The 112782-nt window shown below is 61.6% G+C and carries 109 protein-coding genes and 1 tRNA gene (2 of these 110 only partly in view); 46 read left to right on the top strand and 64 right to left on the bottom strand.

Features of this window, described 5'->3' with window-relative positions; translation table 11 throughout:
• A protein-coding gene (ubiB, locus tag BM171_RS02475) for a 2-polyprenylphenol 6-hydroxylase (protein WP_093009188.1) crosses the window boundary here: on the top strand, positions 1–659 show its final stretch. It extends 877 nt beyond the left edge of the window; the window shows 659 of its 1536 coding nt (coding positions 878–1536); its start codon lies off the left edge, out of view; its stop codon occupies positions 657–659.
• A 20-nt stretch (positions 660–679) separates the two neighbouring features.
• Here the strand turns inward: ubiB and BM171_RS02470 are convergent, their stop codons facing one another.
• From BM171_RS02470 to bchF, 19 genes are all read right to left on the bottom strand, one after another.
• Positions 680–1342, bottom strand: coding sequence for a flagellar hook capping FlgD N-terminal domain-containing protein (locus BM171_RS02470; protein WP_093009187.1), 663 nt, complete (start codon positions 1340–1342; stop codon positions 680–682).
• Positions 1343–1349: 7 nt separating this feature from the next.
• Positions 1350–3170: a flagellar hook-length control protein FliK gene (locus tag BM171_RS02465; RefSeq protein ID WP_093009186.1), complete on the bottom strand. Its 1821-nt coding sequence runs from the start codon at positions 3168–3170 to the stop codon at positions 1350–1352.
• A gap of 242 nt (positions 3171–3412) precedes the next feature.
• On the bottom strand, positions 3413–4825 hold the full coding sequence (locus BM171_RS02460) for a flagellar hook protein FlgE (RefSeq protein WP_093009185.1): 1413 nt from the start codon (positions 4823–4825) through the stop codon (positions 3413–3415).
• 94 nt (positions 4826–4919) lie between these two features.
• Positions 4920–5753 carry a flagellar motor protein MotB gene (locus BM171_RS02455; protein WP_093009184.1) on the bottom strand — a complete coding sequence of 278 codons (834 nt, stop codon included), beginning with the start codon at positions 5751–5753 and terminating at the stop codon, positions 4920–4922.
• A 111-nt stretch (positions 5754–5864) separates the two neighbouring features.
• On the bottom strand, positions 5865–6266 hold the full coding sequence (locus BM171_RS02450) for a c-type cytochrome (protein WP_093009183.1): 402 nt from the start codon (positions 6264–6266) through the stop codon (positions 5865–5867).
• Positions 6267–6339: 73 nt separating this feature from the next.
• Positions 6340–7554: a 5-aminolevulinate synthase gene (gene hemA, locus BM171_RS02445; RefSeq protein ID WP_093009182.1), complete on the bottom strand. Its 1215-nt coding sequence runs from the start codon at positions 7552–7554 to the stop codon at positions 6340–6342.
• Positions 7544–8347 carry a putative photosynthetic complex assembly protein PuhE gene (puhE, locus tag BM171_RS02440; RefSeq protein ID WP_093009181.1) on the bottom strand — a complete coding sequence of 268 codons (804 nt, stop codon included), beginning with the start codon at positions 8345–8347 and terminating at the stop codon, positions 7544–7546. The genes hemA and puhE overlap by 11 nt, the downstream gene beginning before the upstream one ends.
• A gap of 79 nt (positions 8348–8426) precedes the next feature.
• Positions 8427–9551 carry a magnesium-protoporphyrin IX monomethyl ester (oxidative) cyclase gene (gene acsF / locus BM171_RS02435; protein ID WP_093009180.1) on the bottom strand — a complete coding sequence of 375 codons (1125 nt, stop codon included), beginning with the start codon at positions 9549–9551 and terminating at the stop codon, positions 8427–8429.
• A complete protein-coding gene (locus BM171_RS02430) occupies positions 9548–9844 on the bottom strand; it encodes a hypothetical protein (protein ID WP_093009179.1) in 297 nt (98 codons plus the stop codon). The genes acsF and BM171_RS02430 overlap by 4 nt, the downstream gene beginning before the upstream one ends.
• A 22-nt stretch (positions 9845–9866) precedes the next feature.
• Positions 9867–10331 carry a photosynthetic complex assembly protein PuhC gene (gene puhC / locus BM171_RS02425; protein ID WP_093009178.1) on the bottom strand — a complete coding sequence of 155 codons (465 nt, stop codon included), beginning with the start codon at positions 10329–10331 and terminating at the stop codon, positions 9867–9869.
• A 9-nt stretch (positions 10332–10340) separates the two neighbouring features.
• Positions 10341–10979 (bottom strand): photosynthetic complex putative assembly protein PuhB, encoded by a 639-nt coding sequence (puhB, locus tag BM171_RS02420; protein WP_093009177.1) that lies wholly within the window; start codon positions 10977–10979, stop codon positions 10341–10343.
• Between the two features lie 34 nt (positions 10980–11013).
• Positions 11014–11787, bottom strand: a complete 774-nt coding sequence (puhA, locus tag BM171_RS02415; protein WP_172975047.1) for a photosynthetic reaction center subunit H — start codon at positions 11785–11787, stop codon at positions 11014–11016.
• A 24-nt stretch (positions 11788–11811) separates the two neighbouring features.
• Complete coding sequence (locus tag BM171_RS02410; protein WP_093009176.1) at positions 11812–13236, bottom strand: PucC family protein; 1425 nt, start codon at positions 13234–13236, stop codon at positions 11812–11814.
• On the bottom strand, positions 13233–13889 hold the full coding sequence (gene bchM / locus BM171_RS02405; RefSeq protein ID WP_093009175.1) for a magnesium protoporphyrin IX methyltransferase: 657 nt from the start codon (positions 13887–13889) through the stop codon (positions 13233–13235). The genes BM171_RS02410 and bchM overlap by 4 nt, the downstream gene beginning before the upstream one ends.
• Positions 13889–14707 carry a ferredoxin:protochlorophyllide reductase (ATP-dependent) iron-sulfur ATP-binding protein gene (gene bchL, locus BM171_RS02400; protein WP_245760167.1) on the bottom strand — a complete coding sequence of 273 codons (819 nt, stop codon included), beginning with the start codon at positions 14705–14707 and terminating at the stop codon, positions 13889–13891. The genes bchM and bchL overlap by 1 nt, the downstream gene beginning before the upstream one ends.
• A 247-nt stretch (positions 14708–14954) precedes the next feature.
• A complete protein-coding gene (locus BM171_RS02395) occupies positions 14955–18515 on the bottom strand; it encodes a magnesium chelatase subunit H (RefSeq protein WP_093009173.1) in 3561 nt (1186 codons plus the stop codon).
• Positions 18505–20022 (bottom strand): ferredoxin:protochlorophyllide reductase (ATP-dependent) subunit B, encoded by a 1518-nt coding sequence (gene bchB, locus BM171_RS02390; RefSeq protein WP_093009172.1) that lies wholly within the window; start codon positions 20020–20022, stop codon positions 18505–18507. The genes BM171_RS02395 and bchB overlap by 11 nt, the downstream gene beginning before the upstream one ends.
• On the bottom strand, positions 20019–21308 hold the full coding sequence (locus tag BM171_RS02385; RefSeq protein WP_093009171.1) for a ferredoxin:protochlorophyllide reductase (ATP-dependent) subunit N: 1290 nt from the start codon (positions 21306–21308) through the stop codon (positions 20019–20021). Before BM171_RS02385 ends, bchB begins: the two co-directional genes overlap by 4 nt.
• Positions 21305–21799: a 2-vinyl bacteriochlorophyllide hydratase gene (gene bchF, locus BM171_RS02380; RefSeq protein ID WP_093009291.1), complete on the bottom strand. Its 495-nt coding sequence runs from the start codon at positions 21797–21799 to the stop codon at positions 21305–21307. Before bchF ends, BM171_RS02385 begins: the two co-directional genes overlap by 4 nt.
• Positions 21800–22074: 275 nt before the next feature.
• Between bchF and BM171_RS02375 the strand changes: the two genes are divergently transcribed.
• From BM171_RS02375 to idi, 6 genes are all read left to right on the top strand, one after another.
• A complete protein-coding gene (locus BM171_RS02375) occupies positions 22075–22878 on the top strand; it encodes a cobalamin B12-binding domain-containing protein (protein WP_093009170.1) in 804 nt (267 codons plus the stop codon).
• A complete protein-coding gene (gene ppsR, locus BM171_RS02370; RefSeq protein WP_425438930.1) occupies positions 22851–24275 on the top strand; it encodes a transcriptional regulator PpsR in 1425 nt (474 codons plus the stop codon). The genes BM171_RS02375 and ppsR overlap by 28 nt, the downstream gene beginning before the upstream one ends.
• An 81-nt stretch (positions 24276–24356) precedes the next feature.
• Positions 24357–25265: a chlorophyll synthase ChlG gene (gene chlG / locus BM171_RS02365; protein ID WP_093009168.1), complete on the top strand. Its 909-nt coding sequence runs from the start codon at positions 24357–24359 to the stop codon at positions 25263–25265.
• Positions 25262–26542, top strand: a complete 1281-nt coding sequence (locus BM171_RS02360) for a BCD family MFS transporter (RefSeq protein ID WP_093009167.1) — start codon at positions 25262–25264, stop codon at positions 26540–26542. Before chlG ends, BM171_RS02360 begins: the two co-directional genes overlap by 4 nt.
• Positions 26543–26545: 3 nt before the next feature.
• The gene (locus BM171_RS02355; protein ID WP_093009166.1) at positions 26546–27727 is read left to right on the top strand and encodes a geranylgeranyl diphosphate reductase; all 1182 of its coding nucleotides are present in this window, start codon (positions 26546–26548) and stop codon (positions 27725–27727) included.
• Positions 27724–28245 carry an isopentenyl-diphosphate Delta-isomerase gene (idi, locus tag BM171_RS02350; protein WP_093009165.1) on the top strand — a complete coding sequence of 174 codons (522 nt, stop codon included), beginning with the start codon at positions 27724–27726 and terminating at the stop codon, positions 28243–28245. Before BM171_RS02355 ends, idi begins: the two co-directional genes overlap by 4 nt.
• A 4-nt stretch (positions 28246–28249) precedes the next feature.
• On the opposite strand, the gene dxs is transcribed toward idi, so the two are convergent.
• From dxs to BM171_RS02285, 13 genes are all read right to left on the bottom strand, one after another.
• Positions 28250–30169: a 1-deoxy-D-xylulose-5-phosphate synthase gene (gene dxs, locus BM171_RS02345; RefSeq protein ID WP_093009164.1), complete on the bottom strand. Its 1920-nt coding sequence runs from the start codon at positions 30167–30169 to the stop codon at positions 28250–28252.
• A 192-nt stretch (positions 30170–30361) separates the two neighbouring features.
• Positions 30362–31477: a photosynthetic reaction center cytochrome PufC gene (gene pufC, locus BM171_RS02340; RefSeq protein WP_093009163.1), complete on the bottom strand. Its 1116-nt coding sequence runs from the start codon at positions 31475–31477 to the stop codon at positions 30362–30364.
• Position 31478: 1 nt separating this feature from the next.
• Positions 31479–32468, bottom strand: coding sequence for a photosynthetic reaction center subunit M (gene pufM, locus BM171_RS02335; protein WP_172975065.1), 990 nt, complete (start codon positions 32466–32468; stop codon positions 31479–31481).
• Between the two features lie 19 nt (positions 32469–32487).
• Positions 32488–33318 (bottom strand): photosynthetic reaction center subunit L, encoded by an 831-nt coding sequence (gene pufL / locus BM171_RS02330; RefSeq protein WP_093009161.1) that lies wholly within the window; start codon positions 33316–33318, stop codon positions 32488–32490.
• A 167-nt stretch (positions 33319–33485) separates the two neighbouring features.
• Positions 33486–33647 carry a light-harvesting antenna LH1, alpha subunit gene (gene pufA / locus BM171_RS02325; protein ID WP_093009160.1) on the bottom strand — a complete coding sequence of 54 codons (162 nt, stop codon included), beginning with the start codon at positions 33645–33647 and terminating at the stop codon, positions 33486–33488.
• A gap of 13 nt (positions 33648–33660) precedes the next feature.
• Complete coding sequence (pufB, locus tag BM171_RS02320) at positions 33661–33810, bottom strand: light-harvesting antenna LH1, beta subunit (protein ID WP_072778079.1); 150 nt, start codon at positions 33808–33810, stop codon at positions 33661–33663.
• A gap of 122 nt (positions 33811–33932) precedes the next feature.
• Positions 33933–34148: a cytochrome PufQ gene (pufQ, locus tag BM171_RS02315; protein ID WP_093009159.1), complete on the bottom strand. Its 216-nt coding sequence runs from the start codon at positions 34146–34148 to the stop codon at positions 33933–33935.
• Positions 34145–35608: a chlorophyllide a reductase subunit Z gene (bchZ, locus tag BM171_RS02310; RefSeq protein ID WP_093009158.1), complete on the bottom strand. Its 1464-nt coding sequence runs from the start codon at positions 35606–35608 to the stop codon at positions 34145–34147. Before bchZ ends, pufQ begins: the two co-directional genes overlap by 4 nt.
• Positions 35609–35642: 34 nt before the next feature.
• Positions 35643–37109: a chlorophyllide a reductase subunit Y gene (bchY, locus tag BM171_RS02305; RefSeq protein WP_093009157.1), complete on the bottom strand. Its 1467-nt coding sequence runs from the start codon at positions 37107–37109 to the stop codon at positions 35643–35645.
• Positions 37110–37210: 101 nt separating this feature from the next.
• Positions 37211–38212, bottom strand: coding sequence for a chlorophyllide a reductase iron protein subunit X (locus tag BM171_RS02300; protein WP_093009156.1), 1002 nt, complete (start codon positions 38210–38212; stop codon positions 37211–37213).
• Entirely contained in the window at positions 38209–39150 is a 942-nt protein-coding gene (gene bchC, locus BM171_RS02295; protein WP_093009155.1) for a chlorophyll synthesis pathway protein BchC, read from the bottom strand. Before bchC ends, BM171_RS02300 begins: the two co-directional genes overlap by 4 nt.
• Before the next feature lie 138 nt (positions 39151–39288).
• Positions 39289–40401 carry a methyltransferase gene (locus BM171_RS02290; RefSeq protein WP_093009154.1) on the bottom strand — a complete coding sequence of 371 codons (1113 nt, stop codon included), beginning with the start codon at positions 40399–40401 and terminating at the stop codon, positions 39289–39291.
• 4 nt (positions 40402–40405) lie between these two features.
• Positions 40406–41275, bottom strand: coding sequence for a polyprenyl synthetase family protein (locus BM171_RS02285; protein ID WP_093009153.1), 870 nt, complete (start codon positions 41273–41275; stop codon positions 40406–40408).
• A 100-nt stretch (positions 41276–41375) separates the two neighbouring features.
• Between BM171_RS02285 and crtD the strand changes: the two genes are divergently transcribed.
• Both crtD and crtC read left to right on the top strand, forming a co-directional pair.
• Positions 41376–42959, top strand: coding sequence for a 1-hydroxycarotenoid 3,4-desaturase CrtD (gene crtD / locus BM171_RS02280; protein ID WP_093009152.1), 1584 nt, complete (start codon positions 41376–41378; stop codon positions 42957–42959).
• Positions 42914–43801, top strand: coding sequence for a carotenoid 1,2-hydratase (gene crtC / locus BM171_RS02275; protein ID WP_093009290.1), 888 nt, complete (start codon positions 42914–42916; stop codon positions 43799–43801). Before crtD ends, crtC begins: the two co-directional genes overlap by 46 nt.
• On the opposite strand, the gene tspO is transcribed toward crtC, so the two are convergent.
• Genes tspO through BM171_RS02260 form a run of 3 tightly spaced genes read right to left on the bottom strand, consistent with a single transcriptional unit; the run spans position 43793 to position 46862 of the window.
• Complete coding sequence (gene tspO / locus BM171_RS02270; protein ID WP_093009151.1) at positions 43793–44275, bottom strand: tryptophan-rich sensory protein TspO; 483 nt, start codon at positions 44273–44275, stop codon at positions 43793–43795. The two genes, crtC and tspO, sit on opposite strands and share 9 nt — an antisense overlap.
• A gap of 5 nt (positions 44276–44280) precedes the next feature.
• Complete coding sequence (gene crtB / locus BM171_RS02265) at positions 44281–45318, bottom strand: 15-cis-phytoene synthase (protein WP_093009150.1); 1038 nt, start codon at positions 45316–45318, stop codon at positions 44281–44283.
• Positions 45315–46862: a phytoene desaturase gene (locus tag BM171_RS02260; RefSeq protein ID WP_093009149.1), complete on the bottom strand. Its 1548-nt coding sequence runs from the start codon at positions 46860–46862 to the stop codon at positions 45315–45317. Before BM171_RS02260 ends, crtB begins: the two co-directional genes overlap by 4 nt.
• 111 nt (positions 46863–46973) lie before the next feature.
• Here BM171_RS02260 and crtA point away from each other — a divergent pair, with 111 nt between their 5' ends.
• The 5 genes from crtA to BM171_RS02235 are packed head-to-tail and all read left to right on the top strand — an operon-like array spanning position 46974 to position 52491.
• Positions 46974–47708, top strand: coding sequence for a spheroidene monooxygenase (gene crtA / locus BM171_RS02255; protein ID WP_245760159.1), 735 nt, complete (start codon positions 46974–46976; stop codon positions 47706–47708).
• Positions 47705–48709 carry a magnesium chelatase ATPase subunit I gene (bchI, locus tag BM171_RS02250; protein WP_093009148.1) on the top strand — a complete coding sequence of 335 codons (1005 nt, stop codon included), beginning with the start codon at positions 47705–47707 and terminating at the stop codon, positions 48707–48709. Before crtA ends, bchI begins: the two co-directional genes overlap by 4 nt.
• Complete coding sequence (locus tag BM171_RS02245) at positions 48706–50379, top strand: magnesium chelatase subunit D (protein WP_093009147.1); 1674 nt, start codon at positions 48706–48708, stop codon at positions 50377–50379. Before bchI ends, BM171_RS02245 begins: the two co-directional genes overlap by 4 nt.
• Complete coding sequence (bchO, locus tag BM171_RS02240) at positions 50363–51223, top strand: alpha/beta fold hydrolase BchO (protein WP_093009146.1); 861 nt, start codon at positions 50363–50365, stop codon at positions 51221–51223. Before BM171_RS02245 ends, bchO begins: the two co-directional genes overlap by 17 nt.
• A 32-nt stretch (positions 51224–51255) precedes the next feature.
• Complete coding sequence (locus tag BM171_RS02235) at positions 51256–52491, top strand: MFS transporter (protein WP_093009145.1); 1236 nt, start codon at positions 51256–51258, stop codon at positions 52489–52491.
• On the opposite strand, the gene BM171_RS02230 is transcribed toward BM171_RS02235, so the two are convergent.
• The 3 genes from BM171_RS02230 to BM171_RS02220 are packed head-to-tail and all read right to left on the bottom strand — an operon-like array spanning position 52474 to position 54769.
• A complete protein-coding gene (locus BM171_RS02230) occupies positions 52474–53067 on the bottom strand; it encodes a Smr/MutS family protein (protein ID WP_093009144.1) in 594 nt (197 codons plus the stop codon). The two genes, BM171_RS02235 and BM171_RS02230, sit on opposite strands and share 18 nt — an antisense overlap.
• Positions 53064–54113, bottom strand: coding sequence for a murein transglycosylase A (gene mltA, locus BM171_RS02225; RefSeq protein WP_093009143.1), 1050 nt, complete (start codon positions 54111–54113; stop codon positions 53064–53066). The genes BM171_RS02230 and mltA overlap by 4 nt, the downstream gene beginning before the upstream one ends.
• Entirely contained in the window at positions 54110–54769 is a 660-nt protein-coding gene (locus tag BM171_RS02220) for a Tim44/TimA family putative adaptor protein (RefSeq protein WP_093009142.1), read from the bottom strand. The genes mltA and BM171_RS02220 overlap by 4 nt, the downstream gene beginning before the upstream one ends.
• Positions 54770–54877: 108 nt before the next feature.
• On the opposite strand from BM171_RS02220, the gene BM171_RS02215 reads away from it, so the two are divergent.
• Positions 54878–55387, top strand: coding sequence for an FxsA family protein (locus BM171_RS02215; protein ID WP_093009141.1), 510 nt, complete (start codon positions 54878–54880; stop codon positions 55385–55387).
• 66 nt (positions 55388–55453) lie between these two features.
• Complete coding sequence (gene secB, locus BM171_RS02210) at positions 55454–55972, top strand: protein-export chaperone SecB (protein ID WP_093009140.1); 519 nt, start codon at positions 55454–55456, stop codon at positions 55970–55972.
• Between the two features lie 3 nt (positions 55973–55975).
• Here the strand turns inward: secB and dnaQ are convergent, their stop codons facing one another.
• Genes dnaQ through BM171_RS02190 form a run of 4 tightly spaced genes read right to left on the bottom strand, consistent with a single transcriptional unit; the run spans position 55976 to position 58678 of the window.
• On the bottom strand, positions 55976–56665 hold the full coding sequence (dnaQ, locus tag BM171_RS02205) for a DNA polymerase III subunit epsilon (protein ID WP_093009139.1): 690 nt from the start codon (positions 56663–56665) through the stop codon (positions 55976–55978).
• Between the two features lie 2 nt (positions 56666–56667).
• Entirely contained in the window at positions 56668–57252 is a 585-nt protein-coding gene (gene coaE, locus BM171_RS02200; protein ID WP_093009138.1) for a dephospho-CoA kinase, read from the bottom strand.
• Positions 57249–58082: a shikimate dehydrogenase gene (locus BM171_RS02195; protein ID WP_093009137.1), complete on the bottom strand. Its 834-nt coding sequence runs from the start codon at positions 58080–58082 to the stop codon at positions 57249–57251. The genes coaE and BM171_RS02195 overlap by 4 nt, the downstream gene beginning before the upstream one ends.
• Positions 58079–58678, bottom strand: coding sequence for a Maf family protein (locus tag BM171_RS02190; RefSeq protein ID WP_093009136.1), 600 nt, complete (start codon positions 58676–58678; stop codon positions 58079–58081). Before BM171_RS02190 ends, BM171_RS02195 begins: the two co-directional genes overlap by 4 nt.
• Before the next feature lie 535 nt (positions 58679–59213).
• Here BM171_RS02190 and rho point away from each other — a divergent pair.
• The 6 genes from rho to BM171_RS02160 are packed head-to-tail and all read left to right on the top strand — an operon-like array spanning position 59214 to position 65999.
• A complete protein-coding gene (gene rho, locus BM171_RS02185) occupies positions 59214–60485 on the top strand; it encodes a transcription termination factor Rho (protein ID WP_093009288.1) in 1272 nt (423 codons plus the stop codon).
• Positions 60486–60505: 20 nt separating this feature from the next.
• Complete coding sequence (gene mnmE / locus BM171_RS02180; protein WP_093009287.1) at positions 60506–61789, top strand: tRNA uridine-5-carboxymethylaminomethyl(34) synthesis GTPase MnmE; 1284 nt, start codon at positions 60506–60508, stop codon at positions 61787–61789.
• 11 nt (positions 61790–61800) lie between these two features.
• Positions 61801–63669: a tRNA uridine-5-carboxymethylaminomethyl(34) synthesis enzyme MnmG gene (gene mnmG, locus BM171_RS02175; protein WP_093009286.1), complete on the top strand. Its 1869-nt coding sequence runs from the start codon at positions 61801–61803 to the stop codon at positions 63667–63669.
• Entirely contained in the window at positions 63666–64277 is a 612-nt protein-coding gene (gene rsmG, locus BM171_RS02170) for a 16S rRNA (guanine(527)-N(7))-methyltransferase RsmG (RefSeq protein WP_093009135.1), read from the top strand. The genes mnmG and rsmG overlap by 4 nt, the downstream gene beginning before the upstream one ends.
• Positions 64270–65079, top strand: coding sequence for a ParA family protein (locus BM171_RS02165; RefSeq protein ID WP_093009285.1), 810 nt, complete (start codon positions 64270–64272; stop codon positions 65077–65079). The genes rsmG and BM171_RS02165 overlap by 8 nt, the downstream gene beginning before the upstream one ends.
• Positions 65080–65090: 11 nt before the next feature.
• Entirely contained in the window at positions 65091–65999 is a 909-nt protein-coding gene (locus BM171_RS02160; RefSeq protein WP_093009134.1) for a ParB/RepB/Spo0J family partition protein, read from the top strand.
• Here the strand turns inward: BM171_RS02160 and hemW are convergent.
• Genes hemW through rph form a run of 3 tightly spaced genes read right to left on the bottom strand, consistent with a single transcriptional unit; the run spans position 65983 to position 68472 of the window.
• Entirely contained in the window at positions 65983–67188 is a 1206-nt protein-coding gene (gene hemW, locus BM171_RS02155; RefSeq protein WP_093009133.1) for a radical SAM family heme chaperone HemW, read from the bottom strand. The genes BM171_RS02160 and hemW overlap by 17 nt on opposite strands.
• Complete coding sequence (rdgB, locus tag BM171_RS02150) at positions 67151–67762, bottom strand: RdgB/HAM1 family non-canonical purine NTP pyrophosphatase (protein WP_093009132.1); 612 nt, start codon at positions 67760–67762, stop codon at positions 67151–67153. Before rdgB ends, hemW begins: the two co-directional genes overlap by 38 nt.
• On the bottom strand, positions 67759–68472 hold the full coding sequence (rph, locus tag BM171_RS02145) for a ribonuclease PH (RefSeq protein ID WP_093009131.1): 714 nt from the start codon (positions 68470–68472) through the stop codon (positions 67759–67761). Before rph ends, rdgB begins: the two co-directional genes overlap by 4 nt.
• A 110-nt stretch (positions 68473–68582) precedes the next feature.
• Here rph and hrcA point away from each other — a divergent pair, with 110 nt between their 5' ends.
• Together hrcA and BM171_RS02135 are read left to right on the top strand one after the other, a co-directional pair.
• Entirely contained in the window at positions 68583–69647 is a 1065-nt protein-coding gene (gene hrcA / locus BM171_RS02140) for a heat-inducible transcriptional repressor HrcA (protein ID WP_093009130.1), read from the top strand.
• Between the two features lie 8 nt (positions 69648–69655).
• A complete protein-coding gene (locus tag BM171_RS02135) occupies positions 69656–70225 on the top strand; it encodes a nucleotide exchange factor GrpE (RefSeq protein ID WP_093009129.1) in 570 nt (189 codons plus the stop codon).
• On the opposite strand, the gene mutS is transcribed toward BM171_RS02135, so the two are convergent.
• The gene (gene mutS, locus BM171_RS02130; protein ID WP_245760158.1) at positions 70226–72877 is read right to left on the bottom strand and encodes a DNA mismatch repair protein MutS; all 2652 of its coding nucleotides are present in this window, start codon (positions 72875–72877) and stop codon (positions 70226–70228) included. It lies immediately after the preceding gene.
• 149 nt (positions 72878–73026) lie between these two features.
• On the opposite strand from mutS, the gene BM171_RS02125 reads away from it, so the two are divergent.
• Positions 73027–75282, top strand: coding sequence for an NADP-dependent malic enzyme (locus BM171_RS02125; RefSeq protein WP_093009127.1), 2256 nt, complete (start codon positions 73027–73029; stop codon positions 75280–75282).
• Between the two features lie 27 nt (positions 75283–75309).
• Positions 75310–76191 (top strand): ribokinase, encoded by an 882-nt coding sequence (locus tag BM171_RS02120; protein WP_093009126.1) that lies wholly within the window; start codon positions 75310–75312, stop codon positions 76189–76191.
• On the opposite strand, the gene msrA is transcribed toward BM171_RS02120, so the two are convergent.
• A complete protein-coding gene (gene msrA, locus BM171_RS02115; protein WP_093009125.1) occupies positions 76188–76823 on the bottom strand; it encodes a peptide-methionine (S)-S-oxide reductase MsrA in 636 nt (211 codons plus the stop codon). The genes BM171_RS02120 and msrA overlap by 4 nt on opposite strands.
• A gap of 175 nt (positions 76824–76998) precedes the next feature.
• Here msrA and BM171_RS02110 point away from each other — a divergent pair, with 175 nt between their 5' ends.
• Positions 76999–78003 (top strand): NAD-dependent epimerase/dehydratase family protein, encoded by a 1005-nt coding sequence (locus BM171_RS02110; RefSeq protein WP_093009124.1) that lies wholly within the window; start codon positions 76999–77001, stop codon positions 78001–78003.
• 12 nt (positions 78004–78015) lie between these two features.
• Here the strand turns inward: BM171_RS02110 and BM171_RS02105 are convergent.
• From BM171_RS02105 to BM171_RS02090, 4 genes are all read right to left on the bottom strand, one after another.
• Positions 78016–78091: transfer RNA gene (locus BM171_RS02105), tRNA-Thr, on the bottom strand.
• A gap of 50 nt (positions 78092–78141) precedes the next feature.
• Positions 78142–79689: a heme biosynthesis protein HemY gene (locus tag BM171_RS02100; protein WP_093009123.1), complete on the bottom strand. Its 1548-nt coding sequence runs from the start codon at positions 79687–79689 to the stop codon at positions 78142–78144.
• A gap of 10 nt (positions 79690–79699) precedes the next feature.
• Positions 79700–81112 (bottom strand): COG4223 family protein, encoded by a 1413-nt coding sequence (locus BM171_RS02095; protein ID WP_093009122.1) that lies wholly within the window; start codon positions 81110–81112, stop codon positions 79700–79702.
• A gap of 56 nt (positions 81113–81168) precedes the next feature.
• Positions 81169–81903: a uroporphyrinogen-III synthase gene (locus tag BM171_RS02090; RefSeq protein ID WP_175497471.1), complete on the bottom strand. Its 735-nt coding sequence runs from the start codon at positions 81901–81903 to the stop codon at positions 81169–81171.
• 73 nt (positions 81904–81976) lie between these two features.
• Here BM171_RS02090 and tsaD point away from each other — a divergent pair, with 73 nt between their 5' ends.
• From tsaD to BM171_RS02075, 3 genes are read left to right on the top strand one after another with little or no spacing between them, the layout of a single operon-like run.
• Positions 81977–83059 (top strand): tRNA (adenosine(37)-N6)-threonylcarbamoyltransferase complex transferase subunit TsaD, encoded by a 1083-nt coding sequence (tsaD, locus tag BM171_RS02085; RefSeq protein ID WP_093009121.1) that lies wholly within the window; start codon positions 81977–81979, stop codon positions 83057–83059.
• 18 nt (positions 83060–83077) lie between these two features.
• Positions 83078–83347 (top strand): YciI family protein, encoded by a 270-nt coding sequence (locus BM171_RS02080; protein WP_093009120.1) that lies wholly within the window; start codon positions 83078–83080, stop codon positions 83345–83347.
• Positions 83347–83766 carry an EVE domain-containing protein gene (locus tag BM171_RS02075; protein ID WP_093009119.1) on the top strand — a complete coding sequence of 140 codons (420 nt, stop codon included), beginning with the start codon at positions 83347–83349 and terminating at the stop codon, positions 83764–83766. The genes BM171_RS02080 and BM171_RS02075 overlap by 1 nt, the downstream gene beginning before the upstream one ends.
• A gap of 210 nt (positions 83767–83976) precedes the next feature.
• Here the strand turns inward: BM171_RS02075 and BM171_RS02070 are convergent, their stop codons facing one another.
• The 3 genes from BM171_RS02070 to ahcY form a co-directional block, all read right to left on the bottom strand.
• On the bottom strand, positions 83977–84318 hold the full coding sequence (locus tag BM171_RS02070; protein ID WP_093009118.1) for a DUF2853 family protein: 342 nt from the start codon (positions 84316–84318) through the stop codon (positions 83977–83979).
• 138 nt (positions 84319–84456) lie between these two features.
• Positions 84457–85242 carry a PRC-barrel domain-containing protein gene (locus BM171_RS02065; protein WP_093009117.1) on the bottom strand — a complete coding sequence of 262 codons (786 nt, stop codon included), beginning with the start codon at positions 85240–85242 and terminating at the stop codon, positions 84457–84459.
• Between the two features lie 143 nt (positions 85243–85385).
• Positions 85386–86774, bottom strand: coding sequence for an adenosylhomocysteinase (ahcY, locus tag BM171_RS02060; protein WP_093009116.1), 1389 nt, complete (start codon positions 86772–86774; stop codon positions 85386–85388).
• Between the two features lie 136 nt (positions 86775–86910).
• Between ahcY and BM171_RS02055 the strand changes: the two genes are divergently transcribed.
• Complete coding sequence (locus BM171_RS02055) at positions 86911–87504, top strand: HD domain-containing protein (protein ID WP_093009115.1); 594 nt, start codon at positions 86911–86913, stop codon at positions 87502–87504.
• Here BM171_RS02055 and BM171_RS02050 read toward each other — a convergent pair.
• On the bottom strand, positions 87499–88719 hold the full coding sequence (locus BM171_RS02050; protein WP_093009114.1) for an MFS transporter: 1221 nt from the start codon (positions 88717–88719) through the stop codon (positions 87499–87501). The genes BM171_RS02055 and BM171_RS02050 overlap by 6 nt on opposite strands.
• A gap of 132 nt (positions 88720–88851) precedes the next feature.
• On the opposite strand from BM171_RS02050, the gene BM171_RS02045 reads away from it, so the two are divergent.
• The 3 genes from BM171_RS02045 to BM171_RS02035 all read left to right on the top strand — a co-directional run bounded on the left by BM171_RS02045 (position 88852) and on the right by BM171_RS02035 (position 92367).
• On the top strand, positions 88852–89328 hold the full coding sequence (locus tag BM171_RS02045; RefSeq protein WP_093009283.1) for an Lrp/AsnC family transcriptional regulator: 477 nt from the start codon (positions 88852–88854) through the stop codon (positions 89326–89328).
• 140 nt (positions 89329–89468) lie between these two features.
• Positions 89469–90956: an NAD-dependent succinate-semialdehyde dehydrogenase gene (locus BM171_RS02040; RefSeq protein ID WP_093009113.1), complete on the top strand. Its 1488-nt coding sequence runs from the start codon at positions 89469–89471 to the stop codon at positions 90954–90956.
• A 40-nt stretch (positions 90957–90996) separates the two neighbouring features.
• A complete protein-coding gene (locus tag BM171_RS02035) occupies positions 90997–92367 on the top strand; it encodes an aspartate aminotransferase family protein (RefSeq protein ID WP_093009112.1) in 1371 nt (456 codons plus the stop codon).
• Positions 92368–92400: 33 nt separating this feature from the next.
• Here BM171_RS02035 and glpD read toward each other — a convergent pair whose 3' ends face one another.
• From glpD to fliF, 5 genes are all read right to left on the bottom strand, one after another.
• Positions 92401–94005, bottom strand: a complete 1605-nt coding sequence (gene glpD / locus BM171_RS02030) for a glycerol-3-phosphate dehydrogenase (RefSeq protein ID WP_093009111.1) — start codon at positions 94003–94005, stop codon at positions 92401–92403.
• 148 nt (positions 94006–94153) lie between these two features.
• Complete coding sequence (gene fliP, locus BM171_RS02025) at positions 94154–94852, bottom strand: flagellar type III secretion system pore protein FliP (protein WP_245760165.1); 699 nt, start codon at positions 94850–94852, stop codon at positions 94154–94156.
• Between the two features lie 89 nt (positions 94853–94941).
• On the bottom strand, positions 94942–95253 hold the full coding sequence (locus BM171_RS02020; protein ID WP_245760157.1) for a FliM/FliN family flagellar motor switch protein: 312 nt from the start codon (positions 95251–95253) through the stop codon (positions 94942–94944).
• Entirely contained in the window at positions 95246–95857 is a 612-nt protein-coding gene (locus tag BM171_RS02015; protein ID WP_139218657.1) for an ABC transporter ATP-binding protein, read from the bottom strand. The genes BM171_RS02020 and BM171_RS02015 overlap by 8 nt, the downstream gene beginning before the upstream one ends.
• A complete protein-coding gene (gene fliF, locus BM171_RS02010) occupies positions 95854–97530 on the bottom strand; it encodes a flagellar basal-body MS-ring/collar protein FliF (RefSeq protein ID WP_245760156.1) in 1677 nt (558 codons plus the stop codon). The genes BM171_RS02015 and fliF overlap by 4 nt, the downstream gene beginning before the upstream one ends.
• A 58-nt stretch (positions 97531–97588) precedes the next feature.
• Here fliF and BM171_RS02005 point away from each other — a divergent pair, with 58 nt between their 5' ends.
• From BM171_RS02005 to BM171_RS01995, 3 genes are read left to right on the top strand one after another with little or no spacing between them, the layout of a single operon-like run.
• On the top strand, positions 97589–98119 hold the full coding sequence (locus tag BM171_RS02005) for a flagellar basal body-associated FliL family protein (RefSeq protein WP_093009107.1): 531 nt from the start codon (positions 97589–97591) through the stop codon (positions 98117–98119).
• A gap of 9 nt (positions 98120–98128) precedes the next feature.
• Complete coding sequence (locus BM171_RS02000; RefSeq protein ID WP_093009106.1) at positions 98129–98497, top strand: hypothetical protein; 369 nt, start codon at positions 98129–98131, stop codon at positions 98495–98497.
• Positions 98494–99108 (top strand): MotE family protein, encoded by a 615-nt coding sequence (locus BM171_RS01995; protein WP_093009105.1) that lies wholly within the window; start codon positions 98494–98496, stop codon positions 99106–99108. The genes BM171_RS02000 and BM171_RS01995 overlap by 4 nt, the downstream gene beginning before the upstream one ends.
• Positions 99109–99348: 240 nt before the next feature.
• On the opposite strand, the gene BM171_RS01990 is transcribed toward BM171_RS01995, so the two are convergent.
• Positions 99349–99762: a DUF1810 domain-containing protein gene (locus BM171_RS01990; protein WP_093009104.1), complete on the bottom strand. Its 414-nt coding sequence runs from the start codon at positions 99760–99762 to the stop codon at positions 99349–99351.
• A 4-nt stretch (positions 99763–99766) separates the two neighbouring features.
• Positions 99767–100993 (bottom strand): argininosuccinate synthase, encoded by a 1227-nt coding sequence (locus BM171_RS01985; RefSeq protein WP_093009103.1) that lies wholly within the window; start codon positions 100991–100993, stop codon positions 99767–99769.
• Positions 100994–101125: 132 nt separating this feature from the next.
• On the opposite strand from BM171_RS01985, the gene BM171_RS01980 reads away from it, so the two are divergent.
• The 3 genes from BM171_RS01980 to BM171_RS01970 are packed head-to-tail and all read left to right on the top strand — an operon-like array spanning position 101126 to position 103935.
• On the top strand, positions 101126–101860 hold the full coding sequence (locus BM171_RS01980; protein ID WP_093009102.1) for a hypothetical protein: 735 nt from the start codon (positions 101126–101128) through the stop codon (positions 101858–101860).
• A 39-nt stretch (positions 101861–101899) separates the two neighbouring features.
• Positions 101900–103126 (top strand): threonine ammonia-lyase IlvA, encoded by a 1227-nt coding sequence (gene ilvA / locus BM171_RS01975; RefSeq protein ID WP_093009101.1) that lies wholly within the window; start codon positions 101900–101902, stop codon positions 103124–103126.
• Positions 103126–103935, top strand: a complete 810-nt coding sequence (locus BM171_RS01970; RefSeq protein ID WP_093009100.1) for an SDR family NAD(P)-dependent oxidoreductase — start codon at positions 103126–103128, stop codon at positions 103933–103935. Before ilvA ends, BM171_RS01970 begins: the two co-directional genes overlap by 1 nt.
• On the opposite strand, the gene BM171_RS01965 is transcribed toward BM171_RS01970, so the two are convergent.
• Positions 103910–104227 carry an Hpt domain-containing protein gene (locus tag BM171_RS01965; protein WP_093009099.1) on the bottom strand — a complete coding sequence of 106 codons (318 nt, stop codon included), beginning with the start codon at positions 104225–104227 and terminating at the stop codon, positions 103910–103912. The two genes, BM171_RS01970 and BM171_RS01965, sit on opposite strands and share 26 nt — an antisense overlap.
• Positions 104228–104361: 134 nt before the next feature.
• Here BM171_RS01965 and BM171_RS01960 point away from each other — a divergent pair, with 134 nt between their 5' ends.
• Positions 104362–105633, top strand: coding sequence for a PP2C family protein-serine/threonine phosphatase (locus BM171_RS01960; RefSeq protein WP_245760155.1), 1272 nt, complete (start codon positions 104362–104364; stop codon positions 105631–105633).
• Between the two features lie 8 nt (positions 105634–105641).
• Here the strand turns inward: BM171_RS01960 and BM171_RS01955 are convergent, their stop codons facing one another.
• Positions 105642–106079 (bottom strand): NUDIX hydrolase, encoded by a 438-nt coding sequence (locus tag BM171_RS01955; RefSeq protein WP_093009098.1) that lies wholly within the window; start codon positions 106077–106079, stop codon positions 105642–105644.
• A gap of 100 nt (positions 106080–106179) precedes the next feature.
• Between BM171_RS01955 and hslO the strand changes: the two genes are divergently transcribed.
• The 5 genes from hslO to BM171_RS01930 form a co-directional block, all read left to right on the top strand.
• Complete coding sequence (gene hslO, locus BM171_RS01950; protein ID WP_093009097.1) at positions 106180–107166, top strand: Hsp33 family molecular chaperone HslO; 987 nt, start codon at positions 106180–106182, stop codon at positions 107164–107166.
• Positions 107167–107170: 4 nt separating this feature from the next.
• On the top strand, positions 107171–107755 hold the full coding sequence (locus BM171_RS01945) for a CoA pyrophosphatase (protein ID WP_245760154.1): 585 nt from the start codon (positions 107171–107173) through the stop codon (positions 107753–107755).
• Complete coding sequence (locus BM171_RS01940; protein ID WP_093009095.1) at positions 107752–108921, top strand: CCA tRNA nucleotidyltransferase; 1170 nt, start codon at positions 107752–107754, stop codon at positions 108919–108921. Before BM171_RS01945 ends, BM171_RS01940 begins: the two co-directional genes overlap by 4 nt.
• A 166-nt stretch (positions 108922–109087) precedes the next feature.
• The gene (locus BM171_RS01935) at positions 109088–110947 is read left to right on the top strand and encodes an ABC transporter ATP-binding protein (RefSeq protein WP_093009094.1); all 1860 of its coding nucleotides are present in this window, start codon (positions 109088–109090) and stop codon (positions 110945–110947) included.
• Positions 110944–112782: the 5' portion of an ABC transporter ATP-binding protein gene (locus tag BM171_RS01930; protein WP_093009093.1), read on the top strand. 24 nt of this gene lie beyond the right edge of the window; 1839 of the gene's 1863 nt are visible here — the first part of the coding sequence; it begins with the start codon at positions 110944–110946; the stop codon falls past the right edge of the window. Before BM171_RS01935 ends, BM171_RS01930 begins: the two co-directional genes overlap by 4 nt.

The raw sequence follows: 112782 nt of genomic DNA, 5'->3' as shown, positions 1-112782 counted from the left end.
AGGGAAATCTCAAGGTCGCGGCAGACGGGACGATCATAGCCTACGATTTCGGTATCATGGGCCATATCGACGCGTATACGCGCCGCGTCTATGCCGAGATTCTCTACGGGTTCATTCGTCGCGACTACAAACGCGTGGCCGAGGTTCATTTCGAGGCGGGCTACGTCCCGGCTGACCGCGATGTCGACGAGTTCGCGCGGGCTTTGCGCGCTGTCGGGGAGCCGATTTTCGGCATGGATGCCACGCGCATCTCGATGGCACGCCTTCTCGCTTACCTCTTCGAGGTGACGGAGCGGTTCGGCATGGAAACCCGCACCGAGCTCATTCTTCTTCAGAGGACGATGGTCGTTGTCGAAGGCGTGGCGCGATCCCTCAACCCGAAGATGAACATCTGGCACGCGGCCCAGCCCGTGGTCGAGGAATACATCAAGAACTCCATCGGGCCGCGCGCCGTTCTTTCCGATCTTCAAGAGACTGCAAAGGTTCTTGCCCGTTTTGGACCACGTCTGCCCGATCTTGTGGAAAGCCTGCTGATCCAGCAATCCCGTAGTCAACCTGCCCCGCATTCCAGTGGCAAGCTGGCGAAGCTTGGCTGGGCAGTGGCGGGTTGTGCCGGCGGTCTGGCGGCGTCTCTTCTCGCCATCGTATTGATCGCCTGAGATCACAAAGCTCGGCCGCATCACTCGGTTATCCGCATCTCCTCGACGGATGCCGCAGCTACCTCGGAACCGCCAGCCAGTTCCAAAGTCACGTCCCCAGCCTTGCCGTGCACGCTCGTGACGCTGGCATATGCCTGTGCTGCGCCGGTATCGAGCAATTGCCCGCCACTGAAACTCTCGACCTCGAATGTGTAGTACCCGCTTGGGATGTTGGCGGAATTCGCGCTTGTCGGCCACTCGATGGAGTGCATCGGGATCGAAAGGGCAACGATGTCGACGATCTCGCTCTGCTCATTGCGTACGGTGAGCTGAGCGGAGGTCGCATTCGGCGCGGGTCTCGGCTGTACCAAGATCGGATCGCCTTCATAGAAAACCGGTCCGGAAACGAGAACTTCGCTTCCAATCCAGTCCCCCATATCGAGACCCGCAGCGCCGCCCGATTGTGCCGTCAATACTCGCAGAAGATCGTTTGTCATGACCTGCTGTTCCACCGTAGCGAAACTTGCGAGCTGCGCTGCATAGTCGGAGGAATCGATTGGATTAAGCGGATCCTGGTTTTCCGCCTGCGTGACAAGCATCTTCAGAAAGGTTTGAAAGTCCGACGACAAAACACCTGAGTCACCGGACGCGGGAAGCGTCGTTGCTACCCCTGCAGACGCTGCTGATATCTCGCTGACATACATGAAACCGTTAGATCCTTATATCGATACCGTTCTCTGCACTACCTAGTTCCTGGTCGGGCTGCTCTTCCAGCCTTACTCCCCGGCTGCGATGTCTTTGGTCCGTCTTTTGCGGGCTTGGCGCGTTCTGAGATCTGTCGCCCATCGCTTCACCAAAACGGAACTCCGACACACCGATGCCAGACTGCATCAAATACCTTTCCAAAGTCTCAATATTCCGAGACAAAAGAGAGAGCGTCTCCGGTCGGTCTGCGCTAACGGATACGATCTGTCCAAGGGGACCATCAAGAAGATGCAACCTCACTGATCCAAGCTCTTCCGGATTCAATGATATTTCTAGATCTTGACCTGTTCTAGATACCGAAACAATCTCGAAGCTTTGGCTGGGATTTAGCTTAGCTATCGCTTCCAAATTTTCTTTTTGAAACGTTGGCACGATATTGTAATTTGCTGCACCAAATAGGGCCTCGGATTTTTGTGAGGCCGCAGTCTCCTCTAAGCAATCCATACTTCGATCAATTATCGAAAGCTTTAACACATTCTCGTCTTCCACTTCTAAGCTAGCTGTTTGCTTTAAGACTACACCGCTTACTTCTCGAGATACTTCGCGTTCATGTTTGTGAGATTTGACGTTCCCAAATTGATTATTGGCACTTTTTTGGAAATAGATTTTATTTATTCTTTCTGTAGCTTGCTTTCTGCTGTTTCCAGCCTCCCATTTGGATTGGTCACCAGATAAAGACTCGTGTGTATATACAAACTTCATTTCATATGAATTTGTCTGCGCTGAGGGAGAACCTTCAGTCAATGGCTTGATATTCTTTCTACCCATTAATTCAGTAAGATGCTTAGCGAGAAGCAATTTTATATGTTCATCTATGTATTTCGTCGTTTCGCCAGCCCTAACTTGAGGACCATCTATTCTCCCAAGGCCTTGCTCTATTGACTTCTCCGCTGGCTCAGGAATTAAAATTATCTTCTCCAAATCGTTGAGCTTTCCAGCCTGATTTTTCAAGGAATATCTATACTCATCACTGACTAAACTTTTTGTTCGATCCAAAATCTGATCTCGCGTAATTCTTTGTAGATCTCTTTCAGATAGAACTTCACCTCGGGTATGGTCGGAACCCGTCATCAGAAAACTTGGTTGTTGAGCATTGATTTCAGAAACCTCTAGAACCCCTGCTCCAACCTCTACTATGCATTCTAAGTGAGTGTGATATTCTTTGTTTAATGTGTCAGGCGATTCATCAACAAAATCCAGAGGAGAAAGATTCCCAGGATATGTTTCCTTAATTAAAATATGTCTGAAAGGACGTCCTGAGCTTTGTATGCTTTTATTATTTAGGTTTCCATCAAAAGTAGGATCATCATCAAGCTCAACCATTGCGTTTCTATGAGCTTCCGGGCAATACTTATTGTGCAAATTTACCTGACTTGGGTCGCTGTCAGCCACTACAACACAATTAAAATATCTCACCTGCGCCTCATCTAGAAAGATATAATTTCCAAGTGGATTATCATTAGACAGTTCTGCAATATCCGAAAAAACTATAAATTCACGACCTAGGGCTTCATGACAAACTGAACCTACCGAATTTTCAACAGATGATATATGGCTGGATATTGCCTCCTCTGATAGCTTACAAATTTTCAAATCTTTATCTATATGATACTTGTGCTCGTTAAAAACATTTTTATTTAAATCACCGAGCACTAAATCGAAAGAATAGCCCACTTTACAATTGGAAAAATTCTTGGAAAAAGCTTGACCTTCAACCTTATCAGGGATTTGGAGAACCGTTGTTACTTTGTGTGAGAAAAGGTCCATAGCTTCAAGATCTCTTTAAAAAACTACACGAACGCCTTTAAGCCTCAGAAGCAAACAGACCGTTAAACTGTGCAAAGCGCCGCCGCCTTCACTCTATTGTTCAGAATGCGTCAAATCACGGTCTCACTTAAATGATTCCTTAAGAGTCGCCTTGTATCCCTGGAGCACGCCAAAAAGCGCCACATTTTCGAATGTGAAAAGTCAGAATGGCTAAAATTTGAAACCAGATACGATGAAAATCGTCAATGAGGATAAATACTCATGTCTAGCATTCTGACGAATAACGGCGCCATGGTGGCGCTGCAGACGCTAAAGTCTATCAACCGCGATCTCGCCGATACGCAAAGCCAAATCTCAACCGGGAAATCGGTTGCTAATTCCCGCGATAATGCGACCGTCTGGATGACCTTCGCGTTGGACGAATATGCCCGCTGCGTCTGGATCAGCTGGGTCAGCTCCGCGGCGACATCGGTCGTGGATTCCTCCCGGGCGAAGGCGACTATGTCACCGGTCGGCCCGTCCGCCGCATCCCAAAGGAAAAAACTGCCGCTTTCGAAGGACGGTGCGTAGACCTGATTGTCGAGCGGCGTGAGACCGTTGGGGTTCGGTACATCGACGAGCGGCACCTGATAGATCGTTCGCGTGATACCGGTGTCGAAATAGGCATGGACCATGCCGTTTTCATCGATCTCGACCGAGGTCATGTTTCCGACAGGGGAGCCGTCCTTCGAGATATTGAGGGGCGCGAAACTATCGGAGAGTTGGGTGATGCCGTTGCTTGCGCCGATTTCACCGACGGTGATCTCTATCGGGCCACCGACGACATTGACCGTCATCGATCCGGTCGCGGGATCGTACGCACCGCCCGAGATCGTCGTCACGGAGGCCAATGTCCCGCCGCTCGACCGCGAGTCGTCGAAGGTCATCTCGTATTCACCGATGATCGTGCCGGGATTGGCGCTGTCCTCGATCACCATGTTCCAGGTATTGGACGCGCCCGATGCCGGAATGGTCGGCGTGAAGGTCACCTCGATGTTCTCTGACACGCCGAGATTGTCGTAATATTCCACGGACAGCGTCAGCGCATCGCCAGAGGCGGTTGCCAAGGTTTCTGTCGCCGGCAAGTTCAGGCCGAGCGTGATCCGCGTTGTCGGCTCTCCGGAGAACTGGTTGACGTTGATCTGCACCGGCTCGAGCCCGTCCGATGTATCGCGCGGGTACGTGCCGATCGTCCCGTCCGGGTTCGCAGGCCAGCCCAGAAGCATCAAGCCCGTGCTGGTAACGAGATAACCGTTCTCGTCGGTCGTGAACGAGCCCGTCGTCGTCAACAGCATCTGCGGGTCGCCATTGCCCGCCTGGACATCACTGCTTTCCGCGACAGGCAGGAAGCCCCGGCCGCGTACGGCAAGGTCCGTTGCGTTCGACGTGGTGACAAGCGAGCCGTTTTGATCGATCTCATAGGAGGTCGAGGTCCGCACGCCGCCGGCTGTGTAGCCGCCGCCCGCACTCGACATAACGATGGAATGGAAGTCGGTCTTGGCCTGCTTGTAACCGAAGGTCTCGGAATTCGCGATGTTGTCGGAGATCGTGCCAAGCTGACTGGCATTGGCGGCAAGTCCGGCGACACCGGCGTTGAGTGAAGAGGAAATCGTCATCGGCGCGCCCTTTTGCTGCTCGGATGACTGCTTCCTATCGCACGGCGGCTTAATGCCTCCCTAATTCCTAAAATGCTCAGTTTCCTGCGCGCGCCTATCGCAGGAAGATGATCTCAAGCCGGTTGTTGCGGGCATGGGTCGGTGCGGTCACGTCAGCCTTGCTATCCGCATGGGCAACGACCCGCTGCACACGGCGCGTGGATAGCCCCGATGAGATCAATATTTCTCGTGCGACCCGCACGCGACCTTCGGTTTCGTCCCACACGGGATCCTTCGCTACAACGATCGGCACGCGGCGAACATGCGCGGCGATGGCGAGGTCATTGTCGGCTAGACCGGCAAGCTCGCCCATCAGTGTCAGCAGGGTTTCGACGGTGGCAGTGGGCTCGGCCAATCCGGTGAAGAGGGGCGCGTCGGGCAGGTCCGAAAGGGTAAGCACGAGGCCTTCGTCGGTTACGCGGGTCGCCAGATGCGCCATCAGGGCATTGCCATTCGCGCTCTCGACCACGCGTTCGAGAAAGACCCGTTCTATATCGGCGAGCGTCGCGTCCATCTCGGCGTCTTGGCCTGCATCCTGCGAGACATCGTCACGGCTTATCCGGGATTCGGGCATGAAGCTGGTCGCGCCCGTTCCGTTCTGCGGCAGCGCATCCTGCGCGAAAACGGACTCGCCCTGCATGGTGCCCGAGCCACCGCCCGAAACGCGGCTGATCGAGATCGTGGGCGCGAAGTAATCCGCGAGCCCCTTGCGCTGTTTTTCAGTCGTGGCGTTCAGAAGCCACATCAGCATGAAAAATGCCATCATCGCCGTGACGAAATCGGCGTAGGCGACCTTCCAGGCACCGCCATGGTGGCCACCGCCGGCGACCACCTTCTTGCGTTTGATAATGACCGGCGCAGCATTGCTGCCCGAGGCACCTTTCGGCATCTCACCACACTCCTACTCACCCGAGATGAGGATGCCGCGCCAAGTCTTGACGATGCGTTATCGGCAGCCTTGCGAGTGGTTCGGATTTGGCTCGATTTTGGCGCAGTCGCGTCAGCGTTCCAGCGATTGCAGATAGCGATATATCGCCGGCGCGCCGCTCTCGATCCGGAAGGCCATGCGGGCCCTGGCGGAAGGATCGCCCAGCCATTCCTGCAGAAAGAGGTTTGGATTTCGCATATAGGCGGTGAAATTCGGCTCCGACCAGACCAGACCTCGCCCGCGCGCCTCTTGCATGGAGCTTGAGTAATTGAACCCCGGCTTGCCCGCGACGGTGCGCCCCACGACACCGTAGAGATCCGGACCGGCACGCCCGCCCTGAACAAGCACGGTGCCGTCCGGCGCGGTGACGCTGTGACACGCTGCACAAGGCTCAAACAGGCGTGCCCCATCCTGTGACTTGACGGGCGTGGCGAGGCACACAACCGCTCCGATGATGAAATGTCTGAACGTCATGAAATGGCACCGAGATCGTCTCGGATCACCATAAACCGTCAGACATGCCAAGGCATCTACAAGAAAGACACAGTTACGCGACTGCGTGGGCGATCGCGCAGCGCTTCCAAAGAGTCGAGAGCGCCTGTACGAGCCGTTCGATATCCTCGTCGGAATGCAGCGGGCCCGGCGTGAAGCGCAGCCGCTCCGTGCCTTTCGGGACGGTCGGATAATTGATCGGCTGAACATAGATCCCGAAGTCCTGCATCAGGATATCGGCGAGCTGCCGGCACTTCACCGGATCCTTGATCATCACCGGGATGATGTGGCTCGGATTCGGCAGATGCGGAATGCCCAAGGCGTCGAGACGGCGGCGGAGTTTGGCGACCTGCTGGCGCTGGCGCGCGCGTTCGATTCCGCTTTCCTTCAGATGCGCGATGGAGGTGCGCGCCGCCGCGGCCACGGCTGGCGGCAGGGCGGTCGTGAAGATGAACCCGGACGCAAAGGAGCGGATGAAATCGCAAAGCGCCACCGAGCCGGTGATATAGCCACCGACCACACCGTAGGCCTTTCCGAGCGTCCCTTCGATCAGCGTGATGCGGTGCGCGAGACCGAGTTCCTCAGAAACGCCACCGCCGCGCTGGCCGTACATGCCGACCGCATGGACCTCGTCGAGATAGGTCATCGCGCCGTGCTTTTCGGCGACCTCGATGATCTCTTCCATCGGGCAGATATCGCCGTCCATCGAATAGACCGACTCGAAGGCGACGATCTTGGTCGCGTTCGAGGGAAGCGCGGCAAGCTTGCGGTCGAGATCTTCGGGATCGTTGTGCTTCCAGATCACCTTGTCGGCCTTCGAATGGCGAATTCCCTCGATCATCGAGGCGTGGTTCTTCTCGTCTGACAGGATCACCGCGTCAGGAAGCTTCGAGCCCAGCGTCGAAAGCGCCGCCCAGTTCGAAACGTAGCCCGAGGTGAAGAGCAGCGCCGCGTCCTTTCCGTGCAAATCCGCGAGCTCTGCTTCGAGAAGGCGATGCTGGTGGGTATTGCCGGAGATGTTGCGCGTCCCGCCCGCGCCGCAGCCATGCGCGGCGATAGCGTCCTGCATGGCCGTCATCACCTTCGGATGCTGGCCCATGCCTAGATAGTCGTTGGAGCACCAGACCGTCACCTCGTCGGGCGCGTCTTCATCGAAGCTCCGCGCTTTGGGGAAGGCCCCGCACTTCCGTTCGAGCTCTGCGAAGATGCGGTAGTTTCCATCGGCGCGCAGGCTGTCGAGCTCGGCATCGAAAAGGGCGTCAAAGTCCATGGGCGTCCTCCCTCGGTTCGGTCGCGGTTTTGGGCGCGGGCAGAGCCCAGCGCCAGAGCTTCTCGTCGGGCAGCGGCAGCACCATGAACCAGTGTTCAAGGAGGGCCAGCGCGGTCAGCGCGGCGACAAGCGAGAATCCGGCCGCCTCAGCAGGCGATCCGGCAGAAAAGAGACGTTCCAGCCAGCAAGCCACCGCAAAGGACAGCCCCGTCACAGAGATCGGGAACAATGCGTTCATCGGCGCGATGCGGAAATGGCTCGGAAGATGAGCAAGCTGTGCGGGCAGGAATTCGACGTTGATTTTCGGCACGCCGAGAAAGAGATTCAGCTTGGCGGAGAGCCGCGCGAAGAAAAGAACGGCGAACGTCCAGAAGGCGACCGAATTCGCAGCGCTCTGCGCGTGCAGGCCAAGCACGATCAGCGCAGCGACAAGCGCCATTTCGTGATAGGCGATCGTGCCCCAGGCGCGCAGGAAACGCTCCCATCCCGGCCGGCCTTTCGGGCAGACATGCAGGTTCGGCCCCGTCACGATACCGGTCAGGAAGGCGAGCTCGATCCATCCCCAAAGGGCGATGGCGCCGAGAAAGCCGAAATAGACACCGGCGAGATCGTCGACGGCGCTGGCCCGGTGGACGGCAAAGACCGCCAGCGCGAGGAGCGGCGCGGTACCTAGCGTCAGCGCCAGCCGGGCGACCGGGCTCTGTGCCTTACGGACGGCGAGAAGGATCGCCCCGGTGGAGAACCACCAGACGAAGAGCGCGAACAGCGCGGCGATCCAGCTTTCCGAGGTCAACAGATCCGCTCCATGCCATCAAACGGGTCTTGCCCGGGGCGCAGGGCGCCCTCGGGATCGAGATATGTGGCGGCGTCGATCAATACGCCGGCTCCAGCCGTGTGCTCTCGGGCACCCGATGCTTCACCGCCGGGATCGTATAGAGACTGACGAAGCAGAAGGCCGCCTTTGCTGAGTTGGCCCATTCCTTCAGCTTGCCACCGGCGCCGCCCTGCTTCTTGCCTTCGGCAATCGCGACATTCGCGCGGTGTAGGCGTTCGAGCGTCGGCTGCCAGCGCGGATGCTCGATATCGAGCGTGATCGGGAAGATCTGTTCGGTAAGCTTCGACGTCTTGGTGAAGACTTCATGCGCGTACCAGTCCGGGTCGACGCCAAGAGCGTCATGGAAGGCCGGACGCTGATGATCGCGGACATACATCGTCGCATAGACCGCCGTCAGGAAGAACTTGATCCAGAGCACGTTCTTGCCCTGCGTCAGCTTCGGGTCGGTCTTCATCAGAAGCGCGAAGGCTTCGCCATGCCGGAACTCGTCGCCACACCATTCCTCGAACCATTTGAAGATCGGGTGGAAGCGATGCTCGGGATGTTTCTCGAGATGGCGGAAGATGGTGATGTACCGCGCGTAGCCGATCTTTTCGGAGAGGTAGGTCGCGTAGTAGATGAATTTCGGCTGAAAGAAGGTGTACTTCTTCTTCTGGGTCAGAAAACCGAGATTCACCGCGACACCTGCCTCGCGCAGCGCGTCATTGATAAAGCCCGCATGCCGCGCCTCGTCGCGCGCCATGAGCTGGAACAGCTGAACGATATCGCCGTTCTTGCCGCGCCGCTTCATCTCCTTGTAGAGAACGCAGCCCGAGAACTCGGCGGTGCAGGAGGAGATCAGGAAGTCGATGAATTCCTTCTTGAGCTCAGGCTCCATGCCGTCCCAGTCGACATGGTCCCAGTCCTCGTTCTTCTTGAAGTGACCCTTGTTGGGATCTGCTTCCATCTCCGCGATGAGCGCGTCCCAATCCCGGCGCACCGGGGTGACGTCGATCGCATCGAGCTGATCGAAATCGGTGGTGTAAAAGCGCGGCGTCAGAAGCGTGTTCTGCATCGCGACATCGGTAGCCGCCTTGCTGTCCATGCGGGACTGTTCCTGCTGAACAGCGAGGCTCTCATCGACATTGGTGATGTCGGCGGTATGCGGTGTCTGAACGTTCATAGCCGCACCTCCTCGGAGAAGGAGAATTCGCAGAGCTCCATCACCTCGATATCGCCCGTAAGACGCGTCCAGAGCTGTTCGAGCTTCGAAGCTCGGACAATGATCGCTTCGCGGTCTTCGCTGACGATTTCACCGAAAGGAGCCATGATCTCGGGCCCCTGAACGGTCACTTCGTCACCGGGATGGATGACGGCTCCGTTGTTGAACCGCACATGTGCGTGCAGGCTTTCGAATTTGTGGCTGATCTCGACGGTGCATGGCGCCCGTTCGATATCGCGTGTCAGAAGTCCCATGTTTCGGCTCCCTTTGTCCGAGTTAGTCACGCAGCAACGTGGCGAAGGCTGCTGCGTTATCTGCGCCGAACCCCATCAGGTCGGCGCGCCAATCGGTCGACGGATCGAAGATCGCCAACCGGCCGTTCTCGTAGGCGACGAGCCGAACAGGCCCATCCGTTGCGACGCGGGCATTGATGCGCTCGCGTTCGAGGACCCTATAGACGCCGGCGATGAAGCCGCCCTCGTCAGGCCCGTATTCAGCGACGAGTGCTCCCTCGGCGTCACGCACCTGCGCGGCACCGGACAGCTCGCCCTTGAGATAGAGAATACGTTCCTCGGCGACCGGGCTTTCCGGCGGCGTCGCCTCGAGGGGGCGACCCGTCCAGACCCAAAACGCCGTCAGCGCGAGTACGACCGCAACGAGGGCCGACATCGCGCGGACGAGGGCGACAGGCACGAGGTCCGGCTCTTCGTGGCGGTAACGCGGTGCGGTTCGACTGGACATGGTCTCCTCCTATTCCGCGGCGACGGCTGCGGCAGCCGGGTCGGGCTGGCGCGCAAGGCGCGGCTCGGTGATCCGGGTCTGGGCGGCCTCGCCGATCAGACGCGCGACCGTCTCGGCATCTGGAATGCAGCGCAAGGCGGGACGGGTCGGGTTCATTTTCCAGGGCCGGACATGCGGCCAGCAGACAAGGTAGGAAAGGCGCGTTTCACCTAGCGTGGTGAACGAGATCGTACCCGTCCCGTCCTTGCGCCGCGCAAGATCGGCAGACCCGATCTGCGTGTACGGCAAGTTCAGCGTCACTGTCAGTGCCGCGCCGATCCGCATCGCAACCCGGCGGTTGGTGACGGTGTAGACCGTGGCCCGCGCCTGGACGAGCGCGATCAGCCACAGCAGCGTCAGGGTGATGCCACCAAGGATCAGAAACGGCATCGCCGATCCAAAGGCCTCGCCGAACGGCACCAGATCACTCACTGCGATGAACCGCCAGAGCGCAAGCACGAGGAAGTAGCCAGCCACCCAAGGCAGGCTCAACGCCTCCTTGGCGAGCGCCCAGGTGTTCGGGCGACCCTGCCAGAGAATGTGCTCCCCTTGCGGGGGACGCTCCGGCAGACCGTTGACCGGCTCTGTTGCGAAATCATCGTGTGACATCTGGTGCCTCCCTTTCCCTGTCCCGAAGCGCCGCTCAGAGCTGCGGATCGAGCCGCGCCTTTGACGCGTAGAGGACACCGCCGCCGTAATAGGCAGAGATCTTGTCCTCTTCGAGCTTTGTCACGACATCGGGCTTCGCCGTCTTCGGCACCCCTGCGAAATGCTCGCCGAAGAGCGTCTTCACATCGACGGTGTTCCGCCAGATCCGGCAGAGCGTCATCGGGACGAGCCGTGTTCCGGCGCCGCCCTCAAGCTCGATCTCGAGATAACGGACGAGCTGCTCCGGCTCATCGACCCACATGTCCGAGACCATGCCGACGATCTTCTTGTCACCGGCGCGTACCGGAAGACCGCGAGGATCGTTGCCGGCAGCCACGGTGAAGTGCGCGTCTCCCTTCATCGGAACGATCTTGGGATTGCCGTGACCGTCAAGTTCCGGCTCGTCACGACGGTTTGCCCAAGCTGCGGGGCCGACCCCCTGTTCAAGCGGATTGCCGGTCGGATCGTAAGGGAACCCCCCGGAAGCGAACTCACGTGTGAGATTGCCGTGGAAATCGTCGCGATCAGCAGGCTGACCCGAGGGGACAGTCAACGTGCCGCGTCCATGCGGCAGGACGAAGGTCTTGTCCGCCGGATTGGGCCAGACAGAACCGGCATCGGCCTGGCTGCCGTCTTCATCGACAAGCGGATAGCCTTCGCGCTGGTTCTCACGCTGAATCCAGATCACGAGACCGACGAAGAAGATGAAGAAGAGCCACAGCGAGAGACTCGCCAGGTCGAGGTTACCGAATGGATAGTCGTTGATCATGGCTTGGATCCTCCATCATGATGCTCAGGTCGGGAAATCGGCGAGACCGAACTTCGCCGGGCCGACATTCGGCCGCCGCATCCGCGTCACGAGCGGACCGAGAACCGCCAGCGTCACGAAGAGAAGACCGATTTCGAGGTGGTAGACGACGGAATATCCCGTCGCGGTGGATGCGAGGGCCGGGCCGAGATCGCCCGCCATCGCGTGAATGTTGACCCAGTCCCGCAGGCCGCCGCCGACCGCCGTCGACAGGCCCGCCGCCGTCGCCTGCGCCGCGCCCCACGCGCCAAGCGCGAGCCCGCGTCCCGCAACCCCTTCGGCCGGCATGGTCATCGCCGCCATGAGCGTGGACACGGCGAAGTAGCCGCCGCCAAGGCCGATAAGGCCGGCCCCTGCAAAGAAAAGTGCGGAGGAATTCATAGGCGCGGCGAAGATCACGACCGAGAACGCCATCACGCCGATCAGGACACCCACGGCGGACATGCGATAGGGATTGCCGTTCCGCGCCAGGATACGGCCAGCCAAAGCAAAGCCGACGAGCGCACCCGCCGCCCACATAGCTGTGAGAAGCGTCGTGGTGGACACCGACAGCCCCAGGATCTCGCCGCCGTAGGGCTCGAGCAACACGTCCTGCATGTTGAAGCCCATCGTGCCGACAAAAACCACGGCCAAGAGCCGCCCGGCGACACCCCCTTTGGCAAAATCCGCCCACGCGTCGCGGAAGCTCGGACGCGGTTCGGCGCGCTCTGCCGCAGACATCGGGCGCACTTTCTCCTGCTTCCAGAGCGCGACGAGGTTGAGCGCAAGGCCCACCACCGCCGCGCCTTGCACGACGCGAATGAGCTTGAGCGGCGTGAAGTCCCGCAAGAGCCAGCCGATCACGATGGCCGAGATCCCCATGCCAACGAGGAACATCACGTAGAGAAGCGCGACGACGCGTGGGCGCGTCTCTTCGGTGGCGCGATCCGCGGCGAGGGCAAGGCCCGCGGTCTGCGTCATGTGCAGTCCGAGACCCGTCATCAGGAAGGCGAGCGCGGCCAGCACCTCTCCGGCGAAGGGCACCTCGTGCACCACGTCGCCGCCCAACACCAAAAGCGCGAAGGGCATGACCGCAAGCCCGCCCATCTGCCAGAGTGAGCCGAACCACAGATAAGGCACCCTCTTCCAGCCAAGGGCGGAGCGGTGGGTGTCGGATCGGAAGCCCAGCAATGCACGGAACGGCGCGATCAGAACCGGCAGCGCGATCATCACCGCGACGATGGTCGCCGGCACTGAAAGCTCGACGATCATCACGCGGTTGAGCGTACCAAGAAGCATGACCGTCGCCATGCCGACCGACACCTGGAAGAGCGACAGCCGCAGAAGCTGCGACAGCGGCAGATGCTCCGACGCCGCATCGGCGAAGGGCAGAAAGCGCTGTGTCAGCTTTATGAGGCGCGGCTGGCTCATGCAGCGACCTCAAATGCGTGGCTGATGTAGAAGCCGACCGACACTCGGCCGAGGTCACGCCCGCCATGCCGCCGGACGATCCCTCCGGGCGCATGGGGCACCATCACCGGCGAGCGGTCCGATCGCGGAAAGAGCTTTCCGGCCTGCCACATCGCCATGAGGAGCGGGGTGCGCGGCGCGACTGTGAAGACCACCTGGTCCGCCCGCGATTTCAGACTGCTCAGAGCGAGGTCGAGATCGCCTTGTGTATAGTAGATCAGGCTGTCCATCGCGACCACGTGATCGAACTGCCCGAGCCCCGCATCGAGCATGTCGCTCGCGCGAAACTCGACTCGATCCGCAAGGTGCTCTGGCATCCGGCGCGCAGCGATCTTCAAAAGCTCCGGCGAGATATCGACAGCGGTGACCTGCGCCCCACGCTTGGCGAGCTCGAGGCTCATCTGCCCTGCCCCGCATCCGGCATCGAGCACGCGCGCGCCGCTCAGATCCGTTGGCAATGCGGACAGCAGTGTCTCCCGCATTTCGTCCCGGCCTTTACGCACGGTTTCGCGAATACGGCTGACCGGCGCATCAGAGGTCAGCGCCTCCCAGGTGCGAGTGGCGGTGCGGTCGAAATAAGTCTCGACGCGGGCGCGGGTCAGCTCGTAGCTCATCAGTCGAACCCCAAAAGTTCAAAGATGTCGCGGTCGGGCAGTGGCTGCGGTGCGAGCGGCTCTGTTCCAGCCCAAAGCGTCCGCGCGAGCGAGAGATATTCTTCCCGGGCGAGAATGATGTCCGCCTCGTCAGGCATCTCGAACAGCGTCTTTTTCTTGAGCCGCGAGCGCCGGATGGCATCGAAGTCGGGCATGTGCGCGATGCGCTTGAAGCCGACCGTATCGCAGAAACGATCGACCTCGTTGGTCTCTTTCGAGCGGTTTGCAACGCAGCCCGCGAGCCGCACCTTGTAATTGTTCGACTTTGCCTGAACCGCCGCGATGATGCGGTTCATGGCATAGATGGAGTCGAAATCGTTGGCGGTGACGATCACCGCGCGGTCCGCGTGTTGCAGAGGCGCGGCAAAGCCGCCGCAGACGACATCGCCGAGAACGTCGAAGATCACCACGTCGGTATCGTCGAGCATGTGATGCTGTTTGAGCAGCTTCACGGTCTGGCCGACAACATAGCCGCCACAGCCCGTACCAGCCGGCGGGCCACCGGCTTCGATACACTGCACACCGCCCCAACCCTCGGTCACGAAATCCTCGGGACGCAGCTCTTCGGCGTGGAAATCAACGTCCTTGAGGATGTCGATCACCGTGGGCTGGAGCCGCCCGGTCAGCGTGAAGGTCGAATCGTGCTTGGGATCGCAGCCGATCTGCAGAACGCGCTTGCCCATGGAGGCGAAGGCCGCAGACAGGTTCGACGAGGTCGTCGACTTGCCGATGCCGCCTTTGCCGTAAACCGAAAAGACCTGCGCACCCTCGATCTTCATGGAGGGATCCTGGTGCACCTGCACCGATCCTTCTCCGTCCTGGCCGCGGATCACCGGCGGCGCCTTGACTTGACGCGCCTCCAGCCCTGCGGCCTCGCGCAGTGCGGCGCGATGGCTGGGCGGTTGCTTGTCGAGCGGGCTCATATGGTCCTCCTGACGGCAGGGGCGTTGCGCCCTGCTTCTTCTGAGCGGGATAGCGCATGCGGCGTGACCGCCTTGCGCTGCGTGATCGTGGTGAAACAGGGTCTCATTCTGCGGCTACCCCTTCCATCCGGTCTTCGAGGCTCTCTGCCGCCTCTTCCAAAGCGGCGAGCGTTTCCGCATCGGGCTGCCAATAAGCGCGGTCATGCGCCTCGAGGAGCCGGTTCGCCATGCGGCTCGATGCGGTCGGGTTAAGCTCTGCCAGGCGTGCGCGCATGTCAGGATCGAGCACGAAGGTCTCGGACAGGCGCTGGTAGACCCAAGGTTCGACCGATCCGGTCGTCGCCGACCAACCGAGCGTATTCGTCACCTGCGCCTCGATCTGCCGCACGCCCTGCGCGCCGTGCTTGAGCATCCCCTCGAACCATTTGGGGTTGAGCGAGCGCGACCGCGTCTCCAGCGCAACCTGGTCCGCCAGCGTCCGCACCTTGCCGGAGCCGCGCGTCTGATCGGAGATATAGACGGCTGCCTCCTGTCCGCGCGCACGCTTCACCGCGCGGGAAATGCCGCCGAGCGTGTCGAAGTAGTGGTCAACCGTGGTCACGCCCAGTTCGACGGATTCGAGGTTCTGGTAAGCCACTTCCACGCGCGACAGGGTCGCTTTCAGAAGCTCTGGGTTGGCCGCCGCCTTTCCGTTCGGCCCGTAGGCGAAGCTCTTGCGGGACTGGTAGGCGTCGGCAAGCTCGTCCTCGTTTCCGAAGGCGGAGCTTTCCACGAGCTGATTGACGTTCGACCCATAGGCCCCTTCCGCGTTCGAGAAGACGCGCAGCGCGGCCGTTCCCATGTCGCAGCCATGCTCTTCCATGTAGGCCAGCGCGTGGGCGCGAATGAAATTCATCTCAAGCGGCTCGTCCGCCTCGGCGCATTTCAGGGCAGCTTCGGCAAGCATCCGGGTCTGCAAGGGCAGAAGGTCGCGGAAAATGCCCGAAAGCGTCATCATCACGTCGATGCGCGGGCGGCCCAGCTCCTCGAGCGGGATCAGATCTGCGCCCGAGATCCGCCCGAACGCATCCATGCGCGGCACAGCCCCCATCAGGGCCAGTGCCTGCGCCAGGGGCGCGCCGTCCGACTTGATGTTGTCGGAGCCCCAGAGCACTAGCGCGACAGAGCGCGGCAGGCTCTCATGCGTCTGAAGAAGCAGCTCCGCCTGCGCTTTGCCATCGCGGCAGGCAAAGGCCGTGGGCATGCGGAACGGATCGAAGGCGTGGATGTTGCGGCCCGTGGGCAGGATCTCGGGGCTGCGGATGAGATCGCCACCCGGCACCGGCGCGACATAGCGCGCCTCGAGCGCTGCCATGAGGCCGTCCATCTCACCCGATCCGCTCAGCGCCGCATCGGCCTGCGCACGCATCTCTGCGCCCGCATCTGGGAGGAGGTCCAGATAGTCTGCGCGCGTCTTGTCTGACAGGGTTTGACCGACGATGTGCAGACCTTCGGGGATCAGGGCCTCTTCTGTCTCGAGAAGCGCGAGCCACAGCGCCTCCGGGTCGCGGCCACCCATGTCGACGGCCTGCGCCTCTTCCGCGATCAGCGTTTCAAGCTCGGCCCGGCGCGGATCGTTCCCCGCCATCGACCGCCAGCGCGACAGGCTTTCCTTCAGCGCCTGAAGCCCCTTGTAGAGCCCCGATTGCGCGAGAGGCGGTGTCAGATGTGTCACCGTCACGGCCCCGGAACGCCGTTTTGCGAGTGTCGCCTCTGACGGGTTGTTGGCGGCGTAAAGATAGACGTTCGGCATCTCGCCAATCAGCCGATCCGGCCAGTCGCGCGCGCCGAGACCCGCCTGCTTGCCCGGCATGAACTCGAGCGCGCCGTGCATTCCGAAATGCAAGAGCGCGTCGGCCTGATACGTGTTCCGCAACCACAGATAGAAGGTCGCAAAGGCATGGGTCGGGGCGAAGCCGCCTTCGAACAGAAGACGCATCGGGTCGCCTTCCCAGCCGAAAGCGGGCTGCAGGCCGACGAAGACGTTGCCGAAATGCTGGCCGAGGACGAAGACGCCGCGCCCATCCGACTGGATACGACCCGGCGCCGGGCCCCAGACGGCCTCGATCGCCTTCAGCGGCGGTGTCTGCCGCACGATCGTATCGGCATCGACATGGGCGGCGACATTGGCCTCTTGCCCGTATTGCGTCGCGTTGCCTTCAAGAACGGCGGCGCGGAGTTCCGCCACCGTCTGAGGCGGGGTCAGATCGTAGCCGCGCGCTTTCATGGCGTGGAGCACGTTGAAGAGGCTCTGGAAAACGTCGAGATGCGCTGCCGTCCCTGCCGCGCCGGCATTGGGCGGAAAACCGAACAGGACGATGCCGATCTTCGTGTCGGCGCGTGCCTTCCGCTTGAGACGCGCGAGGCGCAACACTTTCTCCGTGAGGCTCTCTATCCGTTCGGGGCAAGGGGCCATCGCCTTGGCCGTCGCGCCCGGACGGCAGCGATGCGCGCAACCATCACAGCCGCCATCCCCGTGGCGGCCGCCGAACACCGTCGGGCAGGTCGCGCCGTCAAGCTCTGGCAGCGCGATCAGCATCGTTGTTTCGATCGGACCGAGACCCTGGCTCGCCTCCGCCCATTGGCCGAGCGTCTGGAACTCCAGCGGATGCGCCGCGACATAAGGCACGTCCAGCGACTTCAGGAGAGAAACTGCCGCGTCACTGTCATTGTAGGCCGGTCCGCCGACCAGGCTGAACCCAGTGAGCGATACCAGCGCGTCGATCCGCGCGCCGGTCTCGTCCTTGAAGTACGCGTCGATCGCCGGGCGACCGTCAAGGCCACCGGCAAAGGCGGGGAGAACACGGATGCCCTTTTCTTCGAACGTGCGGATCACCGCGTCGTAATGCCCGGTGTCCCCGGCGAGGACGTAGGAGCGCATGAGCAAGAGCCCGACAGTCGCCACGGGATTGGCGGGGCCCCGCAAATCGCTCTCGTCCTCGGTGATCCGTTCCGGCAGATCGGGGTGATACAGACCCGTTTCAGGATATTCGAGCGGCTCGGGCGCAACGCCGCCCCGCATCTCTTCCGGCCCGGCATAGCGGGACAAAAGATACCGGATCATCGCTTCGAAGTTGTCGTCAGACCCGCCCAGCCAATATTGCATGATCAGGAACCAGGACCGCAGATCCTGCGCCTTGCCGGGAATGAGCTTGAGGATGCGTGGAAGACGCCGCAGCATCTTCATCTTTTTCTCGCCATCCTCCGAGGACGGCTTGGACGAGCCGCGCAGCCGCTTCATCAGCCGCATCATGGAGCTTTGCGGCGCCGACATGTCGAGCCGTCCAAGCTTGGTAAGCTTGACGATCTCCGCATCGGCGATCACGCCGACGAAACCATCGACGCGGGCACGCGCGGCCTGCAAATCGGGCAGGATCGGCTTGATGTGTTCCTCGAGGAACAGAAGGTTTACCACGACCATGTCGGCATTCGCGAGCGCGCGCTTGGTAAGCTCCAATGCCTCGGGGTTCTCGGCCCATTCCGCCGCAGCATGCACACTGACATCAAGACCCGGAAAGTCGCCCGCAAGTCGCAGCTTCGCGCGTTCGACCGGACCCGCCGCATGGGCGTCCAGCGTCACGATGACGATGCGGTAACCGCGGGTATGGGTCACGTCATCGCGCATAATGGGCCTTCGCCTCATACAGGGTCTCAACGCTGATTTCGCGTGTGCCGCGCTCGGCGGCGAAGGTCTCGGTGTTGCGCTTGGCCTTGCCGCGCACGAAGAACGGGATCTTCTTGAGCTCTTTCTCGGCGGCGGGCAGCCAGACCACCTCGACGCTGCCCGGCATCTGCGGCTCTTCGTTTTCGATCCGAGGCTTGGCCTTGCCGCCGTGATGCGAGGGGCCGGCCTCGTCATGAAACTCGAAATCCTCGCGGAACATTGTCAGAAGATGCTCTTCGAGGCCCATCACCAGCGGATGCACCCATGTGTCGAAGATCACGTTCGCGCCTTCGATCCCCATCTGCGGGGAATAACGAGCGGGGAAATCCTGAACGTGAACAGGGGCCGAGATGACCGCGCAAGGAATGCCGAGGCGCTTTCCGATATGCCGCTCCATCTGCGTGCCAAGGATCAGCTCGGGGGCGACGGTCTCGATCGCGGCCTCCACCTCGAGGTAATCGTCGGTGATGAGCGGCTCGACGCCGTAATCGCGGGCCAGTGCCCGGATCGGACGCGCCATCTCGCGGTTGTAGCAGCCAAGCCCGGCTACTTCGAACCCCATCTCATCGCGCGCGATCCGGGCAGCGGAGGCGACATGGGTGCCGTCACCGAAGATGAAGACCCGCTTGCCGGTCAGGTAGGTCGAGTCGACAGAGGCCGAGTACCAGGGCAGACGCAACCGCTCGCTGTCGATTTTCGGCTCTACTCCGGCAAGTTTCGCGACTTCCTCAATGAAATCGCGGGTCGCGCCGACGCCAATCGGCACGGTCTTGGTGAAAGGCTGGCCGAGCTCGCGCTCCATCCAGCGGCACGCGCTCTCGCCCGTTTCGGGATACATCAGGACATTGAAATGCGCCGCGCCGAGATCGGTCAGATCTCCAGGCGTCGCGCCATAAGGTGCACAGACATTGACGCTTATGCCCATCTCTTCCAGCAGGGCCGTGACCTCAGTGATATCGTCGCGATGCCGGAAGCCCAGCGCCGTCGGCCCGATCAGGTTCGCGGTCGGGCGCGCCGTGCGGTCCATCGGACGGGCGAGCGCGCGCACGACTTGGAAGAAGGTCTCGTCCGCGCCGAAATTCTCTTTGCGCTGATACGAAGGCAACTCGAGCGGCACGACAGGGATCGGCAGGCCCAGCGTTTCCGACATTCCCCCGGGATCATCCTGGATGAGTTCGGCCGTGCAGGAAGACCCAACTATCAGCGCCTGCGGCTGGAACCGGTCATAGGCTTCGAGGCAGGCTGTCTTGAAGAGTTGCGCTGTATCAGAGCCGAGGTCGCGCGCCTGGAACGTCGTGTAGGTCACCGGCGGACGGTGATTGCGCCGCTCGATCATCGTGAACAGAAGATCCGCATACGTATCGCCCTGAGGGGCGTGCAGCACGTAGTGCAGACCCTTCATCGCCGTCGCAACGCGCATCGCACCGACATGTGGCGGGCCTTCATATGTCCAGACGGTCAGCTTCACGTGTCCGCCTCCTCGAAGGCCAGCGCGCGGCTCCGGCGCAACGGGCGCGCGAAAAGCGACGCGAGGTCAGCGGCCTGTTCATAGAAATGCACGGGCGTGAATACGAGCTCGATGGCCCATTTCGTCGCCAGTCCTTCGGCTTCGAGCGGATTTGCGAGGCCAAGTCCGCACACCGTGAGGTCCGGACGGTCCTCGCGGACCCGCGCGAGTTGCTTGTCGACGTCCTGACCTTCGGAGAGGCGCGGCCCCTCCGGCAGAAGATCCAGTTCCGGCCCCATGATCTCGCGGTGCAGGAAGGGCGTGCCGACTTCGACCGGCTCCATTCCGCATTCGCGCGCCAAAAATCGAGCCAGCGGAATTTCAAGCTGGCTGTCGGGGAAGAAGAAGACACGCTTGCCCCAAAGCGGCTCGGCCACCTTGCGGACAGCCTCTCGCGCACGGGCGCGCGGGCTTTCGGTCACGCGAGCCACGACCTCGGGGCCGATCCCGAATTCGGCGGCGATAGCCTCGAGAAAACGCGTGGTGCCCTCTTCCCCGAACGGCATGGGCGCGGGAATATGCCGGGCACCGCGGCGGGTCAGTTCGGCGTGGGTATCGCCAAGGAACGGCTGCGTCAGCGCGAAGACCGTGTTGGGGCCGATGCCGTATTCGCTGTCCTTGGTCTGCGCTGGCAGAACCCGCACCGGGCCGACACCGATGGCGTCGAGCAGCGACAGAGCCTGTTCCTCGACCACGTCAGGCAGCGCACCGACCAGAAGAAGCTCGCGCGCCTCGGTTTTCGGCAGGACCGGCACCATCGCCGCAAGGCACGCATCCTCGCCTTGCGTGAAGGTCGTCTCGATGCCCGAGCCCGAATAGTTGAGCACCCGAACCCGCGGAGCATGGGCGGCTGACAGTCGCTCTGCCGCCTTGGCGAGATCGAGCTTGATGACCTCGGAGGGGCAGGAGCCGACAAGAAAGAGCTGGCGGATATCGGGACGCCGCGCGAGCAGCTCGTGCACGACGCGGTCGAGCTCCTCCTGCGCGTCCGCAAGACCGGCCAGGTCGGTTTCCTCCAGGATCGCGGTCGCAAAGCGCGGCTCGGCGAAGATCATGACACCGGCGGCCGACTGAAGAAGATGCGCGCAGGTGCGGCTGCCCACAACCAGGAAGAAGGCGTCCTGCATCTTGCGGTGCAGCCAGACGATCCCGGTCAGACCGCAAAATACTTCGTGCTGGCCGCGCTCTTTCAGAACGGGCGTGTTGCGGCAGCCGGTGGCGGGAGGGGGCGCGAAGCGATCGGTCATGCCCGTGCCTCCTCATCCTTGCGCGCACGGCGCAGCTTGGCGAGGAACTGGACCGCGTTCAGCACGTAGATCGCATAGGCCAGGAGCGCGACGGTCATCTGCGCCTCCGGGGCCAGCGACCCAGTGAAAAGCGCCCAGAGGTAGTAGGTGTGAAGCGCGATGACCGCGAAAGAGACCACATCCTCCCAGAAGAAGGCAGGTGCGAAGAGGTACTGGCCGAACACGACCTTCTCCCAAATCGCGCCGGTCACCATGATAACGTAGAGGATCAACGTTTTCGCAAGGATTGAATAGGTGGCCGCTTCGTAGCCCGTGCCCGTGGCGAGGTAGCGCAACACGAGGCCCAGCGAGATCAGAAAGACCAGGAACTGCACCGGCGCGAGAATACCTTGCACCAGCGTCCAGCGCGTGGCGTCACGCCGTGCGCGCTGGGCAGGCGTGTAGAGCGCGGCGGCGCTCTGGGGGAACTCCGACGATGCCGAGACGGTCATGGGCGATTCCAGATGGCTCATACCGCCAGCGTATCTGTCAGAGCCAAAAAGTGTCAATTCAAACTTACAGTCGAAGTTCGGAACCCTGGCGGCTCCCCGCGAATTGTCAGCTTCAAGCGACATTCAAGCTCGTGATCCAGACAGATCCTCGGATTTCGGCTGGTCTGGCGCCGCGATCTACGTCTGTATGTCAGTTTCATTTGACAACAGGCCGACCGCGCCCTCACACTTGAATAGTTGGTATTCTCCAGCGCCAAGCGATTGTCCGAGTGACTATGTCCGACTTCCTGACAAGCCCGACCACTTCCCCAGAGGATCGACCCGACGTCTCGGCCCTGGCGGGGAGCGTGGTTTCGATGCTGCGCGATTCAAACCGCTTTCGTGGCGAACGTCGTATTCTTGAAGTGGCTGAGATGCTCGAACGTCGCGTCCTTCAAAAAGGCATGTTTTCTTCGGAGGACACGGTTGCGGAAGCATTGCTCATGGGCTTGAACCGTGACGATATCGTTGACCGGTGCATCCCGATTGCCGCGCGCAGCCTCGGTGCCGCCTGGTGCGAGGACGATCTGAGCTTCGCGGATGTCACGATCGGATCGGCGCGGCTTCAGGGTCTTCTATCGGTCCTCGCCCCGCCCCTTCACAACGAAAACAACGATATTCGCAATCCGTCGCTGCTGCTGGTGATCCCGGAAGGCGACACGCACACCCTCGGGCCGCACGTGGTCGGGGCGCAGCTGCGCCGTCGCGCTGCATCCGTTCAGATGCTGTTCGCACCGAGCACTGACATGCTTGGTGACGCACTGCGCGCCGATCCTTACGATGGCGTGTTGTTTTCCTGTTCGCGGCCGCAGACGCTAAGTGGCATTGGCAAAATGATTTCTTCACTTAAGCACTCGCTTCCCGTGGCGCCGCCGACTATCTTGGGTGGGTTGGTGCTCGATCTCGTCCCGAACCCGAACGAACTCGCCGGTGCCGACCTGGCAACGAATGACGCTGTCGAAGCGTTGAGGTATTGCTTGATTAGATTAAACGCTGGGTACGGATCGAAAAAATGCCGGGAGACAGGGCCAAGGATATGAGAGCGCTACCCGATGGGGTTGCGAATCGGTCCTACATAGACGGTCTCCTTTCGGCGGCGTGCGACCTTGCAGTCTGCATTGACAGCAATGGCATCGTGACGAGCGTCGCGGGGGCACCCCTTGGTAGTTCCCTTCAGCACTGGATCGGCTCACCGATCAGCGACGTACTCACGGTCGAAAGCCGCCCGAAACTCGACGCGGCTCTTGAGACATTCCGCAAGACCGGACAGATCCGGCGGCCGGTCGAGCTTAACCATGAAGATGGAAAGACCTGGGAATTTCCTGTCCGCTACGATGTGTATCCGGGCCTGCAGGAAGGAGAGACCCTGCTGCTAGGTCGCGATCTCAGCCTCGTGGCGGAGACGCAGGCGCAGCTTGTTCAAGCGCAGATGTCGCTCGAGCAGGGATACGAAGCGCGGCGCGAATTCGACGCCCGGTATCGTCTTCTCTTGCGGACGGTCGCGGACCCGGTGGTCTTCGTTTCCGTGAGTGACGGACGCATTAAGGATCTGAACGATCCGGCAGCCACTCTCCTCGGCTCGTCGCGGGAAGACTTGGTTGGCGCGATCTTCGCCAACGAGTTCACCAATCGCGGCCGCGAGGAATTCGTGGAAATGCTCGTGAATGCGGCAATTTCCGAGAACGCGGACGACCTCGTCGCAGAGACGCGGCGAGACCAGTCCGAAATCAGCTTCGAGCCGCAGGTTTTCAGGGCTTCGGGTGAACGCGTTCTGATCCTGAGGCTTGGCCGCCACGGCGGGTCGGCGACTGCCGGTGACGGGGCTCAAGCGGTCAGGGGCGATCTCGGCGGGCTTTTTGCCAATGCCGCGGATGCGATGGTCATCACCTCTGCAACCGGCACGATCCAGAGCGCGAATGACGCCTTCCTTGAGATGGTCGACGCTGCTCATTTCACGGACGTAAAGGGCCGGAAGCTTGGCGAGTTTCTCAGCCGCGGGCAGGTCGATCTGAACGTGCTGATCGAGAACGCCCGTCGGGCGGGCAAGATGCGCTTCTACTCAACCAAAGCGATCAACGAATATGGCGCCGAGACATCGGTGGAGATGTCGGCAACCTTGATCTCCAAGGATCCGGACGCTCAGATCGGTTTCGTCATTCGCGACACCAGCCGCATCGAGTCGATGCGCCGCACGCAGATGCACGCCTCAGAGGAATCGAGCCGCAACGTGATGGAACTCGTCGGCTCCGCCACTCTGAAAGAGATCGTCGCCGAAACGACTGACGTTGTCGAGAAAATGTGTATCGAAACGGCAGTCAATCTGACGCGCAATAATCGCGTGGCCGCCGCCGAGATGCTCGGTCTGTCGCGGCAATCGCTTTACGTGAAGCTGCGTAAGTACGATCTTCTGAGCCGGGACGGGTCCGACAAGGACTAGGACCGGGCTATGCCCCGTCTGAACCGACACCTCCGCACCTGACCTCTTGCGCCGACTCGTTCTGTCGTGTCTAACTGACGTATGAGTGTCAGCCTAAGTTTACAGCCTCGACGCTATCCCGAACCGGCGGCCCTTCTGAGGCTCATCAAGCCGGTTACATGGTTTCCGCCGATGTGGGCCTATCTTTGCGGTGCGGTTTCTTCAGGAGTCGCGCTCTGGTCCGAACCCTTTCTCGTCGTTCTCGGCATCGTTTTGGCTGGTCCCATCGTCTGCGGCATGAGCCAGGCCGCCAACGATTGGTGCGACAGACATGTTGATGCGATCAACGAGCCGGACCGACCGATCCCGTCAGGCCGAGTGCCCGGCCGCTGGGGTTTATGGGTCGCGCTTGCCATGTCCGCCCTGTCGCTCGGAGTCGGCGCGCTACTTGGCCTCTGGGGCTTTCTCGCCACGTGCGCCGGTGTCGCCGCCGCATGGGCCTACTCCGCCGAGCCGTTGCGACTGAAGCGGTCGGGCTGGTGGGGTCCAGGTCTCGTCGGCTTGTCTTATGAAACGCTTCCCTGGTTCACCGGCGCGGCAATACTCGCGCAGGGCTTGCCAAGCGGGCCGGTGATCCTCGTTGCACTCCTGTACGGTATCGGCGCGCACGGGATCATGACGCTCAATGATTTCAAGGCGCTCGAAGGCGACCGCCAGACCGGCGTCAATTCCCTGCCCGTCATCCTTGGACCCGAACGGGCAGCACGCGTCGCCTGTTGGGCAATGATCGTGCCACAACTCGGCGTGATCGCTGTGCTGCTTTCGCTCAGCGCCGCCTGGCACGCGGGAGCGGTGGGCGTTGTCATCCTGGCGCAGCTGGCTGCGATGCGTGTCTTGCTGCGCGATCCCAAAGGCAAGGCCCCGTGGTACAACGGCACAGGCATCGTCCTTTACGTCTCCGGCATGATGATCTCGGCCTTTGCATTGGCCGGGACGGGAGCGACCCCATGACCCTTTCCTGGCTTTCCATCGTCCGGCTTGGACTCGTTCAGATGTGTCTCGGCGCCATCGTGGTCCTGACGACATCGACCCTGAATCGCCTCATGGTGGTTGAGCTGGCGCTGCCGGCCGTGCTGCCCGGCCTGCTTGTCGCCCTGCATTACGGCATCCAGATTACCCGTCCATCCTGGGGATTCCTGTCGGATACCGGCGGTCATCGAACCTTTTGGATCGTCAGCGGCATGATCGCTCTGGCGCTTGGCGGATGGGGCGCTGCGGCGAGCGTTGTGCTGCTGGAGACCTCATTCGCGCTCGGTCTTTCGGTCGCAATCCTGTCTTATGCGTTGATCGGCCTCGGTGTCGGCGCATCCGGCACATCGCTTCTGGCACTTCTCGCGACCGCGACGGCGCCGACGCGCCGGGCCGCCGCAGCGACGATCACCTGGCTTATGATGATCTTCGGCATCGCGATGACAGCAGGCGTCGTGGGCAGCTTGCTGGACCCCTACTCCGCCTCGCGCCTTCTGACCATCGTCGCCATCGTCGGTGGGGTTGCGGTCCTCCTGACGTTGCTCGCGACATGGCGCGTCGAGGCAAATGTCGTCGCACGGACGGAGCCTGATCCGATGCCCTTCCGCGAAGGTCTGGCCGAGATATGGGCAGAGCCCAAGGCCCGCGCCTTCACGCTGTTCGTGTTCCTGTCCATGACCGCTTATTTCATGCAGGAGCTCATTCTTGAACCTTACGCTGGTCTCGTCTTCAACTTCACGCCGGGACAGTCGACACAGCTTTCGGGCGCGCAGAATGGCGGCGTTTTTCTCGGCATGGTCGCAGTCGGCGTGATCGCTACGGGTTTTCGCCGCGGAAGCTTGCGCGCATGGGTGATCGCGGGATGCGGCGGATCTGCCGCGGCGCTGACGTCCATTGCTCTTCTGGGTCAGGCCGGGCCGACTGCGCCGCTTTTGCCTGCGGTCATCGCCCTTGGATTTTTCAACGGCATGTTCGCGGTCGCCGCCATCGGCTCCATGATGAAGCTGGCCGGAGAGGGCCGTGAAGCGCGAGAAGGCACACGCATGGGCCTTTGGGGCGCGGCGCAAGCCATTGCCGCAGGATTTGGCGGTCTTCTGGGTGCGGCCCTGGCCGATATTGCCCGTCAGTTCACCGCCGATGCCAGTGCATTCGGCTCTGTTTTCCTGTTCGAAGCTGCCCTGTTCCTCTCCGCTGCCTGGATGGCGCGACGGGTCATGGCATCCGATCCGCCTCTGGCGTCCCTGCAACCGGGAGAATGAACCATGGTCTATGATGTTGTCGTCGTCGGAGGAGGCCCATCAGGAGCAACCGCCGCCCATGATCTTGCGCTGAGCGGGCACAAGGTCGCCCTCCTCGACCGGGAGGGGCGCATCAAGCCCTGTGGCGGCGCGATACCGCCGCGCCTCATGCAGGATTTCGATATCGGCGAAGAGCAGCTTCTGACGAAGATCACCACCGCGCGAATGATCTCTCCGACCGGTCGCCATGTCGATATTCCGGTGGAGAACGGGTTCGTTGGCATGGTGGACCGCAAGGATTTCGACCCCTGGCTGCGTGACCGCGCGGTCGCGGCCGGGGCCGAGCGGTTCACCGGGACATTTCTCAGGATCGACCGCAGCCGCGGTTGGCCGCGGGTCGTCTATCGCGACAAGGCAAGCGGCGAAGAGAGCCAGATCGTCACCCGGCTGGTCATCGGGGCGGATGGCGCAAAGAGTCGTGTCGCGCGCGGCGAGGTTCCCGGCGCGGACCGCATACCGCTCGTCTTCGCCTATCACGAGATCATCTCTGCCCCGATGACGTCGGATCATTACGATCCGGAGCGCTGCGACGTGATCTATGACGGGCGCATCTCCCCCGATTTCTACGGTTGGGTGTTTCCGCATGGCGATACCGTCTCTGTGGGCATGGGCTCCGAAGACGCGAACGTGAATCTCAAGCAGGCAACGGCGGATCTGCGCCTGTCTTCGCATCTGGCCCAATGCGAAACCCTCCGTCGCGAAGGCGCGCCGATCCCTCTGAAACCACTCGAGCGGTGGGACAACGGTAAGGATCTCATTCTGGCGGGCGATGCCGCTGGCGTGGTCGCGCCGTCGTCGGGCGAGGGGATCTACTACGCCATGACGGGCGGGCGGGTCGCCGCGAGCGCGGCCTCGGCCTTCCTGCTGAGCGGCAAACCGAGCGCGCTGAAACTCGCGCGGAAGCTCTTCATGCGGGAACACAAGACCGTTTTCCGCGTGCTGGCCTCCATGCAGAACGCGTATTATCGATCCGACTCGCGCCGGGAGCGCTTTGTCTCGCTTTGTCACGATATCGACGTGCAGCGATTGACCTTCGAGGCCTACATGAACAAGAAGCTCGTGAAGGCGCGGCCGATGGCGCATCTGAAGATCGGCTTCAAGAATCTGCGCCATCTAACCGGATTGGTCCCGGAGACGCATGTATGACGCTTATGATCCCCGCATGGCAGGATGGAGAGCTGGTGCCGGTCGAAAAGCTCGAGGTTCACGAGCGCGGTCTCAAGCACAAGGCGATCTCGGTTTTCGTGATGCGGGGCGACGAGGTGCTTTTGCAGCGTCGGGCAATGGGGAAATATCACACGCCAGGGCTGTGGGCGAACACGTGCTGCACGCATCCGCATTGGGATGAAGATCCTGCCGAGACAGCGGCGCGGCGTCTCGACGAAGAGCTGGGGATCTCCGGCCTCACGCTGAGCTACCGTGACCGGATCGAATATCGAGCCGATGTCGGCGATGGGCTCATCGAGCACGAGGTGGTCGATCTTTTCACCGCCGAGGCCTCACGGGACATGAAAATCGACCCTGATCCTGCGGAAGTCATGGATACAGCCTGGGTGCCGCTATCTGCGCTTCGCACCTGGATCAACGAGGCGCCGGGCGAGTTCACGCCCTGGCTCCGGATCTACCTGAGCGAACACGCCGAGCGGATCTTCGAGACCGCCTGAAGGCTCAAGCCCTGAGCGGCACCACCTTTGTCTCGCGACCGAGCGCCTGCATCGCGCTTTTCGCCAGATCGGCGGCAGTCAGGCCGGCCTCTTCGTACATCTCGGCTGGGCTCGCCTGGTCGATGAACCGGTCGGGCAGCGTCAGCGTGCGGATCGCGAGGCCCTTGTCGAACGCGCCCGACGCGGCCAGCGCATGCAGCACTTGCGCGCCAAACCCGCCTCGAGCGCCCTGCTCCACGGTCAGAAGCGCGCCGTGATGGCGGGCGAGCTGGTGGATGAGATCGAGGTCGAGGGGCTTGGCGAAGCGGGCATCCGCGATGGTCGCCGAGACGCCCTGCGACGCCAGAAGCGCCGTCGCTTCGCGCACGACGCCGAGATGTGCGCCGAATGAAAGAAAGGCGACGTCAGAGCCTTCCTCGACCACACGGCCTTTCCCGATCTCGAATGGTTGAGGCATCTCTGGAAGTGCCACGCCAACACCATTGCCGCGAGGATAGCGGAAGGCGATAGGGCCACTGTCATGGACGCGCGCCGTTTCAACCATGTGGACAAGCTCGGCTTCGTCGCTCGCCGCCATGACGGTCATATTCGGCAACGCGCTGAGGTAGCCGATATCGAAGGCTCCGGCATGGGTCGCACCGTCCGCGCCCACGAGACCGGCCCGATCAATCGCGAAGCGGACAGGCAGGTTCTGCAGCGCCACGTCGTGCACGATCTGATCGTAGCCTCGTTGCAGGAAGGTGGAATAGATCGCCGCGAACGGCTTGAGACCGGAAGCGGCCATGCCCGCGGCGAAGGTGACGCCGTGCTGCTCTGCAATGCCGACATCGAAGACGCGGTTCGGGTAGCGCTCCGCCATGATGTTGACGCCGGTGCCGGAGGGCATCGCAGCCGTGATGGCCACGACATCGGGATCGCGCGCCGCCGCATCTGCCAATGCCTGGCCGAAGACCTTGGTGTAAGCTGGGGCAGTGGGCTTGGATTTTGCCTGTTCGCCTGTAACAGGGTCGAATTTCGACACGCCATGCCCGCAATCGGCGGCTTTCTCGGCGGGGGCATACCCCTTGCCCTTGACCGTGCAGCAATGAATGAGTACCGGCCCCGTCGCCCGCGCCTTCGCGGAGCGCAGGACGCTGAGAAGCTGGCCCATATCATGCCCGTCGATGGGACCGACATAGTCGAAACCCAGTGCCTCGAAGAGCGAGCCCGTCTCGCCCCCCTGCCCCGTCACGATCTGGCGGGCGCGGCGCGCGCCGTCGCGCATCGGCCCCGGCAAGGCGCTCTCGAAGCCCTCTGCCAGCGCGCGCATCTTCTGGAACGGTTCCTGAGCGTAGAGCGAGGATAGGTAGGCAGACATCGCACCAACCGGCGGCGCAATGGACATCTCGTTGTCATTCAGGATCACGAAAAGCCGGCGCCCCTCCGCCCCGGCATTGTTCAGCGCCTCGTAAGCCATGCCGGCGGAAATCGCGCCGTCACCGATCACCGCGATCGCATCGCCCGTGGGCTTGCCCATGTCGCGACCGATGGTGAAGCCGAGCGCGGCGGAGATCGACGTGGAGCTGTGGGCCGCGCCGAACGGATCGTATTCGCTTTCCGAGCGCTTGGTGAACCCCGACAGGCCGTCCTTCTGGCGCAAGGTACGAATGCGGTCGCGCCGCCCGGTGAGCACCTTGTGCGGGTAGCATTGATGGCCGACATCGAAGATGAGCTTGTCGGAGGGCGTGTTGAACACGGCATGAATGGCCACCGTCAATTCGACCACGCCGAGCGACGATCCAAGATGGCCGCCTGTCTCGGAGACGGCGGAGACCACCTCGGCGCGCACTTCCTGCGACAGTTTCGCGAGCGTGCGCCCGTCCATCTGGCGCAGATCCGCAGGTCCGGCGATATGGTCGAGAATGGGGGTGTCGGGTCGTGTCATGGCAGCTCCTCCCGAAGAAAAAGCGCCGCGCCTTGCAAAACGTGGGTTCTGTCCGGCGCGGCGCCAGCTCCTGTAGCCAACAGGAAGGGAACCGAGGGCTGGGCCCTCGTTATCCGCTCGTCCAGGGAAAGTCAGACGAGCGGACCTGGCGGCGGGGCCCGGCCAGGATCACCCCGGCCGGACCCGCGCATCTCATTCGTAGCTATATTCACCCGAAGTCGTTGCCAGTTCGGGCCAATCCGCAATCACGTTCAGACCCTGAAGCGGCTGCTGGTAGCCCTTGTGGCAGGTCTTGCACGCTGCCTTCGGCGCGTCGCCATAGACTGGACCGAGACGATTTTCGGGATACTCGCCCTCGAGCGGGACAAGGTAGTCCTGGTTCATCTCCTTCACCATCGCGATGCCGAGCGACTCTGTTGCCCATTGCGGCGTCACCTGCGTGCCGTCGTAGAAGGCGCGCGTGTTGTGGCAGAACGTGCAGTTCACGCCGAGCGAGTTGGAGACGTAGTTCATCAGCGAGTAGGTCCGCTCCGCATCCTGCCACGTTGCGGTGTTCGGATCCGTCGGATCGCTGTCCACGTGGCTTGCGAAGTCGTGCACGCCGATCGGCTCGTCCTCGAGAAGATACGTCTCGAGAGCATCAGACGGCAGCGAGGTATATTGCGATTGCATGGTGACGCGGTTCTGCACCGCGGCCCAGCCTTCGGCGGCCTCGTTGACGGGGGTGATCCTGAACCAGATATCCGACGGCACGTTCTCCCCGCGGTGGCAGGTGTAGCAGTTCACACCGACCTCCTGGTTGGCGTTCACGTGGCCAGCCCAGCCTTCGTTGAGGTTCTGGGTCATCTGGATCATGCGCCGCGCGACCTTCATCGTGTAAAGCTCGTCATTGGCGTAGTTGCCGTCCGCCGCGCCGACATGGCAGTAGGCGCAGCCCTGCTCGGGCGAGACCCATTGCGTCATCGCCAGCATGATGCGGTTGAAGTTGTCCTCGGTCACGTTGCCGAGGACCTGGACGTTCTCATAGACCTCAGAGGCGAGCCGGTCCCCGTCCTCGGGAACATAGGGCTCTTCGGTGTAGTAGGCCGCCAGGGTCGGATCCTCGTTCTCGATCTCGGACACGAACTCCGTCTGGACCATCCCGGTGCCTCGCGGACCCGTCTGCAACGACTTGGTTGCGAAGGGCTGACCGACGACGACCACGAAGGCCGCCACGATCACCGCTACTCCAAGCACTCCCACCAGGATCGCCGGACCGTAGATGTCGGTCGGGTTGTCCTTATTCCAGTTCTTGAACCAGGGTAGCATCTCACTCACCTCCGCCGATGAAGGACTGATAGGTCTGGCCGTAAGCTTCGTAGCCGTAGCTGCCGTCATAGGCCGGCGCGAAGTGATGCTCCTGTGCCCAGATGAACCAGTTGTCGACGACGGTGCCGGTCAAGAGGATGCCGATGCCGCCGGTTATCGGAGTCAGTACCGCGAACCACCAGGCCCAACGATGGATGCCCTCCATCGTTGCGTTGAAGCCCATCGTCCAGCGCCAGAAGAGCGCAGCGCGTTCGGTGGCCGTACCCCGATCGACGATCTGCTCGAGTTCCCGGTCACCGCCGTAGCGTGTGACCGCGAGGATCGTGCCGCCATGCATGGCGAAGAGAAGCACCGAACCGTAGAGGAACACGATCGAGAGACAGTGAAACGGGTTGTAGTAGAGGTTGCCGTACCGGATCGAGAACGCTGTCGTCCAATCGAGGTGCGGGAAGATGCCGTAAGGCACCGCCTCGGACCACGACCCCATCAGGATCGGCCGGAAAAGGCCGAGAACGAGGAACAGCCAGATCGCCGATCCGAAGGCCCAGAAGACATGCTTGCCCATCTTCTGTTCCTTGGCCAGAAGCCAGGAGCGCGCCCACCAGCTCATCACCGAGATGAGAAGGAAGAAGCTCGCGATGATGTACCAGCCACCGTCATAGAGCGGCGGAATGGTCAGACCGTATTCCGGGCTTGGCGGCTCGAGTGCAAGCCAGAAGCCCTGCCGGATGAATTCCGGGATCGACCAGTCCACCTGGGCCAGCATGTTGAGCCCGATGATGTTCAGGGCCAGAATGCCGGTGAAGAGGGACACGAGCCCTGTCCAGCCGAGGTAGATCGGACCGATCTGCGCGTTTCCGAGAAAGCCTGCGAGGGTGGAGAAGAACGGGTTCTTGGTCCGCTCCTCCATCATCCGGCCGTTGTCGTTCATCCCCATCTCGGGGGTCCCTTGGACCTGCACCTGGGTGAAGATGTTCTGATACTCAATCATTGGCATGTTTCATCCTCCCTCAGAGCTGGCCCCAGATCGGCAGTTCGAGCCACCAGTTCCACCATTCCGGCCAGCCTTTGGTCCAAACGGGCCCGGAGATGATGATGCAGATCGCCGACCAGAACCCCGCGTTGATCGCCAGCAGCCAGCCAAGACGGTGAATGCCGAGCGTACCGACCGAGTAGCCGATGAAATCCCGGAAGAACGTGTCTTCGTGATCGGGCGTCTTCATGTCCTCGCCCTTCTCGGGGTTCGCCGCCGAGAGGATCAGGCCGCCATGCAGCGCCAAGGCGAGCGTGGTGGTGAAGAACAGCGTCACCGCGAGCATGTGCGCCGGGTTGTAGTGGAAGTGCAGGTAGGCGTAGCCCGTGTTCGAGACCCAATCGAGGTGGCTGAAGATGCCGTAGGGAAACGCATGACCCCAGGCTCCAAGCAGAACCGGACGGAAAATCTCGAGCGTTACATAGGCGAAGATCGCGAAGCCGAAGGCGATCGGAACATGGTAGCCGATGCCAAGCTTGCGACAGATCTCGACCTCGCGCAGCGCCCAGGAGATGAAAGCCCCGGTCGCACAGATGGTGATGATCTGCCAAAGCCCGCCTTCCATGAGCGGCGCGGCGCCCAGACCGTAGCTGAGGTCGGGCGGCTCGATGTTGATTAGCCAGGGGTTGAACGTGCCCTGATGTGCGGCGCCCCACAGGATCAAGATTGTCCCTAGAAGCGAGAAAAAGGCGGTCGTGACGCCGAAGAAGCCCACGTAGAAAGGGCCCACCCAGAAGTCGAACAGATCGCCGCCGATCAGCGTCCCTCCGCGGACGCGATACTTCTTTTCGAAGCTGAGCATTGCCATCGTCTTGGTCTCCGCTAGTGGCGGCATCGTCCGACCCGTCGGGGGCGTGTGCCGTCGATACCGTGTCTTGTTTGCCGTGGGCGGACGGGCGTCAGAGGCCGGTGCCCGCCCACAGCTTTGTCTTTGTCACCTTCTGGCGGCACGCGGAGCCCGCGCACCACGCAGGCTCACTCGGAAGCGCCCGCGGCAGCTGCAGTTTCGAACCAGTTGATGCCGTTCGAGAGAACGACCAAGTGGATCATCGCTGCGAGCAGGAAGAGGAAGACACCCTGGGCCACGAAGACGCGGCGGGGGTCGAAGATGAGCCAAATCTTATAGAATTTTGCCATGCTTCAGCCCTCCTCAGAACCACGGACGCCAGATGAAGGTCGCCAAATGTGCGACCACGGCAACCGCCGAGAACAGCCAGAGGCCGCTCATGTAGACGGAATGCAGTTCCTGCGCCTGCTCGTCGGTGAGACCTGTGAACGACAGGTCGGTATTATCAGCCATTAACTTTCCTCCGGAACGTCACGCTGACGCCGTGACACCCTCACGGCCGGGTCCCCTCGGAGTAGACTCCGCTGGGCCTGTCCGCCCCGACGAGCGAGGCGGCCAGTCTCGGTACGGCCCTCTCAGGCCGAAAAGATGAGCGGCGTGATCCGGTCCGCTTCGGCCCAGGCCCGGGCCAGCGGCCCGTGCAGGTTGAGCGTCTGCTTCTGGAACACGTCGAGCAGCCAGAACGCCGTCGCGAAAGGGATCGCGAGAACGAAGATCAAGCTGAAATAGAGAAGGAATTCCGTTCCGCGCTTCGAGCGCGCCCGAGGCGGGTTCGAGGTGAAGTCGGTCATGGATTGATACCTCCTGTGGATGGATCGAGGGCCTGAACCGTTTCGAGAACGACACGGTCGGACCCCTTGCGGAGCGCTTCTGCCTCTGCGGCGTCGCGCAACGTCTTGGCTGCGGAAATTCGGGTGAGCACCGGGTGCGACGCGACGATGCGGTCAAGCTCGGCCTGCGCGTCGGGATCCCAGGGAAAGTCGCGTCTGAGGGGCGTGGGCGTCGCCTCGCCCGCATCCATCGCCGCGCCCAGCGGCAGGATGTGGAAGAGCGCGTCGAAGAGCCCGTTGCAAATCTCCTGCAAAAGATACGCGGCTCCCGCATATCCCATGAAGGGTGTGCCGGTATGCCTGCGGATTGCGGCACCGGGGAAGCTTGCCGGGATGAAGGCCGGCTTCGGTCCGTGCCCAGAGCTCATTTCGGCGAGGTACATCTTCTCATTAATCGAACCGAGCACGACGATGGGTCGCGCGCCATGCAGTGTGTCCCGCACGTGGTCGTTGTCAGTCTTTGACCCGGCCTTCCGCTCCACCGCGAGCGCGCAGGGCAAACCCAGATCGCCTTCGAGGTAATTGCGGATACCGCGTGTATAGGTCTCGTTCGCGACGATCGCGAAATTCGCTGTCGCAAAGAAATCCTGAGTGACCGAACGCCAAAGATCCCAGACCGGCTTCAGCGTCGAATGCTTTTCGCGCTCGATGAATGGCTCGGGATCGAGGCCCAGCATCTCGCCGAGTTTACGCAGGAACAGGGTCGTCGATTCCATCCCGATCGGCGCTTGCAGGTAAGGCTTGTCGAGTACCTCGGCGAGGCCGCGACCAAACTCGCGATACATCACGACATTGGCGTCGGCGTTCACGAGGTTCCGCATCTCGGCCAGGTGCGCGCCCAAAGGCATCACCATGTTCACGTCGGCGCCGATCCCTTCGATGAGACGCCGGATTTCCGCGAGGTCGGAGGGCATGTTGAACGTGCCGTACATTGGCCCGAGGATGTTCACGCGAGGTTTTGCGCCGTCCTCGCGTTTCTTTTCGGGCGGCATCCGGCCCTTGGTCATGCCGAATTCGGTGAAGAGCCACGTCATCGCGCGGTCGGCGGCCTGCCACTGATCTTCGTCGATCGTGCGTGGCAGGAACCGCTGAATATTGGTGCCTTGCGGTGTCACGCCGCCACCGATCATCTCGGCGATGGACCCGGTGACGACGACGGCCGGCAGCGCCGGATCGAGCACCTTCCAGGCGCGCTCCATCGCTTCCTCGGTCCCGCGGCCCATCTCTTCCTCGCCAAGCCCGGTCACCACGATGGGCAATTCGTGCGGCGGCAGCGCGTCGGTGTAGTGCAAGACGGACGTCACCGGCAGGTTCTCGCAACCCACCGGGCCGTCGATCACCACCTGCAAACCCTTCACGGCGCAGAAGGCATAGACGGCACCCCAGTAGCCGCCAGCGCGGTCGTGGTCCTGGATCAACATGCCAAGCCCCCCGGAGTTATGCCGAAACAGAGCCTCATATCATACGCTCCGCTTCGGCGCGCTTGGCAGCCTTGTCGAGTTTCTTCTGCTGCTGCGCCCGGAAGTCGGGACGCAGGTTCGGCGCGCCCTCCCAGACACCGGCTGTGTCGCCGTTGCCGACGCCTTCGAAGAATTCTTTCATCCGGTCCATCCGGCCTTTGCCTGCAATCGCGGCATTGACCACTTCGGCCAGGGATCCGGCACCGGCCACGCCCATGAGCGGGCGCGCAGAGATCAGGTTCGTGTAATAAAGACCGGGCACGCCCAACTCCTTCGCCTTCTGGACGACGGGCGTCGTGCCGATGGCGAGGTCCGGCTTGTGTTTGTCCATCGCGGCAAGATCGTCTTCGAGCGACGCGCGGTACTTGACCTGGCATCCATGCGCTTCGAGCCATTCGGCATCGGCTTTTGAGAACCGCGTCTTGGGACAGGCGGTGCCGACATAAGGCACATCAGCGCCGCTCTCGATCAGAAGGCGCGCCACCAGAAGCTCGGAGCCTTCATAGCCCGACAGGGTGATCTTGCCGTTCACCGGGTTGGCCTTGAGCGCGGCTTCGATAGCCGGAAGCGCGGCATCTTTCGCGGCGTCGATCTTGTCCTGCGGAATCTCGAACGTCGCGCCCACAGCCTCGAGCCACGCTTCGGTTCCGTCGCGGCCCACGGGTGCTGAGCCGAGAACGGGACGTCCCGCTGTCTCGAATTCGCGGATTGCAGCGGTGTAGAACGGATGGATTGCGGCGACCGCGGTGCAGTCGAGCGCAGAATACAGCTCCCGCCACTCTCGGCAGGGCACGACTGGCCCGGCGGCGATGCCCATGGGCGCAAGCAGCGCACCGATGGACATCGGGTCTGCCGGGAACATCTCACCCAGAAGGGTCAGCGTCGGGCGATCCGTCACGCGTGCCTCGGGGGCCGGGACCGGTCCAGCGGCCACTTCCTCGCGGGCATACGCCAGCATCGCACCGGCAAGGACGTCCTTTGCTTCGGCATGCGTCGGAATTCCGAAGCCCGGCACGTCGATCCCGACGATCCGCACACCGTTTATCTCTTTCGGCAGAAGGCGGAGCGGGACACCCGAGGCAGTTGGAACGCACAGGTTCGTCACGACGATCGCGTCGAACTTGTCCGGATCGGCCATCTCGTGAACGGAGTCGCGGATATCTTCGAAGAGCTTGCCGGTGACCAGCGTCTCCGAGGAGAACGGCACGTAACCGACCGAACGCCGAGCGCCGTAGAAATGCGAGACGAAGGTCAGCCCGTAAACGCAGCAGGCCGATCCCGACAGAACGGTCGCAACCCGCTTCATACGGAGCCCGACGCGCAGAGAGCCGAAAGCCGGACACATGCTTTGCGGCTTGTCGTGCGGCCCTTGCGGATAATCCTCGGCGTACCGGTCGAGCACCTCGGATGCGCCGGCCTCGCGGGCCGCGCGTTCCAGCTCGGCCCCCGAATGGCAGCCCATCCCCTCTGCAGGGGCGGTTCCGTTGGCGTTATGTTCGGTCTCGTCGGTCAAGGCGACCCCTGTCTCTTCGGTATCAATGGCGCCGGACGTGCGGCTTTGGCTCAGGCTTCGTCGTAGATCACTTCGAGGCTCTTCTTCGGCGCGGCATACTGGCCGCGCATGTCGTCATCGGTCGCGGGCTCGAGCACGACACCCGCACCGACATCCGATCCGTCGAAGAGGTTCAGAAGGCCGTCCTGGTCGAGCGGGGTCGGCCGCACGGGCGGTGCATCCGAGACCTGCTCTGCGAGGCCTGCAAAGAGGCTGCCCCACTGGGATTTGGAGGATCCGACGATCTGATAGTTCGCAGATTTCTTTCGCAGATCGTCGTCCTGCGGGATTGCCGCGAGAACAGGAATGCCTGCGGCCTCCGCGAAGGCTTGCGCCTCGCCCGACCCGTCGTCCTTATTGATCACGAGTCCCGCCACACCGACATTGCCGCCGAGCTTGCGGAAGTATTCGACCGCGGAGCAGACGTTGTTCGCAACATAAAGGGATTGCAGGTCGTTCGAGCCGACGAGGATCACCTTCTGCGCCATGTCGCGGGCGATCGGCAGGCCGAAGCCTCCGCATACGACGTCGCCGAGGAAATCGAGAAGGACGTAGTCAAAGTCCCAATCATGAAAGCCCAGCTTTTCGAGCAGCTCGAAGCCGTGGATGATGCCACGTCCTCCGCAGCCGCGACCGACCTCGGGTCCGCCGAGCTCCATCGCGAAAACGCCGCCCGACTTGAAGCAGACATCCCCGATGGCGACTTCCTCACCGGCGAGCTTCTTCTTGGTCGAGGTCTCGATGATCGTCGGGCACGCCTTGCCCCCGAACAGGAGCGACGTTGTATCGGACTTGGGATCGCAGCCGATCAGAAGCACCCGCTTTCCCTGCTCGGCCATCATGTGGCTGAGATTGGCGAGCGTGAAGGACTTGCCGATGCCGCCCTTGCCGTAGATCGCGATGATCTGCGTCTTGCTCTTGGGCTCCTCGGTCACGATGTCGGCGAGATCCTCGTGCGCCTCGTCGCGCAGTCGCTGGTCGAAGTCCTTAAGGTTAGGGACGTCGTCCTTCATGCGGCTTCCTTCCAATCAATGATCATTTTCAGGCAGGTCGGATCGTCGAACGCGGTCTCGTAAGCCGCGGCGACGTCCGACCGGCTTGAGCGGTGCGTCACCAGCCCGTCGAGCGAGAGAGCCCCGGTTTCGATCAGGCTGCGTGTGGCGAACAGGTCGTCGCGCGTCCATTCGGCGGCGACGCGGAACCGGGCTTCCTTCATGAAGGCCGGCGGAAAGGCGAAAGAGAGCGGCTGTGCGTAGAAGCCCGCGAGCACGATCTCCCCGCCCTTGACGATGCGGCCCACGAGATCGTTCAGGATCGCGCCATTGCCCGAAGCGTCGTAGATGCTTGCGTAGTTGCGGCGCGGATCGTCTTCCGGGCGCACGACCTCGTAGCCTTCGGCACCGCCCATCCGAGCAGGATCGATTTCCCACACGGTCGGGGTTTTGCCGCCTGCTGCCACGGTCAGGCGCGCCAGGAGCCGGCCGAGAACGCCGTGGCCGACGATGAGTTCCGGCAGATCGCAGCGATATCCGGCAAGTGCATGGCGTGCCGTTGCGGCCAGCGCAAGAAGCGCGCCAGTCTCGCCCATACCGGCATCAAGCCGGGTCACGCGATCGCTTGGGGTGACAAGGCGCGTCGCGGCGCCACCGAAGAGGCCGTGCGCATCTTCAAAGCAGGATGCGCCCGGTACGAAGACGATTTCGCCGACTCGGTATCCGGTATTGCCGCCGGCTTCGACCACCTCACCCATCGCCTCGTAGCCAGGGACGAGCGGGTAGCCCATGCCAGGGAACGGAGGCATCTCGCCGGTATAGAAAAGCTTCTCGGTGCCGGTGGAAATGCCGGAATGGCGGATGTCGACCACCAGATCACCCGGACCGGGAGGAACCAGCGACACGTCGGACAGGCCGAGTGTTCTGGGACTGTCGAGCAGTACAGCTTTTGTCTGCATGTCGCGCCTCCCTGTTCCTAATAGACGGGGCATCGCGGCAGACGCCCCGGCGTCTATCTGTCAGACGACTCTGACACCTTTCATGTCAGACTAAAGATACAGCAGAAAGTGTCAACTGTAATAGACAGTTTTGGCATTTCAAGCCGGTTTCCACGCTGTGACGACCGCTGTCACATAGGGACGTATGGGCCTGTGAGCGGTGATTCCCGCAAAACCGGCTTCTGTCAGAAGCGTGATGATTCGCTCCGCACTGCGGGCGCGCCCGGTCTGCATGGCCATCGTGTAGAATGCGAAATAGACATCGCCGTGCCGGTCCGGTCTCTGCCCGCCCGACATCGGTTCGGAGACGAGCAGCTGCCCGCCAGGCGGCAGCGCATCGAATGCCTTGGCGAGCAGATCGCGCACCGTCGCATCTTCATGGTCATAGAGCACGCGCACGAGAGACATCGTATCGAACCCCTCGGGCAGCGGGTCGGATCGAAAGGAGCCCGCGATGAACTCGATGCCGTCCGATTGCGGCGCATCGGCAATGACTTCGGGAAGGTCGAACACACCTATCTCGAGTTTGCTACGACGCTCGCGAACGGCCCGCGCAAAAGCTCCGTGGCCTCCACCAATGTCCAGAAGCCGCTTTTGCCCCTTCAGAGAGACCGTCGCCAGGGTATCTTCGGCGACGAGCGCCTGGCTGTCGGACATCAGCGTGGAGTAATAGCGCGCGCTGGCCGCATCGCCGCCCGCACCTCCGAAAACATAGGGCCAGAACCTTGCCAGTTCCGTATCGACCTCCCCTCGCAACAGCGCGACCGGATCGGACATGTCGCGATAGAACGCGTCGTGATGACGGATCATCCCCTCGAGTCCCGGAACGCCGGTAAGCGCCGCGCCCCGTGTCGTGATACGAAAGGTGTCGCGCTTCCGGTCGAGAAGGCCCAGCGCCGCCGCGGCCTGCAAAAGGATCTCCGTCCGACCGAGGGGCACATTGATCCGGCGGGACAGTTCGGACGCAACCAAGGGACCTTCCATCGCGTGGTGAAGGATCTCAAGCTCGACGACCGCCCGAAGCACCTGGCTCGCAACGAAACCCTGAACGAGATCGAAGAGCGCCGCACCTTCCTGACGCACATGGCCTCGAACGCCCGGAATTCGCGCCGCCCATAGCTGAAAGCCGGGCTTCGCCGCCAATCTCGCCAAGCGGGTACGAAGATCCGGCCCGCCTTTGCGGCGCACGGGGTCTTCGGCCGTGGCAGTCATTGTGTCAGACCCGCACCGGGTTCAGGCCGGGTGTCAGGCGTTCGGCCTGCATCCGCACCATATGCGCCAGGGATGCCTCGCCGGGACAAGACGGGATGGAGGCAATCGCGCCGGATAGAATGTCGCCAAGACGGCGCACCGCACCGTCGACGCCCAATTCGCGAACCGCGTTCGGACGGTTGTGCAGCTCATCCTGATGTGCGGGCTTGCCGAGGCTCGCCTCGCTACCAAGCGCGTCCCGCAGATCGTCGGCAACCTGGAAGGCCGCCCCGATCCGGGCGCCAAGCTCGTACCACGGCTCGGCCTCCTGCCCAGCTGCAAGCGCGCCCATCTGCGTCGCAGCGATGAAGAGCGCGCCCGTTTTGGAGAGGTGGTAAGCGTCGAGGTCGATCTCGGGTTCGCTCTCCCACCCCTGCCCGGCACAAATGCCGTGTGGCATCCCCGTCCGGCGGGCGAGCGCGGTCACAAGCGGCGCTACCCGGTCCGGCGCTTTAGGTGCGACGCGGGCGAGCGTTTCGAACGCCATCACGATGAGCGAATCGCCGGTAAGGACCGCGAGCGGTTCGGAATAAGCCTTGTGGACCGTGGGCTTGCCACGCCGGAGATCCGCATCGTCAAAACACGGCAGATCGTCATGAACGAGGCTGGCACAGTGAATGAGTTCGAGGGCGGTTGCAGCAGCATCCGTGGCGGCTGGCTGATCGTCCCCGCAAGCGAGCGCCACGGAGACAAGGATCGTCGGCCGGATCCGGGCGCCGCCCGGCGTGCAGGCATAAACCAAGGCCTCGGAGAGCTGCCGGGGGGCGGCAAGCCCGCCCTGCCCCCGCGCCAATGTCGCCATGATCGCGGTGTCGATCCGTTGGTGGATGTCCATGTTGCGGGCGCTCCTTCCGGCGATCTGACGATCACGATTTACACCTTACTGTAAACCACACTGGACACATTCATGGATCGAGTCAACAATTCCACCTGTGATGCCTTCATCCGACAAATGTGCCTCACGCCGCTCTGATCCGATTGTCGTGATCGGTGCCGGTGTAGGTGGACTGTCCGCCGCGTTGTCCCTCGCAGCGGCGGGTGAGCGTGTGCTCGTTCTCGAAAAGGAAGCGCAGCCCGGCGGCAAGATGCGTCAGGTCGACGGAGTCGATGCTGGGCCGACCGTTCTGACACTTGCCTGGGTGTTCGAGGAGATCTTCGCCAAAGCAGGAACACGTCTGTCGGATCATGTGAGGCTGACGCGGCAAGAGGTTCTCGCGCGGCATTTCTGGCGCGATGGTACTGTCCTCGACCTATTCGCCGATCCAGACAAAAGCGCGCAAGCAATCCGGGAGACGTCCGGCGATCAGGGCGCGCGTGAATTCCGCGCATTCTCTGACCGTGCGCGCCGTCTGTTCGATGCGTTTCTCGGTCCAATGATGCTGACGCCCAGGCCAAGCTTGCCGCGCCTGGTCTCGACCGTTCTGGCTCAGCCGCGCCTCATGCGCGACATGGGATTGGGCCGGAGCCTTGAGGGCCTTCTGCGGAACAGTTTTACCGACCCGCGCCTGCGGCAACTCTTCGGACGTTACGCAACCTATGTCGGCGGCGATCCAAGCAAGACCCCGGCGCTTTACGCTCTTATCTGGCACGCGGAAGAGCAAGGCGTCTGGGCGGTCGACGGTGGATTGTCGGCCCTGGCAGCGGCAATGTCCCGTCAGATCGAGGCGTGCGGTGGAGAGATCCGATATGACGCGACTGTCGCTGAAATAGAGACTGACGGGCACGCTGCCTCCGGTGTGCGATTGCATGACGACTCGCGTATCAAGGCATCCCGCGTCATCTTCAACGGAGATCCCCGCGCGCTCGCGGTTGGTGCGCTGGGCAATTCCGTCCGCTCCGCGGTCGGGCGGCTGGCCGAAAAACCACGCTCCCTTTCGGCGCGTGTCTGGGCATTCTCGGCTAAAGTCGAGGGTCCGCCAATCTGCCATCACAACGTGTTCTTTCGCAGCGATCCTGGTCCGGAATTCGCCGATATCGCCTCCGGGCGCGCAACCTTCGATCCAACTCTCTACGTTTGTGCCGAGGATCGTGGCGGGACTCTTCCACCGCCGGCACGCGAGCGCTTCGAAATCATCATCAACGCGCCTCCGCTTTCATCCCAGCCTCCTGATACAGAGGATTTTGCCCAATGTCTGACACGGACATTCGAAACGCTTCGGGCTTTCGACGTGAGCTTCGATCGAGCGCCGCCGGCCAGCGCGCTCACGACCCAAGCGGAGTTCGAGACCTTGTTTCCCGCGAGCCTCGGTTCGCTCTACGGGCAGAGCCCACACGGGTTCACATCGGCGCTGTCCCGGCCGACAGCCCGCAGCCGGATACCGGGGCTTTATCTCTGCGGGGGCGGGGTCCATCCGGGGCCGGGCGTTCCAATGGCAGCACTTTCCGGGACGCACGCGGCCGGGGCGATCATGCAGGACCAAACTTCAACATCGCGGTCCCACCCAATGGCTATGCGTGGTGGTACGTCGACGGGATCAGCGCGGACGGGCAACGTGCCATCTCGGTCATCGCCTTCATAGGATCGGTTTTTTCACCTTGGTACCGATGGTCCGGTCGGCGCGATCCCGAAAATCATGTCTGCATGAATGTTGCGACCTACGGACCCGGCGGACGGTTCACAATGACAGATCGCGGACGCAGCGCTCTGCGTCAGACCAAGGATATGCTCCGCATCGGTCCGTCCAAGATGGGCTGGAACGGAAAGCATCTCGTCGTGGAGATCGACGAAATCACGGCGCCACCGCAATTCGCCCGAGTGCGTGGCACGGTCCGGCTCACACCCAGTGCGATCACCGATCAGGAATTGCCATTGACCGAAGACGGTGCCCATGTCTGGCGACCCTTCGCGCCGATCGCGCAGATCGAGGTCGATATGGAAGCCCCGGGTTGGCAGTGGGCAGGGCATGGATATTTTGATGCCAATTTCGGAATTCGGTCGCTAGAGGAAGATTTCTCCTACTGGACATGGGGTCGGTATCCCACGCGGGATGGGACAACGTGTTTTTACGATGCTGTGCGTCGGGACGGGAGCACATTGGCGCAGGCCGCGAGATTTGACGCCTCTGGCGATGTGTCGGACATTGAACCACCTCCCCGCCGGAAGATCGGCAAGTCACTGTGGCAAGTGAAGCGCGAGACGCGCGGCGATGACGCCTCGCATCCGAAACAGATCATGAACATGCTGGACGCGCCGTTTTATTCCCGCTCGGTCATGAAAACGCGGCTAGATGCGGAGGACGTGATAGGCGTGCATGAGGCGCTCGATCTCAGACGCTTTTCCAAGCCGTGGCTCAAGCCGATGATCGCTTTGCGGGTGCCGCGCCGTCCGGGTTGGCGTTTCGACAGCGATCAATCAGCGTGATTGCACCGGCGGGTTCGCGGCGACATCGGGATTGCGGCGCCAGACCGACAGGTTCAGGGCACCCGCGACGCTGACCCATAGCAGATACGGGATAAAGAGCAGTCCCGCGATCCAATCGACGCCCCAGAATACGTAGACCGACGCGGCGACCGACAGCCAGAGCAGCGATAAGACAAGCATCCCGCCCCGAATTCGCTTCAGGCCGAAGAAGACAGGTGTCCAGAGGCCGTTCAGCGCGATCTGTAGCGCCCAAAGCGCCATCGCCATTCCGTTTCCGTCGGACAGGGCAAGCCGCGCACCGGCAATCGACAGGAAAATGTAAAGCGTCGTCCAGACAACCGGAAAAGCCCAGTCGGGCGGCGTCCAAGTCGGCTTGTCGAGATCCCGATACCACGGGCCTGGCGGGAAGATTGCGCCGGTCGTACCAGCCGCAAAGCAGGCACCGAGAAAGATGAGGAACAGGATCCAGAACATTCGCGTCAGTTAGGACGCGCGGTCCCCGCAATCAAGGCTGCCTGACGCGCCCTATCGTTTTCAGCGAGATCCGAGAGAGTCGCGAAGAGCTGATCCGACCGGGACCATACGTGACTGCGCCGCGCTGCGGCCTCCACCAGAAAGCGTGTCTCGTCGAGAGGGCGCGCGAACAGGACCGGCGAACGGGGAGAGACCGACGACAAAAGTGTGCGGCCCGCGGACAAGCACAGCCACGCCGACTTCTGCGCGCGTGTCGTGCGTGCGCGTGTCGAGATACTGTCGAAGCCCGTGCTCGCGAGCCGGCCCCCGATACCGTCATAGATATGACGTGCCGCGAAGATGCCGGCGCGGCAATCGAGCGGGAGAACACCAATACCTGCTTCAGCCCGGTGATAGAGGCGCGTGGCCTCGGCCAAAAGCCGCTTCACTATGCGGCGGGTGCCCGCGTTGGCATCGGGGTTGGAAAGAAAAAGTTCCGGGTCGATGCCTTGCGCGGTGAGCCAGTCCGTCGGCAGATACAGCCGCCCGGCCCGTGCATCTTCACCCACATCCCGCGAGATATTCGTGAGCTGCATCGCAACGCCCAAATCCGCAGCACGCGCCAGCGCGTGTGGGTCGCGGACGCGCATGAGCACGCACATCATCACGCCAACGGTCGCGGCGACACGGGCGGAATAGGCTCGTAGATCAGACAGGGTCGCGTAGCGCCGGCCCGTCGCATCCCAGCCCAGACCTTCGAGCAGCGCCTCGGGAACGGCACGCGGCATGTCGAAATCCTCGACCACCGCGGCGAAAGCCCGGTCGGGCGCGGCATTTTCCGGGCGGCCGGCATAGACGCGATCCAGCCGATCGCGCAGCCGCAAGACCGCATCGGCCTTGTGCTCATTCAGGTCGACCGCGTCGTCCGCAAGTCTGCAGAAGGCATAGAGTGCGAGTGCCGGGTCACGCACGCGGGACGGCAGAAGCCGGGACGCTGCATGAAATGAAAGCGAACCATGCCGTATGGCTTCGCGGCAGGCGGCCATGTCACGCTCTGCTATCACCTCGGCACCTCGTGCGGCATCGGCACCAACTGCTCCAGCACCTCTGCAGAGGACATCACGCCAGGCAGCCCCGCGCCCGGATGCGTCCCCGCCCCGACGAGGAACAGGTTCTCGGCCTCCTCGCTGATATTGTGCGGGCGGAACCAGGCGCTTTGCAGGATGCGTGGCTCGATCGAGAAGCCCGTGCCGAAAGGCGCATTATAGCGGTCCTTGAAATCGACTGGCGTCAGGATTTCTTCAGGTCCGAGATGTTCGGACAATCCGGGAAGAAGCTGTGCCTCGAGAACGTCCAGCATCTTTTTGCGATAGCGGTCCCGCTCGACAGTCCAATCGACACCGTTGTCGTGACCAAGGTGCGGCACCGGAGAAAGGACGTAAAACGTGTCGTCGCCTTCTGGTGCGGCACTCGGATCGGTCGCACTCGGCCGATGCACGTAAAGCGACATGTCATCAGAGAGTTTACCGTTCAGGAAGATATCTTGCACGAGACCCTTGTATCGCGGCCCGTTAAGGATCGTGTGGTGGCCGACATCGCGCCACGTTCCGCGCGTACCCTTGGTGCCGAAATACCAGACGAACAGACCCATTGACCAGCGCGAGCGATCAAGCTTGGAATCGGTCCAGCGCTTGCGGGGGCGGTTTCGCAAAAGGTGGGAATAGGTCCAGCCGGCATCCGCATTCGAGACGACGAGATCGGCAGAGACGATCTCGCCACCCGCAAGCCGCACTCCTGAGGCACGATCACCTTTGAAGAGGATCTCGTCCACTTCCTGGCCCATACGCACGATGCCGCCTTGCGAATGGATGATCTCGGCCATGACCCGCGCGATTTCGGCCACGCCGCCCATCGCGTAATGCACGCCGAATTCCTTTTCGAGATGGCTGACGAGAATATACATCGAGGTGACGTTGAACGGATCGCCGCCGATAAAGAGCGGGTGGAAGGAAAGCGCCATGCGCAACCGCTCATCCTTCACCCGGCGCGCGGCATGGGCGTAAACGGATCGGTCGGCGCGCATCCGGGCAAAGGTCGGAAGAACGGCGACAAGGTCGCGAAAGCGATGCAGCGACCGGCGTCCGAGGTCTTCGAACCCGAACCAGTATCGCGCCGCGCTGTCGGACAGGAACTTGTAGTATCCATCGACATCGGAGGGCGACAGGCGACGGATTTCCTCGACCATGCGGTCGGTATCCCCGGATGCCGAAAAGTGCGATCCATCAGGCCAACGGATTTCGTAAAATGGATCGAGCGAACGCAGGTCGATATCGTCGTCGAACTTGCGGCCACATGCAGCCCAAAGCGCGCGAAAGACCTGCGGCACGGTCACGATGGTCGGTCCCAGATCGAAGCGATGCCCGTCTTTCCAAATCGCGGAGCCGCGTCCGCCCGGCACATCGAGCTTGTCGAACACGCTCAGCCTGTAGCCCATCGCACCAAGCCGCATCGCCGAGGCCAGCCCGCCAAGGCCGGCGCCGATGACAACCGCGTGCGGGGCATTCGTCAGTCGCGCCGCGGTAGCGAGGGTCGGATCGATCCGTGTCATGAATGCAGACTATAGGTGTAAACTTTAGCTGACAATACAAACCGTCAGAGGTGGCGAGCTGCCGAAGATCTTTCCTATCCGTGCAAACTGTGTCAGGCTGAGTTTACAGTCATGGAATCCACGATGCAGTGCGTCAGCCTTTCCCTGTTCCGTTTCGACGGCGTCGCGGCCCGGTCCTGGGCTTTTGCGATGATGGGTGCCGCACGTCCGTCCATGGCCCGCGTCCCGGGGCTGAGGTTCTGGAAGCTCTGCGGATCCGGTACTGGCGAGGGCTTCACCCCGTTTCCCAATACCGCCGTTTACGCCGTGCTTGGCGCTTTCGAGAGCGATTCGGCAGCGCGAGAGGCGACGAAGACGGCACGGGCCTGGCGGCTCTTCCGTTCACGCGCCAGCGAAGATTGGACTCTGTTCCTTCGACCGATTTCCGCCCGTGGTGCCTGGTCCGGCGAGGCTCCGTTCCGCATCGCAGAAGATAGCGGTGACGGGCCCATCGCTGCGCTCACCCGCGCCACGATCAAACCATCGGTCGCGGCGCGGTTCTGGCAGCGCGTTCCGGATATCAGCGAAGTGATCGGTTCAGATCCCAACGTCCTGTTCAAGATCGGGATCGGCGAGGTGCCGCTTTTGCATCAGATCACGTTCTCGGTCTGGCCGGACGCGGAGAGTATGGCACAATTCGCGCGAAACGGTGGACCGCATTCCGACGCAATCAGGGCCGTGCGGACCGGTGCGTGGTTTCGCGAAGAACTTTATGCGAGGTTTCGTATCGTCGGAGAGATGGGTCGTTGGCCCGGTATCGACGCCCGGCTCGCACCTGATCCAGCCCCCTTGGAGGCCACCATATGAGATACGCATTCCCATTCTCGGCCATTGTCGGTCAGCATCGCATGAAACAGGCGATGATCCTGACGGCGGTCGATCCGGGCATCGGCGGTGTCCTCGTCTTCGGGGATCGCGGCACAGGAAAATCGACGGCCGTACGTGCACTGGCAGCGCTTCTTCCGCCAATTCAAGCAGTCGAAGGAAGTGCGACGAACGCAGAATCGCCCGAGGATGTGGCCGAGTGGGACCGCATGGCAGGAACCGAGATGGTGGATAAGCCGACCCCGGTCATCGATCTGCCCCTCGGGGCGACCGAGGATCGTGTCGTCGGCGCGCTCGATATCGAGCGGGCGATCACCCACGGCGAAAAGGCCTTCGAGCCCGGCCTCCTTGCTCGTGCCAACCGCGGGTATCTCTATATCGACGAGGTTAATCTTTTGGAGGACCACATCGTCGATCTTCTGTTGGACGTGGCACAGTCGGGCGAAAACGTCATCGAGCGTGAAGGCTTGTCCGTGCGCCACGACGCGCGTTTCGTCTTCGTCGGCTCCGGCAATCCTGAGGAGGGAGAGCTCAGGCCACAGCTTCTGGATCGGTTCGGTCTCTCGGTCGAAGTGCGCTCGCCCTCCGATATCGAAGAGCGGATCGAGGTCATCAGGCGGCGCGCCGCGTTTGAAAGCAATCCCGAAGCGTTCGTCTCGAAATGGGCTGGGGACGATGCTGCAATCCGCGACGATATTCTCCGCGCTCGGAAAGCTCTGGGCGATGTCGAAACCGGAACGCCTGCCTTGCGCGACTGTGCCGAATTGTGTCTGGCGCTGGGTTCTGACGGTCTCAGAGGGGAGCTGACGCTTCTGCGGACCGCCCGAGCACTTGCAGCCCTCGAAGACGATGGCGAGGTGACACGGAAGCATCTTCGGGACGTCGCGCCGATGGCTCTATCGCATCGCCTGCGGCGCGATCCTCTGGACGAAGCTGGCTCCACGGCACGGGTTGAACGGTTATTGCACGACGTTCTGGCATGAAGCAGGACCGCACCGAGGCATGGATCGCCGGACATCTGGCGCTGTCCCTCCTTGCGGTCGACCCGGCGGGACTCGGCGGGTTGCGGTTGCGTGCGCGCGCCTCGCCTGTGCGAGATGCGTTTCTGGATGCAGCGCCCGACATGCTGCGACCGTTTTTGCGTATCACACCGGCCATGGCCGACGAGGCGTTGTTCGGCGGGACCGATATCGCCGAAAGCCTCTCGCAAGGGCGATTGGTGGTGAGGAAGGGTGTGATTGCACAATCCGGCACGCGCCTTGTGACCATGTCCGAAAGGCTCTCGCGCGGACGGGCGACTCGTTTGGCGCAGGTGATGGATGCGCGCCCGTCCGACGCGACGCTTCTTCTTGACGAAGGGATCGACGGCGAGGCTGCGCCAATGGCGCTCTGCGATCGACTTGCGTTCGAGATCGACCTCGATGGCGTCAGAACGGTGGATCTGGGCGAGCTTGCCCTTGGAGCCGCCGATATTTCTGCGGCGCGCGAACGCCTCGAGAAGATTACGCTGCCGGACGAGACGCTGACAGACCTCGTCGTGACCGCCGCGCGCTACGGGATCGCATCGCTGCGTGCGCCACTTTTTGCCTTGGCCGCCGCACGGGCGCATGCGGCTCTGTATCGGCGGAACTCCGTGATGGAGGATGATCTGATCGCCGCAGTTCAGCTCGTCTACGCACATCGCGCCACGATGATGCCGGAGGACGACTTCGAAACGGACACCCCCGAGGAGGATCCGGCCACGCCCGAAGAGCAGGACGAAAGCGACAGCCGCGAGACTGGCATCCCCGACGACTTGTTGATCGATGCTGTGCGCGCGGTTCTTCCAGAGGGGGCGCTTTCCGCACTGAGCGGGCAGGGCGCACAAAGGTCTGGCCAGGGCGCAGGCGGCGCAGGATATCGCCGCAAGGGCAACCGGCGTGGTCGGCCGCTTCCATCGATTGCGGGAATGCCCTCGTCAGACAGCCGGCTCGATCTCGTGGCAACGCTTCGAGCAGCCGCGCCATGGCAGAAGATGCGCCGGGCAGCAGAGCCGGAACGATCCGGCCTGATCCTGAGTCGGTCCGATTTCCGGGTAAAGCGATACGAGGAACGTTCGGACCGGCTCATCATCTTCGTTGTCGATGCCTCGGGATCTTCCGCGATGACCCGGTTGGCTGAAGCAAAGGGCGCGGTCGAGACCCTGTTGGCAAACGCATATGCGAGTCGCGATCACGTCGCGCTCGTCTCGTTTCGCGGAAGGGATGCCCAGCTTCTCCTGCCCCCGACCCGGTCTCTGGTCCAGGCGAAACGGGCGCTCGGCGGTTTGCCGGGCGGGGGCGGAACGCCCCTGGCATCAGGCCTCAAGGTCGCGGCCGACGTGGCTGAACGTGCGCGAGGGCAGGGGCTCTCGCCGTCAATCGCGGTGATGACGGACGGGCGAGCAAATATCGGTCTCGAGGGCGAGGGCCGGAAGGCGGCGATGACCGATGCGGCACTGATGGCTCGGAGGATCGCAGCTATGGCGCTGCCTGCACTCGTGCTCGACACAAATACGCGTGCGAAATCGGACTTGTCGGACCTCGCGCGGCAGATGGGTGCGACCTACATGCCGCTCCCGCGGGCGGATTCCGCAAGTATCTCGAAATCCGTGACAGATGCGCTCCGATCCTGAACTGCCTGCAGATTGGCCGCTTCGCCACGCGTCACGTTTCGTCCGGTCACGCCCACATGCCTGGCATGTTCAAGACGTGGGCGATGGGCCAACTTTGTTGTTCCTGCATGGCGCAGGCGGATCGACCCACACTTGGCGCGACGTTCTTCCTGCGCTCAAGACGCATCGCGGCATCGCGATCGATTTGCCGGGACACGGGTTCACGAGGCTTGGCGCGCGGCAGAGATCATCACTCGAATGCATGGCGGAAGATATCGCGCAGCTCGCTGCGAAGGAGGGATGGGACATCCGGGGGATCGTCGGCCATTCCGCAGGCGGCGCGGTCGCGCTGCGTTTGTCGACAAAGCTGCCGGGCACGCCACCCGTCGTCGCGATTAACCCCGCGCTTCAACCGTTCGATGGTGTAGCAGGGCTGCTGTTTCCAATGGCGGCGCGCACGATTGCGACTATGCCATTCGCTGTCGATATCATTCGCAGGACCCTTGTCGCACCTGAGCGCGCACGGCAACTTCTGGCTGGAACAGGCTCTAAAATCGACGCGAAGGGCGTTGCGCTGTATGCCCGTCTTCTCCGCGAGAGAAGCCATGTCGAAGGTGCGCTTCTGATGATGGCGCAATGGTCCTTGGACGGGCTTCTGGCGGATCTGCCGAAACTGGAAACGCGAGCTCTGCTTCTGACCGGCGCAAATGATCGCACGGTTCCGCCCATAAGCGCGGTGCAAGCGGCGGCCAGGATGCGGGACGCACAGGTCGAAAGCCTCGACGGTCTCGGGCATCTCGCAAACGAGGAAGCCCCGGAGGACGTAGCTCGGCGGATCGAAGCGTTTCTGAGCGATCCCGCTTGAAGCCGGCGCATCCTTACCGCATGTGATCATTCATGTCTCTGGTTTCATTCCTGCGCGGGAACGCGCCCTGGCTCGCGGCAGGCGCGATGCTCACCTTCCTGTCGAGTTTCGGGCAGACATTCTTCATTTCGATCTTCGCCGGCGATATCCGGGAGGCGTTCGATCTGAGCCACTCGAGCTGGGGCGCGATCTATGCCGCCGGTACGACAGCTTCCGCAGTGGCGATGGTCTGGGCCGGGGGTCTGACGGACAGGTTCAGAAGCCGGGCGCTCGGCGCGGCCATCCTCGTTGCGCTGGCGGCCTCGTGCCTCTTCATGGCGGTAAACACCGCTGCTGCGCTGCTGCCATTCGCGATTTTCGCGCTGAGATTCGCTGGGCAGGGTATGACGTCGCATATCGCGATGGCGGCGATGTCTCGTTGGTTCATAGCCACGCGGGGGCGGGCACTCAGCATAGCCGGTCTCGGCGTTACTGTCGGAAATGCGCTGCTGCCGATCGCGTTCGTTGCACTTATGGCGGTGTTCGATTGGAGAGCACTGTGGATGATCGCGGCAGCCATCGCGCTTTTGGGCGTGCCGCTGCTGCTGACGTTGCTGCGGACGGAACGCACGCCGCAATCCTTCGCGGCAGAAAGCGCCGGGGCATTCGGAATGGGTGCCCGGCATTGGACGCGGCTCGAAGCGCTCCGTCATCCGCTGTTCTGGTTGATGGTTCCCGCGCTGCTGGGCCCGCCGGCATGGGGCACTGCGTTCTTTTTCCAACAGGTACATTATGCGGAGGTCAAAGACTGGCCGCTCATCGCGATTGTTTCGTGGCTGCCCCTTTTTACCGCGGTGACCGTGGGCGCGATGCTCGCCTCTGGGTGGGCGATCGACCGCTTCGGCGTCGCGAAGGTGTATCCGACGGCGCTCTTGCCCTCCGTTGCGGCCTTCTTCGTCTTTGCAACCGCCGCCGACCCGCTTCACGTTGGCCTCGGGCTTGTCCTTCTCGGCATGACGCAAGGAGCCCAATCGACACTTCCGGCCGCATTCTGGGCGGAATTCTACGGAACGCGGCATATCGGGGCGATCAAGGCAATGGGTGCCGCCGTGATGGTTTTCGGCACTGCGATCGGACCGGGCGTCACAGGCTATCTGATCGATTTGGGCGTCGGCATCGAGACCCAATATCTTGCAATGGCGGTCTATTTCCTCGGCGCGACGGGAATCATGATCCTCGGTCTTGCACGGTTCCGGACGGAAACTCCGAGCTCAGCGGAGACGGCGTAGGTAGACGTAGTATGCGCCGCCGCCGCCATGGCGGATATGGGCCTCGCTGATCTGGAGCACGGCCGTCACCAGAGGCGGCATCCGTAGCCATTGCGGCACCTGCGTTTTTAGAACGCCGCGACGGCGCGGCGCCGGATCGTAAGGATCTTCCCGTTGGCCCTTACCGGTTATCACGAGAACGAGGCGGTGCCCGCGCGCCTGGGACGCGAAAATGAAGCGCGTAAGCGCGGGATGCGCCCGGTCGAGAGTCATGCCATGCAAGTCGAGCCGGGCATCGGGTTTGAGCTTGCCGCGCTTCATCCGCGTGAAGGCCTTGGAATCCATCTGTACCGGGTCGCGGTCGAGGCGCGATGTCGTTGTGTCGGGCGGACTCCAGGTCTGGGGCGACCCACTCCCTTTCTGGCCGATTTGAAAATCGGGCAGGGGAGAAGGGCTGGTCTGCGCCGGAGGCGCGCGCCTCGGCTTAGGGGTGTCGTCCTTGCGGGCGAATTTACCTTGCGTGTCGAGCCGATTGGCGGACCGCGCCACCTTTCCCCAAAGCTCGAGCTCTTCAGGCCGGACCTTCCGTCGGCTCATAAAGTCGGATCCGGCAAAAGCGCATAAGCGCGCTGGATCGGCAAGAGCACGAACATCCGGCCAGGATCCTTGAGACTACCGGCCCACTGGCCCGCCTCGGCGCCGGTCCCCGCGAAGATGTCCGCGCGCTGCGCGCCCTTTATCGCCGATCCGGTATCTTGGGCGACCATCAGGCGGCGCATGACATCGCGCCCGTCCTTCTCGATCCAGACCGGCGCGCCAAGCGGGGTATAGGCCGGGTCCACCGCGATGCTGCGCATGGGCGTGATGGAGCGGTTCATCGCGCCGAGCGGCCCTTTGTCCGCGGGGACTTCGCTGACTTCCCGAAAAAAGACGTAGGATGGGTTGTGCAGAAGCAGTTCTTCGCCTTGGAGAGGATTCTCGCGAACCCACTTCTTGATGCGGTCGGCGGAGACCTCATGCTCGGAAAAGGTTCCGCGGCGGATCAGTTCGAGACCGATGGACCGGTATTCGTGACCATTCGCACCGCCATAGCCGACCCGGATCGTGCGTCCATCTTGCAGACGGATGCGGCCTGACCCCTGTACCTGCAGGAAGAACAACTCCACCGGATCGTCGACCCACGCGATCTCCAATCCGCGCCCGGTCATGGCATCACCGGTCAGGATATCGCGGCGCGTGAGCCAGGGCCGGGTTTCCTCGGCTTCGCGCGGCATACGATAAAGGGGCCACCGAAACCGGGGAGACGGCCGCGTAGAGCCATCGAGTTCGGGTTCGAAATAGCCGGTGAACAGCGCCTCATCCGAGCCATGTGTGATCCGAACGGGTCGGAAGAAGAGCTCGAAGAAGGCGCGTGGATCGGGATTGTCGCCGGCTGCGCGGCAAAGCGCACGCCAATCGGGATCGTCGAGATCCCGGCAGGTCTCGCGGAACGTTTGGAGTGCGCTCGCATGATCATCATTCTCCCACCCGTCAAGATCAGAGAATTCCATGATGTCGTAGGTCGGCCCCGCCTCCTCGGCAGAGCCTTTACCGGGAAGCGGGCCGGCCATGACGAGCGCGATCGCGGCCAGCGTCCGGATCATTCGCCCGTGGCGACGAGCTGCCAGTTGGGGTCGTCGCTGCCCATCACGCGTGCAAACGTCCAGACGTCGCGCTGCCTTTTGATCTTGGATGGGCTGCCTTCGACCAAGGTGCCCTCCTGATCGTAGACTGCGAAGGTCAGCTCGCCGATATAGCGCACGGTCAATTCGGCCTCTCGGGTATCGGGATCGAAGGTCGCTTCCTCGAGCGCGGTTTCACGGACGCCGACGAACTCGGCCTCGACGGTCAGTCCTTGCTCTTCCCGCGCGCCGACGCCTTGAGCGAAGCTTTCGAAAACCTCGTCGGACAGGAACGGCTTGAGATCATCGATCTTGCCGGTCTCGTAGCCCATGAGGATCATCTCGTAGGCGCCACGCGCACCGCCCAGGAACTCACCGACGGAAAAGCTCGGCTCGAGCCGTTTCATCTCTGTCAGAGCCTTGGCGCTTTCAGACCCTTCCGGCACATGATCGACGATATCGGGATCGGGCCCGCCCTCGATCACCTCGAAATCGCGGCGGTCGTTTTGGGGTGCGGACTTGCGCTCCGATGCCGGCCGTTCAAACCCCTCGCGGGTGCCGAGCACGTTCTTCAACCGCAGGATCAGGAACAGCGCGATGCCTGCAAGGACGAGGAGCTGAAGAATAGGCGAATTCATGTGACCTCACGGGTAAGATGTAGAACCGTTCAAGTTCCGTTCCTATGTAGGCAGTGGACGTCTTCAAGTCCACCAATCCGGGACGGTCCCCGGGGAAAGGTTTTTGTGATGTGGCTCCTGATTGCCTTCATTGCGGTTCCGCTGATCGAAATCGCGCTGTTCATTCAGGTCGGAGGGCTGATCGGTTTGTGGCCAACGCTGCTTATCGTCGTGCTGACCGCGATGCTGGGCACGTATCTTGTGCGCTCTCAAGGGGCGTCGGCGCTCGCGGACCTACGCGGCTCGTTCAACGATTTGCGCGATCCGACCGAGCCCTTGGCGCATGGCGCGATGATTCTTCTTGCCGGGGCGCTCCTCTTGACGCCGGGTTTCTTCACCGACGCGTTCGGTTTCGCATTGCTGACGCCGCCCTTCCGCAAGGCTGCGATTGAATATGCGAGGAAACACGTGAAGGTGCAGCGCTTTGAAATGGGGGGAGGGCGGCCCGGCCCGGACCCGCGGGATCCGCGCGCCAGGCGGCCGCAGCAGGGGGACGACGTGATCGAAGGGGAATATTCCGAGGTCGATCCGTCGAAGCGTCCGACCCATCCCGGTTCGTCCGGATGGACCAAGCATTGAGCTAGACCTCGCGGCTTGGTAGGTCGTGACGCGATACAATGATCGTCATGCGAAAGGACATTGCCGATGAGCGATGCGTCAACCAACGAAGGAACAGGCAACGGCGCCGCGCAGCCGCCGGCCCAGCCGAAGATGAACGTGCTCGCCCAGTACATTCGCGATATGTCGTTCGAGAACGTGCTGGCCCAGAAGGGCGCGACCGGAGAAACGCAGCCGGATATCCAGGTTCAGGTCAACCTTGATGCGCGCAAGCGGCAGACCGAGAACCAGTACGAAGTTCTGATGAAGCTCAACATCACGAACAAGTCCAAGGCGACCGGCGATACGCTGTTCCTGCTGGAGCTCGACTATGCTGGCGTATTCCAAGTCGAAAATGTTCCCGACGACCAGCTGCACCCGTTTCTTTTGATCGAATGCCCACGCATGCTTTTCCCGTTCGCGCGCCGGATCGTCGCGGACGTGACGCGGGACGGGGGCTTTCCGCCGCTGAATCTCGAAACGATCGATTTTATCGCGCTCTACCGCGCGGAAATCCAGCGGCGCCAGCAGGCACAGGCATCGCAGCCAGCCGAAGGTCAGGCGTAATCGTCAGCTGCGGTTCCAGAGGGCATTTTCGCCCAGTGTTTCAAGGAAGGCGGCATGTGCCGCCTTTTCTTTGTCCGTGATCCGGGGCGGCAAGGGATCCGGCCGGCGATAGGGCCGCCAATCAGCTTCGGCGGCGACAGAGGGGCCCGATCCCTGTCCGGCGGTGAGGCCGAAATCAGGCTGCTTGCCGCCGATCAGTTCAAGATAGACTTCCGCCAGAATTTCGCTGTCGAGCAGCGCGCCGTGCAAGGTACGGGAGGCATTGTCGATTCCAAAGCGCCGGCAAAGCGCGTCGAGGGAAGCCGGGCTGCCGGGAAATTTTCGCCGCGCGATGTCGAGCGTGTCGATCGCCTGGTCCCACGGCAGTTTCGGCCGATTGACCCAGCCAAGCTCCGCATTGAGAAATTTCATATCGAACGCGGCGTTGTGAATGACGAGCTTCGCATCGCCCACGAAGGCGAGGAAATCATCCGCGATCTTGGCGAAGACCGGTTTATCACGAAGGAAGTCGTCGCCGAGGCCGTGAACCTCGAACGCTTCCTGCGGCATGCCACGTTCGGGATTGATGTATTGATGATAGGTTCGGCCGGTCGCGACGTGGTTCCAAAGCTCCACCGCGCCGATCTCGACGATACGATCACCAGATTGCGGGTCAAAGCCGGTGGTCTCGGTATCAAGGACGATTTCGCGCATGGTCAGAGCCGTTTTTCTATCTCGGTGAGGACAGTTTGCACGTCCTGTCGCGCGGTCTCAAGATCGTGGGTTCGGATCGTGAAGTCGGCACGATCTAGCTTGTCCTCGATCGGCATCTGCTTGGCGAGTATCGCCTCAAAATCCGCGTCGTTCATCGTGCCGCGCTCCAGGACACGGCGTCTTTGAGTTTCACGTGAAACATACACGCAAGCCGTCGCATCCATCTCGGCTTGGCTGCCAGTCTCGAAAAGGAGCGGGATGTCGAAAACGGCGATGCGGGCATCTGTTCTGCGCGTGAAGTTTTCCCGATCCTGACGCACCAAGGGATGCACGATGCTCTCAATCCGGCCGAGAGCGGACGGATCCTCGGCGATGATCGAGCGCAAGGCCGTTCGGGAGACCTCTCCATCCTCTATCGCTTTCGGAAAAGCGGATGACATCGCCTCCACCGCTGCGCCGTTTTTGGCATAAAGTCGGTGGACGGCTGCATCCGCGTCCCAAATTGCGCATCCCGCCTCAGCGAAAAGGCCAGCCGTCGTCGTCTTGCCCATACCAATGGAGCCTGTCAGTCCAAGTTTGAACGTCATCGCAGGACAGCCGCGCGCGTTGCTTCATCGACTTCGGGGCGATGCCCGAACCAACGCTCGAAGCCGGGCACGGCCTGATGCAGAAGCATGCCCAGACCGTCGACTGTCTGGCATCCCATTTCGGAGGCGACGCGCAGAAGCCGGGTTTCGAGAGGAGCGTAAACGAGATCGGTCACGAGCGATTTTGTGTTCAGACCATCGAGAGGCACGCGCAGTTCTGGGTGACCGACCATACCAAGCGAGGTCGTGTTCACCACGGTCGCCGCATCGTCGAGCACGTTGCCAGCCCGGACCCAGTCAACGACCCGGACGCGGGTACCCAGGTCTTGAGCAAGCACTTCTGCGCGGTGGCGGGTCCGGTTGGTCAGGACGATCTCTGGCACGCCCGCATCGAGGAGCGAAGCGAGAACGGCTCGCGCCGCGCCACCGGCGCCAAAGACGACGGCCGGGCCGGCTTGCGGCACCCATCCATCCGCATTCTGCCGCAGGTTCTCAAGAAAGCCATATCCATCTGTGTTATCGGCATGGATGCGGCCATCTTTCCGAAAGATAAGGGTGTTTGCGGCTCCGATCAGGGCGGCGCGATCTGTCACGAGATCGGCAAGATCCAGAACCTTTTCCTTGTAGGGGATAGTCACATTCAAACCCACGAACCCAAGCTGGGGCAGGAGTTTCAACGTGTCAGCCAGCTTGTCTGACGGCACATCCATCGGAATGTAATGGCCCTGAATACCGTACTTGCGAAGCCAATGGCCGTGCAGCCGCGGAGAGCGCGAATGCGCGATCGGCGAGCCTATAACGCCGGCCAGGGGAATGCGCTGTGCGGTCATCCGGGCAGGTCTCCTCTGAGCGTAAGGTAGTTCAGGAGTTCGAGAAGAGGCAGACCCAAAACCGAAAAGTAATCGCCCTGCACCTGCGCGAAGAGCCGTGCGCCTTCTTCCTCGAGCTTGTAGCAGCCGACCGAGTCGCGGGCGCTGTCCCAGTTTCGCTCAAGATACTCGTCGAGATACGCATCTGAAAAGTTTCGCATCGTCATGCGTACTTGACCGATATGACGCCAGACAGGCTCACCCGCGTCATAGAGAACCGCAGCGGAGAGGAGCATGTGGGTTTTCCCGCGAAGCTCCATGAGTTGCGAGCGCGCCTCATCGCGGGTCTGTGGCTTGCCGAATATCGTGTTCGCGTGGGTGAGAACCTGATCGCACCCCAGAACAAGCGCGTCCGGCTCCTTATCCGAAGCTTTCCGGGCTTTCATCTCGGCCAGCGTGTCGGCGACATCGCGCGCCGGGGCCACTTCCGCTGCGAGGCTTTCCCGGATCGCATCTTCATCAAGCCGCGCGGGCACGATTCGATGGGTCACACGCGCCTGGTGCAGCAACCGGGATCGAATTTCGGAGGCAGAGGCCAGAACGAGGTCACGATGCATGTGGATAACCGTCTGAAAGAGACATGTATCTTCGTGCGGATCCTTCTGTTCAAAAAGTACTTCTTGTTCAAGCCGGGGATGAATTCAAAGGTTCTTGTGATCCTTCAGGCCTGTCATGCCTGTTGGGGGCAGGATAAGTCGGTCTCAGGTCATGCTTGTGAAAGAAACGTTTAGTGCACGGGTTTATCCACAATACTCCATACGTAGATCCCCTTTAAGCCTATGTTATCATTATAAATATTCTTCTTCTTTCCAACTTTCTCTACTTCTCCAATGTTTTGTACCATCAGCTTGATCACGTGGATATTGGGTGGGTAAGCCAAGTATCCCCAGCTAGATGCGATGCCTTCATCAAACTTCATCTTTTCTTAATACCTTATTATATTTGTGCTGATCATGAGCCCAGCCAATCTCTCGGCAGATTGACACGGACAGCGTCCGGGACTAGCAGGGTCTCTGACCGGTCCCGGTCAGGACTTCCCATGATCTATCTTAAGGAATGCTGTGGCGCTTACCGCCACGCATCGCTGTCTGCATGAACCTTGAAAAACTCAACCTGTCCGATCTCAAGGCACAATCGCCGAAGGATCTTCTTGCGCTCGCCGAAGAGCTTGAGATCGAGAACGCGTCGACGATGCGTAAGGGCGAGATGATGTTCCAGATCCTGCGAGAGCGGGCTGATGAAGGCTGGGATATCTACGGCGATGGCGTGCTTGAAGTGCTCCAAGACGGGTTTGGCTTCCTTCGGTCGCCTGAGGCGAATTATCTTCCGGGCCCGGACGACATCTATGTGTCGCCGGATATGATCCGTAAATTCTCGCTCAGGACGGGAGATACGATCGAGGGCCAGATCAAGGCGCCTGAGGATAACGAGCGCTATTTCGCGCTGATGGATGTCACGCAAATCAATTTCGAACTGCCCGAGCGCGCGCGTCACAAGATTGCCTTCGACAACCTCACGCCGCTTTATCCGGATGAGCGGTTACAAATGGAGATCGAGGATCCGACCATCAAGGACCGTTCTGCCCGGATCATCGATCTCGTCGCCCCGATCGGAAAAGGGCAGCGCTCCCTGATCGTTGCGCCTCCAAGGACGGGTAAGACCGTTCTGATGCAGAATATCGCGAGTTCTATCGAGAAGAATCATCCCGAGTGCTACCTGATCGTCCTTCTGATCGATGAGCGGCCGGAAGAGGTCACGGATATGCAGCGCTCCGTGAAGGGCGAGGTCATCTCCTCCACCTTTGACGAACCGGCGACGCGTCACGTAGCGGTCAGCGAAATGGTCATCGAGAAAGCCAAGCGCCTTGTCGAACACAAGCGCGACGTCGTCATACTTCTCGATTCGATTACGCGTCTGGGCCGGGCCTTCAACACGGTCGTTCCGTCTTCGGGGAAAGTCTTGACCGGTGGCGTTGATGCCAATGCCCTCCAACGGCCGAAGCGTTTTTTCGGCGCGGCGCGAAATATCGAGGAAGGCGGATCCCTGACCATTATCTCGACCGCGCTGATCGATACGGGCAGCAGGATGGACGAAGTGATCTTTGAAGAATTCAAGGGGACGGGCAACTCGGAGATCGTTCTCGACAGGAAGATCGCAGATAAACGCGTCTTCCCGGCCATCGATATTCTGAAGTCCGGTACTCGGAAGGAAGAGCTCTTGGTCGACAAGGGCGATCTTCAGAAAACCTTCGTACTTCGCCGGATCCTCAACCCGATGGGGACGACGGACGCGATCGAATTCCTTCTGTCCAAGTTGAAGCAGACCAAGACGAATTCCGAGTTCTTCGATTCGATGAATACCTAATCACGAGGCGGGCAGTCATGATGGATACGATCTTCGCCCTCGCAACGGGCGAGGGGAAATCTGGACTGGCGGTTGTACGTATATCCGGGACTTCGGCATGGTCCGCGGTAACAGCGTTGGGGGTTGATTTACCGGCGCCCAGGAAAACTGCGCTTCGAAAGATCCTGGATTCCGAAGGAGGCGTTCTCGATGAGGCGCTGGTCCTTCTGTTCGAGGACGGTAAAAGCTTCACGGGCGAGCGTGTCGCCGAGCTTCATCTTCACGGATCCATCGCGATTGTCCGCGCTGTTCTCGCCGAGCTCGGCAAGCTGCCGGAGCTTCGGCTCGCGGAGCCGGGCGAATTTACCCGGCGCGCCTTGGAGAACGGACGTCTCGATCTTGTGCAGGTCGAAGCGCTGTCTGATCTTATCGAAAGCGAGACCGAGGGACAGCGGCGCCAGGCATTGCGCGTGTTTGAAGGCGCCTTTGGCGAAAAGGTGGGTCAATGGCGCGTGAATTTAATCCGGGCGGCATCGCTTCTCGAGGCTGTCATCGACTTCGCTGATGAAGAGGTGCCGGAAGATGTGTCCGACGAGGTTTCCGACCTCATTGGGCGCGTCTCGAAAGAAATTGGCGAGGAGTTGGAAAAGAGCGGCGCGGCAGAGCGGCTGCGGCTCGGTTTTGACGTCGCCATCATTGGTGCGCCAAATGTGGGTAAATCGACGTTGCTGAACGCCCTTGCGGGTCGGGATGCGGCGATCACTTCGCATATAGCCGGGACGACCCGCGACGTGATCGAGGTGAGGATGGATCTTGGCGGTCTGCCGGTGACATTGATCGACACTGCCGGTGTCAGGGAAACCGAGGACGAGGTCGAAGCGCTCGGCGTTGCGCGTGCGTTGGAACGTGGCGATAGAGCGGACCTTCGGATCTTTTTGTCCGATACCGGCACGTTTCCCGATGTACCGCGTCGCGATAGTGATCTCGTCTTCGCCACCAAGGGCGACCTCTCGAAAGATCCTACGGCGATATCGGCGCTTAACGGGCACGGGGTGGACCGCGTTGTCACTGCAATCCAGGACAGGCTGAAAGAAAGAAGCACAGATGGGGGCTTGGTGACCCGGGAACGGCATCGGATGGCGCTTGAGCGCGCGACGGTGTTGCTCGAAAATTCTGCAAGGTTTCTGAACATTGGTACTGACCAGTACGACCTTGCAGCGGAAGAATTACGCTCAGCTATCCGAGAGCTTGAAATTCTCATTGGTCAAGTTGATGTGGAGGCTGTACTTGATGAAGTCTTCGCGAACTTCTGTCTCGGAAAGTAGGAGTGTTTCACGTGAAACATCGAGATGCGGATGTGATAGTCATCGGCGCGGGTCATGCAGGTGCGGAAGCAGCGCATGCGTCTGCACGGGCTGGCGCGCACACTCTTTTGATTACGATGCGGGAAAACGACATCGGGGTGATGTCTTGCAATCCTGCGATCGGTGGTCTGGGTAAGGGACATCTCGTCCGTGAGATAGACGCGCTCGATGGTGTGATGGCTCGCGTGGCGGACAACGCCGGAATCCAATTCCGTCTCCTGAACCGCCGCAAGGGGCCGGCCGTTCAGGGTCCGCGCGCCCAAGCGGACCGGGCGCTCTACCGTACATACATGAAATCCGAACTCGCGAAGCAGCCGGATCTCGATCTTATCTTCGCGGAGGTCGTCGACCTTGTCGTAGAGAATGGAGCCGTGTGTGGTGTGGAATTAGCCGATGGGCGTATTCTGCGGTCGGGTTCAGTTGTATTGACGACTGGCACCTTCCTTCGCGGCACTGTGCATATTGGCGATGTATCCTACAGTGCTGGCAGGATGGGCGATCAGGCCAGCACTAAACTTGCTGAACGAATGGACGGCTTCGAACTCCCTCTCGGTCGTCTCAAGACGGGTACCCCGCCTCGGTTGAACGGAGCAACGATCGATTGGGACAGGCTCGAACAGCAGCCGGGCGATGATGAGCCGGTAATGTTTTCGTTCCTTTCGCAAAAACCGAAGGCGAGGCAGATCGCTTGTGGCATCACGCATACCAACAGAAAAACGCACGAGATCATCCGGGCCAACCTGAACAAATCGGCGATGTATGGCGGACATATTGACGGTGTCGGCCCGCGATACTGCCCGTCGATCGAGGACAAAGTTGTTCGTTTTCCCGAGAAGGACTCGCACCAGATCTTCCTTGAGCCGGAATGTCTGAATGACACCACGGTCTATCCCAACGGAATTTCGACCTCGTTGCCCGCAGATATCCAGGCTGATTACATTCATAGCATCGTGGGTCTTGAGAGTGCTGAAATTCTGCAGCCAGGCTATGCAATTGAATACGACTACGTCGATCCACGGGCCTTGACCCTTTCTTTGGCTGTGAAGGATGTTCCCGGTCTCTTTCTCGCTGGGCAGATCAACGGAACAACCGGGTACGAAGAGGCCGCCGCTCAAGGTCTGGTTGCCGGTCTGAATGCTGCCCGGACGTCGCGTGCGGAACCGCATGTCACCTTCTCGCGCACCGATAGCTATATCGGTGTGATGATTGATGATTTGACGTCACGCGGTGTGATGGAGCCTTACCGCATGTTTACGTCGCGCGCAGAGTTCAGGCTGTTCCTCCGTGCCGACAATGCGGACCAGCGCCTGACGCCGAAAGGCGTAGAATGGGGTTTGGTCGGTAGAGAGCGGCGTGAGGTTTTCGAGGACAAGTCGAGACGCCTCGCGAGTGCCACATCGCGCCTGAAGACCCATTCTCTGCGGCCGTCTGAGTTGAGGGACAACGGTGTGGCTGCAGGAAAAGATGGACATAAAAGAGACGCTTTCGAGCTCCTTGCCTTTCCAGAGGTCAATTTCGACACTCTAATCAACGTCGCGCCTGAGCTATCTGACATTGATGCCGAGTGTCGCGCCCAGCTTGAACGTGAGGCGCTTTATGCGAATTATATAAAAAGGCAGGAACGTGATGTTGCGGCTATGAAGAAGGATGAAGACGCACTCATCCCGGTAGATTTCAACTTTGGAAGCCTCGACGGATTGTCGAATGAATTGAAGGCCAAGCTCTCGGCGGCGCGTCCAGCCAGCTTGGGTCAGGCAAGCCGAATCGAGGGGGTGACGCCGGCGGCTCTCGGCTTAATTCTTGCCAAGCTGAGACAGGCTCAACGCGTAAAAACGGCATGAGCGCGTTTGCGAGTGTCGGCGATGTTTCACGTGAAACATTGCAAGAGCTAGAGCGCTTCGAGGCGCTTTCGAAAAAATGGACACAGCGTATCAATCTCATTTCCAAGAGCTCTGAAGCTCATATCTGGGAACGTCACATCCTCGATTCCCTTCAGCTTGTCCCGTGTCTTCCAAGCGAGGGTCGTTGGCTCGATATCGGAAGTGGCGGCGGCTATCCCGCTATTGTCTTGGCGATCGCAGCGAAGACGCACGTCCCGAAATTGCGCTTCGTCCTCGTTGAAAGTGATCATCGAAAAGCAGCTTTTCTGAGAACCGCAATCCGTGAGCACGGGCTCAACGCGCAGGTGAAAGCTTCTCGCATCGAAGCGCTCGAACCTCAAAGTGCTGACACCGTGAGCGCACGCGCATTGGCAAGCATTTCATCTCTTCTCGACTATGCCGCGCCCCACCTTTCAAATGCGGGCAAGATGGTGTTTCCCAAAGGTGCCAACTGGCAAAAAGAGATCGAAGAAGCGTCCCAGACGTGGTCATTCACCTACGAGGCCGTTACAAGCAAGACAGACCCCTCATCCGCCATCGTCATCATCGGAGATGCTCGTCGTGTCTGATCTCACGCGCCCGAAAAGCCCCAAGATCATAGCTATCGCCAACCAGAAAGGCGGGGTCGGAAAAACGACGACAACCATCAATCTCGGCGCCGCGCTGGCAGAGCAGGGCCAGCGGATTCTGGTCGTGGACCTCGACCCCCAAGGCAATGCGTCGACCGGCCTGGGTATCGAACCGACGGATCGTGAATATACGAGCTACGAGCTCCTGCTCGATGATATCCCACTGGAAGAGGTGGTGCAGACCACCGAGATCGAAAACCTGTCGCTCATCCCCGCAACGGTGGACCTCAGTTCCGCAGACATCGAGCTTATCTCCAATGAGAAAAGAAGCTTTCTGCTGCATGATGCCCTGCGACAGAAAGATATCGATCAATTCGGCTTCGACCTCATTTTGATCGACTGTCCGCCATCCCTGAACCTTTTGACAGTCAACGCCATGGTTGCCTCTCATTCCGTGCTCGTGCCGCTCCAGAGCGAATTCTTCGCACTGGAAGGTTTGTCGCAGCTGATGATGACGATTCGTGAAGTCCGCCAAAGTGCAAATCCGAACCTGCGCATCGAAGGAATCGTGCTGACGATGTACGACGCGCGGAACAATCTATCGCAGCAAGTCGAAGACGATGCGCGCAGCAATCTCGGCGAACTCGTATTTCGTACAGTCATTCCTCGCAACGTCCGGGTCAGTGAAGCCCCGTCCTATGCGATGCCGGTCCTGACCTATGACAGCCAGTCTAAAGGCGCAGCCGCCTACCGCGCCTTGGCGCGCGAGCTGATGTCCACCAAGAAAAGAAACGCGGCCTGAGGAGAGCTCGCATGGCAGAGAAACGCGAAAAACGGGGCCTGGGTCGCGGTCTGTCCGCTCTGATGGCGGATGTCGAACCCCAGTCCGTGGCGGGCCCGCAGGAATCCCCTTCTCCTCGCCAACCGGACCGCCTGATCCCGATAGAGCAAATCGAGCCCAATCCCGAGCAGCCACGTCGATCCTTCACCGATGAGCAGCTGCAGGAGCTTGCCAATTCGATTCGTTCGAAGGGCATTATTCAACCGATCATCGTCCGTGAGAAAAACGACGCGCCGGGTCGCTACGAAATCGTTGCTGGCGAGCGGCGGTGGCGAGCGGCTCAGATTGCCAAGCTTCACGAGATGCCGGTTCTAATTCGCGAGCTGAACGACACTGAAGTTCTCGAAATCGCGATCATCGAGAACATCCAGCGCGCAGATCTCAATGCGATCGAAGAGGCGGCCGGCTATCGTCAGCTGATGTTCAAGTTCGGCCATACTCAGGAGCAATTGGCCGAGGCACTTGGGAAAAGCCGAAGCCACATTGCAAACCTGATGCGGCTTTTGAACCTGCCCGAGGATGTTCAGTCCTTCGTGTCCGAGGGCAAGTTGTCAGCCGGGCACGCGCGCGCCCTGATTACGGCGAATGATCCGTCGGGACTCGCACGCACCATCATATCCAAAGGCCTCTCGGTGCGCGCAGCTGAAGCGCTTGCGAAGGAAGACGAGACGCGAACGACGCGTCGCAAGACGCGATCCGATGATATGGGCTTCGAGAAGGATGCCGATACGCGCGCGCTTGAAGGTGATCTCGCGGCGGCGCTCGGTATGAAGGTCGCGATCGACCATAAGCCTGGGGCGGAAGCGGGTCGGCTTACGATTTCTTACGACACTCTCGAGCAGCTTGACGCGCTCTGCGCAATCCTCAGCCAGTCTCGGTGACCTGGTCCGGGACAAGCTCCGCGAGGACGGAATTCAGAAGGAGCTGACCGCTATCGGTCACTCCGATCCTTTGACCGCTTTGCCAAAGAAGCCCGGCATCTTTCAGTGGCGTGCACAATTCGGGAGTAGCGATCTGCGGATCAAATTTGTGCAAACGATCCATATCTATACCTTCTTGGATCCTCAGACCCAACATAAGGTATTCGAGAGCTTGATCCCAGCCCGATAGGCGGTCCAAAACTCGTGTTCCGTCTCCTCGCTCTACGGCGTCCAGCCAAGCTCCGGGATTGCGCCAGGCCTCAGTCGCATACCGTGTGCCATTGAGCGTCAGCCGGCCATGCGCTCCGGGACCGACCCCGATGTAGTCTCCATAGCGCCAATAGACGAGGTTATGACGCGATTCTCCGCCTGGAACTGCATGGTTCGAGACTTCGTAGCGTTTCAACCCATGCGCCGTGCAAATCTCATCGGTCGCGTCGAACATGTCCGCCGCTCTGTCGTCATCGGGCAAGCCCTGCAGTGCGCCGCGCCTCTGCCGCTCCCAGAACGCCGTGCCGCGTTCGATGGTCAGTTGATAGAGCGACACATGATCTCCGGCAAGATCCATGGCGCGTCGCAGCTCATTCCGCCAGTCATCAAGGCTCTGATCCTGCCGCGCATAGATGAGATCAAAGCTCACACGTTCGAACACCTCTCTTGCAGTGCCCAACGCCCTCAAGGACTCGTCGACGGAATGCAGCCGCCCCAGCCGCGCGAGATCTCGGTCGTTGAGAGCTTGAATCCCCATCGACACGCGATTGACGCCTGCAGATCGAAAATCCGAAAAGCGCGCGGCTTCTACCGATCGAGGGTTTGCCTCCAGAGTGATCTCGATGTCCGGCATCGGCTGCCAGAAGCCGGTCGCGGTGTCGATAATATCTGCGACAAGGCCGGGATCCATCAAGCTCGGCGTGCCGCCTCCGAAGAAGATCGAGTTCAGCCTGCGCGGCCCGACCGCTTCAAAGCACCGGTGCAACTCAGCTATAAATGCGGCACGCCACCGTTCTATATCGACGCTGCGGGTAACGTGGGAATTGAAATCGCAATACGGGCACTTGGCCTCACAGAACGGCCAGTGGACATAGAGCCCGAAACCGCCTGTCTCCCAGTTCTCAGCCAAAACACCCGTCCAGGAACTTGCGCATCGCATCCGCGCGATGGCTGATCTCGTTCTTTTTCCAGCGATCCATCTCGCCGAACGTCACATCAAAACCTGTCGGCTGAAAAATCGGATCGTATCCATGACCTTGGTCTCCCCGCATTGGCCAGACCACCTGGCCCTCCATCACTCCGGGAAAAACTTCGTCATGACCGTCCGGCCACGCCAGAACCAGCGTGCAGCAGAAACGCGCTGTCCAAGGTTGAGGGGCAGCACCCTTGACAAGAAGCTCATGGGCTCGCGTCATCGCCTTCACGAAGTCGCGTCCATTCTCAGTTTCAGCCCAATCGGCAGTATAGACACCGGGCGCACCGTCCAGCGCGTCGATCTCGATGCCGGAATCATCGGAAAGCGCCGGCAGACCAGTGGCCTGTGCGGCGGCATGGGCCTTGATCCGGGCGTTCTCGACAAAGGTGGTGCCGGTTTCCTCCGGCTCCGGGAGGTCAAGCTCCGCAGCACCGACCACGGTCACGCCACGCGGGTTCAGCAGCGCGGCAATCTCTTCAAGCTTGCCGGCGTTATGAGTTGCTACGAGAAGTCGATCTCCTTCGAACGCCCGGCTCATCCGGTGGCCTTGAGCTGCGCGTCCACCAGGTCGCGAACCCCATGTTCGGCCAAATCGAGCAGCGCGCTCATCTGGTCACGCGAGAAAACCGCACCCTCTGCCGACATCTGCACCTCGATCAGTTGACCGTCGCCGCGCATGATGAAGTTTCCGTCGACCCCGGCTTCGCTGTCTTCGGGGTAATCGAGATCCAGGACCGGCTGACCTGCATAGATACCGCAGCTGACCGCGGCCACGGGCGAGACGAGCGGATCAGACACGATGTCACCTGCTTTCATCAATTTCGCCACGGCAAGCTTCAGCGCGACCCAGCCCCCCGTGATGGATGCACAACGCGTTCCGCCATCCGCTTGGATCACGTCGCAATCCACGGTGATCTGCCGTTCGCCCATCGCAACACGATCCACACCGGCGCGCAGCGAGCGACCGATCAGGCGCTGGATCTCGACAGTCCGACCACCCTGTTTTCCGCTTGTCGCTTCCCGGCGCATGCGGCTCGAGGTGGACCGTGGCAACATCCCGTATTCGGCCGTGACCCAACCAAGGCCCGAACCCTTGATGAAGGGCGGCACACGATCCTCGATGCTTGCCGTGCACAGCACATGCGTGTCGCCGATCCGGATCATGCAGGATCCTTCAGCGTGTTTCGTGACATCGGTCTCGATTGAAACCGCGCGCATTTCATTTAGGTTTCTGCCAGATGGACGCATGAGAGGTCTCCTTCATTCGCGCTAGGGCATACAGAGACAAAGCCCGGGCCAGCAACCCCATGTACCTCCGTCATCACGTCGTTTTTTGTCGGGACCGGATCTCACTGAATATGCAGGACGACACAAACTTATTCAGCCAGCTCAACGATCGCTCGCGGGAGGTCTTCCGGCAGGTCGTCGAGGGCTATCTTGAAAGCGGTGAACCCGTAGGATCGCGGACCCTCACGCGCACACTCTCCGAAAAGGTCTCCGCCGCGACGATTCGGAACGTGATGAACGATCTTGAATATCTAGGCCTCCTCGATTCACCGCATGTCAGTGCCGGTCGGGTCCCGACCCAGATGGGCCTTCGCATGTTCGTCGATGGTTTGTTGGAGGTCCGTGACCTCGATACAAATGACCGAAGCCGGATCGACGCGACGCTCGGCACGAATACTGACGATGTCGGCAATCTTCTCGATCGTGTGGGCTCGGCCCTTTCCGGCGTCACGCGAGGGGCCTCTCTCGTTCTGACTCCGAAGCACGAGGCTCCGATCCGGCATATCGAGTTCGTATCTCTCGCGCCGACACGTGCCCTCGTCGTGCTGGTCTTCGATGATGGTCAGGTGGAGAACCGCGTCTTCACGCCGCCGCCAGGCATGACGCCATCGGCGATGCGCGAGGCCGCGAATTTCCTCAACGCCATCGTGGAGGGGCGAACCCTGTCCGATATGCGCCGCGACGTGGCCAAGGACATCTCGGCCCGCCGTCAGGAAATCGATTCGCTCGCGCATGAGATGGTCGAATCAGGCCTTGCCGTCTGGGCCGAGGAAAGCGACCGTTCCGAACGGCTCATCGTGCGTGGACGCGCGAATCTCCTAGGCGAGGACGTGCCGGACGAGGATCTCGAACGCATTCGTTCGCTCTTTGACGATCTCGAACGAAAGCGCGATATCGCCGAGTTCCTCGAATTGACCGAAGATGGCGAAGGCGTACGTATTTTCATTGGTTCGGAGAACAAACTTTTCTCGCTTTCGGGTTCCTCTCTGGTCGTGTCTCCATATATGAACTCGGATCGCAAGATAATCGGCGCGGTGGGCGTCATTGGTCCCACGCGTCTAAACTACGGTCGGATCGTTCCGATCGTCGACTACACCGCACAGCTGGTCGGCAAGCTGCTGTCCGACCGGAAATGAGGACAACGATGGCAGACCCCAAAGACGACGATTTCCTCGACGACCTTGATGCGCTCGAAGCAGAGGCCGAGGCAGAGGAAGAGGCATTCGAAACCGCCGAACCGACCGAGGCGGACCGCATCGCCGAGCTGGAGGCAGAGCGGGACGAGTACCGCGACAAATTCATGCGCGCACTCGCCGATGCCGAAAACGCCCGGAAGCGGTCGGATCGTGACCGGCGCGAAGCGGAGCAGTATGGCTCCACGCGCCTCGCCCGCGATCTGTTGCCGGTCTATGACAATCTTCAGCGTGCCTTGGCCGCTGCAAACGAAGAGCAGAAGCAGATTTCCGCGGCGCTTCTCGAAGGCGTAGAGCTGACGCTCAAAGAATTGCTGTCCGTCTTCAAGAAGCACGGGATCGAAGTCATCACTCCCGCCGTGGGGGATCGGTTCGATCCAAAAATCCACGAAGCGATGTTCGAAGCGCCGCTGCCGGAAACGAAGGCTGGCGATATTATCCAGGTCTCCGCCGAAGGATTCATGCTCTACGACCGACTGCTTCGGCCCGCCCAGGTCGGTGTGAGCTCCAATCCGGGCTGATCAGTCTTTGTTTCCGAGAAGCGCGCGAAGTTCATAGAGCGCCTCGAGCGCTTCCTTCGGTGACATCTCATCGGGGTTCAGTCCCGAAAGCCGCGCCTCAACCTCGGATGGCGCGGCTTTTGTTTTCCTGGGTTCCGCTTCTGCGGTGACCACGGAAAAGAGCGGCAGATCGTCGATAAGGGCTTTGGGCGTCGTCTTCTCCCGCTCGCCCTTTTCGAGTGCCTCGAGGACTGACTTCGCGCGCGCCACAACGGATTTCGGCAATCCGGCAAGCTGAGCGACCTGAACGCCATAAGATCGATCCGCGGCACCGGGACGGACCTCGTGCAAGAAGACGACCTCACCATCCCATTCCTTTACGGCAACGGTCGCATTGCTGACACCGTCTAGCTTCCCACCCAGAACCGTCAATTCATGGTAGTGCGTCGCGAAAAGCCCGCGGACCCGGTTGACCTCTGCCAGATGTTCGAGCGTCGCCCAGGCAATCGACAGCCCGTCATATGTCGCTGTGCCGCGCCCGATCTCGTCCAGAATGACCAGCGCGTGGCTGTCGGCCTGGTTCAGGATGGCCGCCGTCTCGACCATCTCCACCATGAAGGTGGACCGTCCCCGCGCCAGATCGTCAGAGGCGCCGACCCGGCTGAAGATCTGGCTCACAAGTCCCAGATGCGCGGTATTTGCCGGCACAAAGCTTCCCATCTGCGCCAGAATGGCAATCAGCGCGTTCTGCCTCAGATAGGTCGACTTACCTGCCATGTTGGGACCAGTAAGCAGCTCCAACGCCGGGCCGTCTTTCTCTGGGGACAGCGTGCAATCGTTTGGAACGAAGCCGCTCGCGCCCTGTGACCTCAGTGCGCGCTCAACCACGGGATGACGCCCTTGTTCCACGTGAAACGCGCGGCTCTCATCAACGCGCGGCCGTGTCCAATCTTCGCCCGAGGCAAGATCGGCGAGCGAGGTCGCAAGATCGCATTCAGCGAGGGCAGCACTCACCTCCCCCAACAACCCAGCTTCATCCAGAACTTGCGACTTCAGGCTATCATAGAGCCGTTTTTCCAGCTCGAGCGCCCGGCCACCGGCGTTCAGGATGCGAGTTTCCAGCTCTGACAACTCGACAGTCGTGAACCGCACCTGGTTCGCCGTTGTCTGCCTGTGGATGAAGGTCTCGGAATGCGGCGGGGCCATCATTTTTGATGCGTGCGCCGCCGTTGTCTCGATGAAGTAGCCAAGAACGTTGTTGTGCTTGATCTTGAGCGATCCGATGCCCGTCTCATTCGCATAGCGCGCCTGAAGCCCCGCGATGACGCTCCGACCCTCGTCTCTCAGCGTCCGCGCCTCGTCGAGCTCGGGATCGAAGCCGTCCGCGACGAAACCTCCGTCTCGCGCAAGGAGTGGGGGCTCGGCAACCAACGCCTCCTCGAGGGATTGCAGAAGCGATGTCTCCACGGCCAGTGCCGCAACCGCGTCCCGCACGAGGTCAGGCAAGTCGTTCGATGGAAGCCCGGCGGCGATATCCTGAGCCTGTCCCAGCGCCGCACGAACAGCCGCCAGGTCTCGCGGACCGCCCCGATCGAGTGCCAGGCGCGACAGAGCGCGGTCGATATCGGGCACCTTTCGAAGTGCATCGCGCAGAAACAGAGACACATCCCGATTTGACAGCGCCCAGTCGATGGCATCGTGTCGTGCGATGATCTGGGCAAGGTCGCGTGATGGGGCCGAGAGCCGGCGCTCCAAAAGCCGCGCACCACCTGCCGTTACAGTCCGGTCGATCACCGACAGCAGTGATCCGGCCCGCGTTCCATCGGCGCCCCGTGTCAGTTCCAGATTCCTCCGCGTCGCCGCATCGATCTGTAGAAGCCTCGAGGCGCTATCTTGGCGCGGCGGCCGAAGCAGCGGTAATTTTCCCTTCTGGGTGATATCGAGATAATCCACGATCGCACCCAGCGCCGAGACCTCCGAGCGGTGGAAATTGCCAAAGGGCTCGAGCGACGCGACCCCGAACAGGCGCAACAATCGCGCCTCTGCGGAGCTCGAGTCGAAGGAGCCGCGGGAAAGCGGCGTCGGCTCGATCCCCATATCTTCGAAAACCGGCCGCAGCCTGTCCTCGCTGCCTTCCGAGACCAGGACTTCGGCTGGCGACAGGCGCGCGAGTTCTGCTCCGATCCGCGCTTCGGCCAAAGGCATCACGTGCAGAACGCCGGTGGAGATATCCGTCCAGGCCAATGCAAACTCGTCTCTAACCTGGCTCAAAGCCGCCAGAAAATTGTGGCGGCGAGCTTCGAGGAGGCTCTCCTCCGTCAGGGTGCCGGGGGTGACGAGGCGCACCACATCCCGCTTCACGACTGACTTGGCTCCGCGTTTCTTCGCCTCCGCCGGGCTTTCAAGCTGCTCGCAGACCGCAACCCGAAACCCCTTTCGGATCAGTGTCAGCAGGTAACTTTCCGCGGCATGAACCGGCACGCCGCACATCGGGATATCCTCTCCCGAATGCTTGCCCCGCTTCGTCAGCGCGATATCCAGCGCTTCGGCGGCCGCCGCGGCATCGTCGAAGAAGAGCTCGTAGAAATCGCCCATGCGATAGAAGAGAAGCGCGTTCGGATACCGCCCCTTGATCTCGAGATATTGCGCCATCATCGGCGTAGCTGCGGTCATGAAGCCCCCGTATTCATTGCTTCGCGAACCTATCCATGCCCTGCTTTTAGGAAAAGACGAAAGCCGTCATTCGGGGCCGATAGCGCTATCTCGGTTGAGGGGCCACGTCGCGTCCGATAAGCCCGTCCGGACGGCAAGGAGGCAGGATCATGGCACGGCAGAAATACACCCGCGAAGAGGCGCTTGCCTTCCACCTGGAGCCGACACCCGGAAAATGGGAAGTGCAGGCCACCGTGCCGATGACGACACAGCGCGATCTGTCGCTCGCCTACTCGCCCGGCGTGGCCGTTCCTTGTGAGGAGATCGCCCAGAACCCGGAGCTTGCCTACGATTACACGAACAAGGGCAACCTTGTCGCCGTGATCTCGAACGGCACCGCGGTTCTCGGTCTTGGCAATCTCGGTGCACTCGGCTCGAAGCCGGTGATGGAAGGCAAGTCAGTGCTCTTCAAGCGTTTCGCGGACGTTAACTCGATCGACATCGAACTCGATACCGAAGATCCGGACGCGTTCTGCAACGCCGTCAAGCTGATGGGTCCGACATTCGGCGGGATCAATCTCGAGGATATCAAGGCGCCCGAATGCTTCATCATCGAGCAGCGCCTCAAGGAAGAGATGGACATCCCCGTCTTCCATGACGACCAGCACGGCACCGCCGTGATCTGCGCGGCGGGTCTCATCAATGCGCTGCACATCTCCGGCAAGAAGATCGAAGATGTGAAGATCGTGCTGAACGGGGCAGGGGCCGCCGGGATCGCCTGTATCGAGCTTCTCAAGAGCATGGGTGCGCGCCACGAGAACTGCATCGTCTGCGACACCAAAGGCGTGATCTACCAGGGCCGAACCGAGGGCATGAACCAGTGGAAATCGGCTCATGCGATCGCGACGGAGCTGCGCAGTCTCGAAGACGCGATGAAGGGCGCGGATGTTTTCCTCGGCGTGTCGGTGAAGGGGGCCGTGACGCCCGAGATGGTCGAAAGCATGGGCGACAACCCGGTCATCTTCGCGATGGCCAATCCCGATCCGGAGATTACGCCGGAAGAGGCGCATGAGGTCCGCGTCGACGCCATCGTTGCGACAGGCCGCAGCGACTATCCCAACCAGGTCAACAACGTCCTCGGCTTTCCCTATCTCTTCCGCGGCGCACTCGACATCAATGCGCGGGCGATCAACGACGAGATGAAGATCGCCTGTGCGGAAGCGCTTGCCGCGCTCGCTCGGGAGGACGTGCCCGACGAGGTCGCGATGGCCTATGGAAAGAACCTCACGTTCGGTCGTGACTACATCATCCCGACGCCGTTCGATCCGCGTCTGATTTACCGCATTCCGCCCGCCGTGGCGAAAGCGGGGATGGATACCGGCGCAGCGCGGCGGCCGATCGTCGACATGGATGCTTACGAGATCTCGCTGAAGACGCGGCTTGATCCCACCGCGTCGATCCTCCGGGGCATCTCGGCACGCGCGCGGGCGGCACAGGCGCGCATGATATTTGCAGAAGGTGACGACCCCCGCGTACTGCGCGCGGCGGTCACCTATCAGCGTTCGGGCTTCGGCACAGCGCTCGTGGTCGGGCGTGAGGCCGATGTGAAAGCCAAGCTCGAAGCTGCGGGCCTGGGCGATGCGGTGCGGGAGATCGAGGTCGTCAATGCAGCCAACACGTCGCATCTCGAGACCTACAAGGATTTCCTGTACCAGCGGAACCAGCGCAGCGGCATGGACCGCCAGGACGTTCACCGGCTTGCTGCTCGCGACCGGCACGTCTTCGCCGCGCTGATGCTGGCGCATGGTCATGGCGATGGCCTCGTCACCGGGGCCACGCGCAAATCGGCGCATGTGATGGAGCGGATCAACACTGTCTTCAACGCACAGGCGAAGGACGGCGCGGCAGGGATCACCGCGCTCATCCACAAGGGCCGGATCGTTCTGATCGGCGACACGCTCGTTCATGAATGGCCGAGCGAGGAGGATCTTGCCGATATCGCTGAGCGCGCGGCTGGAATCGCCCGGCATCTCGGGCTCGAACCCCGCGTCGCCTTCGTCTCGTTCTCGACTTTCGGCTACCCGGTGTCCGAGCGTGCCGAGAAGATGCACGTTGCACCGCGTGTTCTTGACCGGCGCAACGTGGATTTCGAGTATGAAGGTGAAATGACGGTGGATGTGGCGCTGAACCCCAAGACCCAGACCAATTATCCGTTTCAACGCCTGACGGGCCCTGCAAATATCCTCGTTGTCCCGGCACGCCATTCCGCGTCGATCTCCACCAAGCTCATGCAGGAAATGGCTGGCGCGACGGTCATCGGTCCGATCTTGGCAGGTGTCGACAAGTCGATCCAGATCTGTTCGTCCGCCTCGACGGCGAACGACATTCTGAACATGGCTGTGCTTGCGGCCTGCAAGGTCGGCTAGGCTATCGGATAATCGGAGGAGGCCGGTATGGCGATCTGGAATCTCGGCTCCATCAATGCCGATCTCGTCTATCGCGTGCCTCATCTGCCCGCACCCGGAGAGACGCTCGCCTCTTTGGAAATGTCGCGCGGTCTTGGTGGCAAAGGCGCCAACATGTCGGTCGCAATTGCACGGGCAGGGGCCCAGGTGCGCCACCTCGGGGCGGTCGGTCCCGATGGCGGCTGGATGATCGAGCGGCTTCTCGAATACGGAGTCGACACGCGGCTTATCGAGAGGCGCAGCGAGCCTTCGGGTCACGCGATCATTGCCGTAGACGACGCCGGTGAGAACCAGATCATTCTCTATCCCGGCGCGAACCGCGCGATTTCGGAACTTGCGTTGGCCGAGCAACTCTCTGCTGCGCGTTCGTCGGACATCTTCCTGTTCCAGAACGAAACCAATGCCCAGATCACCGGCGCGACGCTGGCTTCGCAGCGGGGCTTGCAAGTGGCTTACGCCGCCGCGCCGTTCGATCCGGAGGCGGTGAAAGCCGCGTTGCCGCTTCTTGATCTCCTGATCCTCAACGACGTCGAGGCGGCGCAGCTCGCCGAGGCGACAGGGCTCGAGCCTCGAGCGCTGCCGATCCGTGATGTGGTGGTCACGAGGGGCGTAAAAGGCGCGACATGGTACGAGACGGATAGCGGAAGCGCGACGGACATCGCGGCAATCCCGTCGAACGCCGTCGATACAACCGGTGCTGGTGACACGTTCACCGGATTTCTGCTGGCTGGTCTCGACCGAGGTAAGCCGATGCGGCAGGCGCTCGACCTAGCCGCCAAGGCGGCTGCGATCATGGTCACGCGCGTGGGGACTGCCGATGCGATCCCCGATCTGAAAGACATCGAGGACCGCTTCGGGCCGGGCCATTAACCACCGACGAAGGGCGCATCCGCACCCCAGACTTCGCGCACGCGTTCATCTCTGCGGCAGCCGTCCCGATAGCGCTCATAAGCGTCGGAACGGTCGATATATCCGAACCGTGTGAGCGTTCTTTCGGAGCTCTTGTAGTAGTCCTGGTGATAGTCTTCCGCCTCGTAGAACGTGCTCGCATCGAGGATCGGCACGACCACCTCACGGCCGAGCTCCTGTTCGGCGCGGCGCTTTGCGGCTTCGGCATCGGCGCGTTCCTCTGCGTCATCCACAAAGATCGCCGGGCGATAGGATTCGCCGCGATCACAGAACTGCCCGCCATCATCGAACGGGTCGATGGAGCGGAAGAAAAGATCGTAAAGCTGCGGGCGGCTGACCTGATCGGCGTCATACATGATTTCTGCCGCTTCATAATGGCCGGTTCCGCCTGCAACGACCTGCTTATAGGTCGGGTTCTCTACGTTACCGCCGGTATATCCCGAAACCACTTCGGACACGCCCTGGACCTTCTCGAAATCGGCTTCAACGCACCAGAAACATCCTCCTGCCACCGTGATCTCGGCGGCCTGCACGGCAGGCGCCGCAAGGCAGGCTGCAAGCACGAGAGAGAGCGGTTTCGCTTTATGGATCATGTCATCCTCCTGTTCTTTACTCCAACATGGAACGATGATCCGTCCCTTCAAAATCCTGAATGGCGCAGTCACCGAGATATGATGCCGCGGCATTGGTCATCCGATGGGCCATGTCGGGCTTCCCAAGCGGGATTGCGCCGCTTAGGGAGGATACAGACGAATTTGAGAGGCTCTCATGACTCGTATTCTGGTTACCGGCAGCGCCGGCTTCATCGGGTTCCACCTTTGCCGCCTGTTGCTGAAAGAGGGTCACACGGTACGCGGCTTCGACGGGATGACGGATTATTACGACGTGCGTTTGAAGGAGCGGCGCCACGCGCATCTGCACCAGATGCCCGGTTTTTCCGCGACCGAGGGAATGCTCGAGGATCAGGAGGCGTTCGACAGGACGGCTGACGATTTCGAGCCCGAGGTCATCGTCCATCTCGCCGCTCAGGCGGGCGTGCGTTACTCGCTCGAAAATCCGAAAGCCTATCTCAGCTCCAATGTCATGGGGACGTTCTCGGTGATGGAGGCGGCGCGGCGACACAAGGTGCAGCACCTCCTCATGGCCTCAACCTCGTCGGTTTATGGCGCGAACGAAGAAATGCCCTTCGCCGAAACCGACAAGGCCGATACCCAGCTTACGATCTACGCCGCGACGAAGAAGGCGAACGAGAGCATGGGCCATGCTTGGGCGCATATTCACCGCATTCCGACGACCATGTTCCGGTTCTTCACTGTCTATGGGCCTTGGGGGCGGCCGGATCTTGCGCTTTACAAGTTCGTGGACGCAATCCTCGATGGGCGACCGATCGACGTCTACAATCACGGCGAGATGTATCGCGACTTCACATATATCGACGACCTGGTGCGGGGCATCCGTCTTCTGATGGATGCGATCCCGGGTGGAGAGTACAGCCGCGTGGAAGGCGATACGCTCAGCCCGGCCGCGCCGTTCCGGGTTGTGAATATCGGTAATTCCGACAAGGTGAAGCTCATGGATTTCATCGCCGGTATCGAGGACTCCCTCGGAACACAGGCCGAAATGAACATGATGGAGATGCAAACTGGCGATGTTCCCGCCACATGGGCGGATGCGACGCTCTTGCAGAACCTTACCGGCTACCGACCCCAGACCGATTTCCGCGACGGAATTGCCCGCTTCGTGGAGTGGTATCGCGATTATTCTGGGAAGTAAGCGATCCGAAACTGGTGCCGGTGATAGGACTCGAACCTACGACCCCATCATTACGAATGACGTGCTCTACCAGCTGAGCTACACCGGCCCAATTTCCGTGCGCGGGCATTAGCACCGCCTCCCGAGGATGGGAAGGGGTCAGGATGCCTTTTCGCGCGGCTCCTCGGTATTTTCTTCGGGAGCCTGTTCCGCGTCTTCCGGGGTCTCAGATACACCCGATGACTCTTCTGTTTCGGGCGTCGCGGGCGCTGTCTCCGTTTCCACATCGTCCGCGGGATCGACTACCGCGATATCCGCTTCGGGCAGCGCTGAGGGACCGACCAGAAGTGGCAGCATCTCGGCACCGGCGGGCAGGGTAACATCTGTGCGCGGCGGGGTTTTCCAGCTCAGCGTATCGAAGGCGCCGCAATTGTTGCAGATCGCCGACCACTCGGTCTGGATGTTGTTACAGCTCTCGCATACCCATTGCGGACCACGCGGCGCGGTCAGCGCCTTGGCAAGCCAGCCGCGCACAATTGCATCGTCCGATCCTTCACCACGCTCGATCGCGGCCATGATCGTCAGAACGCGCGCATCGGGCGAGGTTTCCCACAGATCACCGAGCGACCGGCGCGCACCGGGGAAGTCCTCGGCGGCAAGGTGCAGTTCCGCGAGCAGCAGCTTCGTTTCACGGTGATCAGAGTTGAGCGACGTCAGCGTCCGGAATCGGCGCAGACGCTCTGTCGGGCTTTCGGCTGGCTCGATCTCCGCAAATGCTGCGGCAAGATCGGGGTGAGGCTGCGCGAGCCAGGTCTTCTTGAGAAGGCGGGTCGCGTTCTTTTTGCGACCGTCCGCGATGAAGCCGCGCGCGGCCATCGCGGCCGCCGGCACGAGGTCGGGTGAGGACTTGTTCGCGTTGATCGCCGCCTCGCGCGCTTCGATGTCCTTGCCGTCGTCGAGGATGTCCTTGGCCTCGGAGAGTGCCAGAACCGCGTCGCGCCGTTTGTGGAGGTCGCGCGGAATATTCCCGTGCTTGAGTTTGGCCGCCAGCGTCTTGCGGGCCCCTGACCAATCGTTTTCCTGCGCCTGCAAACGCAGCAGCGTGTCCTGGACCTCCTCGTGCTTTGGTTTGATCGCGAAGGCGCGTTCTGCAAGTTTGAGCGCGGTTTCCGTATCTCCCTGCGCGAGACGCTGCTTCATGATCCCGCGTACGCCCACGAAGCGGGTCTTTTCATTCTGGAGAAGGCGCTTATAGACTTCCTCTGCTTTCTTGCGGTCGCCCATCTGTTCTGCGGCCTGAGCCTGCAGAAGATCGGTCAGCTCCGGCTTGTGCAGATAGCGCTCGGCCTTCTGGGCCTTGGCCATCGCAACCCGGCCTTCACCGGAGGCTAGCGCGGTCAGACCGTCGCCCAGCGCCTGGTAGCCTTTGCGCTCGCGGTTGCGATCGAAATAGCGCGAGATCGCCGTCTCGTCGCCGTTGATGAATCGCAGAAGTGCCACGAGAAAAGAGGCGATTTTCAGCACGACCCAAACAGCGACGAACAGCAGAACAGCGGCAATCACCGATTGCAGCGCACCAAAGGTAAATTCCATGCCGGCAACCGTGACACGGACGCCGCCTTCGGCTTCCATCAGGTAGCTTGCGCCAAGGGTCAGCGCCGCGACGATGGCGACGAAGAAGACGATCTTGATGAGTGACCAGAGCATGAAGCGACCCTTATTGCGAATTCAGTTGCGCGGCGAGGTCTTCCGTCGCCGCAAGTGCCTCGATCCGCGCATTGGCGCGCGTCACCCAGCCCGACATGGCGTCGGCCGCGGGTTCGGGAAGAGAGGAAAGCTCGCTTAGTGCGGCGTCGAGCGCGCCACTCTGCAATTCAGCCTCGGCGCGTGACAGGATCGCATCGGCGCTCGATCCATCACGCGGCGTGACCGAACGGGCACCAAGTTGTTCGGCCAGGAAACCGGACAAGCGATTGCCGGAGGATTCGCCGCTTCCGCTGGCGCGAGCGGCGGCAAGTGCATCCCGCGCTGCATCCGGGAAGCTGTCTTGCAGCGCGCCGAGGCTTGCAACCCCGTCCTCCGCCTGGCTCGTCAATGCCTCTGGCACCTCGACCAGCTCTGAATCTAGCAGGGGCACGAGCGCTTCGGCGAAGGGCCGGCCCGCGTCGACCTCTGCGGTCAGATTCGACAGCGCCGCGTTGACGTCGGCGCGGCTCGCCTGGGCTGCCGCCGCGCGCTCGGCCTCGACGGCTTGTTGCGCGAGTTCCTCGACCTCCTGCCGCATGCGGGCCAGCTCGGCCTCGAAGGCCGAGACGGCTTCAGGTGCAGCCGACTGGACGGGCGCAGCTTCGACGGCGCTGACGCGATCGGCGAGTTCTGAGACCGTTTTTCCCAGATCGGCGGTCCGCGTGGTCAGATCGGCAATCGCCGTTTCGATCGAACTAAGGTCGATATCGGCGAGTCCTGTTTCTATCCCGTCGATCCGCCCGCCAAGCGCGTCTAGCCCGGCCTGCTGGCTTTGAAGATTGGAGCTTTGTTCTTCAAGCGCGGACCGCGTTTCGTTTGCGAACTCGTCGTTGCTGCCGAACAGATCGCCACCGACATACTGAGACAGAAGAAAACCTGCGATCGCAGCCAGGATACCTCCGAGGAATGTCGGAACGAAGCCGGCTTTCCGTTCGATCACCTTTTCATGCACGACGGGTGCCGCGGCGCCCGCCACCGGCGGTTCCGTGAGGTCGGGCGCGCCATCGGCGATTGCGGACCCATCGTCATTGCTGTCGGTTCGATCGGCTGCCTGGCTGTCATCCCCGGTATCTGATCCGTCGAGCGTAGGTTCGGGATCGCTGACTGTCAGGGCAGGCGCTTCGGCGATTTCGTCGTCGGCGGTTGGGCTCGGCTCGCTGTCGTTGAGCGTGCCGCTGACGCTATCCTCGACCGTATCGTCGAGCTTGTCCGGTTCTGTCGCCCTGATTGTATCGCTGTCGTCTGTCGCCGCGATCGTATCGGTTTGGTCCGTTGCCTGAAGGCTGTCATCGGCTGGACTGACGGTCTGGGGCTGGTCGGACGCGGAGCCGGTCGCTTCGTCGTCTTTTTCCGGCTGGCCCTTGGGCTTTCTGGATTTCGCCAACTGTCCCTACCTTTCGAATCTTTCACTGCACTGTGCGCGTACATGTCAAGCCGACCTTACTTACCTCCCCCTCGGCTCTCAAGCTCTTGCGCCCGAGACAAAAGTTCGGCGACCGCGCGACGCATTGCTGGCACGCTTGGTTCGTCGGAAACCATCAGAGCCTTCGTGTCGAGCTTCCGCAACGGATCGGCGACGGCATCGCTCATTGCAGCGAGGTAAAGCGGACAGGTCATGGGACCAGACGCAGCGAACAATTCAGCCGTCCGCGGTGAAAAGAGCGGGGCGACCACGGGCTGACTCCCCGACAGGGCCTTCTGCGCCTCTGTGCTCATATCTTTCGCGACCTGATCGTAAAGCACGGCTTCATCTGTCTCTATTCCAGCCAAAGTCAGGCGACGTGCGACATCCCCGCGACCGTGCCGGCCGCGCAGATGCAGCAACGGACCTTCGGTCTGGAGTGCCAGGATCTCCGCGATCAGACGTTCTGCATCACCATCGCCGGTCACGGGGTGAAACCCTGCCTGCCGCGCGGCCTGGGCTGTTGCAGTGCCGACCGCGAAACAAACGGACCGATGCGGACCGCCCGCGCGACGATAGGCTTCGACCCCATGTGCAGAGGTGAAGATCAGGCCGCGATATGCCTGCATCTTGGGCAGACGTCCGGCATAGACGATCTCGATCAAGGGGCTGATAATGCTGGTCCCGGCACGAATCCGCGCGTCGGACAACGCCTTGAGAAGCCCGCGCGAAGCGCGGTCAGGGCGGGTCAGTAGCAGGATAGGATCGGGCATGTGCATCGCCGATATTGTCGCTCGGCCTTGTTTGGTGCTACCCCGCCAAGCGCAGTTTCGCAATGGAGACGTCATGGCCCGTCCGCCGCTCATCCTCGGGCTCGAAAGCAGTTGCGACGATACCGCCGCCGCACTCGTGCGCGGGCGCGAGGTCTTGTCGAACGTGGTGATGGGCCAGGCAGAGCTGCACGCGACGTTCGGCGGCGTCGTTCCGGAAATCGCGGCGCGCGCCCATGCGGAGAAGCTCGATCTGGCCGTTCAGGCAGCCTTGAGGGAGGCACAGGTGAAACTGGCGGATATCGATGCCGTCGCGGTCACCGCTGGCCCCGGTCTAATCGGCGGAGTGCTTTCGGGCGTGATGTGCGCGAAAGGCATTGCCGCCGGGGCGCGAAAACCGCTGATCGGTGTGAACCATCTTGCGGGCCATGCCCTGACAGCCCGGCTCACCGACGGTCTGCCGTATCCTTACCTGATGCTGCTGATCTCCGGGGGACATTGCCAATACCTTATCGCGCGCGGCCCCGGAGAGTTCCGCCGTCTCGGCGGCACGATCGACGATGCGCCGGGCGAAGCCTTTGACAAGACGGCGCGTCTTCTCGGCTTGCCCCAGCCGGGTGGCCCGTCGGTCGAGGCAGCGGCACGATCCGGCGATCCGTCGCGCTTTTCCTTTCCGAGGCCCCTTTTGGACCGTCCTGGCTGCGATCTCAGCTTTTCGGGGTTGAAGACGGCGCTCTTGCGAGAGCGCGACAAGCTCGTAGACCGGCAGGGCGGGCTGACCGAGACTGATCGCGCCGATCTATGCGCGGGATTCCAGGCCGCGATCCGCGACGTTCTGACTGAAAAGACGCGGCGAGCGCTTGCGCTCTACGCTGAGGAGGAACCGGAACTGCCCGCATTCGCGATTGCCGGCGGCGTGGCTGCAAACACCGCGATCCGTACAGAGCTGGAGACACTTTGTGCATCCAAGGATATCCGTTTTACCGCGCCGCCCCTGTCGCTCTGTACCGACAATGCTGCCATGATCGCTTATGCCGGAGGCGAACTTTTCGCCCAGGGCGCATGCGATGACATGGGCCTTGCCGCGCGTCCTCGCTGGCCGCTCGACAGTACGGCGGCGCCGCTCGTTGGCGGGGGCAGGAAAGGCGCGAAAGCGTAACACAACAAGGAGACAGACATGCTCATCGCCCTGATCGCCCGCGACAAGCCCGGCGCGCTCGAGATCCGCAAAGCGAACCGTGAGGCGCATCTGGCCTATATCGAGGATACGGGCGTTGTCGCTCAAGCGGGCCCGCTTATCGTCGACGGTGAGATGGCCGGGTCGCTTGTCATTCTGGACGTGGACGATCTTCAGGCTGCCGAGCGCTGGGCGGAGCAGGATCCCTATGCCAAGGCGGGGCTCTTCGGCTCGGTCGAACTCATAGAGTGGAAGAAGGTGATCGGGTGATGCGCTATTGGCTCTTCAAATCCGAACCCTCGACATGGTCCTGGGACGATCAGGTCGCGAAAGGTGATCCCGGCGAGGAGTGGGACGGCGTTCGAAATTATCAGGCGCGCAATTTCATGCGCGAGATGGCGGTCGGTGATCGGGGCTTCTTCTATCATTCGCAGAAAGAAAAAGCGGTTGTCGGAATCGTCGAGGTCATCGCCGAGGCTCACCATGATTCCACGACCGACGATGCGCGATGGGAATGCGTGGACATCAAGGCGGTCGCACCTCTGCCGAGAGCGATAACCCTGGACACAATCAAGGCCGAAGAGGGTCTGTCGGATATGGTGCTGTTGAAGAATTCCCGCCTGTCGGTTCAGCCGGTCCGCGCAGAGGAGTTCGAGCGTATTTGCGAGATGGCTGGCTATTCCGAGTAATCGCCGGATCCGACGCAGACCATCGGATCCGGCCTCACCCTCGGCGCTCCCACACGCTTACGGAAGATCGGACGGACCGTTCTGGTCATTTCGAGCCGAAGAGATAGCAGAACTGGGCCTTTGCGACAAAAGCCAAATACTTCAAAAGCTATGGACCTAGTGTGACCCGCGACCAGAAATGATCGCGGGCGACCGTAGGGTTTCGGACGATCAGGCGTACTTGGCCTCTTTTCCGAAATGCTTGGTCAGCATGTAGTAAACGACCGCGCGGTACTTGTTCCGCTCCGAGCGGCCATAGGTCTCGATTACCGAGTTTATCGCGGGCATCAGGTCACCGTCATCAGGCAACCCAAGTTTCTTCATCAAGAAGTTTCGCTTGATGGTCTCCAGCTCTTCAGGATCCGACCCGGCCACCGTCGAGGCATCGTCGTTGTAGATCGCCGGTCCGCAGCCGATCGTGACCTTCCTGAGAAGATCCATGTCAGGCTGCATGCCGCACTTGTTCCTGAGGTCATCGGCGTATTTGGCGATCAACTCGTCGCGTTTACCCATTTTTCTGTCCCAACTTGTTCCCGTTCGGGACGTCTAGGAGCGCCCCGCGAAAAGGGTATGCGGGCCCGTAAACAATTCTCAAGAAAAAACGCCCCGTGGCGAACCACGGGGCGCAATCTGGAAGACTGATCCAAGAACTTAGTTGTTCTGAGTGTCTTCACCTTCGGTTTCTGAGTCCATCTCGGTGTCCATGCCACCGGTTTCGGTCTCGGACGAAGCGCCGTCTTCCATTTCCGTTCCGTCAGCAGAGCCCCCGCTCATGCTGTCCGAACCGGTGCTGCCGGAATCCGCAGCATCGCCAGCTTGCGACGCACCGGTGTCAGCGCCCATGTTGCTCTCTTCGCCGGTCATGTCGCTTTCCATGACCTCGGACAGCAGCATGTCATCGGGCAGGCCCTCGACACCGCTTTCATCGAATTCAGGGCGCTCCTTCAGTTCGTCTGCCGTTGCGGCGAGCGTGAGCACCTGCTCTTCGGCGTTGAATTCGAAAGTGTCGAGCGGCAGCGCGACCGTGTATTCGCCAAGGCCGAGGAAGCCGCCGATGCCGATCACGGCCTCGATGCCATCCGTACCTTCGATGAGATAGTCGATTTCACCAATGCCATCGCCCTCGGTGCTTTGTACCGGCAGACCGATCACTTCGCCGACGGTCATCTCTTCCAGCGTCTGCGGCTGCATATCCTCTTCAGCCGTCATCTCGCTGTCGGCAGTGCCGTCAGACATTTCGGTATCGCCAGAAGTCGCTGCATCGCCGCTTTCCGACATGCCGCTTTCGGACGAGCCGCTCTCCATCGAGCCGGAATCTTCCATCTGTTCGGTTTGCGCGCCGTCCTCGGTTTGCGAGGTGTCGTCCTGTGCGTAGGCTGCGCCACCGGCGAACAATGCGGCGGTTGCCGCGCTCATCATGAGATGCTTCAGGGTCATTGCTTTCGTGCCTCCTTGGTCACGGTTGCTATGCCCAAAGAACCACGCTGCCCCGTCCCGGGTTTCGGGCGGGGCAGCGTGTGACTCGCAAGATTGCGCGGCGCGCCGCCTATGAGGAGGCAGGTTCCCGCTTAACCCTTACGTCAGTACCGGTAATGCTCGGGCTTGAAGGGGCCTTCCGGGGTCACGCCGATATAGGCGGCCTGGTCGTTATCCAGCTTGGTCAGCTTCACGCCGATCCGGTCGAGATGCAGACGCGCGACCTTTTCGTCGAGATGCTTGGGCAGGATGTAGACCTTGTTCTCGTACTGATCGCCGTTCTTCCAAAGCTCGATCTGCGCCAGCACCTGGTTGGTGAAGGAGGCGGACATCACGAAGGACGGATGGCCCGTGGCATTGCCAAGGTTCAGAAGGCGTCCTTCGGACAGAAGGATGATGCGGCTGCCCGAGGGCATCTCGATCATGTCCACCTGGTCCTTGATGTTGGTCCATTTGTGGTTCTTCAGGCTGGCAACCTGGATCTCGTTGTCGAAGTGGCCGATATTTCCGACGATCGCCATGTCCTTCATCTCGCGCATATGCTCGATGCGGATAACGTCCTTGTTGCCGGTCGTGGTGATGAAGATGTCGGCACTGTCCACGACATCCTCGAGCAGCACGACCTCGAACCCGTCCATCGCCGCCTGCAGCGCGCAGATCGGATCGACCTCCGTCACCTTCACGCGCGCGCCCGCGCCGCGCAGGGAGGCGGCCGAGCCCTTGCCCACGTCGCCATAGCCGCAGACGACCGCGACCTTGCCGGCCATCATCGTGTCTGTGGCGCGCCGGATGCCGTCGACGAGGCTTTCCTTGCAGCCGTACTTGTTGTCGAATTTCGACTTGGTCACGCTGTCATTGACGTTGATCGCGGGGAAGGGCAGGCCATCCTCCCGCATCAGCTGATAAAGGCGGTTCACACCGGTCGTCGTCTCTTCGGACACGCCCTTGATCTGCGCCTTCACCTTGGTGAACCAGCCGGGGCTTTCTTCCATGCGCTTCTTGATCTGCGCCTTGACGACCTCTTCTTCCTCGGAAGCGGGGACGGGGATGATCTCCTCGCCCGCCTCGGCACGTGCGCCCAGAAGAACATAGAGCGTCGCATCGCCGCCATCGTCGAGGATCATGTTCGGCCCGTCCTCGAACTGGAAGGACTTGTCGAGATAATCCCAATGCTCTTCCAGCGTCTGGCCCTTGATCGCGAAGACGGGCGTGCCGCCTTCGGCAATGGCCGCCGCGGCGTGATCCTGGGTGGAGAAGATGTTGCAGGACGCCCAGCGCACATCCGCGCCGAGCGCGGTCAGCGTCTCGATCAGGACGGCGGTCTGGATCGTCATGTGCAGCGAGCCCACGATCCGCGCGCCTTTGAGCGGCTGCTCGGCGCCGAATTCCTCGCGGCAGGCCATAAGGCCCGGCATTTCCGTCTCCGCGATATCCAGCTCCTTGCGCCCGTAAGCGGCAAGCGAGATGTCCTTGACGATGTAATCCTTGGCCATGGGGCCCTCCGTTCGGCAATCCGATATTTGCGCTTCGGTTAGCATCACGGTGGCTAACCGGCAACGCGCATTGCGCGGGCCGGGACCATATGCCATCGGAAAGCGCGACGGATTTGAACGAAACGGATGCACGGACATGGCCAAGCAGCCGCGCGCGTGGCAACGGATGCTCTCGGGGCGCAGGCTCGACCTCCTCGATCCGACGCCAGTCGATATCGAGATCGAGGACATTGCCCACGGTCTTGCCTTCGTTGCGCGCTGGAACGGGCAAACGCGTGGTGATTGGCCCTATTCGGTTGCCGAGCATTCGCTTCTCGTGGAGACCTTGTTCTCCCGGCTTTGCCCAAGGGCGAGCGCGGCGGATCGACTGACCGCGCTTTTGCACGATGCGCCCGAATACGTGATCGGGGACATGATCTCGCCCGTGAAAGCCGCGGTCGGACCTGAATACGGCAAACTCGATGACAGGCTTTCAGCGGCGATCCACATTCGCTTCGGTCTGCCCGCGTTGACGGCGAAGACGCTGAAGCGACAGATCAAGAAGGCGGACACCGTCTCGGCCTGGATGGAGGCGACCGAGATCGCGGGCTTTTCGAAAGACGAGGCCGATCGTTTCTTCGGTCATCCGTCAGCCGAAATCCGCGAGGGACTGACGATCGGGCCGCGTCCCCCGGTGGAGGTGCGTGAAGAATTCACGCGCCGCCACGCAGAATTGCTGGGCCAGCTATAGAACGGGAACTGCGCGCCCCCGAGCGCGCGTGCGGAGGAACAGCGTGCCGATGATCGCGATGTTCATCGCGTTCCAGGCGATCCCGTTCCAGAATGCGAGCGCGTAGGATCCGGTCTGGTCGTAGATCCAACCGGACAGCCAACCGCCGAAGGCCATGCCGATCAGCGTCATCAGGATCACAAAGCCGGTGCGGCTGCCTGCCTCGCGCGCGGGCAGGTATTCCCGGACGATCACCGCATAGCTCGGCACGATACCGCCTTGCGACAGTCCGAAGATGAGGCTGACAGCGTAAAGCGAGACCAGCCCGCCTGCAGGCAGGTAGAGAACAAGCGCGATGCATTGCAGGACCGATCCCAGGAGGAGCGTCCGCACCCCTCCGATACGGTCGGCTATCACGCCAGAAAGCACGCGCGAGGCAACGCCGCCCAGAAGCATGAGCGACAGCATTTCGCGTCCCACCGCAGCGCCGAACCCCATGTCGACGCAGAGCGCCACGATGTGAACCTGCGGCATTGCCATCGCCACACAGCAGCCGATCCCGGCAATGCCCAGCGCCCATTGCAGCTGACGAGGCGAAAGGCCGGTCTGTCCGGCGCGCGCCGCCGCCTGCGCCTCGGAGACTGCGATCGCGCCCGCATCGACGCGGGTGCGTAGTGCGAAACTGATCGGAACGAGAATGACGACCGAGACGAGCGCCAGTGCGGAATAATCCCACCGCCACCCCGCGCCGCCGCCGACCCAGTCGAGCGCGACGGGCCAGACAGCGCCAGCCAGGTAGTTTCCCGATGCCGCAATCGCGACGGCAAGCCCGCGTTGCTTCAGGAACCATTGCGAGATATCGGCGATGAGCGGCGCGAAACAGGCGCCGGTGCCGAAGCCGATGACGAGTTGCCAGAGGCTCAGCACCATGACGCTCGGGCTTTGGGCCGCCGCGAAATAGGCGAGGCCCAGCCCCACGCCGACAACGGCCAGCACGCGCGCCATGCCGTGCCGGTCCACCAAGCGGCCGATCAGGAAGTTCCCCGCGCCGAAGCCGAGCATGGTCGCAGCATAGGGCAGGGAGGCCATCGCGCGGCTCGCCTCGAAATCCGCGGCGATGCCCGGAAGGGCCGAAATTACCGCCCACATGCCGACATTGCCCGTGACCGCCGCGACAAGCGTCACAAGGAGGCGTGTCCAGCTGCGCCGGGAGTCGAGATCCGCATGTCCGCTCATGGAGCGAGGAATATCCCAGCGCCTTTCATCGCAACAGTGTATAATTGTACCGCTTTTCTTTCCCTGCCCGCCGGGCCATCTTCCTGTGACATACCGCTACCCTTCAGGCTGCTTGAAACAATACGATCCATGATCCGCCTTGATGCCCGCGACATAGAAATCCTGCGTGTTCTTTCGGCGGAAGGCCGGATTACCAAGACCGAACTTGCAGAGCGTGTCGGTCTTTCGCCCACGCCTGCATGGGAACGTCTCAAGAAGCTCGAGAAGGCCGGTGTCATCGAAGGCTATGGCACCCGGATCGCGTACAAGGCCTTCGGTCCGCACGTGACCGTCTTCGTCGCCTGCGAGCTTGCCGGTCACCGGGTAGACGATTTCCGCATCTTCGAGGAAGCGCTTCAATCCTATGAAGAGATCACCTGGGCCTGGGCGCTCGGCGGCGGGTTCGACTATCTTATCCAGGTCGTGACCCGAGATATCGACAGCTATCAGCGGCTCATCGACCGGATGCTCGCCGATCGGGTCGGGCTCGCGCGCTATTACACGTACATCGTGACGAAGCCGATCAAGGCCACATACGGTCTGCCGTTCGGTCTTCTCGGAGACGGCTGACAGGCGCTGGCAGAGGAATCCTCTGCCGTTCGGCGCTCTGCCAGCAGAACCTCCTGCAAGCTGCGTCAACTTTGGTCCCCTCCTCTGGACGTGGGAGGATATGTCTCGGGTATCACAGAGTTTCCGCTCAGGAGGTCCCGATGACCGTGCACCGCACCATTCCGAAATCGCCGCTCACCGCGCTCAAGGATGCGCGGCTCGTCCGTAATTTTTCCTATGTGGACGGCAAATGGCGCAGCGCCGATTCAGGCGAGGCCATCGCCGTCACCAATCCGGCCGATGGCGAGTGGCTGGGCGAGGTCGCGTCGCTATCGGGCAAGGAGGCAAAAGGCGCGGTCGATGCGGCCCACGCCGCCTTCGACATCTGGGCTGACACACTGCCGCAGGAACGTGCGCGCCTGCTGCGTCGCTGGTACGAGCTGATGATGGAGCACCAGGAAGATCTGGCGCTTCTTATGACGCTCGAGCAGGGCAAGCCCTATTCCGAGGCGCTGGGCGAGATCGCCTATGCGGCAGACTTCGTGGAATTCTACGCCGAGGAAACCCGCCGCCCAAACATCGAGGGTGTGACCTCCCATCTGCCCGACGCCGAGGTCGAGCTCTGGCGCGAGCCGATGGGGGTCGCCGCGCTCATCACGCCGTGGAACTTCCCCTCCGCCATGCTGACGCGCAAGGCGGCGGCTGCTCTCGCCGCGGGCTGCACGGTTGTCGCGCATCCGTCGAAGGAGACGCCGTTCTCCGCGCTGGCGCTTGCAGAGCTTGCCGAACGCGCGGGCTTCCCGGCGGGTGTCTTCAACGTCGTCACCGGCGAAGCGCCGACCATCGTCGAGCCATGGACGCAGGATCCGCGCGTCCGTGTTCTGTCTTTCACCGGCTCGACCGAGATCGGTCGCCTTCTCTACAAGCAGTGCTCCGGCACAGTGAAGTCGCTCATCATGGAGCTTGGCGGCCATGCGCCCGTCATCGTCTTCAAGGGCGCAAATCTCGAACAAGCCGTTACAGAGACGATCAAGGCGAAATTCGCGACCTCCGGTCAGGATTGCCTCGGCGCCAACCGCATCTTTGTGGAGCGGCCGATCTATGATGCCTTCGTGGAGAAATTCACTGAAGCAACGCAGGCGTTGCGCGTCGCCAAGGGTCTCGACGATGCCGATATCGGCCCCTTGATGAACGAAAAGGCCGTCGAGAAGCAGGAGGCACATGTTTCGGACGCGCTCGCAAAGGGTGCAGTGCTGAAATGTGGCGGCAAGCGGCTCGATGATCTGGGACCTCTCTTCTACGAGCCTACAGTTCTGTCCGACGTGCCCGCTGATGCCGATATTCTCAGTGAAGAGACTTTCGGCCCCGTCGCGGCGCTCTTGCCGTTTGATACCGAGGAAGAAGTCGTCGCGCGCGCCAATGACACCGAATACGGGCTGGTCGCGTACGTTCACAGCCAGGATCCGCGCCGGATTTACCGGGTCAGCAGAAAACTCCAGTTCGGCATGGTCGCGGTGAACCGCACGAAGGTCACGGGCGCGCCCATTCCCTTTGGCGGCATGAAACAGTCCGGTCTCGGCCGCGAAGGGGCAAGACAGGGCTTGGAAGCTTTCACCGAGATCAAATACGTCTGTCGCGATTGGGCGTGAGACCCAAGCGGAGCCAAGTGCAAGAAAGGATGAGTATCCGATGCTGAAGAACGACATGCTCGAGCAGTGGGACCGGGAGAATTTCTTCCATCCCTCCACCCATCTGGCCGAGTTCGCCCGCGGCAACGCCCCCCACCGCGTCATTACCGGCGGTCAGGGCTGCCATATCGAGGATCGCGAAGGTCATCGCCTTCTCGATGCCTTTGCGGGGCTGTACTGCGTGAACGTGGGCTATGGCCGTCAGGACATCGCCGACGCCATTGCCGAGCAGGCGAAGGAACTGGCCTATTACCATGCCTATGTCGGGCACGGCACCGAGGCGTCGATCACGCTGTCGAAGATGATCCTCGACCGCGCGCCCGACCATATGTCCAAGGTCTATTTCGGCCTGTCGGGATCGGATGCGAACGAGACCAACATCAAGCTCGTCTGGTACTACAACAACATCCTCGGCCGCCCCGAGAAGAAGAAGATCATCTCGCGCTGGCGCGGGTATCACGGCTCTGGCCTGATGACCGGCTCGCTGACGGGACTCGAGCTTTTCCACAAGAAGTTCGATTTGCCGCTCGCGCAGGTGATCCATACCGAGGCGCCTTACTATTACCGCCGCCCCGATCTTGCGATGAGCGAAGAGCAGTTCACCGCGCATTGCGTCTCAGAACTCGAGGCGCTGATCGAGCGCGAGGGCGCGGACACGATCGCGGCGTTCATCGGTGAACCCGTGCTTGGCACCGGGGGCATCGTGCCGCCGCCGGCAGGCTACTGGGAAGCGATTCAAGAGGTTCTGGCGAAGCACGATATCCTCCTGATCGCGGACGAGGTCGTGACCGGCTTCGGGCGGCTCGGTAGCATGTTCGGCTCGATGCATTATGATCTGAAGCCCGACCTCATCACCATCGCGAAGGGTCTGACCTCTGCCTATGCGCCGCTGTCGGGCTCCATCGTTTCTGACAAGATGTGGAAAGTGCTTGAGCAGGGGACCGACGAGAACGGGCCCATCGGGCATGGCTGGACTTATTCCGCCCACCCGATCGGGGCCGCGGCCGGTGTCGCCAACCTCAAGCTGATCGACGAGCTGGATCTCGTGACGAATGCGGGCCGTAACGGTGCATACTTTAACAAGGTGATGCGCGACGCGGTCGGCGAGCACGCGAATGTCGGCGAAGTGCGCGGCGAGGGGATGCTCTGCGCGGTGGAATTCGTTGAGGACAAGGACAGCCGGACATTCTTCGATGCGAGCCGCAAGGTTGGCCCGTCCATCGCGGCGGCGCTTCTGGAAGAGGGCATCATCGCCCGCGCGATGCCGCAGGGCGATATCATCGGCTACGCGCCGCCCTTCTGCCTGACCGAAGCGGAGGCGGACGAGATCGCCGGGAAGTCGGCTAAGGCTGTCGCGAAGGTGCTCGGCTAAAACCTGAAGTCAAAAGTCAAAGAGGCGGCGGATTTATTCCGCCGCCTTTTCCTTTAGCGCGATCTGGGCATCGCGCATGAAACTCTCGATCTGATCGACTTGCGGCTCGTCGAGTTTCAAACCGAGCTTGGTGCGTCGCCAGATGACGTCTTCGGCAGTCTCGGCATATTCCTTTTCGATGAGCCAGAGGACTTCGGCTTCGGTAAGCGTTGCGCCGAAGGATGCGCCGAGATCTTCCTCGGACTTTGCGTCACCCAGGATCGCCCAGGCCTCGTTGCCGTAATGGCGGATCATTCGCTCCGCCCATTTTGGCCCGAGGAAGGGGTAATCCGTCTCGAGCTGGTCGATCCGGCCGCGTGTCTCCACGACTTTGAAATCCCCGCCGGGCAGCGTTGCACCCGCCGTCCAGGCGCTTGTCGCCTGCGGAAAGTACGGCACGATCTTCTCGAGCGCATGTTCGGCGAGCCGCCGATAGGTGGTGATCTTGCCACCGAAGATGTTGAGCAGCGGCGCGCCGCCGGCCTCATCGATCTTGAGCGTGTAATCCCGCGTGGCAGCCGTCGCGCTCTTCGCGCCGTCGTCGTAAAGCGGGCGCACGCCCGAATAGGTCCAGACGATATCGTCGCGCGTCACCGGCTTCTCGAAATATTCCGAGGCGAAGTTGCAGAGATAATCCATCTCTTCCTCGGTGCATTCCGGCTTCTTGTCGGGATCGTCCTGTTCGCTGTCCGTCGTGCCGATCAGCGTGAAGTCCTGCTCATAGGGAATCGCGAAGATGATCCGGCCGTCACGGCCTTGGAAGAAGTAGCATTTCTCATGATCGTAGAGCTTGTGCGTGACGATATGGCTCCCGCGCACGAGCCGGACACCATCGGTCGAGTTGGAGCGCACCTTCGTGCGGATCACATCGCCGACCCAAGGGCCGCCGGCATTGACGAGCATCTTCGCACGGATCGTCCGCTCCGAGCCGGAGCGCTGGTTCATGACCTTGATCTGCCAGTGATCGCCGATACGTTCGGCTTCCGTAACCTTGGTCCGCGTCAGAATATCGGCCCCTCGCGCCTGCGCATCGCGCGCGTTCAGGACGACAAGGCGCGAATCCTGGACCCAGGCATCTGAATATTCATAAGCGTGGCTGAAACGATCCTTGAGCGGCTTGCCCTCGATCGAGCGGTCGAGGTCGATCGTTTTCGTGCCGGGAAGGATCTCTCGTCCGCCAAGATTGTCGTACATCAGAAGGCCGAGCCGGATGAGCCAGCCTGGACGCCGGCCCTTCATCCAGGGCATCACGGTGTTTAGCAGCCGCGACGTCGGGGTCGAATTGTCGAAGCGCATGTCGCGGTGGAACGGCAAGACGAAGCGCATGGGCCAGGAGATATGCGGCATGGCCTTGAGCAGGGTCTCACGCTCGATCAGGCTCTCCCGCACAAGACGAACCTCGAAGTATTCGAGATAGCGCAAGCCGCCATGAAAAAGCTTGGTCGAGGCCGACGACGTTGCCGAGGCCAGATCGTTCATCTCGGCCAGTGCGACCGAGAGGCCGCGCCCGGCCGCATCCCGCGCTATGCCGCAGCCGTTGATCCCTCCGCCGATGACAAACAGGTCGTAATCCGCCGCCGCGTCGCTTCGATCGTCCATGGGTATCCCCCGGTCTGACCTTGTTGCTTTCTAGGTGGTAGGAAACCTAGGGCCGGAATCCTAGGGGCAAACCGGGAGCGTTCCGCTCGGTGGGCATGTGCTTGCCGGGACGCGACCAAAAATCGATCATCCGCCGCTGTGCCCGGCTCTAGAAATAGGATCGAACAAGGCTGCCCGATAGAAGGGCCCAGCCATCGGCCACGACGAAGAAGGCGAGTTTGAACGGAAGCGACACGATTGCCGGCGGCACCATCATCATGCCCATCGACATCAGGATCGCGGCGACGACGAGATCGATGATCAGGAACGGCATGAAGATCAGGAAGCCGATCTGGAAGGCGCGCGCGATCTCGGACAGCATGAAGCTCGGGATCAGCACGGATAGCGGTGCCGTCTCGGCCAGCTCCGTGCCGGACGTATCGGGGCGCAGGTCAGCCATGGCGCGAAACGTTTCCGGGTCGACGCGGGCGGACATAAAGGTGCGGAATGGCCCGAGTGCGGCGTCGAGTGCGGGCCCGATCTCCAGTTCTTCGTCAAGAAACGGAGCAATCCCGGCGCCGTACGCGTGTGTGAAGACCGGCTCCATGACGAAATAAGTCAGAAAGAGCGCCAGGCTGACCAGAAGCATGTTCGGCGGCGATTGTTGCAAGCCGATCGCCTGGCGCAGGATCGCGAAGACAGTCACGAGAAACGGAAAACAGGTGATCATGATCGCGATTCCGGGCGCGAGGCTGAGTAGCGTGATCAAGGCGATCAGCTGGAGGCTTGTGGCCGTAAGCGAGCCTCCCTCGCCAAGATCTATCGCGATCCCTTGCGCGGCAGCGGGGCTCGGCAGAAGGAAGAGCATCCCAAGGACCACGGAAAGTCCGGGGAGACATGCGGTCACTCCGTAACCGGCAGCACTCCTTTTCCCGGCTGCTTTCTGACTTGCCTTTGTCATGGCGCAGACGTTCCCAGATCTGCGATCTCGGTCAGACGGACCGACAAGCGCGGATCGCCGCTCTCCTCGCTGACTTCGAGCAGACCGAAGCCGATCGACCGATCACCGATGAAGAGCTCCACCGGGTCGTCGAGAGCTTTGTCGAGCGTCAGGATGGAGCCGACGTCGAGCCCCAATAATTCCTGGATGGACGGGCTTGCCCTGCCGACGGCGACAGTCACTTCGATCGGAACCTGCGTGAAGGATGTCATACGCGACGATGCTGGGCTTTGAGGATCCTCGCCACCGGGGTTTTGAGCTTCAGCCATTCACGGCCCTCCGTGTGTCAGAGCAGAAACCGGCGATGGCTGTCCGGATCTCTTCTGCGATTTCGCTGAGATCGAGCCGTTCTTCGACGGTTTCCGAAAAGCGAATGTCGGCTTGTCCGGCAGCAAGCGATCCGTCGGCGACAACCTCGACCGGAAAATCGGTGATATTGTCCGCGAGCGGCTCCACGAGGCTTAACTCGGTCGGACTGACAGCGACGCGAACGTTGAGATTGCCGATCTCCGCTGCGACTTCGCCCATCCGTGCGGCGACGTGCGCGCCGAGCGTTCCTTGCAAAGCTGCAGGAAGGATCGCGCCCACAATCTCGTCGAGGAGGGGCGTCATCGCGGCCAGGATATGGCTGTAGGCTTCGTGATAGGTGAACGACAGATCCTGCAAATTCTGTGCGAAATCGCTTTTGATACGCGTGTTCTCTTCTTCCATCGTGCGAACCGCGTCATCCCATCCCGACCGATACCCCTGGTCGAAATTGGCAAGATCGCGTTTCTCCAACTCATCGGGCGGTAATCGCGGTGTCGTGGTGTCCGCCAGACCAGGGGCCGGGCTAGCAAAATCCGGGAAGAAGGCGCTTAAATCAGGCATCATGCATGTTCCTCCGGCTCATCGAGCCAGCTTCGCAGGATTTCGACCGCTTCTTCCTTGCGGTCCTCGATCATGCCGCGAAGCCGGTCGACCGGGTCTTCCCGGCTGAGATCCTCGAGACCGGCAAAGCCCTTCGCTCCGAGGCCGGAGCCGCTCATGGGCTGGAAACCGTCGCCCATATCGATTTCGCCATCCACCGGAACCAGTGGTTCGGCCTCTGCCAAAAGCGATGCTGGTGTGGGCGGGCTGCTGTCTGGTGCGGGCAGAGCGGCTGCGACCTGTGCGCCTTTGAGGATCGGACGAACCACGAAAAGGCCCAGCACCAGCGCAACAAGCGCCACGACCGCCATTTGAAGGATCCGTGTCAGATCGAGAGGTATCGGAGATATCCATCCCGGCGCTGTCGCCTCGGTGCCAAGCCCTTCGGGCGCGTCGAAGGGTAGGGAGCGGATGGTAATCTCGTCGCCTCTCGCTTCGTCGTAGCCGACCGCCGATGCCACCAGCGCGCGAAGTGCTTCCTGCTCGCTATCCGGCATAGGTGTGAAGACATCGCCCTCCGCACCCGTCTCTATCGTGCCGTTAACCAGCACCGCCACGGTCAGACGCCGGATCGCGCCCGGCGTCCGGGTCACTTCCCGCAAGGTTTCCGAGACCTCGTAATTGACCCGTTCCCGGGTCGAGCTTTCCTGGCTGCTGGACCCCTCTCCCCCTGTGCCGTCGCCGTCGGGAAGGTTGGACGCGACCGTGACGCCATTGCCTGGCCCATCCTTGGACTGGCCTTCACGCTCCTCGGTGTCCGAGGAGATGATTGCGCGGCCATCTGGGTCGATGCGGCGTTCGCGGATCGATTCGCTTTCGGTGATCGTATCGACACTGATCGCGACGACAGCATTTCCCGGCCCCACCCGAGCATCGACGATCCGCTGAACCCGCTCTCGCAACGCATCCGCGCGGTCCTCGGCAGACGCCACCATGTCGCCCGCTTCGCCATTCAAAAGCCCAACCTGGCTGTCGATCACCGCAACATCTTCCGGAGAGAGTCCCGGCACCGCGGAGGCGACGAGGTATCGGATGGCGCGCGCCTGCTCTGGGGGAAGGGGGCCTGACGTCCCGGTGACGGACACCGAGGCCGACGCATTTACGCGGCGTTGGAACGGGTTCGCTGACGCATTCGCAATATGGACACGCGTCGCCGCAACAAGTGGGTTCGCCGCAATCGTCCGGGCAAGTTCCCCCTCTTTCGCGCGCCAGTAGGCAGCGTCGAACATCTGTGACGTCGTTCCGAACCCCGTGAGCGAATCGAGAAGCTCGTAGCCCTGTGCACCGTTGGCGGGCAGCCCCTCGCCGGCCAGCGTCAGGCGCAGGGCGTCGCGCTCGGCACGGGGTACGAGGATTGCGCCACCGCGCACCTCGTAGGGCATACCTTGCGCCTCGATCGCCGCGATAACGTCACCGGCGGCCTGAGGTTCCAAGCCCGCGTAAAGCAAGACCATATCTGGCCGCGAGGCCATGCGTCCAAGGATCAGAACAGCGACGAACATCGCGGCCGCTGATGCCACGACCACGATTCGCCTTTGAGCCGATAGCCCGCTCCACAATGCCAATATCTGCGCCAATGCGGCCTCCACCTGCCGAACAACTTCTTTGCTCGGAAGACAGTTTTGGCTCGTTCGCATTAACAGCCGGTTAGCTCCTTCGCGATTATCTGGTCCGGCGAGTCGAAAAGGATCAACGATGAGTGAAGCAAGCGCACCGGAAGAAGCGTCGGGTCCCGAAACCGCGTCCGGCAAAAGCCGAAAGCCGCTCCTCATCGGCCTGGTTTTGGCCCTCTTAGGCGGGGGCGCGGGCTATTTCGCGGTCAGTTCGGGAATGCTTGGCCCCGAGGCCGTGGAGGCTGGCCATCAATCAGATGAGACACATGCGGAAAGCGCGGTTCCGCCGATGTACGAAGAGGATGGCACGTCGGATGTGCGTTTCGTCGAGTTGCCGCAGCTCGTTGTCTCTCTTGGCCCGGATGCGACGGCGCGGCATCTTCGCTTTACCGCCGCGATTGAGACAAACACAGCGTCAGAGGCCGAGGTGGCGCAGCTGCAGCCGCGGATCCTCGATGTGATGAACGGCTATCTCCGTGCGCTGGAGCCAGCGGATATAGAAGAGCCGGGCGGGCTGTTTCTGATCCGCGGGCAACTGACGCGGCGGCTGCAGCTTGTCTTGGGTGAAGATCGTATGCGCGATCTTCTGGTTCTGGAATTTGTGCTGAACTGAGGGCGCGGGATGCAGTTTCTGTCGGATATCTTTCTCGCAGCGGGTGCCTTGGGCGCTGCGCTTTATTGCGTTGTTCTTTCGCGTCGATTGCGGGCGTTCAACGATCTCGAAGGCGGAATGGGCGGTGCTGTCGCCATATTGTCCGCACAGGTCGAGGACCTTCGGAAAACGCTGGGCGCGGCACAGAACTCCGCCGGTGCATCGACCGAGTCCCTGACGGCCCTGACGAGCCGGGCGGAGGATGTCGCCCGCAGGTTGGAGCTGTTGGTCGCATCGATGCATGATCTTCCAGAGCCACATACGACATCCGCTCCCGAAGGGCCCGGTATCGCCGCGCCGGTATTCTCCCATCGCGCCCGGCAGGAGAACGCGGGATGAGCGCCCTCGTGTTGCGCGGTCGGTCAGGTTTTCCTCGGGTCGGGACGCTGACCCTCATCGGTGCGTTCTTCGTTCTGTCGGCCGTGCTTCGGCTCGGCCTCGGTGCAGATGTCGTGCTGGCTCTGCCGGACGTTGATATTGCCAGTTCGGACGCATCTGCCGAGTCCGTAGAGGCGGCACCGGAAAATCCTGCAACGCTGCTCGAGGCGCTTCAGGCACGCGAGGCGCGGCTGAAATCCCGTGAGGAGGCGATCCTGGTCCGCGAGAAAGCCCTTAAGATCGCCGACGACGAAATCGCCGAAAAGCTTGCCGAGCTTGTTGCTGCGGAGGAACGTCTGCGCGCGACGCTCGACCTTGCGCGCGGTGCAGCCGAGGCTGATGTTGCACAGCTGACCGAGGTGTATTCCCGGATGAAGCCGAAAGATGCAGCCATCCTATTCGAAGAGATGTCACCTGAATTCGCGGCAGGTTTCCTTGCCCGGATGAAACCGGATATCGCCGCATCGGTTTTGGCCGGTCTCACTCCGAAACGGGCTTACGCGATCTCGGCGCTTCTGGCTGCGCGTCATTCGGATGTACCGCGGGCAAGTGATACTGAGGAAATTGAGTAGGAAAATTGAATATTATCAATTATTTGAGAAAAAATCTCATGAATCTGGAAGATTCTCGAAACTGCAAGAAGCTCAAGCTCGTGGCTGAGATTGTATGGCACGTCTGGACTTGCCAGACCCGTCCATCGAGCAGTGAACGAGTTCACGTTCGTCGCGCTCTCGTGCAAATCGCGTGGCGAACGTGCCGGGCCGTCCCGTCTTGCGGAACCCCTGATACGGGATGGGGCGGCCCCCAACCCTTCAGTCTTCGAGAGCCTTCAATGTTGTCTCGCAGCGAGAACCTGCGAAGCATCGATCCAGCACCTCGCTGAAAATCTTTGGCGCCCCTTGCGCTCGTTCGAATAATGTCATTGAGGATCGAAGCTTCATCGCATCGACTTTGCCAAAGATCTCATTTGGCGGCGCGTCCTGAACCAGCACGAGCCGCGCCACCTCTTCGAGCCTTCCGCGCAGGACCGGATCATCCAAGTAGGATTGAGCCTCGGCAAGATCGCGCAGACCATAATGCCGCGCACGATCCGAGCGGCCAAGACAGGCAAGCTGCGGTACGATCCACCAGATCCAGTGCGACGTCTTGCGTCCCGAGGCCAGTTCTGCACGCGCGCGCGGCCAATCCTCTTCCTGCCGCGCGTGGAATTCAGCGAGCGTCGCCATCAAGTCAGCCCTTCAGGCGGCGATCCCGAGCGGCCAGAAGCTTCAGGCGCAGTGCGTTGAGCTGAATGAAGCCGGCGGCATCCTTTTGATCGTAGGCCCCTGCATCGTCTTCGAAGGTTACATGTGCCTCTGAATAGAGCGAATGCTCGGACCAGCGTCCGACCGTGCGCGCGAGACCCTTGTACAGCTTAAGGCGAACGGTGCCGGTGACATGCGCCTGGCTGCGATCAATCGCCGCCTGCAACATCTCCCGCTCCGGCGAAAACCAGAAACCGTTGTAGATCAACTCGGCGTAACGCGGCATGAGTTCATCTTTGAGGTGCGCCGCGCCGCGGTCGAGCGTGATCTGCTCGATCCCGCGATGTGCCTCCAGCATGATCGTTCCGCCGGGCGTCTCGTAGATGCCGCGTGACTTCATCCCGACGAACCGCCCCTCGACCAGGTCGAGACGGCCGATACCGTGCACCCGACCATATTCGTTGAGCGCGGTCAGCAACGTCGCAGGCGACATCGCCTCGCCGTTGATCGCGACCGGATCGCCCTTTTCGAACGTGATCTCGATGAACTCGGGCTGATCCGGCGCATCTTCGGGGTTCACCGTGCGCTGGTAGACATAATCGGGTGCATCATCGGCGGGATCCTCGAGAACCTTCCCCTCGGAGGAGGTGTGCAGAAGGTTCGCATCGACCGAGAACGGGGCCTCGCCACGCTTGTCCTTCGCGATCGGGATCTGGTTCTTCTCGGCGAAGTCCAGAAGCTTCGTGCGGGACGTCAGATCCCAAAGCCGCCAAGGCGCGATCACCTTGATGTCCGGATTGAGCGCGTAGGCCGCAAGCTCGAACCGCACCTGGTCATTGCCCTTCCCGGTTGCGCCATGCGCCACTGCATCCGCGCCGGTCTCGGCAGCGATCTCGACCAGCCGCTTGGAGATGAGCGGCCGCGCGATGGACGTTCCCAAGAGGTAAAGCCCTTCGTAGAGCGCGTTGGCGCGGAACATCGGAAAGACGAAATCACGAACGAACTCTTCGCGAACGTCCTCAATGTAGATGTTCTCGGGCTTGATGCCGAGCATCTCGGCCTTCTCGCGCGCCGGATCCAGCTCTTCGCCCTGTCCGAGATCCGCCGTGAACGTCACGACCTCGCAGCCATATTCGGTCTGCAGCCATTTCAGGATAATCGACGTGTCGAGACCCCCGGAATAGGCCAGAACGACTTTCTTGGGCGCGGACATGGGCAGGACCTCCTGATGCGATGCTGGCGCGGCGCTTAGCCGGTTTCGACTGCGCGGGCAAGGTTCCGGCCTATGCCGTGCCGCATGTCCGTGCTAGCTCATGCAAAATTTTGCGGCAGAAGGATTAGGGGCATGAAAGCCTGGGAGATATTTTCGCATTCGGTGCGGCTCGTCTGGCGCAACCGGCGGGATGCGCTTCGCATTTCGGTTGCGCTTTACGCGATCTACGCTCTCGTGCAGCTGGTGTTTCTGGAGGACCAATCTGCCAGTCCCGACGAAGCTCTCCAAATGATGGAGCCCGGGCAAGCCGGGACGCTCTTCCTTGTCGCGATCCTTCAGGTCGTTGTCACCCTTTGGATCGCGGTCTCTTGGCATCGCTTTGTTCTTCTCGAGGAATACCCCTCCGGCTGGTTGCCCAATTTCCACGGCGGTTCGATGCTGAAATACTTCGGCTATTCGCTGGTGATCGGCATCGGGGTCGGCCTTGCGATCGGCGTTCCGGTCACGATCGCGGCCGCCATCGCGCCGCCGCTTGCCGCGATCGTGGGCCTTGCCGGCCTCTTTGGTGCCATTGTTCTCGGGTTCCGGCTGGCATCGGTCTTACCCGCCGTCGCGACGGGAAAGTCGCTATCTTTCGGCGAAGCCTGGTCCGCGACTAAGGGCGCAACCGGAACCGCGCTGGGCGTTGCCGCCATTGGTGTTGTCGCCGCGCTTCTCGTGCAGATTCCGGCGGCGATCGTGATGGCCGTGTCCTCCCTTCTCGGCACGCTCGTTTTCGTGGTCATCAACTGGTTCGTGACCATGGTGTCAGTCTCCGTGCTGACGACGATCTACGGCCATTTCATCGAAGGCCGTCCTATCGACTGAACGCTTGCCAGCGCCTTGGGCATCGGCCACAGATCGGACATGACCGATTTCAAGACGATCGCCCGGGCCGCCGCGGCGGAGATGCGGGCCGTCTTCGCTGAGACGCCACTGTCACGCAACGCGCATCTGTCCGACCTGTACGGCGCGGATATATGGCTCAAACGCGAAGATCTGAGCCCGGTGCGATCCTACAAGCTGCGCGGGGCCTTCAATGCCATGCGTAAACGGCCGGAACAGGACCTTTTCGTTGCGGCCTCTGCAGGGAACCACGCTCAGGGTGTCGCCTTCATGTGCCGGCATTTCGGTAAGACCGGCGTGATCTTCATGCCGGTCACGACCCCGCAACAAAAGATCCAGAAGACGCGGATGTTCGGTGGCGATGCCATCGAGATTCGCATGATTGGAGACTACTTCGACGATTGCCTTCAGGCCGCGCAGGAGTTCTGCGCCGAGGCGGGCGGGCATTTCCTGTCACCCTTCGACGACGAGGACGTCATCGAAGGGCAGGCAACCGTCGCGGTGGAAATCGAGGAAGAGCTGGGCCAGGCCCCGGATCATATCGTCGTTCCGGTCGGCGGGGGTGGCCTCTCGGCGGGCATGCTGACGTATTTCGGCAACGGCCCCGCCTGGACCTTCGTCGAGCCAGCCGGCGGCGCGTGTCTGCACGCCGCCTTGCGCGCCGGAGAGCCCGTCCGACTGCCATCTGTAAACACCTTCGCGGACGGGGCTGCCGTCGCCAAGATCGGAGAGCGGACCTTCGAGCGCCTGAAGAGTGTGGGTCTTGCGAATACGCTGACCATTCCGGAGGACCGGCTCTGCACCACTATCCTCGAGATGCTGAACGTGGAAGGCATCGTCCTTGAACCTGCAGGGGCGCTTGCCATCGATGCGCTCAAGGATCTCGGCGGTTCGATCCGGGGCAAGACGGTTGTCTGCATGACGACTGGCGGCAATTTCGACTTCGAGCGTTTGCCCGAGGTGAAGGAGCGCGCGCAAAGGTTCTCGGGCATCAAGAAGTACTTCATTCTCCGCCTGCCGCAGCGTCCTGGCGCGCTCAAGGATTTCCTGACGGCGCTTGGGCCTGACGATGATATCGCGCGGTTCGAATATCTGAAGAAATCCGCGCGAAATTTCGGCTCTGTCCTCATCGGGATCGAAACGACGGATGCGCGAAATTTCGACCGCCTTTTCGCGGATCTCGATGCGCGCGGCTTCGTGTACCAGGACATCACCGAGGACGAGATCCTCGCGCAATTCCTGATCTGATGCGGATATCGGGTCGCATCGCGCTGGTCACCGGGGCCGGACAGGGGATCGGGCGCGCCATGGTCAAGGCGCTGACGGCTGAAGGCGCGCTGGTCATCGCTCTCGATCGGGATGAGACCGCCGCGCGGCGCGTCGCCGAAGAGACAGGCGGCCACGCGATTACGGCCGACGTCACCGACCCGGAGGCTTTTGGAAAAGCGCTGGATGCTGCGATCGGCTGGCGGGGTCGCATCGATATCCTTGTGTCCAATGCCGGCATGGCAACGGGAGAGCCGGATGGGGCGACCTCGGCAAGCGACGCGCATTGGCAGAAAAGTTTCGATCTGCACGTCATGGCGCATCTGCGCGCGGCACGGCGGCTCTTGCCTGACATGATTGCGCGTGAGGAGGGGGCGATCGTCAATGTTGCATCAGCCGCTGGCTTGCTGTCCCAGATCGGCGATGCGGCCTATTCGGCGAGCAAGCACGCAGCGGTCAGCCTCGCGCAATCGCTCGCCATCGATCACGGCGGCCAAGGGATTCAGGTCTCCGTCGTTTGCCCGCTTTATGTCGCCACGCCCCTTCTTGGATATGCGGAAGGCGAGAGTGGAGCCCACGATCGCATCCTGCCCGTTGAGGCGGTTGCAGATTCGCTGATTGCAGGGCTGAGAGAGGGTCGGTTCCTGATCTTGCCTCACGAGGAGGCCGGTCTCTTCTTTCGCAAACGCGCGGAGGATATGGAGTCTTGGATCAAGGGCATGCGCGCCTTGCGGGCACGGGTCACGGAAGATGGCGAAAGCGATATCAAGCACCTTCATCGCCGGATTTGAGATAAGGCACGAGCGCGCCTTTGGAGGTGGAGTAGAGCCGATTTAGCGCGTTTATGTCCTCCGCGGATGCATCCTTTGCCTCGATGCGTGAACAGAGTTGAGCGAAATCGCGGAACCCCAAATTGAGGGCCAGTCCCTTCACCAAATGAAACTGCGCCACGGCGTCAGCGCGCGCTGGATCAATCGTCCCGAGCGCGCTTTCCAGATCGGCCATGAATAGCGCCGCAACCTCTGCGAAGCATTCCGAGCCGAGCTCCGCCTGCAGTTCCGAAATTCGCTTCGTGTCGATCATGTCCCGAAGCTTCGACGCGGGGTGTGTACAAAGAATGAATCCAAGCTTTTGAATAGATTGATTTGTCGATTTCAGGTCTTCTTAAGCGAGGGCATCCACGCTTCCGCTCATTCCGATGTGACCGAAGCGATGCCGTGACCCTCCCAACCGCCCTGTCTGCTCCAGAGACCGATCAGGCTCAGCTTCCGGTTCGCTATATTCTGGTGGTCGATGACAGCGCGGCGCATCGGGCGCTGCTGTCGCGGCTTCTGCGCTCCTGGGGTTTCGACGTGACAGAGGCGGCAACGGGGCAAGATGCACTTGCCGTCTGCGCGCTGCGTCTACCGGACCTCGTTCTGTCGGACTGGATGATGCCGGGGATGGACGGGCTCGGTCTCTGCCGCGCCTTTCATTCGATAAGGGGCGAGGCGTTCTCGTATTTTATTCTTCTCAGCGCCAAAAGCGACGGGGCGGAGGTCGCACAGGGGTTGGATGCGGGGGCGGACGACTTTCTCACAAAACCCGTCAACGCGCAGGAATTGCGGGCGCGTATCACGGCTGCCGGTCGTATCATCCGCATGCAACGGGAACTTGCCGCGAAGAACAAGGTGATCGGCGCGACGCTTGCCGAATTGCAGAGCGCCTATGCCACAATAGATCGGGATCTTCAGCATGCGCGGCGGATCCAGGAGTCGTTGGTGCCCCAGCGCGTGCAGGATTTCGGACGCGGGCGCGTCAGCTTTCTGCTGCATTCCTGCGGCCATGTCGGAGGCGATCTTGTCGGCGCCTTCGAGGCCGGGCGTAACACGATCGGATTCTACGGTATCGATGTCTCCGGCCATGGCATCGCGGCATCTATGGTGGCAGCGCGCGTGGCCGGCTACCTGAGCGACCGGCATCCTGAACAGAACCTCGCACTCGAGCATCGTTTCGGTCGGTTCTTCGCCTTGCGTCCACCCGAAGACGTGACGCGCCGACTGAACGACCGTCTTTCGGCCGATCCCGGAGTCGAGGAATATCTCACCATGCTTTACGCCCGTGCCGACCTCGATCGCGGAGAGGTGTGTCTGGTGCAGGCCGGCCACCCACGGCCGCTCCTGATCCGCGCATCGGGAGAGCTGTGCTTTCTGGGGAATGGCGGCTTGCCGATCGGGCTTCTCGCCTCGGTTCACCATGATCGCCTGACCATCCGCATGGAGCCGGGGGATAGCCTTCTGATCTATTCCGACGGGTTCATCGAGGCCGAACTTGCCTCGGGTTGTCTTCTTGGCGAGGCGGGTCTGCGCCATCTCGTGGAGCTTGGTTTGCCAGGACAAAGAGGCTCTGAATTCCTCGACGATCTCTTCTGGCGGCTGACGGAGGAGGCAGTATCGGGTGACGGCATGCCGGACGATGTCTCGGCGGCGCTTTTCGAATACGTCGGGTGATGTCAGGCCTAGAAAAGTGCACGCTCCAGGAAATGCCGATCACCGGGATTGCCGAGCGCCTCGGCGGCAACGGCCATATCCATCCAAACGGCATCGTGGCCGGGCTCCGTCGGGTGCGACAAGGCATAAACGGGGCGCGCGATGTAGACGATACAAAGCTTCTCCGCCCAAAGCTCATATTCGGGCATGAAGGTGAAACGGCGAAACGCACCGAGCCTGACGGGAGATGCGATCTTCCAGCCGGTCTCCTCGAAGACCTCCCGGTGCAGCGCCTGCAAGGGCGATTCGCCCGGATCGATGCCCCCGCCCGGAAGTTGAAACTCCGGCTGCGGCTCTTCCTGGTGCGTCAGCAGGACGGACTTGCCTTGCGGCAGGATCGCGTAAGCGCCACGCCGCATCCGGTAGCTGCGACAGGTCTCTGGCGGGTCTCCGAAGCGTCGCGTCATCGTCCTTTGCCTCCACGGCCGTTCGGCACCCCCTTGGACGTGAGGTCACCGCTCTTATATAGAGCCCTCATTGCCACCACCCGGCCAGCAAGGAAACCCCATGACCCTCGGACCCAAGATCGCCTGGGACGACAACGTTCTGCCCTTTCAGCTTGATCGTTCGGACATCCGCGGCCGCGTCGCGCGGCTCGACGGCGTGCTGGACGGTATCCTGAAGCAGCACGATTATCCCCCGGCCGTCGAGGCGCTGGTTGCGGAGATGGCGCTTTTGACCGCCCTGATCGGTCAGACCATCAAGCTGCGTTGGAAACTGTCGTTGCAGGTCCAGTCCAAGGGTCCGGTTCGAATGATCGCGACTGACTTCTACGCACCCGAGAAAGAGGGCGAGCCCGCCCGCATCAGAGCCTATGCCAGCTTTGACCGCGACCGCATCACCGATGGGCGTCCGATGGACCAGGTGGGCGAGGGGTATTTCGCGATCCTGATGGACCAGGGGAAGGGTATGCAGCCCTACCAGGGGATCACGCCGCTTGTGACCTCGTCGCTTTCAGATGCGGCGGAGGGCTATTTCGCGCAGTCCGAGCAATTGCCAACCCGCTTCCAGCTCTCTTTCGGGCGGTCGACCGAAAAGGGCGGTCAGGAGCATTGGCGCGCGGGCGGTGTGATGCTCCAGCACATGCCCAAGCAGAGCCCGCATGTGCAGGGCGGCGGCACTGGCGAGGGCGGTCTCCTGCAAGCCGACGATATCCTTTCCGAAGACGAGGGCGAGGATTGGCGCCGTGCCAACTTACACCTCGACACGGTCGAGGACATGGAACTGATCGGCCCGAATCTGCCGCCGACCGAACTGCTGGTCCGGCTTTTCCATGAAGAATCGCCGCGCGTCTTCGACAGTCTCCCGGTGCGCTTCGGCTGCACTTGTTCGGAGGATCGCGTGCGGCAATCGCTGTCGATCTACTCGGCCAAGGACATCGAGAAGATGACCACCGAAGAGGGCATCGTGACCGCCGATTGCCAGTTCTGCGGCGCGCATTACGAGCTGGACCCAAAGACCGTCGGCTTCGAGGCAGAGGATGCCGGAAAGTAACGACATGACCCGCCTTCGCCGCGCGCTCGCGGTGGAGGCGCGGCCCTCTTCCGATTTCGATCTGAATACCGGGGTCGCGCAGCCTGAGACCCGCAAGCTGCGACCTGCCGGGGTGCTGGTTCCGCTGATCGAAGTTGAGTGTGGCTGGCGTCTCGTTTTGACGAAACGCTCCTCCGCGCTCAAGCACCATCCCGGTCAGATCGCCTTTCCGGGCGGCAAGGTCGATCCCGAGGATTCGGGGCCCCAGGCGGCGGCCTTGCGTGAGGCCCATGAGGAGATCGGGCTCGAGCCAAGCTCGGTCGAGATACTGGGCGAGCTGCCGCCGCACGAGACAGTGACGGGCTTTGTCATGTCGCCTTTCGTGGGCCGTATCGTGACGCCGTTCGATCCGCGCGCCGAGCCGGGCGAGGTTGCGGAAATCCTCACGGTGCCGCTCGACCATATTACAGATCCGGCCCGCTATTCTGTTCAGGCACGGCGATGGCGCGGGCAAAGGCGGCACTATTACACCGTGCCTTTCGGTCCCTATTACATCTGGGGTGCGACCGCGCGCATCCTGCGCGGCCTTGCCGAACGGATGGCGCCATGATCGTGGTGAAGGGGACGTGGCTGTCCGAGCCCCGAGCTCAGGCAGTGTTTCACGCACTCGAAACCGCTGGTCATCGCGCATTCGCGGTTGGCGGATGCGTCAGGAATGCGCTTCTCGGCGCGCCGGTCGAGGATCTCGATATCGCGACTGATGCGCTTCCCGACGAGACGATTGCCGCGGTGGAATCTGCCGGTCTGAAAGCGGTGCCCACTGGCAAGGAGCATGGGACGATCACAGTCGTCTCGGACGGCGAAGGCTACGAAGTTACGACGTTTCGCGCTGATATGGAGACGGATGGCCGCCGCGCGACGGTCCGTTTCTCGCAGGATCTCACAGAGGATGCTCGCCGGCGCGACTTCACGATCAATGCGCTTTACGCTGACAAGTCAGGCCGTGTGACCGCTCCGCTCGGCTCGGAACAACTTGAGGATCTATCTGCAAGGCGCGTCCGGTTTATCGGGCGGGCTGAGGATCGCATTCGCGAAGATTACCTGCGGATCCTGCGGTATTTCCGGTTTTCGGCCTGGTATGGCGATCCTGAGGCGGGTTTCGATCCCGATGAGCTGGCGGCGATCGCTGAATGCCTAGACGGATTAGAGATCCTTTCGCGCGAAAGGGTCGGGGCCGAGACGAAGAAACTTCTCACCGCGCAAGATCCCGCGCGCGCGGTTGCCGCGATGGCTCAGGTGGGTGTGCTGACGCGTGTTTTGCCCGGCGCGGATCCGCGCGCGCTTGGTCCGCTCGTAGACCTCGAGGAAGCGGCAGGTATCCGCCCCGATCCACTGCGCCGGCTCGTTGCGATGGGCGTGTCGCAGGATCCGGGCTTGAGGCTTTCGAAAAAGGAAGTGCGGCAGATCGAGACGCTCGTCGCCGCTATCGCAGATGGAGGCAACAACGCGGCACTGGGATATAAATACGGCTCTGATACTGCCAAAGACGCGCTGCTTGTCCGCCATGCGTCGCTTGAGACGCCGCTTGGTCCCGAAGCGCTGAACGCTATCGATCGCGGTGCACAGATGGTTTTTCCCATCAACGCGGCAGACCTCATGCCTGGCCTTTCAGGCGCAGCTCTGGGAGAGACACTGAGCGCGCTCGAGGCTGAATGGATAGCGTCGGATTTCAGCCTGACCCGCGAGGATCTGCTCGACCGTGCAAAGCGCGCGTGACTTTCCCGGCGGGGCAGGGTAATCCCTCTTCGAAACACGGAGATTGCCTATGGATCGCGAGAAGACACCTATCAGCCGAAACTGACAGGCCCCTTCCGCGCGCGCGGGACCGGTCTATGGGCCGGCCCATTATCCATGACACTATTTCCACAAGGCATCTCCGCCCATGTTCCGTTTCTTCGAAAATCTCGTCGACCCCTATCAATCCTATACCGAAGCCGATGAGCCGCCTCGGAAGCTCTGGCCGTTTTTATGGACCTATACCGCGCCGTTCCGCGGTATCTTCGTCATCGCCGCGGTCCTGTCCGTCATCGTGGCGGGAGTTGAGCTGGTGCTTATCTGGGCGATGGGCTGGGTCGTGGACATTCTTGCCAAGGGTCCGGCCGCCGTCTGGGAGGAGCATGGCGTCGCGCTGATCGCGCTTGCGGTCTTCATCCTCATCCTGCGCCCCCTGTTCCAGGCGCTTGATGTCCTGATCCTGAACAACGCGATGATGCCGCAGCTCGCAACCGTCGTGCGTTGGCGCGCGCATCGCCATGTCATGCGGCAATCCGTGGGCTGGTTCGAGAACGACTTCGCGGGGCGGATCGCGAACCGGATCATGCAGACGCCGTCGGCCGCGAACGAGGCGATGTTCCAGATCTTCGACGCACTCACCTATGCGCTGGCCTATGTGCTGGGCTCTCTCGTGCTTCTCGGGGTTGCGGATCCCTGGCTGATGGTGCCGCTCGCGCTTTGGCTCGGGCTCTACGCGGCCCTGATGACCTGGGTCGTGCGCAAGATCCGTGTCGCGTCGCGGAACTCCTCCAATGCGCGCTCGCAGCTTACGGGTCGGATTGTCGATAGCTATACCAATATCCACTCGATCAAGATGTTTGCCCATCATGGCCGCGAACTCGAATATGGGCGCGAGGCGATCGAACATGCCCGCTCCACGTTCCAGAAGGAAATGCGGCTCTATACCATCATGGATGTGGCGCTGGCGGTCTTGAACGGGCTCTTGATCGTCGCGGTCACGGGGCTCGCGCTCTGGTCCTGGGGTCTCGGGCTTGCGACCGTTGGGACAGTGGCGGCCGCCACCGCGCTGACGCTCCGGATCAACGCGATGACCGGCTGGATCATGTGGGCGCTCACCAACTTCTTTCAGCAGCTCGGCATCGTGCAGGAAGGGATGGAAACCATCGCCCAACCGGTCACCCTGACGGATCGCGCCGATGCCGGCCCGCTCAAGCTTCGCGAAGGCGCAATCGACCTTGAAGGCGTGACGCATCATTACGGTCGCGGCCAGGGCGGGCTCGATTCCATCGATCTGAAGATTGCGCCGGGCGAAAAAGTCGGCCTTGTCGGTCGGTCCGGTGCGGGCAAGTCGACGCTCGTCAAGCTCCTGATGCGGTTCTACGACATCGAAGGCGGACGCATTCTCGTCGATGGGCAGGATATCTCGCAGGTGACGCAAGAAAGTCTGCGCGCCCGGATCGGGATGGTTCAGCAGGATTCGGCCCTGCTGCATCGGTCTGTCCGCGACAACATCCTTTACGGTCGCCCCGATGCGAGCGAGGCCGATATGATCGCCGCGGCGCGCCAGGCGCAGGCGCACGACTTCATTCTCGACCTCGAGGATTCAAACGGGCGGTGCGGATACGAGGCGCATGTCGGCGAGCGCGGCGTGAAGCTCTCGGGCGGACAACGTCAGCGGATCGCACTGGCGCGGGTCATCCTGAAGGACGCTCCGATCCTCATTCTGGACGAGGCGACCTCCGCGCTCGACAGCGAGGTGGAGGCCGCGATCCAAGATACGCTCTACGGCATGATGGAAGGTAAAACTGTCATCGCCATCGCGCACCGTCTGTCGACAATCGCGCATATGGATCGCATTCTCGTGATGGATGCGGGCCGCATCGTGGAACAGGGAAACCATGCCGGGCTTTTGGAACGCGGAGGCCTATATGCAGGGTTCTGGTCCCGTCAGTCCGGCGGGTTCCTCAGTTTTGACGATGCAAGCGACGACAACGAGGCCGCCGAGTGACCGAATCGACAGACGCGCAAAGCTGGTGGCAGCGCCCGAGCCAGTGGATCGATCCTTTTCGCCGTGCATCGAGCCCGCCTCCGCAGACGCTTCTGGCGTTCTTTCGCTGGAATCTTGACGGGGCGTGGCCGATCCTCGGCATCGCCGCTCTGTTCTCGATCTGCGCGGGTGTTGTGGAAGTCATGGCCGCGCTCATCCTCGGCCAGGTTGTCGACGCCGCGCTCGAAGCGGAGGCGGGATCGGTTTTTACCGACCAGTCGGGCGTTCTTATCGGCGCGCTTTTGTTCTTCGTGCTGGCACGTCCTGCGATCATGGGTATCTCGACGTTCTTTCAGTCGATCGTGGTGCAGCCGAACGTTTTGAATCTCGTTCTGTCGCGGCTGCATCGCCACACGATCGGGCAGGCGGTCACTTTTTTCGACAACGATTTCGCAGGCCGCATCAGCCAGAAGGAGATGCAGACCTCGCGCGCGTTGACGGACGTGGTGATCGAGATGATCCACACCGTTCTCTTCGCGGTGGCCTCGGTCGTAGGCGCGATCTTCCTGCTCGGCACGGTCGACTGGCGCATCGCGGCGGGGCTGCTGATCTGGATGGTGGTCTACGGTCTATTCATCCGGTCGTTCATGCCGCGCATCCGCACCCGGTCCAAAGCGCGGGCGGCCGCTCGGGCGATGGTAACTGGGCAGGTCGTCGACACGGTCACGAACATCAAGACCGTGAAGCTTTTTGCACATGCCGATCACGAGGACCGCGCGGCGCTGGGCGCGATGAGCGAATACCGTAACCGCGCGCTTGAATTCGGGCGGGTTTCGGTCACGTTCCGCTTCTGGTTGATGACGTTGGCGGGGCTGCTGCCGGTGCTCCTAGTAGGCGGTGCGCTGCTCTACTGGAGCCGTGGGCTTGTCTCGGCGGGCGACATCACCGCGACCGGTGCCGTGTCGCTGCGACTGGCACAGATGACCGGCTGGGTCAGCTTCACGCTGATGGCGCTCTACTCCAATCTCGGCGAGGTCGAGGACGGGATGCGCACGCTCTCGCCCAGGCACACGCTGACCGATGCGCCGGATGCGGGCGAGCTCGCCGTCGAGGACGGGCGCGTGACGCTCGACAATCTGACGTTCCGCTATGGTCGCGAGGGAGGCGGCATCGACGGGATCTCGCTCGATGTCGCGCCGGGTGAGAAGCTGGGTATCGTCGGAGCCTCCGGTGCGGGCAAGTCGACGCTCGTGGCGCTGCTCTTGCGTCTCTATGACGCCGAGGACGGGCGCATTCTGATCGACGGTCAGGACATCGGGAAAGTCACGCAGGAAAGCCTCCGCCGCAAGATCGGGATGGTCACGCAAGAGACCGCGATGTTCAATCGCTCGGCGCTCGACAACATCCGCTACGGCCGGCCGGACGCAACCTTCGACGAGGTCGTCGAAGCGGCCAAGAAAGCCGAGTCGCACGAGTTCATCGAGGACATGGAAGACCACAAAGGCCGCCGCGGCTACGAGGCACATCTCGGCGAGCGCGGGGTCAAGCTTTCGGGCGGTCAACGGCAGCGCATCGCGCTGGCCCGCGCGATCCTGAAGGACGCACCCATCCTGGTGCTGGACGAGGCGACATCGGCTCTGGATTCCGAGGTCGAAGCCTCGATCCAGGACGCATTGCACCGGGTGATGGAAGGCAAGACCGTGCTCGCCATCGCGCACCGCTTGTCGACTATATCGGACATGGACCGCATCGTCGTGCTTGACGAAGGGCGCATCGCCGAGGAAGGCACCCATTCCAGTCTCTTGGCCAAGGGCGGGCTCTATGCGCGCTACTGGGACCGTCAATCGGGCGGGTTC

It is taken from the genome of Roseivivax halotolerans, from assembly GCF_900115815.1.
Classification (GTDB): Bacteria; Pseudomonadota; Alphaproteobacteria; order Rhodobacterales; family Rhodobacteraceae; genus Roseivivax; species Roseivivax halotolerans.
This window is presented reverse-complemented; position numbering and strand designations above follow the sequence as displayed.

Excerpts from the sequence above, each read along its gene's own strand:
- BM171_RS02260 (WP_093009149.1), bottom strand. The coding sequence starts at position 46,862 with ATGACACGGATCGATCCGACCCTCGCTACCGCGGCGCGACTGACGAAT.
- ilvA (WP_093009101.1), top strand. The coding sequence starts at position 101,900 with ATGACCGATTTCAAGACGATCGCCCGGGCCGCCGCGGCGGAGATGCGG.
- rho (WP_093009288.1), top strand. The coding sequence starts at position 59,214 with ATGAACCTTGAAAAACTCAACCTGTCCGATCTCAAGGCACAATCGCCG.
- BM171_RS02455 (WP_093009184.1), bottom strand. The coding sequence starts at position 5,753 with ATGCCGAAAGGTGCCTCGGGCAGCAATGCTGCGCCGGTCATTATCAAA.
- rph (WP_093009131.1), bottom strand. The coding sequence starts at position 68,472 with ATGCGTCCATCTGGCAGAAACCTAAATGAAATGCGCGCGGTTTCAATC.
- crtD (WP_093009152.1), top strand. The coding sequence starts at position 41,376 with ATGCCTTCATCCGACAAATGTGCCTCACGCCGCTCTGATCCGATTGTC.
- BM171_RS02355 (WP_093009166.1), top strand. The coding sequence starts at position 26,546 with ATGGTCTATGATGTTGTCGTCGTCGGAGGAGGCCCATCAGGAGCAACC.
- BM171_RS02075 (WP_093009119.1), top strand. The coding sequence starts at position 83,347 with ATGCGCTATTGGCTCTTCAAATCCGAACCCTCGACATGGTCCTGGGAC.
- BM171_RS02035 (WP_093009112.1), top strand. The coding sequence starts at position 90,997 with ATGCTGAAGAACGACATGCTCGAGCAGTGGGACCGGGAGAATTTCTTC.
- secB (WP_093009140.1), top strand. The coding sequence starts at position 55,454 with ATGAGCGATGCGTCAACCAACGAAGGAACAGGCAACGGCGCCGCGCAG.
- BM171_RS02235 (WP_093009145.1), top strand. The coding sequence starts at position 51,256 with ATGTCTCTGGTTTCATTCCTGCGCGGGAACGCGCCCTGGCTCGCGGCA.
- dxs (WP_093009164.1), bottom strand. The coding sequence starts at position 30,169 with ATGACACGACCCGACACCCCCATTCTCGACCATATCGCCGGACCTGCG.
- ahcY (WP_093009116.1), bottom strand. The coding sequence starts at position 86,774 with ATGGCCAAGGATTACATCGTCAAGGACATCTCGCTTGCCGCTTACGGG.
- BM171_RS01935 (WP_093009094.1), top strand. The coding sequence starts at position 109,088 with ATGTTCCGTTTCTTCGAAAATCTCGTCGACCCCTATCAATCCTATACC.
- tspO (WP_093009151.1), bottom strand. The coding sequence starts at position 44,275 with ATGTTCTGGATCCTGTTCCTCATCTTTCTCGGTGCCTGCTTTGCGGCT.
- hslO (WP_093009097.1), top strand. The coding sequence starts at position 106,180 with ATGACCCTCGGACCCAAGATCGCCTGGGACGACAACGTTCTGCCCTTT.
- mnmE (WP_093009287.1), top strand. The coding sequence starts at position 60,506 with ATGGATACGATCTTCGCCCTCGCAACGGGCGAGGGGAAATCTGGACTG.
- BM171_RS02465 (WP_093009186.1), bottom strand. The coding sequence starts at position 3,170 with ATGGACCTTTTCTCACACAAAGTAACAACGGTTCTCCAAATCCCTGAT.
- pufA (WP_093009160.1), bottom strand. The coding sequence starts at position 33,647 with ATGGCAAAATTCTATAAGATTTGGCTCATCTTCGACCCCCGCCGCGTC.
- bchF (WP_093009291.1), bottom strand. The coding sequence starts at position 21,799 with ATGACCGTCTCGGCATCGTCGGAGTTCCCCCAGAGCGCCGCCGCGCTC.
- BM171_RS02220 (WP_093009142.1), bottom strand. The coding sequence starts at position 54,769 with ATGAATTCGCCTATTCTTCAGCTCCTCGTCCTTGCAGGCATCGCGCTG.
- fliP (WP_245760165.1), bottom strand. The coding sequence starts at position 94,852 with ATGCTCTTCCTTCTGCCGAGCCCCGCTGCCGCGCAAGGGATCGCGATA.
- BM171_RS02190 (WP_093009136.1), bottom strand. The coding sequence starts at position 58,678 with ATGCATCGTGACCTCGTTCTGGCCTCTGCCTCCGAAATTCGATCCCGG.
- BM171_RS02040 (WP_093009113.1), top strand. The coding sequence starts at position 89,469 with ATGACCGTGCACCGCACCATTCCGAAATCGCCGCTCACCGCGCTCAAG.
- tsaD (WP_093009121.1), top strand. The coding sequence starts at position 81,977 with ATGGCCCGTCCGCCGCTCATCCTCGGGCTCGAAAGCAGTTGCGACGAT.
- BM171_RS02375 (WP_093009170.1), top strand. The coding sequence starts at position 22,075 with ATGTCCGACTTCCTGACAAGCCCGACCACTTCCCCAGAGGATCGACCC.
- BM171_RS02015 (WP_139218657.1), bottom strand. The coding sequence starts at position 95,857 with ATGATGCCTGATTTAAGCGCCTTCTTCCCGGATTTTGCTAGCCCGGCC.
- BM171_RS02020 (WP_245760157.1), bottom strand. The coding sequence starts at position 95,253 with ATGGCTGAAGCTCAAAACCCCGGTGGCGAGGATCCTCAAAGCCCAGCA.
- BM171_RS01990 (WP_093009104.1), bottom strand. The coding sequence starts at position 99,762 with ATGGCGACGCTCGCTGAATTCCACGCGCGGCAGGAAGAGGATTGGCCG.
- fliF (WP_245760156.1), bottom strand. The coding sequence starts at position 97,530 with ATGCGAACGAGCCAAAACTGTCTTCCGAGCAAAGAAGTTGTTCGGCAG.
- BM171_RS01965 (WP_093009099.1), bottom strand. The coding sequence starts at position 104,227 with ATGATCGACACGAAGCGAATTTCGGAACTGCAGGCGGAGCTCGGCTCG.
- BM171_RS01995 (WP_093009105.1), top strand. The coding sequence starts at position 98,494 with ATGAGCGCCCTCGTGTTGCGCGGTCGGTCAGGTTTTCCTCGGGTCGGG.
- rdgB (WP_093009132.1), bottom strand. The coding sequence starts at position 67,762 with ATGAGCCGGGCGTTCGAAGGAGATCGACTTCTCGTAGCAACTCATAAC.
- BM171_RS01940 (WP_093009095.1), top strand. The coding sequence starts at position 107,752 with ATGATCGTGGTGAAGGGGACGTGGCTGTCCGAGCCCCGAGCTCAGGCA.
- ppsR (WP_425438930.1), top strand. The coding sequence starts at position 22,851 with ATGCCGGGAGACAGGGCCAAGGATATGAGAGCGCTACCCGATGGGGTT.
- BM171_RS02460 (WP_093009185.1), bottom strand. The coding sequence starts at position 4,825 with ATGACGATTTCCTCTTCACTCAACGCCGGTGTCGCCGGACTTGCCGCC.
- BM171_RS02300 (WP_093009156.1), bottom strand. The coding sequence starts at position 38,212 with ATGAAGGACGACGTCCCTAACCTTAAGGACTTCGACCAGCGACTGCGC.
- BM171_RS02160 (WP_093009134.1), top strand. The coding sequence starts at position 65,091 with ATGGCAGAGAAACGCGAAAAACGGGGCCTGGGTCGCGGTCTGTCCGCT.
- BM171_RS01945 (WP_245760154.1), top strand. The coding sequence starts at position 107,171 with ATGACCCGCCTTCGCCGCGCGCTCGCGGTGGAGGCGCGGCCCTCTTCC.
- BM171_RS02285 (WP_093009153.1), bottom strand. The coding sequence starts at position 41,275 with ATGGACATCCACCAACGGATCGACACCGCGATCATGGCGACATTGGCG.
- pufL (WP_093009161.1), bottom strand. The coding sequence starts at position 33,318 with ATGGCAATGCTCAGCTTCGAAAAGAAGTATCGCGTCCGCGGAGGGACG.
- BM171_RS02110 (WP_093009124.1), top strand. The coding sequence starts at position 76,999 with ATGACTCGTATTCTGGTTACCGGCAGCGCCGGCTTCATCGGGTTCCAC.
- BM171_RS02360 (WP_093009167.1), top strand. The coding sequence starts at position 25,262 with ATGACCCTTTCCTGGCTTTCCATCGTCCGGCTTGGACTCGTTCAGATG.
- puhB (WP_093009177.1), bottom strand. The coding sequence starts at position 10,979 with ATGTCACACGATGATTTCGCAACAGAGCCGGTCAACGGTCTGCCGGAG.
- acsF (WP_093009180.1), bottom strand. The coding sequence starts at position 9,551 with ATGAACGTTCAGACACCGCATACCGCCGACATCACCAATGTCGATGAG.
- bchO (WP_093009146.1), top strand. The coding sequence starts at position 50,363 with ATGCGCTCCGATCCTGAACTGCCTGCAGATTGGCCGCTTCGCCACGCG.
- BM171_RS01980 (WP_093009102.1), top strand. The coding sequence starts at position 101,126 with ATGAAAGCCTGGGAGATATTTTCGCATTCGGTGCGGCTCGTCTGGCGC.
- BM171_RS02450 (WP_093009183.1), bottom strand. The coding sequence starts at position 6,266 with ATGACGTTCAGACATTTCATCATCGGAGCGGTTGTGTGCCTCGCCACG.
- chlG (WP_093009168.1), top strand. The coding sequence starts at position 24,357 with ATGAGTGTCAGCCTAAGTTTACAGCCTCGACGCTATCCCGAACCGGCG.
- bchY (WP_093009157.1), bottom strand. The coding sequence starts at position 37,109 with ATGGGCTGCCATTCGGGGGCCGAGCTGGAACGCGCGGCCCGCGAGGCC.
- BM171_RS02000 (WP_093009106.1), top strand. The coding sequence starts at position 98,129 with ATGCAGTTTCTGTCGGATATCTTTCTCGCAGCGGGTGCCTTGGGCGCT.
- bchM (WP_093009175.1), bottom strand. The coding sequence starts at position 13,889 with ATGAGCTACGAGCTGACCCGCGCCCGCGTCGAGACTTATTTCGACCGC.
- pufM (WP_172975065.1), bottom strand. The coding sequence starts at position 32,468 with ATGATTGAGTATCAGAACATCTTCACCCAGGTGCAGGTCCAAGGGACC.
- BM171_RS02230 (WP_093009144.1), bottom strand. The coding sequence starts at position 53,067 with ATGAGCCGACGGAAGGTCCGGCCTGAAGAGCTCGAGCTTTGGGGAAAG.
- BM171_RS01955 (WP_093009098.1), bottom strand. The coding sequence starts at position 106,079 with ATGACGCGACGCTTCGGAGACCCGCCAGAGACCTGTCGCAGCTACCGG.
- BM171_RS02135 (WP_093009129.1), top strand. The coding sequence starts at position 69,656 with ATGGCAGACCCCAAAGACGACGATTTCCTCGACGACCTTGATGCGCTC.
- BM171_RS02050 (WP_093009114.1), bottom strand. The coding sequence starts at position 88,719 with ATGAGCGGACATGCGGATCTCGACTCCCGGCGCAGCTGGACACGCCTC.
- BM171_RS02005 (WP_093009107.1), top strand. The coding sequence starts at position 97,589 with ATGAGTGAAGCAAGCGCACCGGAAGAAGCGTCGGGTCCCGAAACCGCG.
- hemA (WP_093009182.1), bottom strand. The coding sequence starts at position 7,554 with ATGGACTTTGACGCCCTTTTCGATGCCGAGCTCGACAGCCTGCGCGCC.
- BM171_RS02470 (WP_093009187.1), bottom strand. The coding sequence starts at position 1,342 with ATGTATGTCAGCGAGATATCAGCAGCGTCTGCAGGGGTAGCAACGACG.
- hemW (WP_093009133.1), bottom strand. The coding sequence starts at position 67,188 with ATGCGATGCGCAAGTTCCTGGACGGGTGTTTTGGCTGAGAACTGGGAG.
- bchC (WP_093009155.1), bottom strand. The coding sequence starts at position 39,150 with ATGCAGACAAAAGCTGTACTGCTCGACAGTCCCAGAACACTCGGCCTG.
- puhC (WP_093009178.1), bottom strand. The coding sequence starts at position 10,331 with ATGTCCAGTCGAACCGCACCGCGTTACCGCCACGAAGAGCCGGACCTC.
- BM171_RS02430 (WP_093009179.1), bottom strand. The coding sequence starts at position 9,844 with ATGGGACTTCTGACACGCGATATCGAACGGGCGCCATGCACCGTCGAG.
- dnaQ (WP_093009139.1), bottom strand. The coding sequence starts at position 56,665 with ATGCGCGAAATCGTCCTTGATACCGAGACCACCGGCTTTGACCCGCAA.
- pufQ (WP_093009159.1), bottom strand. The coding sequence starts at position 34,148 with ATGACCGACTTCACCTCGAACCCGCCTCGGGCGCGCTCGAAGCGCGGA.
- BM171_RS02080 (WP_093009120.1), top strand. The coding sequence starts at position 83,078 with ATGCTCATCGCCCTGATCGCCCGCGACAAGCCCGGCGCGCTCGAGATC.
- BM171_RS02070 (WP_093009118.1), bottom strand. The coding sequence starts at position 84,318 with ATGGGTAAACGCGACGAGTTGATCGCCAAATACGCCGATGACCTCAGG.
- pufB (WP_072778079.1), bottom strand. The coding sequence starts at position 33,810 with ATGGCTGATAATACCGACCTGTCGTTCACAGGTCTCACCGACGAGCAG.
- BM171_RS02120 (WP_093009126.1), top strand. The coding sequence starts at position 75,310 with ATGGCGATCTGGAATCTCGGCTCCATCAATGCCGATCTCGTCTATCGC.
- glpD (WP_093009111.1), bottom strand. The coding sequence starts at position 94,005 with ATGGACGATCGAAGCGACGCGGCGGCGGATTACGACCTGTTTGTCATC.
- BM171_RS02410 (WP_093009176.1), bottom strand. The coding sequence starts at position 13,236 with ATGAGCCAGCCGCGCCTCATAAAGCTGACACAGCGCTTTCTGCCCTTC.
- BM171_RS02245 (WP_093009147.1), top strand. The coding sequence starts at position 48,706 with ATGAAGCAGGACCGCACCGAGGCATGGATCGCCGGACATCTGGCGCTG.
- BM171_RS02090 (WP_175497471.1), bottom strand. The coding sequence starts at position 81,903 with ATGCCCGATCCTATCCTGCTACTGACCCGCCCTGACCGCGCTTCGCGC.
- BM171_RS02195 (WP_093009137.1), bottom strand. The coding sequence starts at position 58,082 with ATGACCGCACAGCGCATTCCCCTGGCCGGCGTTATAGGCTCGCCGATC.
- bchL (WP_245760167.1), bottom strand. The coding sequence starts at position 14,707 with ATGAAGATCGAGGGTGCGCAGGTCTTTTCGGTTTACGGCAAAGGCGGC.
- puhA (WP_172975047.1), bottom strand. The coding sequence starts at position 11,787 with ATGATCAACGACTATCCATTCGGTAACCTCGACCTGGCGAGTCTCTCG.
- coaE (WP_093009138.1), bottom strand. The coding sequence starts at position 57,252 with ATGACGTTCAAACTTGGACTGACAGGCTCCATTGGTATGGGCAAGACG.
- crtA (WP_245760159.1), top strand. The coding sequence starts at position 46,974 with ATGGAATCCACGATGCAGTGCGTCAGCCTTTCCCTGTTCCGTTTCGAC.
- msrA (WP_093009125.1), bottom strand. The coding sequence starts at position 76,823 with ATGATCCATAAAGCGAAACCGCTCTCTCTCGTGCTTGCAGCCTGCCTT.
- pufC (WP_093009163.1), bottom strand. The coding sequence starts at position 31,477 with ATGCTACCCTGGTTCAAGAACTGGAATAAGGACAACCCGACCGACATC.
- hrcA (WP_093009130.1), top strand. The coding sequence starts at position 68,583 with ATGCAGGACGACACAAACTTATTCAGCCAGCTCAACGATCGCTCGCGG.
- BM171_RS01985 (WP_093009103.1), bottom strand. The coding sequence starts at position 100,993 with ATGTCCGCGCCCAAGAAAGTCGTTCTGGCCTATTCCGGGGGTCTCGAC.
- idi (WP_093009165.1), top strand. The coding sequence starts at position 27,724 with ATGACGCTTATGATCCCCGCATGGCAGGATGGAGAGCTGGTGCCGGTC.
- BM171_RS02055 (WP_093009115.1), top strand. The coding sequence starts at position 86,911 with ATGGCCAAGCAGCCGCGCGCGTGGCAACGGATGCTCTCGGGGCGCAGG.
- BM171_RS02395 (WP_093009173.1), bottom strand. The coding sequence starts at position 18,515 with ATGCGCGATGACGTGACCCATACCCGCGGTTACCGCATCGTCATCGTG.
- BM171_RS02065 (WP_093009117.1), bottom strand. The coding sequence starts at position 85,242 with ATGACCCTGAAGCATCTCATGATGAGCGCGGCAACCGCCGCATTGTTC.
- BM171_RS02125 (WP_093009127.1), top strand. The coding sequence starts at position 73,027 with ATGGCACGGCAGAAATACACCCGCGAAGAGGCGCTTGCCTTCCACCTG.
- BM171_RS02290 (WP_093009154.1), bottom strand. The coding sequence starts at position 40,401 with ATGACTGCCACGGCCGAAGACCCCGTGCGCCGCAAAGGCGGGCCGGAT.
- BM171_RS02385 (WP_093009171.1), bottom strand. The coding sequence starts at position 21,308 with ATGACCGATCGCTTCGCGCCCCCTCCCGCCACCGGCTGCCGCAACACG.
- BM171_RS02100 (WP_093009123.1), bottom strand. The coding sequence starts at position 79,689 with ATGCTCTGGTCACTCATCAAGATCGTCTTCTTCGTCGCCATCGTCGCG.
- rsmG (WP_093009135.1), top strand. The coding sequence starts at position 63,666 with ATGAGCGCGTTTGCGAGTGTCGGCGATGTTTCACGTGAAACATTGCAA.
- BM171_RS01970 (WP_093009100.1), top strand. The coding sequence starts at position 103,126 with ATGCGGATATCGGGTCGCATCGCGCTGGTCACCGGGGCCGGACAGGGG.
- bchZ (WP_093009158.1), bottom strand. The coding sequence starts at position 35,608 with ATGTTGATCCAGGACCACGACCGCGCTGGCGGCTACTGGGGTGCCGTC.
- mutS (WP_245760158.1), bottom strand. The coding sequence starts at position 72,877 with ATGACCGCAGCTACGCCGATGATGGCGCAATATCTCGAGATCAAGGGG.
- mltA (WP_093009143.1), bottom strand. The coding sequence starts at position 54,113 with ATGATCCGGACGCTGGCCGCGATCGCGCTCGTCATGGCCGGCCCGCTT.
- BM171_RS02215 (WP_093009141.1), top strand. The coding sequence starts at position 54,878 with ATGTGGCTCCTGATTGCCTTCATTGCGGTTCCGCTGATCGAAATCGCG.
- bchI (WP_093009148.1), top strand. The coding sequence starts at position 47,705 with ATGAGATACGCATTCCCATTCTCGGCCATTGTCGGTCAGCATCGCATG.